Origin of the sequence: Streptomyces sp. NPDC002564, from assembly GCF_042889645.1 — a bacterium.
Taxonomy (GTDB): Bacteria; Actinomycetota; Actinomycetes; order Streptomycetales; family Streptomycetaceae; genus Streptomyces.
This window is the reverse complement of sequence record NZ_JBIARE010000003.1, coordinates 623,819-739,161: the sequence shown is the minus strand read 5'-3', so window position 1 is coordinate 739,161 and position 115,343 is coordinate 623,819. Positions and strand designations below refer to the sequence as shown.

Here is a 115,343-nt window from a genome sequence, read left to right as displayed (position 1 = left end):
CCCCCGGGTTGTCGCCCGGAGACCGTGTTGCCGCGCCCGCGGCTGGGATAGCGTCGTCGCGTCCCCACCTGCCCACGCTTCCGCGGAGTCCCGATGAGCATCGCCGCTGCCACCACTCGTCCCGGCCAGGTCCTCGCCGACCTGCTGCCCGCCTCCCGTGTGAAGGACGCGGCCCTCGTGCTCGGCGGCGCCGCGCTCACCGGGATCGCCGCCCAGATCGCGGTGCCCGTGCCCGGCTCCCCGGTCCCGGTGACCGGCCAGACCTTCGCCGCGCTGCTGGTCGGCACCTCGCTGGGCGCCCGCCGCGGTTTCCTCTCGCTCGCGCTGTACGCCCTGGTGGGCATGGCCGGCATGCCGTGGTTCGCGCAGGCGGGCTCCGGTGTCGCCGCGCCCTCGCTCGGCTACGTCCTCGGCATGCTGCTCGCCGCCACGGTGGTGGGCGCCCTGGCCCGCCGCGGCGGCGACCGCTCGGTGCTGCGCACCGCGGGCACGATGGTCCTCGGCTCCGCGATCATCTACGCGGTCGGCGTGCCGTACCTGGCCGCCGCGACCGGCATGTCGCTGACCCAGGCCGTCGCCGCCGGGCTCACGCCCTTCCTGATCGGCGACGCCCTGAAGGCCGCGCTGGCGATGGGCGCGCTGCCCACCGCCTGGAAGTTCCTCGACCGCTGATCCGGCGGCCGGGTCCCCGACGGACCCGGCCTACGGAGTGCCGTGGTGGTACGTGAAGAGGTTCGCCGGGTCGTACGTGGCCTTCAATACGGCGAGCCTCTTCAGCGTTTCCGGGTCGTAGAGGTCTTGCGGCCGGTCGTTGCCGCCGAAGGCGAAGTTGAGGGAGCGGCCGAGGGCCCGCGGTGCCACGAGCCCGAACGCCTCGGCGTGCAGCGCGCGCAGGGTCGCGACGTCGGTGCCGTCGAGCGGGGACAGGATCCGGATCAGCCAGCCCGCCTCCCGGTAGGGCACCGCGTTCGCGGCGGGCCGCGCGAGCGCGCCGCCCAGGTGGTTCATCTGTACGACGTGCATCGACGGCGCGGCGGGCCCGGTCAGCGCGAGGAGCTCCGCGCCGGCCGCGGGGTCGAGCTCGCCGAGGAGCACGTTGTCGCCGTAGTAGGCGTGCGGGAAGTCCGGGTCGCCGTGGATGGCGGGGCTCTCCGCGTACGGCATCTCGTGCAGGGTGTCCGACACGGTCGGCCCGATCTCCCGCAGCGGTGCCACGAGCCGCTCGCCGTCCGCGGCCGAGCCGGTGGACGCGATCCGGATCAGCAGCAGGTAGCGGCCCCTGAGGTGCGGCGGGAGCTGCGGCAGGTCGGGGTAGACGAGCGCGGCGAGCGAGGAGGTCACCTCGTCGGGCAGCGTCCGCGTCCACCGCTCGTAGCCGCGCAGCACGTCCGCCGGGTCGACCTCGCGGCCGTCGAAGGCCAGCGCGCCGCCGTACAGCCGGGCGACCGGCACGAGGCCGATCTCCAGGGACGTGACCACGCCGAGCTGCGCGCCGCCGCCGAGCAGCCCCCAGAACAGCTCCGGGTCGCTGTCCGCCGTGACGTGGCGCGGCACGCCGTCCGCGGTGACGACGTCGACCGCGCGTACGTGGTCGGCCGCGTACCCGAACGTGCGTCCCAGGATGCCGAGGCCGCCGCCGAGCGTGTACGAGACGGCGCCCACGCTCGGCGCCGTGCCGTTCAGCGGGGCCAGGCCGTGCGCCACCGAGGCCGCCACGACCTGCCCCCAGCGCGCGCCCGCGCCGACGGTGGCCGTGCGCGTCCCCGGGTCGATCCGGACCGTGTCCATCCGCCGGGTGCTGATCAGGACGCCGCCCTCCCAGTCGCCGGGTACGCCGTGTCCGGTGGCCTGGACGCCGAGGGGGAGCCCGGCCCCGGCGGCGTGCGACACGGCGGCGACGACGTCGTCGGTGCCGGTGGCGCCGAAGACCAGGGCGGGCCGGGTCGCGAAACCGGTCTGCATGCCGGCGAGTTCCTCGTCGTACCCGGCGTCGCCGGGCCGGAACACGAGTCGCTGGGCGGTGAAGTCCACGGGAGCCTCCGTTGAGCGGCGTGCGTCTGCTGCGTCGGTACGGGGGAGAGCCTTCCGCAAAAACCTGACATCCGCCGTCAAGTTTTCGAAGCCGCCGCGCGATCGGGTGGGCCGGGCACGACGAAGCCCCCGCGGTGCGGTCCGCGGGGGCTGCGTACGAGGGGCTGCGTACGAGGGGCTGCGTACGAGGGGGCCGGGAGGCGGCCGGGGCGTCAGGCCTCGATCCGCTCCTCGGCGGGGGTGGTGCCGTCGGTGGTCGCGGCGCGGGGCCGGACCTTCTCGCGGATCAGCGAGAACGCGACGACGAACGCGGCCGCCAGGAGCGAGAGCAGCACCTGCTTGCGTCCGGCCTCGTCGGTCAGCATGTAGACGAGCACGAACGAGATCATCGCGATGGTGACCCAGGTCAGGTACGGGAAGAGCCACATCTTCACGACGAGCTTCTCCGGCTGCTCGCGCAGGATGATCCCGCGCATCCGCAGCTGCGTGAAGGAGATCATCAGCCAGACGAACAGGGCCACCGCGCCCGAGGAGTTCAGCAGGAAGTCGAAGACGGTGTCCTTCCACTGGTAGTTGAACCAGACGGCGATGAACCCGAAGACGACGGAGCCGAGGATGGCGGCCTGCGGCACGCCCCGCGCGTTGGTGCGGGCGAAGGCCTTGGGTGCGTCGCCGCGCTGGCCGAGCGAGAAGGCCATGCGGGAGGCGGTGTACAGGCCCGAGTTGAGGCAGGAGAGGACGGCCGTCAGGACGATGACGTTCATGACCTGGCCGGCGTGCGGGATGCCGATCGAGTTCAGCGCGGCGACGTACGAACCGTCCTCGACGATCGACTTGTCGTTCCACGGCAGCAGCGTGATGACGACGAAGATCGAGCCCAGGTAGAAGACGCCGATGCGCCAGATGACGCTGTTGGTCGCCTTGGTGACGGCGCGCTGCGGGTCCTCGGACTCGCCCGCGGCCAGCGTGACGATCTCGCTGCCCATGAAGGAGAAGACGACCATCAGCACACCGGTGAGGATGGCGCCCGCGCCCTTGGGCATGAAGCCGCCCGCGTCGGTGAGGTGCGCGAATCCGGCGCCCGGGTTGTCGGAGCCGGGCAGCACGCCGAAGACGGCGAGCAGGCCGACGACGACGAATCCGCCGATCGCGACGACCTTGATGCCCGCGAACCAGAACTCGAACTCGCCGTAGGAGCCGACCGAGACGAGGTTCGTCGCGGTGAGCACCACCATCACGATGAGCGCCCAGCCCCACTGCGGGACCGCGGGTATCCAGCCGTTGAGGATCACCGCGCCCGCGGTGGCCTCCACCGCGAGGACGACGACCCAGAAGAACCAGTACAGCCAGCCGATGGAGAACCCGGCCCAGCGGCCGAGCGCCTGGTCGGCGTAGGTCGAGAAGGAGCCGGAGGTCGGCCGGGCGGCGGCCATCTCGCCGAGCATCCGCATCACGAGCACGACCATGGTGCCGACCAGGGCGTACGAGATGAGGATGGCGGGTCCCGCGGCGGCGATGCCGGAGCTGGAACCGACGAACAGACCCGCGCCGATCACGCCGCCGATGGCGATCATGGAGAGGTGGCGGTTCTTCAGACCCGCTTTCAGGCCGTCGCCGGTGTCACCACTGTGGCCGGACTGCGGATCCCCAGGGGTTCGGGGACTGCTGTCTGCCTTCGCAAGGGAGGGTTGCGAGGTCATGGACGAATCCTTAAGTTCTCGGGTCACGAGCCCCCGCATTCAAACTCAGGGGTGAACGGGACGGAAGTCCTGAATCCGGATCGTTGTATTCCGGCCAAAGGCCTGGACCAAGGTCCCGACCTGGACGATCGGGGCCCTGCCCCGGTCGCGGCTACCCGCCCCGTGACGTGCCACACTCGGACCCATGCGCGTGTACCTCGGCTCGGATCATGCCGGCTACGAACTGAAGAACCACTTGGTCGAATGGCTCAAGAGCCACGGCCACGAGCCCGTCGACTGCGGGCCCCACATCTATGACGCCCAGGACGACTACCCCCCGTTCTGCCTGCGTGCCGCGGAGCGCACCGCCGCGGACCCGGAGGCGCTCGGCATCGTCATCGGCGGCTCGGGCAACGGCGAGCAGATCGCCGCGAACAAGGTGAAGGGCGTACGGGCGGCTCTCGCCTGGAGTGAGCAGACGGCGGAGCTCGGCCGCGAGCACAACGACGCGAACGTCATCTCGATCGGTGGCCGGATGCACACGCAGGAAGAGGCGACGAAGTTCGTCGAGATCTTCCTGCGGACGCCGTACTCGGGGGAGGAGCGGCACACGCGTCGGATCGACATGCTGTCGGCCTACGAGGCGACGGGGGAGCTGCCGCCGATCCCGGCGCACCACCCCCAGGCGTAGGTCGCGCACCCCCACGGGGCTCCGCCCCGGACCCCGCTCCTCAAACGCCGGAGGGGCTGGAACTCCCCAGCCCCTCGGGCCCGCCCCCGGAGCGGTTGCGCACCCCCACGGGGCTCCGCCCCGGACCCCGCTCCTCAAACGCCGGAGGGGCTGGAATTCCCCGGCCCCCGGAGCCGGGCGCACTGCCACGGGGCTCCGCCCCGGACCCCGCTCCTCAAACGCCGGAGGGGCTGGAATTCCCCGGCCCCCGCTCCTCAAGCGCCGGAGGGGCTGACTCACCCGGCATCCAAGCGCCGCCGGAAGGGCTGACCTTTCTGCGTTCACACCCCCGGAGGGACCCGTGCCGGAGGGGCACACCATTCATCGTCTTGCCCAGGACCACCTGGCACGGTTCGCGGGGCGGGTCGTCGCCGTCCGCAGCCCGCAGGGCCGGTTCGCCGACAGTGCCGCCCGGCTCGACGGGCGGGTCCTGGACACCGCCGAGGCCCACGGCAAGCACCTCTTCCTCGGCTTCGGCGCCGACTGGATCCACATCCACCTCGGCCTCTTCGGCAAGTACGCCCTCGGCGACACCCCCGCCCCGCCCCCCACGGACACGGTCCGCCTCCGGCTGCTCGACGACGTGTCCTACTCCGACCTGCGCGGCCCCACCACCTGCGCCCTCATCACCGACGACGAGAAGCAGGCGATACACGACCGGCTCGGCCCCGACCCGCTGCGCCCCGCGGACGCCCCCGACAACGACCCGGAGCGGGCCTGGCGCCGGATCTCCCGCAGCCGCACGACCGTCGCCGCCCTCCTCATGGACCAGAAGGTCGTCGCGGGCGTCGGCAACGTCTACCGGGCGGAGGTCCTCTTCCGGCACGGCATCGACCCGTACACCCCGGGCAAGGACCTCGCCGAGGCGCACTGGAAGGCGATCTGGGCGGACCTCGTGGAGCTGATGCACGAGGGCGTGCGCCTGAACCGCATCGACACGGTCAGGCCGGAGCACACCCCTGAGGCGATGGGCCGCCCGCCCCGCGTCGACGACCACGGCGGCGAGGTCTACGTCTACCGCCGCGCGGCCCAGCCCTGCCACCTCTGCGGCACGGAGATCCGCACGGCGGACCTGGCATCCCGCAACCTCTTCTGGTGCCCCACCTGCCAACACCCCGCCCCCAAGCCATAACACCCCCAGGGGCCCCTCCCAGGGGCGCGGGGAACTGCGCGACCGGCCACGGCGGACCCGCACAAAAGAACCGCCCTCAGCCCCCCTAGGGGCGCGGGGAACTGCGCGACCAGCCACAGCGGACCCGCACAGGACAACCGCTAGAAGCCATGCGGCAGCCACGGCGCGGCCGACGACCCGAACGCCACCGACGCCTCCGCCAACGCCCCCCGGCGAGCCTCCCGCACGCGCCCCGCCCCCGCCAGGGACACCAGCGACACACCCCCGAGATAGGCCGCGCCCAACTCCCGCACGGACAGTGCGAGGTCCGCCACGTCGTCCGTCCGCTCGCAGGACGCCCCCTTCGCGTCCCCGGTGAGCCGCCACCGCCCCGCGTTCCACGCGCAGAAGTCGTCCTCGACCTCGAACACCACGTCCACCGGCGCCTGGTACGTCCGCGCCTGCAGCGCCGCGCCGACCTCCACCAGCCGCACGTACAGCGCGTCCCGCACGGACAGGTCGCAGCGCCGCACGTCGGAGACCAGCTGCAGCAGCGGATCGTCCACGGGACGGCTGTGCGCCACGACCGTCGACGTCAGGTCGATGCCGAAGAGGAACCGCCACAGCGCCGCGTACGCCGCCGGGTCCAGGCCCTGCACGTCCCGGACGTGCACCGTCCCCTTGGGCCCCTGCCAGTCCCAGTCCGGCTTGACCGCGAAGCGCGCGTACCCCACCGGCTCGCCCGCCCGCTCGGCGACCACGCACTGCAGCGGCGACGCCCCGCTCCGCTCGCCCGGCGGGTCGAGCAGCCCGAGCCGCTCCCAGCCGGGCTGCCGGGCCAGCATGCCCGGACGCCGGGTCACCTGCCGTGCGTACAGCTCCTCGCACGCCGCGTGGACGTCCGCCGGCTTCGCGTACCGCAGGCGTACGTCGTCCGTGCCGGGCGGCACGGACAGCCGCACCCGGGCCGTGTCGATCGCCGCCTTCATCTGCGAGGTGGCCGCGCCGTACCCGAACCGGCCGTAGATGGCGGGCTCGGAGGCGGTGAGCACGGCGACCGGCTCGCCCGCCGCACGCACGTCGTCCAGCTGCCTGCGCATCATCGACGTGAGGATCCCGCGCCGCCGGTGCGTGGCGGCGACGCTGACCATCGTCACGCCCGCCGCGTCCACGAGCGCCCCGCCGGGCACCGACATGCGGAAGGTGAAGGCCCCCGCCGTCGCGACACAGGCGCCCTCGTCCCAGAGGCCGAACGACCGGTCGTGCTCGGTGAGCGAGCGCCACAGCTCCTGCTCCTCGGCGGACTCGGCGACACCGCCGAACGCCACGTCCAGCGTGCCGTACCAGCTCTCCCAGTCGGCCTTGTCGAGCACCCGCAGATCGGGCAGATCAGTCGTCATACGCCATCACTACCAGGGCGATACGGACGGGTGCGACAGGATTTCCACGGTCCGCACACGCCGTCGCCACGTGTCCGGGGCATGCCTCTGACGGGGGACAAGTGGGACCTCCCGTGCGAAGTGCCCGGCCCGCTGGATAAGGTCCACGAGCGATGGCAGTACGAGGAACGCGCCGCGAGCGAGGCGAGCGGCGCGCGGAAGCAGACACGTTCACGGCCCGGCTGAAGAAGCGAGTGCACCGGGCACGCATCACGCTGCGCAAATCCGGGGTCGACTACTTCCGCGGCGACGGCTCCGACTGGGTCGCCCTCGCGGGCCTCCTCCTGACCATCCCCGTGATCACCTGCTGCACGATCGTCAACAACGTCTGGTTCTCCCCGGCCGCACTGGTCCTGCCCATCGTCGCGGGCGGCCTGCTGCTGCGCCCGGCCAGCCTGCTCGGCCTGTACGCGGCCTCCGCGGTGGCCCTGATCGTGGAGTCCGTCCAGCTCGGCCCGTACACCCAGGGCGCCTCCCGGGTCACGCCCGGCGTGGTCCTGGTGGTCGCGGCCTGCGGCTTCTTCGGGCTCCTGATCGCGCAGTTCCGCAGCCGGGTCGGCGTGCCCTGGCGCGGCGGCGGCACCATGCTCTTCGACCTGCGCGAACGCATCCGCGTGCAGAGCAAGCTGCCGAAGCTGCCGCGCGGCTGGCACCGCGAGATGGCGCTGCGCCCGGCCGGCGGCCAGTCCTTCTCCGGCGACTTCGTGGTCGCGGCCAGGACGAACGGCGGCCGCACCCTGGAGGCCGTCCTCACCGACGTGTCCGGCAAGGGCATGGACGCCGGGTCGCGGGCCCTGCTGCTGTCCGGGGCGTTCGGCGGCCTGCTCGGCTCGCTGCCCCCGCACGCCTTCCTGCCCGCGGCCAACGGCTATCTGCTCCGCCAGGACTGGGACGAGGGCTTCGCGACCTCCATCCACCTCGTCCTCGACCTGGAGACCGGCGACTACGAACTGTTCTCCGCGGGCCACCCGCCCGGCCTCCAGCTCAGCGCGGGCAGCGGCCGCTGGGAGGAGAAGGCGGGCCAGGGCCCGCTCCTGGGCGTCTACGACGGCGCGCAGTTCGACCCGGTCAAAGGCGTCCTGCGCCCCGGCGACGTCCTGATGCTCTTCACGGACGGCCTGGTGGAGACCTCCGACCGCGACATCGCCGAGGGCATGGACCGGCTGACGGGGGAGGCCGACCGGTATGTCGCCGGGGGCTTCCACGGCGCCGCCTGGCACCTGATCGAGGCGGTCGCCAAGGACGTCAACGACGACCGGGCGCTGCTGCTGATCTGCCGGGAGGCGTAGCCCCGCCGAGCACGGACCGCCGGACACGTAACGCCGGACCGCCGGACACGGAACAGGGCGGCCCCGTGCGGGACCGCCCTGGAGCATGCCGCTCCCGGCTACGGGACGCTGTTCGCCGAGGACCGCTCGGCCGTCTCTGTCTTCTCTGTCTTCTCCGTCTTCTCGGAACCGCCCCCCGCGTCGGGACCGGGACCGCCCGCCGTCGCGAGCGCACCGCCGCCCGGCAGGATCCGCGCCAGCCACCCGGACTGGCCCGCCGCCAGGGGTCCGAGGACCGCGAGCAGCAGCACGTATCCGGCGATGAAGGGCGACAGCCGCTCGTCGAGGCCCGCGCCCGCCGCCATCGTGGCGAGGATCAGCGCGAACTCGCCGCGGGCGAGCAGCGTGGTGGAGATGTTCGCCGCGGGGCCCGCCCCGAAGCCGTAGACGCGCGCCGCGCCCAGTCCGGCCAGGACGTTCATCACCAGGGTCAGCGCGACCGCGGCGAGGACCGGCCACAGCACCACCGGCAGATCGCCGGGGTCGATGGAGAGCCCGAAGGCGAAGAAGAAGATCGCGCCGAACGCGTCCCGCAGCGGGTGCACGAGCGTGCGGATGCGGTCGCCGGACGCCGTGCTGCCCAGCATCAGACCGACCATGAACGCGCCGATCGCGTCGGCCACGCCGAACCACTCGGAGACCCCGGCCACGAAGACGGCGACGCCCAGGAAGGAGATGACCAGGAGCTCGTCGTCCCGGGTGTCCATCAGCCGTCCGACGACCTTGGTGCCGAAGCGGGCCGCGAGGGCGAGCAGGAACAGGAAGCCGAAGGCCTTGCCGCCGTCCATCACCGCGGCGGCGAGGCTGTCGGCGCCGGACAGGATCGGCTGGAGCGCGGCCAGATACAGCGCGAGGAAGATGTCCTCGACCACGATGATGCCGAGGATCGGCTTCGTCTCGGGGTTGCCGAGCCTGCCGGTGTCGACCAGGACTTTGGTCACGATCGCCGAGGACGAGATGCCGAGCACTCCGGCGAGGACCAGGGCCTCGGAGGTGCCCCAGCCGAGGGCGAATCCGAAGCCCAGGCCGGCGCCGACGTTCAGGGCGAGGTAGGTGCCTCCGGCGATGGCCATCTTGCGGCCACCGGTCTTGAGGTCGTCCATGTGGAACTCAAGACCCAGGTAGAAGAGCAGGAGCACCAGGCCGAGCGCCGAGAGCATTTCCAGGTCGTGCGGGTCCGAGAGCAGGACCACGCCGGGGGTGTGGGGGCCGAGGAGGATCCCGGCCAGGATGAAGAGGGGGATGGTGGGGAGTCCGATGCGCCCGCCGAGGCGGGCGAGGACGGCGGCGGCGAGGAAGGCGCCGCCCATGGCTATCAAGGTGTCTGCGTGTCCGATGGGCCCGTTCCTTCTGTGTGGTCGGTACGAGTCGTCTGGGCAAGAAAAGTGCTGAGTGCAAAGGAAGCGTCAAGAACGCGTCAATACTTAGGTTACCAAACGATCCGTTCGGGCCCCGAGGGCAGCGAAAAGCCCGCTCGGTGCGGGCGGCGGATGCTGCCCCGCACCGAGCGGGCCGGAAGAAGAGGACGGGTGGTCGGCGCTAGGCCGGGCCGCTCACACGCGGCCCGCGGCCGCCGCCGACACGAACGCGGCGAAGGCGTCCGGCGCGACGGTGAAGGCGGGGCCCCCGGGGTTCTTGGAATCGCGGACGGCGACGTGGGCGCGGAAGTCGGCGACCTCGACGCAATCACCGCCGGTGGTGCCGCTGTACGAGGACTTGCGCCAGGCCGCGGTGCCGAGCGGGGCGCACTCCACGCACTGGCCGCCCGTGTCGCTGCTGTAGCTCGACTTACGCCATGTCACGCCCGTCAGACGTTGGTTGCTCCCCATAACGTTCCTCCATCACGCGCGCGATCAGTGCCGCCGAGTCCTCCACGGACAGGGCGGATGCCTGCAGGCGAGCGTAACGAAGGGAGCTTTCCTTGACCTTCTCGGGATGAGCCGTCATGTGTCCTTGAACGAAGTCCTCGGTGTAGATGAGATCGGGGTCGTCATCGAAGCGCAAAGTGCTGAAGGTGCCGGGCAGGCCTGCGTGTTGCCCTGCACTGAACGGCAGGATCTGGATGTTCACCCACTGGCGGTCCTGGAATTCGCGCAGGCGCGTCAGTTGCTCGCGCATGACCTCGTGGCCACCGATCTCCTGATGTAAGGCCGCTTCGCTGAGCACCACCCATGACAGCGGTGGGTTGTCCCGCCTCAGAATGCGCTGACGCTCAAGGCGGGCCTCGACCCGTGCATCAAGGTTGTTCTCCGTCAGGACGCCGAGCACGGCTCGCGCGTAGCCCTCCGTCTGCAGCAGCCCGTCCACCAACTGCGCCTGGTACGTGGAGATGTACGACGCCCGCGCCTCCAGCTCCGCGTACGCCTGGAACCAGCTCGGCAACTGGCTGCGCAGCACCAGGCCGATCAGGCGCGAGAGGTGGCCCTCCGTGCCGAGCGCCGCGTCGACCCGCTCGGAGAAGTCGCGGGTCGGGACCTTCTTCGCCGTCTCGATCTGGCCCACCAGCGAGGCCGTGCAGAAGATGCAGCCGCCGAGCTGGGCCTGGTTGAGTCCGGCGGCTTCGCGCAGGCGGCGCAGCTCCGCGCCGTAGTAGTCGAGGGGCGAGGCGCTCGCGTCGAGCGTGCGGGGTTGCGTCATGGCTGCCTCCAGCGTCACGGAGGGTTGCCTCCGGCCATGGTCAAGCGTAGGGGCGGGAAGGTCCACGACGGGAGCGAATCGCGTAACTGCCCTAGTGGCGGCCGGGGTTGAGGACCCGGGTCGGCCGGAGGTCGGGCCACGGCCGTCACCCTCCGTGAGAGGCGGGGGTGTGGGGGCGGAGAAACTGAAGGCCGGGGGTGGGGTTCTCCCCACCCCGGGTTCGCCAGCCGCCCTCATGGTCCGCCGCACCCCCTGATCCGTACGTTCGAGGCATCACCAGGGACGCGGGCGGCGATGCGGTCGGCGAGGCACGGACGGAAGGCGGGCACAGCCATGGGGCTGCGACGGAAGAAGCGGGCCGAGGACGGCACGAAGGCGGCGGCGACGCCCCCGATGCCGGCCGGCGGGCCCGGTGACTGGGCCGTCGAACTGCGCGGGGTCCGCCGCCAGTACGGGCGCGGGTCCGGCGCCGTGCACGCCCTCGCCGGCATCGACCTCGCGCTGGCGCGCGGCAGCTTCACCGCCGTGATGGGGCCCTCGGGGTCCGGCAAGTCGACGTTCCTGCAGTGCGCGGCGGGCCTGGACCGGCCGACCGGCGGCACCATCCACCTCGGCGGCACCGAGATCACCGGGATGAGCGAGAACAAGCTCACCGCGCTGCGCCGCACCCGCCTCGGCTTCGTCTTCCAGGCCTTCAACCTGCTGCCGTCGCTGACCGTCGAGCAGAACGTCGTGCTGCCGATGCGCCTGGCGGGCCACCGCCCGGACCGGCGCAGGGCCGCCGAGATGCTGGCCCGCGTCGGCCTCGGCGACAAGGGGCGGCGCCGCCCCGGCCAGCTCTCCGGCGGCCAGCAGCAGCGCGTCGCCATCGCCCGCGCCCTGATCACCGAGCCCGACGTGATCTTCGCCGACGAGCCGACCGGTGCCCTGGACACCACCACGGCGGGCGAGATCCTCGGCCTGCTGCGCTCCGCCGTCGACGCCATGGGCGCCACCGTCGTGATGGTCACCCACGACCCGGCCGCCGCCGCCCACGCCGACCGCGTGCTCTTCCTCGCCGACGGCTCGATCGTCGACAGCCTGGGGCGGGCCCCCGCCGCCCGGATCGCGGCCCGCATGGCCGCCCTGACCGCGCCCGCCCCCGCGGGGGTGGCCGCGTAATGGCGCTGGTGCCCAACGGCCTCGCCCGCGCGGCCGTCCGCTTCAAACCCGCCGCCTTCGCGGGCACCTTCGTCGCCCTGATGATGGCCTCGCTGATCGTGTCCGCCTGCGGCATCCTCCTGGAGACCGGCCTGCGCGCCTCCGTGGCGCCCACCCGTTACGCGAACGCCCCGGTGGTGGCCGCCGCCGACCAGACGGCCCACTTCGTCACCGGCAGCGGCGACTCCCGCTCCGAGAACTCCACGCCGCTGCCGGACCGGGCCCGCGTCGACGCGTCCCTGGTCGCCGCGGCGCGCGCGGTGCCCGGCGTCCGTACCGCCGTCCCCGACGTCACCTTCCCCGTGCGGTCCGGCGACCGGGACGTCACCGCGCACGGCTGGGGCTCCACCGCCTTCACCGGCGAGCAGCTCACCGCGGGCCGCGCCCCGCACCCCGGCGAGGTCGTCCTCGCCGCCCCCGGCGCCGCCGTCGGCGAGCGCACCACGCTGACCACGGCGGACGGACCGCGCGAGGTCCGCGTCTCCGGCACCGTGCGCGGGAGCGGCGCGGGCCCGACCGCCTGGTTCGCCGACTCCGAGGCCGTACGGATCTCCGGGCACCCCGGCCGCGTCGACGCCGTCGCCGTGCTGCCGGAGGCCGGGGTCTCCACCGACACCCTCACCTCCCGGGTGGCGCACGCCGTCGGCGACAGGGCGAAGGTGTACGCGGGCGACGACCGCAGCGACGCCGAGGGCTCCTCGCTCGCCTACGCCAAGGAACTGCTCACCGGTCTCGGCGGCTCCTTCGGCGGCATCGCCGCGCTGACCGCCGTCTTCACCGCCGCGGGCACCGTCGCCCTCTCGGTGGGCCAGCGGGCCCGCGAGTACGCGCTGCTGCGGGCCATCGGCACCACCCCGCGCCAGATCCGCCGCACCATCGCCACCGAGACCCTCCTCGTCGCTCCGCTCGCCGGAGCCGTCGGCCTGCTGCCCGGCATCGCCCTGGCCACCTGGTGGTTCGGGCAGCTGAAGGTGAAGGGCGCGATCCCGCGGGGCGTCGAGCTGTCCGTCTCGTTCATCCCGCTCGTCGCCGCCGTCGGCGTCGCCGTCCTCTCCGCGCTCGGCGCCGGATACCTGGCCGCCCGCCGCCCCTCCCGCATCAAGCCGGGCCAGGCGCTCAGCGAGGCCTCCGTCGAGCGGTTCCCGCTCGGCTGGATCCGCACGCCGCTGGGCGTCGCGGCCGCGGCCGGCGGCGCGGTCTTCGCCGGGTTCGCCGCGAGCAACACCGGCGAGGACGCGGCGAACGCGGCGCTCGGCGTCGTCATGCTCTTCATGCTCGCCGTCGCCCTGCTCGGCCCGCTGGTGGCCCGGGGCTGCGCCGCCCTGTTCGGCCTGCCGCTGCGCGGCGCGGGCGCCCCCGCCGCGCTGGCCGCCGCCAACTCCCGCACGAACGCCCGCAGGCTGGCCTCCGCGATCACCCCGATCGTGCTCGCCATGGCCTTCTCGTCCGTCCTCGTCTTCCTGCACACCAGCGAGGACCGGGCCGCCGCCGACCAGCAGCGCGCGGGCATCACCGCCGACCACATCGTCGGCCGCCCCGGGGGCCTCACCCCGGGCGAGCTCGCCCGGGCGGCCGACGCGAAGGGCGTCACCTCCGCCGTCGGCGTCCTCAAGACGTCCCTGCTCGTCCCGGTCGGCTCGGGCGGCGACCGCTGGCTGCAGTCCGCCTCCGCCCAGGGCATCACCGGCACGGCGGCCGACCTCGCCGCGGTGCAGGACCTCAAGGTCGAGAGCGGCGCACTGAGCCTGGGCCGGGGCGAGATCGCCGTCGACCGCACGCTCGCCGACGCCGCCCGCGTCGGCACCGGCGACCGCGTCGACGTCCGGCTGCCCGACGGCACCGAGGCGTCGCCGAAAATCGTGGCCACGTACGCCAGGGGGCTCGGCCTCGCCGAGGTGACGCTGCCCGCCGCCGACCTGAAGGGGCACGTCACCTCGTCCTTCGCCACCGAGATCTGGACCGGCGGCGGCTCCGCCGACGCGCTCGCCGGACTCGGCACCCTCAGCGACCGCGAGGACTACGCCACCGCCCGCGACCGGGACCGCGAGCTCAACGCCTGGGCCAACACCACGATGGCGGCCGTCCTCGGCGGCTTCGCGGCCGTCGCCGCCGTCAACACCCTGGTGATGACGGTCCTGGACCGCCGCCGCGAACTCGGCACGCTCCGCCTCATCGGCTCCACCCGCCGCCAGGTGATGCGGATGGTCCGCTGGGAGGCGCTGCTGGTGGCCGGCGCGGGCATCGTCATCGGCTCGGCCATCGCCCTGGCCACACTCATCCCGATGATGAAGGGCCTGACGGGCGAGTCGCCCTACATTCCCCCGCTGGTCTACGGCTCGTTCGTGGGCGGCACCCTGCTCCTGGGCCTGCTGTCCACCACGCTCCCGGCACGGGCGGCCCTCAAGGGCACCCGCTGAGGACCGCCCGGCCGGTCCGGTGCGGGCCGGGGGACAATCCCCGCATGGACCCCAGCCCGCAGCTCCTGACCCTCGCCGAGGTGGAAACCGTGGCCCGCACCGCGCACGCCGACCAGCGGGACAAGGCGGGCCGCCCCTACGCGGAACACCTGAGCGCCGTGGCGGAGGGGGTGCGGGCGCGCGGCGGCGACGACGAGCAGATCGCCGCCGCCTGGCTGCACGACGCGGTGGAGGACGACGCCCTGACCGAGCGGTGGCTGCGGGAGGCGGCCCTGACCTCCCGTACGAAGGACATCGTCCTTGCCCTCACCAAGCGCGCGGGCGAGCCCCCGGAGGCGTACGCGCGGCGGATCCTCGCCACCCCGGGCGCCCGCCTGGTCAAGGAGGCCGACCTCGCGCACAACGCGGACCCGGACCGCCTCGCGGTCCTCGACCCCACGACAAGGGCGCGCCTGACGGAGAAGTACACCGTCATGCGCGCCCTGTTGCGGCGGTAGCGGGCAGCGGCCGCTACGAAGCCTTCGCCCTGGACCGCTCCCGGGCCAGCTGTGCCGCGTCCCGCTTGAAGGCCCACTCCATCTTGGGCTCCATCGCGAAACGGAACATCCGCTGGACCGGTGGCGTGCACAGCACGGTCACCACGCTCGCGGCGACGAGCGTCACGAAGATCTCGCCGGCCGGCTGGTGCAGCCAGTCGTGCTCGAACCAGCCCCAGAAACGCGAACCCTTGGCGAGGAAGCCGTGCAGCAGATAGCCGTACAGCGTGCCCGCGCCGAGGACCGTGAACCACATCTTGCGGCGCGGCACCCACGCGAAGAAGCACGCGGTGAGGACCACGGAGCAGCCGAAGAGCGCCAGCGTCATCACGACACCGGCCCACCACGGGGCGCCCAGCTCCTGGGCGCTGTCCCGGCGGTAGAACCAGGCCGACGTCATCCGCGGGGCCGCCCAGTACGCGAGGAGCAGCGCACCGGCGAAGACCGGGATCGACAGCAGCCGGACCTCGCGGCGGCGCACCAGCTGGAAGTACTCGGGCTTCATCACGAGGCCGAGCACGAAGAACGGCATGAACTGCAGGACGCGCTGCAGGTCGAGGTCGTCGCCGATGTCCGGTGAGATCACGGCGAGCATCGCGATGGCCAGGGCGAGCGGCACCGGCCAGCGCACGATCTTCCACAGCGGCACGGTGAGCCGCCACACGAAGAGCGCCACCAGGAACCAGGTGAGGTACCAGGGGTCGAGCAGGCTGATCGGCTGGCTCGGGTCGTCGTCCGCCCAGCGCTTGAACAGCGTGTACGCGATCTCGAAGAGGACGTACGGCACGGCGACGCCGGTCACCAGGCGCTTGAGCCGGTCGGGCCGCATGTCGAAACTGCGCGAGAAGTAGCCGGAGATCAGGATGAACGCCGGCATGTGGAAGGTGTAGACGGTCATGTACAGCGCCTCGGCGGCGCGGCTGTGATCCGTCAGCGGTTCCCACGAGTGGGCCATCGCCACGAGGACGATCGCCAGGTACTTGGCGTTGTCGAAGAACGCGTCGCGCTGCTTGGCGGGCTTGGGTCCGCCCTCAGCGGTGCTGCGGCCTGCCGTGGTGGGGGGAGCGGTGGCGACGGCCTGCGGGGTCGGGTGGTGGGCGCGGGGGGAGGGGACTCCGTCCGCCGGCACCTGGGCCGGGGGGAGCGGCGTCCGGTGGCGTCCGTGCGGGTGCACCGAGTTGGTCACAGGCCCTCCCACCATGAGCTCGGTGAGACGATCCGGGACCGCACTGCGCCTCTGGGGATGGTGGCAGCGTGGAACATCTGAGGCACCCTAGCGGCGTGCCGCCGTTTTCGTAAAACCCTCGTCACTCGTCTCAACTCAATCTCTGCCTATCGACGGAGGAGAATCCCGCTTAACGGGTCCCGTGTACCCAGAAAACGGCTGGGACGACAAAGGGATGTGGCCGTATCCGGACGACTTCTGTCCGTTACGTCACCACTCATCCGGTTTAAATGGTGCATAACACCCTCGGGCGACTCTGGTGAAATGTCCGATTGGCCGGGCGGTTCCGGTGGGATTCCGTCCCGTGATGTCCCCGTGATGTAGCCGCGGGGGGCCCGCCGTGTGCCGTCGACGACAATTCGAATTTCCTGCGAACGTCGTGTGTGGCGACGGCGACGATCATGCTGAATTTCCGTGCCCGGCGACCCTTCGAATTGCCGTACGACGGCGCGCCGCCCGTGCGCCCCGGGGGATGCGCCCGCGCGCCGGGGGTGGCGGCCGTCGGCCGACGATGTGTCACCGGCCGCATACAGGGGGCCTGTTGGTGGCACGATGGTCCCTGGCGGGGGAGTGCGGGGTCGCACCCCCCGGGCCGGGAGAGCGACCGACCTAGGGTGTGATCAGTGTGGCCATTTCGCTGTCAGTGGTACTGCTGTTGGCGATCATTCTCGTGGTGCTGATCCGCGGGAAGTCGCTCAAGGCGGGGCCCGCGGTCGTCGCGGTGCTCTTCGGCTTCTTCCTCGCCTCCACGGGCATGGCCCCCTCCATAAATCGCTTCTTGAACGAAGTGGCGGAGACCATCAACTCGATCAGCTTCTGAGGCGCGCGGAGCGCTCCGGGGTCCCGCACGGCCGGGCCCCGGAAGTCCCGTGCGACCCCCTCCGGGAACGACGAAACCCCAGACCGGGACGGCCTGGGGTTCCTGCGTGGAGCGGGTGACGGGAATCGAACCCGCGTAGCTAGTTTGGAAGACTAGTGCTCTACCATTGAGCTACACCCGCACAGATCGCGCCACGCAGCGGAAGCCGCGGCACGACAGGCATCGTAGCGGGTCGTGGGCCCTCGCCGCACGCCCCCCTCGTCGGACCCCGTCTTATCGGGAGCCGCACTGCCTGCGGGCATGTACCCTACGTGTCGCACCGACGGGGTGTGGCGCAGCTTGGTAGCGCGTCCGCTTTGGGAGCGGAAGGCCGTGGGTTCAAATCCCGCCACCCCGACCAGCTTGCCCCCTCCCCCTGCGTCCCCTCGCGTCCTCTCGCGACTTCCTCCGCGCACGCGACTCCCTCTCCGTGAGATCTCCGTGAGATCGCCGTCAAGATCGCATTGTGGGTCGGCTCCCGCTTGCCGTTACTATGCAAGCTGTGTGCCCGTGTGTCTCTGAGCCGGGCTCAATCCCAAGAAGTCAGCCCCAAGGAGACCGAACCGTGAAGAGCGCCGTGGAGACCCTGAACCCGACCCGGGTTCGGCTCACTGTTGAGGTGCCCTTCGAGGAGCTCAAGGACAGCCTCGACGCGGCCTACAAGAAGATCAACCAGCAGGTCACGGTGAAGGGCTTCCGCAAGGGCAAGATCCCGGCCCGCGTCATCGACCAGCGGTTCGGCCGCGGCGCCGTCCTCGAAGAGGCCGTCAACGACGCGCTCCCGAAGTTCTACACCGAGGCCGTCAACGAGGCCGAGCTCAACGTCCTGGGCCAGCCCGAGGTGGACATCACCGAGCTGAAGGACAACGAGACCCTCAACTTCACCGCCGAGGTCGACATCCGTCCCGCGATCGAGATCCCGGACTACTCCGGCATCGAGGTCGAGGTCGACGCGATCGAGGTCAGCGACGAGGACGTCGACAAGGCCGTCGAGGAGCTGCGCGAGCGCTTCGCCTCCACGTCCCCGGTCGAGCGTGCCGCCGAGGACGGCGACGTCGTGACGATCGACCTGGAGGCCAAGGTCGAGGGCGAGGTCCTGGAGGACGGCGTCGCGTCCGGCGTCTCCTACACGATCGGCTCCGGCGAGCTCCTCGAGGGCATCGACGAGGCCGTGAAGGGCCTGGAGGCCGGTGGCGAGGCCACCTTCTCCTCCGAGCTCAAGGGCGGCTCCGCCGCCGGCAAGGAGTCCGAGGTCACCGTCAAGGTCACCCAGGTCGCCGCCCGCGAACTGCCGTCCCTGGACGACGACTTCGCGCAGCTCGCCTCCGAGTTCGACACCCTCGACGAGCTGAAGGCCGACAGCCGCAAGCGCCTCGAGAACATGAAGCAGTACGACCAGGCCACGCAGGCCCAGGAGCGCGTCCTGGAGAAGCTGCTCGAGCTGGTCGAGGTCCCCGTCCCCGAGAAGCTCCTCGCGGACGAGATCCAGACCCGCACGCACAACCTGGAGCACCACCAGCTCGGCCAGATGGGCCTCGACCTGGACAAGTACCTGGAGATCCAGGGCAAGTCCCGCGAGGAGTTCGACGCCGAGACCAAGGAGCAGGCGGAGAAGGGCATCAAGACGCAGTTCGTCCTCGACGAGCTCGTCAACAAGGAGAAGCTGAACGTGAACCAGGAGGAGCTCACCGAGCACCTCATGCGTCGCGCGCAGTCCTCCGGCATGTCCCCCGACCAGTTCGCCCAGGCCGTCGTCGAGGGCGGCCAGGTCCCGATGCTCGTCGGCGAGGTCGCCCGCGGCAAGGCCCTCGCGGTCGTCGTCGAGGCCGCGACGGTCAAGGACACGAACGGCGAGGTCGTCGACCTCGAGGACGAGGACGAGACGGCTGCCGCCGAGGGCGAGCAGACCGAGTCCCCGGCCGAGGAGAAGACCGAGGCCTGAGCGCTGCCGCTCGCCTGACCCCGCACCGGGCCCCCGGAACCATTGGGTTCCGGGGGCCCGGCGTCATGAGGGGCACGGGCCCCACCAGGGGCGCGGGGAACTGCGCGCGCAACCAGAGCCCACCCGCACTCGCCGTGGGCCTGCGCCCCTCAGGGGCGCGGGGAACTGCGCGAGCAACCAGATTCGACCCGCACTCGCCGTGGGCCTGCCTCGGCAGACGCGTCTGCGGCCCGGTGGGGGCTGGCCGCGCAGTTCCCCGCGCCCCCAGACGGGCCCTGCGGGCCTCCCCGCACTCGCCGTGGGCCTGCCGCGGCAGACGCGTCTGCGGCCCGGTGGGGGCTGGCCGCGCAGTTCCTCGCGCCCCTGACGGGGCGCGGCCCGTACCGTCCAAGGCGCCCCCGCCAGAACATGCGCTCACAGCGAACAGTCACCTTTGCGGGATTCCCCGGACGGGGCTGAGCGTTAGGGTCCATGAATACGAGGGCAGGGGAGTCCCCGAAGCCGTCCCGGAGCGGCGAGCACGCGGGTGCCCCAGCCCCAGCTGAAGACGTGAGACGGCCCGGCGCCGTCGTAAGACGAGCAGGTGGATACGTGACGAATCTGATGCCCTCCGCCGCCGGCGACCCCTCCATCGGTGGTGGCCTCGGCGACCAGGTCTACAACCGGCTGCTCGGCGAGCGGATCATCTTCCTCGGCCAGCCGGTCGACGACGACATTGCCAACAAGATCACCGCACAGCTGCTGCTCCTTGCCTCCGATCCGGACAAGGACATCTACCTCTACATCAACAGCCCCGGCGGCTCGATCACGGCCGGCATGGCGATCTACGACACCATGCAGTACATCAAGAACGACGTGGTGACGATCGCGATGGGCATGGCGGCCTCCATGGGCCAGTTCCTGCTCAGCGCGGGCACGCCCGGCAAGCGCTTCGCCCTGCCGAACGCCGAGATCCTGATCCACCAGCCGTCCGCGGGCCTCGCGGGCTCCGCGTCGGACATCAAGATCCACGCCGAGCGGCTGCTGCTCACCAAGAAGAAGATGGCCGAGCTCACGGCGCACCACACGGGTCAGTCCGTCGAGCAGGTCACGCGCGACTCGGACCGCGACCGCTGGTTCGACCCGCAGGAGGCCAAGGAGTACGGCCTCATCGACGACATCATGTCCAGCGCCGCGCGCATGCCGGGCGGAGGCGGCACCGGAGCCTGAGCCCCGCTCAGCGCCCCGCAGCCACCACCTCAGCCCCTCCCCTCTCAGGAGAACACCAGAGATGAACAACTTCCCCGGCAGCGGCCTGTACGGCCGTGCGCAGGCCGAGAGCGGCCAGGCCGAGTTCACCGGCGCCACCGCCGAGTCCCGTTACGTGATCCCGCGCTTCGTCGAGCGCACCTCGCAGGGCGTGCGCGAGTACGACCCGTACGCGAAGCTCTTCGAGGAGCGCGTGATCTTCCTCGGCGTGCAGATCGACGACGCGTCCGCCAACGACGTCATGGCGCAGCTCCTGTGCCTGGAGTCGATGGACCCGGACCGTGACATCTCGATCTACATCAACAGCCCGGGCGGCTCGTTCACCGCGCTCACGGCCATCTACGACACGATGCAGTTCGTGAAGCCCGACGTGCAGACCGTCTGCATGGGCCAGGCCGCGTCCGCCGCCGCCGTGCTCCTCGCGGCCGGTACGCCGGGCAAGCGCATGGCCCTGCCGAACGCCCGCGTGCTGATCCACCAGCCCTACAGCGAGACCGGCCGCGGTCAGGTCTCCGACCTGGAGATCGCCGCCAACGAGATCCTCCGGATGCGTTCGCAGCTGGAGGAGATGCTGGCCAAGCACTCCACGACGCCGATCGAGAAGATCCGCGACGACATCGAGCGCGACAAGATCCTCACGGCCGAGGACGCGCTCTCGTACGGCCTGATCGACCAGATCATCTCCACCCGGAAGATGAACAATTCCGCGGTTGCCTGACACCGAGCTGTAGCATCTGCCGCTCCACGGCACGGTTCGCGCACGACCCGCGTCGAAGCGAACCGTGCCAAGGGGGGCCCGAACGGGGGGCCCGGCAGGGTACCGTCGGATATGAGGCACCAGGAGCCGCTGAACGTGGCGTCTCCCAGGCGAAGGGGAAGCACCTCGTGGCACGCATCGGTGACGGCGGCGATCTGCTCAAGTGCTCGTTCTGCGGAAAGAGTCAGAAGCAGGTCAAGAAGCTCATCGCAGGCCCCGGTGTGTACATCTGCGACGAGTGCATCGACCTCTGTAACGAGATCATCGAGGAAGAGCTCGCGGAGACGAGCGAGGTGCGCTGGGAGGAACTTCCCAAGCCTCGCGAGATCTACGAATTCCTTGAGGGCTACGTCGTGGGCCAGGAGCCCGCGAAGAAGGCCCTCTCGGTAGCGGTGTACAACCACTACAAGCGGGTCCAGGCCGGAGAGAACGGCGGCGCGCAGGGCCGTGACGACGCGATCGAACTCGCGAAGTCCAACATCCTGCTGCTCGGCCCGACCGGCTCAGGAAAGACGCTCCTCGCGCAGACGCTGGCGCGCATGCTGAACGTCCCGTTCGCCATCGCGGACGCGACGGCGCTGACGGAGGCCGGCTATGTCGGCGAGGACGTCGAGAACATCCTGCTCAAGCTGATCCAGGCGGCCGACTACGACGTCAAGAAGGCCGAGACCGGGATCATCTACATCGACGAGATCGACAAGGTCGCCCGCAAGAGCGAGAACCCGTCGATCACGCGCGACGTGTCGGGCGAAGGCGTCCAGCAGGCCCTGCTGAAGATCCTGGAGGGCACCACGGCCTCCGTTCCGCCGCAGGGCGGCCGCAAGCACCCGCACCAGGAGTTCATCCAGATCGACACGACGAACGTGCTCTTCATCGTGGGCGGCGCCTTCGCCGGCCTCGAGAAGATCATCGAGTCGCGGGCGGGCGCCAAGGGCATCGGCTTCGGCGCCACCATCCGCTCGAAGCGCGAGATGGAGGAGAAGGACCAGTTCGAGGACATCATGCCGGAGGACCTGGTGAAGTTCGGGATGATCCCCGAGTTCATCGGCCGCCTCCCCGTGATCACCTCGGTCCACAACCTCGACCGCGAGGCCCTGCTCCAGATCCTGGTCGAGCCGCGCAACGCACTGGTGAAGCAGTACCAGCGCCTGTTCGAACTCGACGGCGTGGAGCTGGACTTCGAGCGCGAGGCGCTGGAGGCCATCGCCGACCAGGCGATCCTGCGGCAGACCGGCGCCCGAGGCCTGCGCGCCATCATGGAAGAGGTCCTGCAGTCGGTGATGTACGAGGTGCCGTCCCGCAAGGACGTGGCCCGCGTCGTCATCACGGCGGACGTCGTCCGGTCGAACGTGAACCCCACGCTGGTCCCGCGCGACGCGCGCGGCGGCACCGGCGGGGAGCAGAAGTCGGCCTAGCCGGACACCGGCCCGGCCCGTACGCCGAAGGGGCGCCCAGCGATCACTCGCCGGGCGCCCCTTCGGCGTACGGGCCGGGCCCGCGGGGCTAGCGCTCCGCCTCGACGCGGACGTCGGCGCGCAGCTTGGCGGCCAGGCCCGCGACCGTGTCCAGGGAGACCTGCTCGCCGCTGGCCGTGGCCCCCGCGTCGGAGTGGCCGACGGTGACGACCGTGCTGTGGTCGCCCCAGATGCACACCGGGTTCGCGAAGCCGCGCGGGCCGGCCGTGTCCTTCCCGTCCCGGTCGGCGTCCCGGTCGGCGGGGCCCGGACGGAACTCGGCCCGCTGGCACTTCATGACGCCCTCGTCGAAGCCCGCCGGGGTGAACACCTGCGGGACGCCGAGGAGCCGCACACCGCCGGACCCGCGCGCGGACGTCCGGCGCAGCTCGGCGAACATGCCGTCGACGACCTTCTCCGGGTCCTCGACCGTGCCGTACACGCCGGAGAAGGTCAGTGCCTTCTGGCCGGCGCTGCTGCCCGCCGTGTAGCGGCCGCCGACCGCCTTCGCGCCGCGCACGCCCCGCTCGGCCAGGTCCCTGAGCCCCGCGTCGGACAGCCCGCCGTCGGCGCCGGAGGACCCCGCCTTCCGGTACGAGCCGCCGAGCACCGTCGGGGGCGCCGTCAGCTCGTACCGCCCGGCGCCCGCCTCGGACGACCCGGCGTCGGTCCCGGCGAGCAGGACGTACCCGCCGGCCGCGGCCGCCACCAGGACCGCCACGGCGCCGACGAGGAACCCGGTCCGCTTCCTGCCGTCGCCCCGGACGGCCTGCCGCGGCTGCCCGGGAGGTCCGGGCCGGTCGTGGCTCACTGCGTGGTTCCCCCTCGTCGGTGGTGCGGCGGGCGTCGGGCCCCGGCGTCGGTCAGCCCTTGACGCGGACTTCCTTGCGGACCTTGAGCGTGGTGGCGGACGCGTCGGCGAGCGAGATCTTGCCCGCGACGGCGTCGGCGACCTCGACGGGCACCACGACGGCGAGGGTGCTGTGGTCGCCCCAGATGCACACCGGCATGTGGATCTCCTTGGGGCCCGACGCCGCGCCGCTGCTCGGCCCGTCGTTCTTGATCACGGACTCCTGGCACTTGAGGACGGCCTCGCCGGTGCTGAAGTCCTTGGGGCTGCCGACCAGTTCGCCGGTCTGCGCGCCCTCCTTCCGGGAGTCCTCCTTGACCTTGGCGAACATGCCGTCGACGACCTTGCCCGGGTCGTCGATCTCGCCGTACACGCCCATGAACTGGATCGCCTTCTGCCCCAGCGGGTTGCTCTCGTCGCCCGACTTGTAGGAGGCGTCGACGTCCTCGGGGTTCTTCACGCCGGCCTTCTCCGCGGCCGCCATGTCGCTGGAGTTGAAGCCGCTGCTGGGGTCGTCGCCCTTCTCGTACTCGCTGAGGATCCGCTGCGGCGTGGTCAGCTTGTGCGGGCCGTCGTCCTTGATGCCGCCGTCCGCGACGCTGGAGCCGCCGTTCTTGCCGCTCTTTTCGTCGTCGCCCCCGGCGAGCAGGAAGTAGCCGCCGACGGCGGCCGCGGCGACCACGGCAACGGTGGCGACGATGATGCCGGTCTTCTTCTTGCCGCCGCCGGGCGGCGGGGGCGGCACCTGCCCGTAGGGGGCCTGCGGGGGGACCTGCCCGTAGGGGCCCGGCTGCTGGGGCTGGCCGTAGCCGCCCTGCTGCGGGTAGCCGTACCCGGGCTGGGGCTGCGGCGGGGGAGCCTGCTGGGGGTAGCCGTAACCGGGCTGCGGGGCCTGCGGCGGCTGCCCGTAGGGGCCGGGCTGCTGCGGCTGCTGGCCGTACGGGCCGGGCTGCTGGGGCGGCTGCTGGCCGTACGGTCCCGGCTGGTTGTAGCTCATGGGGGTCCCCCTTCGAAATGCTGATGTGTTCCCGACATCCTGACGCAGCGGGACCGGGCCGGACGACCGGGTCCCGCCGCGCGGGCGCCGTCTCAGGCCTTGACGCGGACCTCGCCGCGGAACCTGGCCGTGGTGGACGCCGCCTCGTCGAGGTCGGCGGGCGTCCCGGCCAGCGCGCCCGCGACATCCGTCGTGACGACGTAGCCGAGGGTGCTGTGGTCGCCCCAGATGCAGGTCGCCGCGGACATCTTGCTCGGCCCGGAGGACCCGGCCGTGGACCCGGCCGTGGAGCCGGACGTCCCCGCGCCGCCGCCCAGGTCGACCTTCATCTCCTGGCACTTCATGACCGCGCCGTCGAGCCCGGCGGGCTCGTACGCCTTCGGCTCGCCGACCAGTTCGACGCTCTCGCCGCTGCCGCCCGACGCCGCGTTCTTCTCCTTGGCGTTGGTGAACATGTGGTCGACGACGCCCTCGGGGTCCTCGATGTCGCCGTACACGCCGCCGAAGGTCAGGACCTTCTGCGCCATCGGGTTGTCCTTGCTGCCCGACTGGTACTGGCCCTGGACGTCCTTGGGGTTCTTCACCCCGGCCGCCTCCGCCTTGTCCAGGTCGACGCTGTTCAGACCGCTGGAGCGGGCCGGGTCCTTCTTGTAGTCGGTCAGGACGGTGTCCGGCGCGATCAGCTTGTGCGGGCCGTCGTCCTTGATGCCGCCACCGCCACCGCCGCCGTCCGCGACGCTCGACGAGCCGCCGTCCTTGCCGCTCTTGTCGTCGTCGCCCCCGGCCAGGAGGAAGTAGCCGCCGACGGCGGCCGCGGCGACCACGGCGACGGTGGCGACGATGATGCCGGTCTTCTTCTTGCCGCCGCCGGGCGGCGGGGGCGGCACCTGCCCGTAGGGGGCGTGCTGACCGTAGGGCGGCTGGGGCGGCTGCCCGTAGGGGCCCGGCTGCTGGGGCTGCCCGTAGGGGCCCTGGGGAGCCTGCTGGGGATAGCCGTAGCCGGGCTGCGGGGCCTGCTGGGGGTAGCCGTAGCCGGGCTGCGGGGCCTGCGGCGGCTGCCCGTAGGGGCCGGGCTGCTGCGGCGGCTGCTGGCCGTACGGACCGGGCTGCTGGGGCTGCTGCCCGCCGTACGGTCCCGGCTGGTGGTGGCTCATCGCTGGGGTTCCCTCCCGATGCTTTACATGGCCCGAACATCCTGTCGGATCACGGGAGGGGGTCGGGGCGCTCGGACCGGATCGATGCGGAGTTGTTGAAGGGCTGTTCCCGAGGCCGGACGTACGGCGGCCGATCCGGGCCGGACGTCCGGCTGATGTGCGGCTGATGTGCGGCGGGCATGCGGCGGACGTGCGGCGGGCACGGCGGGGCCCGGAGCCGCCGCGCGACCCCGGACCCGCCCCCGCGTCCGCGCCGCTACGCCTTGACGCGCGCCGCTTCCCGCAGTTGGGCCGCGAACCCGGCGACGTCGTCCGTGGCCAGGCCGCCACCGCCCTTGGCCATCGCCGCCAGGTCGACGCCGAAGACGATGCCGTACGTGCTGTGGTCGGCCCAGATGCAGATCGGCAGCCGCGTCTCCTGGCCGTCGTCCTTGATGCTGGCGCTCTGGCACTTCATGACGGCGTTGTCGAGGCCGTCGGGCTCCACGGTCTCCGGGCTGCCGACGAGTTCGATCTTGTCGTCGGTGTCGCCGCCCGACTCCTTGCGCGAGTTCTCCTCCGCCTTGGCGAAGCCGTCGTCGACGGACTTCTCCGGGTCCTCGATCTCGCCGTACATCCCCTGGAAGCTCATCTGCTTCGCCTTGAGGGCCGTGCCCGACCGGTACGAAGCCGCCACGTTCTGCGGGTTCTTGATGCCGATCTCCTCGGCGTTCTTCTTGTCGCCGGAGCCCAGCGGACCGTCGTCGGGGGAGCTCGAGTCGTCGCCCTTCGTGTACCCCGCGACCGAGGCGGGCGGCACCAGCTTGTGGGCCCCGTCGTCCTCGACGGACGTCGAACCGCCCCCGCCGAAGACGAAGTACGCGCCGACCCCGAGGGCCGCGACCACCGCGACCGCGCCGATGACGAGCCCGGTCCTCTTCTTGCCGCCGCCCTGCGGCCCCGGCGGGGGCGGCACCTGTCCATAGGGCCCCTGCTGCCCGTAGGGGCCCTGCGGGGGCTGCCCGTACGGCGCCTGCTGCGGCGGCTGCCCGTAGGGGCCCGGCTGCTGCGGCTGGCTGTAGCCGCCCTGCTGGGGCGGGGGGCCGGGCGGCTGCTGGGGGTAGCCGTAGCCGGGCTGGGGCTGCTGCGGGGGGACGCCCTGCGGGGGCTGCCCGTAGGGGCCCGGCTGCTGCGGCTGCCCGCCGTACGGGCCGGGCTGCTGACCGTCGTACGGTCCCGGCTGCTGGTGGCTCATGGCGTGGGTCCCCCTCCGAACGCTGATGTGTCCCGGACATCCTGAACGAAGTCCGGGGGCCGTGGAGCGCCCGACCGCAAGCGATGTCGAACATTCCGGTTTCGGGACCGCTCCGTCGCCCCTCTAAACTGGCCGGGTGACCGAGAACGCTCAGCAGCAGCCTCCAGCGACCACTCCCGAACTGCCGACCCAGTACGCGCCGGCCGAGGTAGAGGGGCCGCTGTACGAGCGCTGGGTGGAACGGGGCTACTTCTCCGCCGACGAGAAGAGCGAGAAGCCGCCGTACACCGTCGTCATCCCCCCGCCGAACGTCACCGGCGCGCTGCACCTGGGCCACGCCTTCGAGCACACGCTCATCGACGCGCTGACCCGCCGCAAGCGCATGCAGGGCCACGAGACGCTGTGGCAGCCCGGCATGGACCACGCCGGCATCGCCACGCAGAACGTCGTGGAGCGCGAGCTCGCCAAGGAGGGCAAGTCCCGCCACGACCTCGGGCGCGAGGAGTTCATCGAGCGCGTCTGGAAGTGGAAGGGCGAGTCCGGCGGCCAGATCTCCGGCCAGATGCGCCGCCTCGGCGACGGCGTCGACTGGGAGCGCGAGCGCTTCACCATGGACGAGGGCCTCTCCCAGGCCGTCCAGACCATCTTCAAGAAGCTCTACGACGACGAGCTGATCTACCGCGCCGAGCGCATCATCAACTGGTGCCCGCGCTGCCTGACGGCGATCTCCGACATCGAGGTCGAGTACCAGGACGACGACGGCGAGCTCGTCTCCATGAAGTACGGCGAGGGGGACGACACCATCGTCGTCGCCACCACCCGCGCCGAGACGATGCTCGGTGACACCGCCGTCGCGGTCCACCCCGGGGACGAGCGGTACAAGCACCTGGTCGGCAAGCAGATCAAGCTGCCGCTGACCGACCGCACGATCCCCGTCGTCGCCGACGAGCACGTCGACCCCGAGTTCGGCACCGGCGCCGTCAAGGTGACCCCGGCCCACGACCCCAACGACTTCGAGATCGGCCAGCGCCACGGCCTGCCGAACATCGCGGTCATGGACGAGCACGCGGTCATCACCGTGCCCGGCCCCTTCCAGGGCCTGGACCGCCTGGAGGCCCGCTCCGCCATCGTCGGCGCGCTGCGCGCCGAGGGCCGCATCGTCGCCGAGAAGCGCCCGTACACCCACTCGGTGGGCCACTGCTCGCGCTGCAAGACCACCATCGAGCCGCGCCTGTCGATGCAGTGGTGGGTCAAGGTCGGCCCGCTCGCCAAGGCCGCCGGTGACGCGGTCCGCGACGGCCGGGTCAAGATCCACCCGCAGGAGATGGAGAAGCGCTACTTCGACTGGGTCGACAACCTCCACGACTGGTGCATCTCGCGCCAGCTCTGGTGGGGCCACCGCATCCCCGTCTGGTACGGGCCGAACGGCGAGGTCGTCTGCGTCGGCCCCGACGACGAGGCGCCCACCGGCGAGGGCTGGACGCAGGACAACGACGTGCTGGACACGTGGTTCTCCTCCGGCCTGTGGCCGTTCTCCACGCTCGGCTGGCCCGAGGAGACCGAGTCGCTCGCGAAGTTCTACCCGAACTCGGTCCTGGTCACCGGCTACGACATCCTCTTCTTCTGGGTCGCCCGGATGATGATGTTCGGCCTGTACGCGATGGACGGCACCCCGCCGTTCCACACGATCGTGCTGCACGGCATGGTCCGCGACCAGTTCGGCAAGAAGATGTCGAAGTCCTTCGGCAACGCGGTCAACCCGCTGGACTGGATGGACAAGTACGGCTCGGACGCCCTGCGCTTCACCCTGGCCCGCGGCGCCAACCCCGGCACGGACGTGCCGATCGGCGAGGACTGGGTCCAGGGCTCGCGCAACTTCGCCAACAAGATCTGGAACGCCACGCGCTTCGCGATGATGAACGGCGCCACGATCGAGGGCGAGCTGCCCCCGGCCGAGCAGCTGTCCGCCACCGACCGCTGGGTGCTCTCCCGCCTCAACGCGACGGTCGCCGAAGTCGACGCGCTCTACGACGACTTCCAGTTCGCCAAGCTCTCCGACGCCCTCTTCCACTTCGCGTGGGACGAGGTCTTCGACTGGTACGTCGAGCTGTCCAAGACGACGTTCATGGCGGGCGGCGAGGGCGCGAAGGTCTCGGCCCGCGTCCTGGGCGAGGTCCTCGACGTCACCCTGCGCCTGCTCCACCCGATCGTCCCGTTCGTCACCGAGACGCTCTGGACGGCGCTGACCGGCGGCGAGTCGCTCGTCATCGCCGACTGGCCGTCCACGGTGGTCGTTCCCGGGGCCGACGCCCCGGGCGGCTTCCGCGACGCGGGCGCCGAGCGCGAGATCGAGACGCTCCAGCAGGTCATCACCGAGGTCCGCCGCTTCCGCGCCGACCAGGGTCTGCAGCCGGGCCAGAAGGTCCCGGCCCGGCTGACCCTGGACGGCACGGCGCTCGCCCCGCACGAGGCCGCCATCCGCCAGCTGCTCCGCCTGCAGCCGGAGGGCGACGCCTTCACGGCGACGGCGACGCTGCCGGTCTCCGGCGCCACGGTCGCGCTCGACCTGTCCGGCACGATCGACGTGGCCGCCGAGCGCAAGCGCCTGGCCAAGGACCTGGCCGCCGCCGAGAAGGAGAAGGCGCAGGCCACCGCGAAGCTCGGCAACGAGGCGTTCCTCGCCAAGGCCCCCGACAACGTGGTCGACAAGATCCGCGGCCGCCTCACCAAGGCGGAGGCCGACATCGCCCGGCTGCAGGCCCAGCTGGAGGCCCTGCCCGCCGCCTGATGCCCGACCCGGCATGCGCAGCTCGAAGGCCCCGGCACCGATCCCTCGGTCCCGGGGCCTTCGCGTACCCGCTACGCCTCCGTGGCGACCGGCCCCGCACCCACGGCCTCCGCGTTGCGCCGCGTCTTGGCCCAGCCGTTCCTGCCGCGCAGCACGCGCAGCAGGCCGCGGGTGGAGACGACGAAGACGTGGTACGCGTACAGCCACAGCGCGAAGCCCCACAACAGGCCGGTGAGCCGACTGCGCCCGGGCGCGAAGTCCCTGCGGTAGACCGGGCCCCACAGGACGAACGGCAGCACCGAGAGCACGCACAGGACGAGCACCGAGGGCCAGGCGCCGAGCGCCGAGTCCAGCGGGGCGCGGCCGAGCGCGAGGGCGGCCACCAGCAGCACGGTCAGCGCCAGGCTCGCGACGTGCGCCAGCGGCTGCATGAAGGTGTACAGCGTCTCCAGGACCCCGCGCCCCGAGTAGTGCCGGGAGCCGACGATGCGCGGCGCGTACCGCACGCACTGCAGGTTGCCCTGCGCCCAGCGGGTGCGCTGGGTCAGGAAGCGGCGGGCGTGCGGCAGGCCCTCCTGGGAGACGTGGGTGTCGGCGATGTGGGCCACGCGGTAGCCGCCGAGGATCGTGTGCAGGCCCAGCTCGTAGTCCTCCAGGAGCGCGTCGCGCTGCCAGGGGCGGCGCTCGGCGGCGGCGATCCGGTCCAGGGCGGTGAGCCGGGTGAACTGTCCGTTGCCGCCCAGGCCGACCGAGCCGGTGCGCCCGCGCAGGAGCTGCATGCCCGCGTTGGAGACGGCGAACTCCATGTCCTGCATGCGCACCAGGAGCCGGGCGAGGGCGTTGCGCACCCGGCCGCGGCCGGGCAGCGGGCGCGGCTCGTCGACGTTCCGCATCCGCACGCCGACCTGTACGCCGCCGGTCTCGGGGTCGCCGAATCCGGCGGGCCCGCTGACCGCGTCCAGCGCGCCGGGGGCGAGCTGCCCGTCGGCGTCGACCACGCACACCACGACCCGGGAGCGGTCGGCGTCCGACGGCAGGAACTCGTCGAGCTCGCCGTAGGCCGCGTTGAGGGCCGCGCCCTTGCCGATCCGGGCGTCGGGCAGCCGGCGGGAGACCAGGTGGACGCGGACGTCGTCCTCGGCGAGGGCGGCGACGACGGCGGCCGTGCGGTCCTCGCTGGCGTCGTCGACGACCCAGACGTGGGCGGCGGGGAAGTCGGTGCGCAGCCGGTGCACGGTGGTGCCGACGACGGTCTCCTCGTCCCGGCAGGGCACGAAGAAGTGCCAGTCGAGGGCGCCGGAGTCGCCCGGCTCGTGGGCGGGGCGGCGCAGATAGGCGTGGCGGGCGCCCGCCCAGTACAGCAGGAAGCAGGCGAGGAGGACGAAGGGGAAGAGGAGGAGCAGCCGGTCGAAGGTCAGCATCGGGGGTCCTGGGCGTGGTGGGGGAGCGGGGTCAGGCCGCGGCGGAGAGGCGGTCGGCGTGGCCGGCGCCGGCCACCAGGTCCGTGAGGAGCGCGACGATGCGCTGCGCCGCGCGGGCGTCGCCGAACGGGCTGGGGGTGGCGGCGAGGCGGCGCAGCCCGTCCCGGCCCTCGGCGAGCCTGCGCCGTGCGGCCCGGCCGATCTCCGGTCCCGGCGCGACGAGTTCGGCGAATCCGGCGGCCATCGCCTCGGGGCGTTCGGTGGAGCGGCGCACGACGACGAGCGGCCTGCCGAGGACGGTGACCTCCTCCTGGACGCCGCCGGAGTCGGAGACGAGCAGCGCCGCGTGCCGGGCCAGTGCGAGGAACTCGCCGTGGCCGAGCGGGGGCAGGGCGGTGAGCGGGGTGAGCAGGTGGCCGAGCCCGGCGGCCTCGGCGCGGGCGCGGGTGCGCGGATGCAGCGGGACCAGGACGGGCAACCGCCCGGCCAGCGCGGCCAGTTCGGTGAGGACGGCCCGCAGCGCCGCCGGGTCGTCGGTGTTCTCGGGCCGGTGCACGGTGGCCAGGACGTACGCGTCCGGGGTGAGGCCGTGCGCGGCCAGCAGGGCGGCGCGCTCGGCGGGGCCGGGCAGGGCGTCGGCGACGGCCGCGACGACGGTGTTGCCGGTGACGGCGATCCGCCCGTCGGGGATCGACTCGGCGACGAGGTGGGCGCGGTTGTCCTCGGTGGCCGCGCACAGGACGTCGGCGAGCTGGTCGATCAGGACGCGGTTGTGCTCCTCGGGCATCGCGCGGTCGTGGCTGCGCAGGCCCGCCTCGATGTGGACGAGGGGGATGTCGCGGGCGTTGGCGGCGAGCGCGCCGGACAGCGCCGCGTTGGTGTCGCCCTGGACGACGACGGCGCGGGGCGGCCGGGCGGCGAACTCGGTGTCGAGCCGGGCGAGCGCGACGGAGATCTGCACGGCACGGGCCTGCCCGCCGACGCCGTCGAGCAGGATGGGTTCGGGCAGCCCGAGCTCGGCGAGGAACCGCCCGGAGAGCGAGTCGTCGTAGTGCTGCCCGGTGTGGATCAGCCGTGCGGCGTCCCCGAGCAGCCGCACCAGCGGCGCGAGCTTGACCAGCTCGGGCCGGGTCCCGAGCACGACGGCGACGCTCCCCGCGGGGAGCCGGTGGGCGGTGGGGCTGACGGACACGGGGCACTCCAGGACGAACGGGACATGACGTCGTACGTCCTGGAGCGTGCGGGCCCCGGGTTGCGCCGCCGGATCGCCGTCGGTTGCGCGACGGTTGCGACCTTCGGAATGCCCGGAAAAGGGACTTTGGTCCGGGACGTTGGTCCCGGGGGGCCTACCGATCCGCCCGGTACCGGTACCCCAGCCCCCGCACGGACTCCAGCGGATCCCCGTCCCCCGCCCCGGACGCCGCCAGGCGCCGCCGCAACCGGAGCACCGCGAACTTCACCCGCTCCCGCCCGGCCCCGTCGGGCGCGTCCCACACCAGATCGAGCAACTGCTCGGTCGTGACCACGCGCCCCCGGTTGCGGACGAGCACCTGGAGCAGCCGGTACTCGATGTCGCTGAGCCGGATCTCCCGCCCCTGCCAGACCGCCGACCGCCGCTCGGGCACCATCCGCAGCCCCGCCTCCACGTAGTCGCCGCGCCACTGGTCGGGCCTGCTGCGCCGCAGCAGCGCCTCGATGCGGGCGAGCAGCTCCTGCGTGTCGAAGGGCTTGGTGACGTAGTCGTCCGCGCCGGCGCGCAGCCCCCGTACCCGCTCGTTGGGCGAGGTGCGGCCGGAGAGGATGAGCACGGGCAGGTCGGTCATGTCGCGGGTGCGGTCGAGGACCTCCCAGCCGTCGAGGCCGGGCAGCACCAGGTCGAGGACCATCAGGGCGGGCCGCTCGGCGAAGAGCAGCCGCAGCGCCGCGTTGCCGTCCTCGGCGAGCACCGTCTCGTAGCCGGCCTGGTCCAGGACGGTGCGCAGGGCCAGGCCGAGGTCGGGGTCGTCCTCGACGACGAGCAGGCACGTCATGCGGGCGCGGGCCGCCCCGTCGGCAGCCGGACCACCACGGACGTGCCGCCGTCCTCCCCGCCGTGCAGGGCGATGTGCCCGTCGTGCAGCCGCACGGTGTCGCGGACGGCGGAGAGGCCGAGGCCGGTGCCGGGGTAGGCGCCGCGGCGGGCGTTGGGGGCGCGCACGAACTCGGTGAAGACCTCGTCGTGGAACTCCTTGGGGATGCCGATGCCGGTGTCGGCGACGGAGATCTCCCAGCCGGTGCCGTCCGGCTCGTCGTAGGGGTGGGCGGAGACGGTGACCGTGCCGCCGGGCGGGGTGAACTTCACGGCGTTGTCCAGGAGCGCGGCGAGGGCGTTCTCCAGCTGGTTGCGGTCGGCGTACGCGGGCGGCCCCGGCTCGTGGGCGTGCACCAGGAAGATCCCGGCGGCCTCGGCGCGGGGCAGCAGCTCGTGGGTGAGGCGGCCCAGGAGCCGGGCCATGTCGACGCGTGCGTACGTCGTCTCCGGGCGGCTCCCCGTGCTCGCGGCGGCGTGCAGCAGCCCGTCGACCATCTCCTGCATGCGCTGCGCGTTGCGCCGGATGGTGTCCAGGTAGGTGCCCTGGGTCGCGGAGAGCGGTCCGCCCGCGGGCGGCGCGAGCAGGTCGCAGAAGCTGAGGATCGTGGCGAGCGGGGTGCGCAGCTCGTGCGAGGCGCGCGCAGTGAACTCGGCGCGCTCGCGGGCCAGGTCGCCCAGGGTGCGCACGTGGCGGCGCAGGTCGTGCTCGCGGCGGCGCTGTTCGGTGATGTCCTCGGCGAGCCACAGGACGCCGAGGTGCTCGCCGTCCACGTCGATCGGGCGCCGGTTGGTCCTGATCACCCGGCCGTCGAGGAAACGGACCTCGGCGGTCCGGGGGAACTGGCGGCGGTTGAGCTGGCGCAGCGCCGTACTGCCGGAGGGCAGCTGCTCGGCGACGGCCTCCGCGAGCGTGCCGACCGGCGTGCCCGGGGAGGTGTCGACGTCCTGCAGCCGCGCCATCTCGACGAGCTGCTGGTTGACGGCGACCACCCGTTGGTCGGCGCCGACCAGCAGCGCGCCCTCGGGCACGGCGCCGAGCAGGGCCTCGGCGACCTGCGAGGTCAGCCGCAGGGTCTGGGGCACGGCGGGGCCTAGGTGGCCGGGCCGGTGGCGGACTCGGCCGCCTCGACGGGCTCGGCCGTCTCGGTGGCCTGCGCCGGGACCGGCATGCTGACCGGGGCGGGCGCGGGGACGGGTGCCGGGGGCGGAGGTCCGGCGGCGGGCGGGGCGAGGTCGAGGCCGAGCCGCTCCAGCTCGGCCGAGGCCAGCGCGTCGAGCGTCTCCGGATCGCCGTGCCGCCAGCCCCAGGCGAGACTGCCCGGCGTCGCGTCCGGGATCTCCGAGGCGGTGACGGCCACCTCGTGGAGCGGGCGCAGCAGGGAGCGCAGGGCGAGCAGGTCGCGGCCGTCGTCGGTGGCGGCGAGGTCACGGGCGGCGCCCGCCTGCCGGATCCAGCGCAGCCGGCGCGGCAGCCAGGCGCTCAGGACGAGGCCGACGGGGACGACGAAGAGGGCGACGGCACCCACGGCCACGGCCGTGCGGACGACGACGGGGTCCATGGCGTCGACGACGCCTGCCACGAGCCGCAGCACACGGTCGACGCGCCCGCCGACCAGGGGCAGCGGCGCGCTGTGTTCCTGCAGGGCGCGGGGGAGGGCGAGCAGGCAGGCCAGCCGGTACGTGATGACGGCGGCGGCGGCCCACAGCGCGGTCCACAGGAGGACCCCGGCGTCGCCGGCGAGCTGATGGGTCCGCCTGGCGGGATTCTGGGCATACCACATGGTCCGATTTGACCCCCGGCGGGCGTTCTGGTGGGGCAGCCGCGCCGAAGGGACACCCGTTGGGCCACCCGTTAGGCGCCCGAGGCGCGCACGACGGGACGACACGACCATGATCACCCGCAACGTCCCGGGGTGCGGCAAATCACCAAATCAAGGACGTAAGTCCGGTGAAACGGGCCGAAAGACCTTGGATGATGGACAGCATGCGCAACCGGCCCGCCGCCTTCCCGGCGATTCGCCAGGCGGCGGCCACGGCCGGCCGCCTCGGCAGGCGCTGGTCGCAGGAGCCGCGCGCGCTGGACGTCCTCGCGGCGCTGAGCGCCTTCGCGCTGATGAGCCTGGACGTCCCCGGCCTCGCCGAGGCGGACAACTCCCTCAACGGCCCGCTCGCCGTCCTGGCCCTCGCGGCCGGCGCGTCCTCGCTGCTGGTGCGCCGCAGGGCGCCGTGGCTGACGTACGCGATCGCGCTGCTCTTCCTCAGCTGGCTGCACGAGCTGACGCTGGCCCAGTTCGCGCTCTACTCGCTGGGGCGCTACCGGGGCCGGCTCGCGGGCACGCTCGGCGTCGTCGGGTACGTGACGTTCGCGTACGTCATGTTCAACCTGCCGGGCTGGCCGGTGCACCGGGGGGACACGCTCGGCGCGTTCCTCAGCCTGGTCGTGCCGATCGGCGTGCTCGCGGCGGGTGTCGGCGTCGCGGCGAACCGGCAGGACCTGGTCCGCGCGCTGGAGGCGCAGCGCGCGGAGACGGACACGCTGCACGCCGTCCAGCAGGAACGGACCCGCATCGCGCGGGACGTGCACGACTTCGTGGGCCGCGAGCTCACGCTGCTGAGCGTGCGCTCGCAGGTGCTGGCGCGGCGGGCCACGGGCGGCACCTTCGAGGGCGACTTCGAGGAGCTCTCGGAGACGGCGCGCAGTGCGCACCGGATGCTGAACGAGATCATCGTGCAGCGCGGCACGGACGGTGCGCCGACGCCGGGCCTGGACGCGCTGCCCGAACTCGCCGAGCGCAGCGGGCGGGCGGGCAGCCCCGTGGACCTCGTGGTCGACGACGCCGCCCACGGCCTCTCGCCGCTGCGCCAGGCGGCGGTCCACCGGGTGGTCCAGGAGTGCCTGACGAACGCGGCGAAGCATGCGCCGGGGGAGTCGGTCGAGGTCCGGGTCGCCCTGTGCGGCACGCGCCTGCGGATCACGGTGCGCAACCCGCTCCCCAGGACGGCGCCGCCCGCGGCCCCGGTCTCCGCGGGTACGGGGACGACGGGGATGGCGGAGCGGGTCCGGGCGGTGGGCGGCACGTTTGCGGCGGGGCCGCGGGGTGGGGTCTACGAGGTCCACGCGACGCTTCCCTCGGGCGACCGCGCCTGATCCCCGGGCCTGTCTCACCCGGCACCGTCCGGTGGGGGCAGGGGCTGCGCCCGGCGCCGTGGCGGGCCCTTCCCACCCGCCCACCCGTTTGCCCGGCACCGTCCGGCGGGGGTAGGGGCCCCGTGCCTGCCCGCTCCCGTGCCCCGCGCCCCGCGCCGTGCCGGGCCTTCCCCACCCGCCCACCCGTTTGCCCCGCACCGTCCGGCGGGGGTAGGGGCGTACGGCGGCCCGCTCCCGTGTCCCGTGCCCGGCGCCGTGGCGGGTCTTTCCCGCCCGCCCACCCGTTTGCCCCGCACCGATCGGTGGAGGTAGGAGCCCGTGCCTGCCCGCTCCTGTGTCCTGCGCCCGGCGCCGTGGCGGGTCTTTCCCACCCGCCCACCCGTTTGCCCGGCACCGTCCGGCGGGGGTAGGGCGCCGCGTACGGCCGCCCGCCCGCCCGTTTGCCCCGCCCCCCTCCTCGTTCGCGTGAAGGGTGAGGTTCGGTGGGGTTCTTGTCCGGCGTTGCGGTGCGGGGTGAACGGGTGGGTGGGTGGGTGGTATCCGCCGCGGAGCGGCGGGTCAGGGTCATCCCCCACGGCGGGGCAGACGCAGGGGCAGGGACAGCCGAAGCCCACCCCCCCCGGTCCCCCCGCCCGGGAGGGCTAAGCCGCTGACATCACCCGCTCCAAGCCGTCGAAGTCCTCCACGCACTTCCCGCAGCCCAGCGCGACGCTGTCCAGCGGGTCCTCCGCCACGAAGACGGGAATCCCCGTCGCCGAGGCGAGGCGCAGGTCGAGGCCGGGGAGCAGCGCGCCCCCGCCCGTCAGCACGATCCCGTGCTCCATGATGTCGCCGGACAGCTCCGGCGGGCACTCCTCCAGCGTCGTCTTGACCGCCGCGATGATCTGCTCGACGGGCTCGTCCAGCGCGGCCCGCACCTCGCGCGCCGTGAGGTCGACCGTCTTGGGCAGCCCGCCGACCTTCTCCCGCCCGCGCACGGTGAACGTCCGCATCTCCAGGGCGTCCTCGCCCGGCACCGGCCACGCCGACCCGATGGCGACCTTGATGTCCTCGGCGGTGCGCTCGCCGACGAGCAGCGAGTGCTCCTTGCGCACGAAGTCGGTGATCGCCGTGTCGAGCCGGTCGCCGCCCACCCGCAGCGACTGCGCCGTGACGATCCCGCCGAGCGAGATGACGGCGACCTCGGTGGTGCCGCCGCCGATGTCGACGACCATCGAGCCGCGCGGCTCGGCGACCGGCAGCCCCGCCCCGATCGCCGCGGCCATCGGCTCCTCGACCAGGTGCACCGCGCGCGCCCCGGCCCGCTGCGAGGCGTGCACGATGGCGCGCCGCTCGACGGGCGTGACGCCGCTCGGCACGCAGACGACCATGCGGGTCCGCGGCCTGCGCCCCGGCACGGCCTTGCGCACGAAGTGCCGGATCATCTCCTCGGCCGCCTCGTAGTCGCTGATCACGCCGTCCCGCAGCGGGCGGATCGCGGTGATGGACCCGGGCGTGCGCCCGATCGTCTCCTTGGCCTCCGCCCCCACGGCGAGTGCCCCGCCCTTGCCCTCGCGCACGGCGACCACGGACGGCTCGTTGAGCACGATCCCCTGGCCGCGGACGTAGAGGAGAGTGTTCGCTGTGCCGAGGTCGATACCTATGTCCATGATCGCCAAGTTTGCCGGGCGACCCGTCGAAGCGGAGGGACCAAGGTCCTGAATCGGACGGGCCGAAGGTCCTGACCAGGGGTCGGAAATCCCCTGGGGAACCCCGCCGGCAATCCTCTCGGGAATCCCCTGCGGGTCCAGGAATCCGCAACCCCGAAAAGCCACGGAAAGCCCCGGGAGGCCACCGCCCGCAGGCCCGCCGGGCCGGCCCCCCGCCGGGCGCCCCGAGAGGGTCCTCGCCGGGGGTCGAGCGAGGATCGAGGGCCCGGGGCAGGTCCTGGGGGCAGGTGTCGGTGGCGCTCCGTAGACTGACGTACGTGAGTGACCTCCCTCCGCACGACGACGACCACCAGACCGACCCGGACGGCGCCTTCGAGGACATCGTCGGAGCCGAGACCGACCGCGACCCCGACCTCGCGGTGATCGAGGCGGGCAGCCGCACCCTGCGCACCCAGGCGGGCCCGCCGCAGGGCGACATCCCCGCGCGTCCCACCGACCCCGAGGTGGACAGGGCGCTGCGCGAGGTGGAGACCGAGCTGGCGGGCCGCTGGGGCGAGACGAAGCTGGAGCCTTCCGTCAGCCGCATCGCCGCCCTGATGGACGTGCTGGGCGAGCCCCAGCGCGCGTACCCCTCGATCCACATCACGGGGACGAACGGCAAGACGTCCACGGCCCGCATGGTCGAGGCCCTGCTCTCCGCCTTCGAGCTGCGCACCGGGCGGTACACCTCGCCCCACGTCCAGTCGATCACCGAGCGGATCAGCCTGGACGGCGCCCCGGTCGAGGCCGAGCGCTTCATCGAGACCTACCAGGACATCAAGCCGTACGTGGAGATGGTCGACTCCCGGCAGGAGTACCGCCTCTCCTTCTTCGAGGTCCTCACCGGCATGGCGTACGCCGCCTTCGCGGACGCCCCGGTGGACGTCGCGGTCGTCGAGGTCGGCATGGGCGGCAGCTGGGACGCGACGAACGTGATCGACGGCTCGGTCGCCGTCATCACCCCCATCGACCTGGACCACACCGACCGCCTGGGCTCCACGCCGGGCGAGATCGCCAAGGAGAAGTCCGGCATCATCAAGCCGGACGCCACGGTGATCATGGCCCAGCAGCCGGTGGACGCCGCGCAGGTCCTGCTGAAGAAGGCCGTCGAGGTCGACGCGACGGTCGCCCGCGAGGGCCTGGAGTTCGGCGTCGTGGCCCGCCAGGTGGCGGTCGGCGGCCAGCTCCTGACCCTGCGCGGCCTCGGCGGGGAGTACGAGGAGGTCTTCCTCCCCCTGCACGGCGAGTACCAGGCGCACAACGCGGCGGTGGCGCTCGCCGCCGTCGAGGCGTTCTTCGGCATCGGCTCGCAGCACGCGCGCCCGCTGGACATCGACACGATCCGCAAGGCCTTCGCCTCGGTCGCCTCGCCGGGCCGCCTGGAGGTGGTGCGCCGCTCGCCCACCGTCGTCCTGGACGCCGCGCACAATCCGGCGGGCGCCCGCGCCACCGCCGCCGCGATCAGCGAGGTCTTCGACTTCAGCCGTCTGATCGGCGTGGTCGGCGCGAGCGACGACAAGGACATGCGGGGCTTCCTCGAGGCCTTCGAGCCGATCTTCGCCGAGATCGTCGTCACGCGGAACTCCAGCCATCGCGCGATGGACGCGGACGCCCTGGCCGGCCTGGCCGTGGAGGTCTTCGGCGACGACCGCGTGCAGGTCGAGCCGCGTCTGGACGACGCGCTGGAGGCGGCGATCACCCTCGCCGAGGAAGAGGGGGAGTACGCGGGCGGTGGCGTGCTCGTCACCGGTTCCGTCATCACGGTCGGCGAGGCCCGACTGCTCCTGGGGAGGGGCTGATTCCTGTGCGTATGCTCTGCGCTTCGACGCTGATCGGCGAGTTCTTCGTGATCGGCTTCGCGGGTCTGGTCGCCATGAAGGACGAGGACCTGTCCATGGGCACGGTCTGGACGGTCAGCGGCATCGCGATGCTGCTGAGCCTGCTGCTCTGCGGCATGATCACCCGGCCGGGCGGCGTGCAGCTCGGCTGGGCCCTGCAGATCGCGCTGATCGCCAGCGGCTTCGTGGTGCCGACGATGTTCTTCCTCGGTGCGGTCTTCGCCGCCCTGTGGTGGGCGTCGGTGCACTTCGGGCGCAAGATCGACGAGGCGAAGGCGCGGTTCGCCGCGCAGGCCGAGGCCGAGGCGGCCTGACCCGGCTCCCGCGGGGCGGCCCCGCCCGCCCTGCGGCACGCCCGCCCCTCGTACGGCGGTATCGTGCGGGCCATCCCACGTGATCGCAAAGATCGTGACACCACTGCTTGGAGCCGCACATGAGCCAGCGCACCCTCGTCCTGCTGAAGCCCGACGCCGTCCGTCGTGGCCTGATCGGTGAGATCATCGGCCGCATCGAGCGCAAGGCGGGCTGGACGATCTCCGCGCTGGAGCTGCGCCCGCTGGACCAGGAGACCCTGGAGCAGCACTACGGCGAGCACAAGGGCAAGCCGTTCTACGAGCCGCTGGTCGCCTTCATGTCCTCCGGTCCGGTCGTCGCGCTCGTCGTCGAGGGCGAGCGGGTCATCGAGGGCGTGCGCGCGCTGGCGGGTCCCACCGACCCGATCGCCGCGGCGCCCGGCTCGATCCGTGGCGACTTCGGCACCATCGTCCGGGAGAACCTGATCCACGCCTCGGACTCCGAGGAGTCCGCCGAGCGCGAGCTCAAGATCTTCTTCCCGGGCATCGCCTGACCGCCACGGTGGCCGGTACCGGCCGGGACCGGTCCGGTCCGGGCCGGCGCGGAAGGACCGCGTCAGGATTTTTTTCTGACACGAGGTCAGCGGAGTGCCCGGACCGACCTGGGACGGCCGATGTTTTTCGGCCGTCCTTTGGCATATGCACCCCCATTGGGGGAACCCGTGCCTCCGATGGCACGTCTCCAGGAGCGGAGCGGCACATCATCTGCTGACAATGGCGAAGACCCTAGCGCCGTGTTCGCGCAGCCGAGACTACGATGGAAGCCTCCACTGCCACACAGCACCCACCTCGCCTACCTAAAAAGCCATCACAAGCTCGACTAGGGAAGGCCAGACGCATCCTCATGGGGAACAACATGTCGTTCATCGGCCGTGACATGGCTGTCGACCTCGGGACCGCCAACACGCTGGTGTACGTCAGGGGTCGGGGGATCGTACTCAACGAGCCGTCCGTCGTCGCGATCAACACCAACACCGGTGGCATTCTCGCGGTCGGCGCCGAAGCGAAGAAGATGATCGGGCGCACGCCCGGCAACATCGTCGCCGTGCGCCCCCTGAAGGACGGCGTGATCGCCGACTTCGAGATCACCGAGCGGATGCTCCGCTACTTCATCCTGAAGATCCACAAGCGGCGCTACCTCGCCCGCCCGCGCGTCGTCGTCTGCGTGCCCTCCGGCATCACGGGCGTCGAGCGCCGCGCCGTCATCGAGGCCTCCTCGCAGGCCGGCGCGCGCCAGGTGCACATCATCGAGGAGCCCATGGCCGCGGCCATCGGCTCCGGCCTGCCGGTCCACGAGGCCACGGGCAACATGGTGGTGGACATCGGCGGCGGCACCACCGAGGTCGCCGTGATCTCGCTGGGCGGAATCGTCACGGCACAGTCGATCCGCGTCGCGGGCGACGAGCTGGACAACGCGATCATCCAGCACATCAAGAAGGAGTACTCCCTCCTCCTCGGCGAGCGCACCGCCGAACAGATCAAGATCACCATCGGTTCGGCGTACGACATGGACGCCGACGAGCACACCGAGATCCGCGGCCGGGACCTGGTCTCCGGGCTGCCCAAGACCGTCGTCATCTCCGCCGCCGAGGTCCGCAAGGCCATCGAGGAGCCGGTCAACGCGATCGTGGACGCGGTCAAGACCACCCTCGACAAGTGCCCGCCGGAGCTCTCCGGCGACGTCATGGACCGCGGCATCGTGCTGACCGGCGGCGGCGCCCTGCTGCGCGGCCTCGACGAGCGGCTGCGCCGGGAGACCGGCATGCCGATCCACATCGCCGAGGACCCGCTGGACAGCGTGGCGCTCGGCTCCGGAAAGTGCGTCGAGGAATTCGAGGCGTTGCAGCAGGTGCTCGACGCCCAACCGCGCAGATGATCTGACGCGAAAAGATCCGCCGTACGAGTGCCTGCCGCCTCGTGCGGCGGATCGTTGATATAGAGGCAAGGCACGACAATTCCCCAGAAACTCGTGGAACCCGCAGAAGCCCGCAGAATCCGCGGAATCCACGGCATCCGATTGAGGAAGGCACGCCGCCGCACGTGAGGGACACACGAGAGAGCCGGCTGCTCCTGGTGCTGCTGGTCGCCATCGCGTTCGCATTGATCACGGTGGACATCCGCGGCGGCGAGGACTCACCGGTCGACGGTGCCCGCCAGGCCGCCGCCACCGTCTTCGGTCCGGTCGAGGAGGGCATGTCCTCCGCCGTCGACCCGATCGGCAACGCGATCGGCGCGGTCCGCGACTCCGGTGAGCGCCACGACCGCATCGCCGAACTGGAGCGCCAGAACGCCGCGTTGAAGGCGAAGCTCGGCAGCGACGACCGCAACCGCAGCCGGGTCCGCCAGCTCGACAGCATGCTGAAGAAGGCGGGCGCCGGACAGTACGGCATCAAGGGCGCCGAAGTCATCGGCATAGGAGCGGCCCAGGGCTTCTCCTGGACCGTCACCATCGACGCCGGGGCGAACGACGGACTCAAGCGCGACATGACCGTCCTGAACGGCGACGGCCTGGTCGGCCGCGTCACCACGGTCGGCCCCGACACCGCGACCGTCCTGCTCGCCAACGACCCCGACTTCACCGTCGGCACCCGCATGGAGAAGACCGACGAGCTCGGCTTCGCCACCGGCCAGGGCGACCGGCCGCTCTCCGTCCAGCTGCTCAACGGCAAGGCCAAGGTCAAGAAGGGCGACCGTCTCGTCACCTTCGGCTCGCAGGCCGACAAGCCGTTCGTGCCCGGCGTCCCGGTCGGCGAGGTCGTCCGCGTCGACCCCTCCGGCGGCGACCTCACGCGCAACGTCTACGTGAAGCCGTACGTCGGATTCACCAAGCTCGACATCGTCGGCGTCGTCGTCGAGGCGCCCCGCGCGGACCCGCGCGACACGGTCCTGCCGCCCAAGCCCGCCAAGCCCAGGCCGACCCCGACGGTGACCGTCACGGCCACCCCGTCAGGACAGCCCCCGGCCGACGGCGCCGACAACGGCAACGAGCAGTAGGAGACCGGACCCATGCGCTTCAACCGAATCCTGCTCTCCGTCACCCTCGTCGTGGTCGCCCTGGTCGTCCAGGTCAGCGTCCTGGCCCGGCTCCAGCTGCCGGGCGCGGTGCCCGACCTGGTGCTGCTCACCGTCCTCGGCCTCGCCCTGGTCTACGGCCACGTCGGCGGCGCCCTCGTCGGCTTCGGCGCCGGGCTCCTCGCCGACCTGGCCCCGCCCGCCGACCACGCCGCCGGGCGGTACGCGCTGGTGCTCTGCGTCGTCGGCTACCTCGCGGGCCTCGCCAAGCCCGACAACGGCCGGCTGCGCTCCGCCACCGGACCGCTCGTCGTGGTCGTCTCCGCCGCGATCGGCTCGACCCTGCTCTACGCGGGTGTCGGCTCCCTCGTCGGCGACACCGCCGCCCGCCATGTGGGCCTGGTCGGCCTGCTGTTCACCGCCGCGCTCTACGACCTGCTGCTCGCGCCCTTCACGGTGCCGCTGATCATCGCGCTCGCCCGGCGCGCCGAGAACGACCCGCTGGGGGAGAACTCGCCGGTCAACAAGGCCGCCGACGTCTCCGCGGGATGGCTCTCGTCCGGCACCGGCCTGCGCATCGGCAACCAGCGCGGCGGCCTGCGGGCGAAGGCCGCCAAGGCCCGCGTCGCCCGCGCCGGACGCATCAAGGGGGTCAAGCGCCTGTGACCGCCGCCCGCCAGGACCGGCCAGCGCCCGCGCCCGCGCACAGGTCGATCGGGTACACGTACGCACCGTACGCACACTGAAGGGGGGAACACCACAGTGACCAACATCCCCGAGACCGGACGGACCCCACGCGTCCAGATCCGCCTCGTCGTCATCCAGATCCTCGTCGTCTCCCTCCTGCTCACCCTCGGCGGCCGCCTCTGGTACCTCCAGGTCCGCAACGGCGACGAGTACGCCGAGGAGGCGTCGGGCAACCACGTCCAGCAGGTCGTGCAGCCCGCCGTGCGCGGCTCGATCCTGGACGCCCGCGGGGTGCCGATCGCCGACAACCAGACCCGCCTGGTCGTCTCCGCGTCGCGCACCGACCTGATGAAGATGAAGGACGACGGCAAGGCGGTCCTCGCCAAGCTCGCCGACGTCCTGGACATGAAGCCCGAGGACGTCGCGGGCAAGGTCCGCCTCTGCGACGCCAAGACGCCGCAGCCCTGCTGGAACGGCTCGCCGTACCAGCCCATCCCGATCACCGACGAGGCCACGCCCAAGCAGGCCCTGCAGATCCGCGAGCGCTCCGAGGACTTCCCCGGCATCACCGCCGAGCCCACCGCCGTGCGCCGCTACGCCGCCCCCGGCAAGTCCAACACCGCGCAGGTCCTCGGCTACCTCTCGCCCGTCACCGACGACGAGATCAACAAGGCCAAGGACACCGACTCGCCGTTCCTGCGCTCCGACCAGGTCGGCCGCTCGGGGCTGGAGCGCACGTACGACAAGCAGTTGCGCGGCAAGGCCGGCGTGACCCGCTACGAGGTGGACAACCTCGGCCGCGTCATCGGCAAGGCCAAGTCCGACGAGGCCCAGCCCGGCGCGAACGTCGTCACCAGCATCGACGCGCGCGTGCAGGCCGTCTCGGAGTACTGGCTGAACGACGCGATGAAGAAGGCCCGCGGCGAGTTCGACAAGAACACCGGCGAGAACTACAAGGCCGACGCCGGCGCCGTCGTCGTCATGGAGAACAAGACCGGACGCATCGTCTCCATGGCCTCCAATCCGGCCTACGACCCCAACGCCTGGGTCGGCGGCATCTCCGGCAAGGACTACGCCCAGCTCACCGGCAAGAAGTCCAACTACCCGCTGCTCAACCGCGCCATCCAGGGCCAGGCCGCCCCCGGCTCGATCTTCAAGGTCATCCCGACGACCGCCGCGGTCAACGCGGGCTACCGGTTCAACGGGCGCTACCCCTGCCCCAGCTCGTACTCCATCGGCGGCCAGACCTTCAAGAACTTCGAGTCCAAGGGCCACGGCTCCATCACCCTCGGCCAGGCCCTCGAGGTCTCCTGCGACACCGTCTTCTACAAGCTCTCCCACGACCAGTGGGCCAAGGACGGCGGCAACAAGCCGAAGAACGACGCCAAGGACTGGTTCTACAAGACCGCCCACCAGTTCGGCCTCGGCAAGGAGACCGGCATCGACCTGCCCAACGAGGTCACCGGCCGCGTCCCCGACCGCCAGTGGAAGAAGGACTACTGGAAGGCCAACAAGGACGCCTGGTGCAAGCAGGGCAAGAAGAGCGGCGAGTACGCCGAGCGCATCGCGTACGAGAACTGCCTCGAAGGCATGAAGATGCGCGCCGGTGACTCCGTCAACTACTCCATCGGCCAGGGCGACACCCTCGTCACGCCGATCCAGATGGCCACCATCTACTCCGCCATCGCCAACGGCGGCACCCTGTACGACCCCACCGTCGGCAAGGCGATCGTCAGCGCCGACGGCAAGCAGGTCCAGGAGCTCAAGCCGAAGTCGCACGGCAAGCTCCCGATGAACGCCGCGCTCCAGAAGGACATAGACGGTGCGCTCGCGGACGTCGCGACCCGCGGTACGGCCGCGTGGCGGTTCGGCGGCTGGCCGCAGGACAAGATCCCGATGCACGCCAAGACGGGTACCGCCGAGGTCTACGGCAAGCAGACCACCTCGTGGTTCGCGACGTACACCAAGGACTACTCGATCGTCATGACGATCTCCCAGGGCGGTACGGGCTCCGGTGCCTCCGGGCCCGCCGTGCGCAAGATCTACGACGCGATCTACGGCCTCGACGACAGCGGCAAGCAGGACCTCAAGAAGGCCCTCCTGCCGCAGCCCGAGAAGAAGCTGCCGAAGATCGAGACCGACGGCTCCATCGACGCCCCGACCATCAAGCCGTACAAGCCCACGGCGCCCAAGCCGCCGGCCGAGCAGCAGGAGCTGGCCGGCGCCCCGGCCGGCGGGAGGCGGGACTGACGCCGATGACCATCAACAACGGCTTCTCCGTCTCCGGGTACGGCCCCGAGCGCTCCAGCATGTCCCGGCTGCTCGCCCGCGACTCGCTGGTGCGCAGGCTCGACTGGCCGATGCTCCTCGCCGCCCTCGCGCTCTCCGGCATCGGCTCCGCGCTCGTCTACTCGGCGACCCGCAACCGCACCGAGCTCGTCGGCGACGACCCGTACGCCTTCCTGATCAAGCACATCATCAACATCGGCATCGGCCTCGGCCTGATGGCGGGCACGATCTGGCTCGGCCACCGCACGCTGCGCACCGCCGTGCCGATCCTCTACGGCGTCTCCGTCTTCCTGGTGCTCCTGGTCCTCACCCCGCTCGGCGCGACCATCAACGGCGCCCACGCCTGGATCGTCATCGCGGGCCAGTCGCTGCAGCCGTCCGAGTTCTGCAAGATCACGATCATCCTGGGCATGGCGGTGCTGCTCGCCGCCCGCGTCGACGCGGGCGACCGGGAGCACCCCGACCACCGCACCGTCGTGCAGGCCCTGGGGCTCGCCGCCGTACCGATCATGATCGTCATGCTGATGCCCGACCTCGGCTCGGTCATGGTCGTCGCGATGATCGTGCTCGGCGTGCTGCTCGCCTCCGGTGCCTCCAACCGCTGGGTGTTCGGCCTGCTCGGCACGGGCGTCGCGGGCGGTGTCGCCATATGGCAGCTCGGCGTCCTGGACGACTACCAGATCGCCCGCTTCGCCGCCTTCGCCAACCCCGCCCTCGACCCGGCGGGCGTCGGCTACAACACCAACCAGGCGCGCATCGCCATCGGCTCCGGCGGCCTGACCGGCACCGGCCTGTTCAAGGGCTCCCAGACCACCGGCCAGTTCGTCCCCGAGCAGCAGACCGACTTCGTCTTCACCGTCGCGGGCGAGGAGCTCGGCTTCGTCGGCGCGGGCGCCATCCTGGTGCTGCTCGGCGTCGTCCTGTGGCGCGCCTGCCGCATCGCCCGCGAGACGACCGAGCTGTACGGCACGATCGTCGCCGCCGGGATCATCGCCTGGTTCGCCTTCCAGTCCTTCGAGAACATCGGCATGACCCTCGGCATCATGCCGGTCGCGGGCCTCCCACTGCCCTTCGTCAGCTACGGAGGATCGTCGATGTTCGCGGTCTGGGTGGCCGTCGGCCTGCTCCAGTCGATCAAGGTGCAGCGCCCGATGTCGGCGTAGGGGGACTGCCCAGCTCCGCCTTTCGCGTCTAGATTCGGTTCATGGCGGACACGAAGCGCGAGATCGAGCGGAAGTACGACGTCACCACGGACGCGACCCTGCCCGACCTGTCCGGCGTCGCCGGGGTCGCGCAGGTCGTCGACCGGGGCGTCGCCGAACTGGACGCCGTCTACTGGGACACCCCCGACCAACGCCTGGCCGCCGCGGCGATCACCCTGCGGCGCCGCACCGGCGGCGCCGACGCGGGCTGGCACCTGAAGCTGCCGGTGTCGCTCGCCGACGGCGTGCGCGAGGAGATCCACGCCCCGCTCTCCGACGCGGTGCCCCGCTCCCTGTCCGGCCTCGTGCGCTCCCGGGTGCGCGGGGCCGAACTGGTCCCGGTGATCCGGCTGCTGTCCGCCAGGAACCTGTGCCACCTCGTGGACGCGGACGGCGCGCTGCTCGCCGAGGCGAGCGTCGACCAGGTGCGGGCCGAGCGGCTCTCGGGCGGCACGGGCACCGCAGCGTGGGCCGAGGCCGAGGTGGAGCTGGCCGACGGCGGCGACCCCGCCTTCCTCGACAAGGTGGAGAAGAAGCTCAAGAAGGCGGGCGTGCGCCGCTCCGACGCGCCCTCCAAGCTCGCCAGGGCACTGGCCGAGACCGCGCCCCGGGAGCCCGCGGTCGAGCCGGCCGCCGCCGAGACCGCCGCGGGCAGCGGCCGCAAGCCCGGCAAGAGCGGCGCCGTCGCCGAGGCCGTGCACACCGCCGTCGGCGAGGGCACCGGCACCGCGGGCGACCACGTCCTGGCCTACCTGCGCGCCCAGCGCGACGCCCTCGTCTCCCTGGACCCCGCCGTCCGCCGCGACCTGCCCGACTCCGTCCACCAGATGCGGGTCGCCACCCGGCGGATGCGCAGCGCCTTCGCGTCGTACCGCACGATCCTCGACCGCACGGTCACCGACCCCGTCGGCGACGAGCTCAAGTGGCTCGCGGGCGAACTGGGCGTCGACCGCGACCAGGAGGTCCTCGCCGAGCGGCTCACCACCCGCATCGCCGGCCTGCCCAGGACCCTCCTGCTCGGCCCGGTGCGCGGCCGGCTGCGCATCTGGTCCGTCGCCCGCCGCGCCGGATCGCGCCGCAGGACCGTCGCCGTCCTCGACAGCAGGCGCTACTTCGCCCTCCTGGACACCCTCGACGCCCTGCTCGCCGCGCCCCCGCTGCGCCCCGCCGCCGCGAAGCCGCCGGGAAAGGCGCTGCCCCAGGCCGTGCTGAAGGACTACCGGCGGCTGGCGACCCGCGTCGAGCACGCCCTGTCGCTGCCCCCGGGCCCCGCGCGCGACGTCGCCCTGCACCAGGCCCGCAAGGCCGCCAAGCGCGCCCGGTACGCGGGCGAGTCCGCGGTCCCCGCGCTCGGCGGGCCCGCCAAGCGGTTCGCCAAAAGGATGAAGTCGGTGCAGGGCGTCCTCGGCGACCACCAGGACAGCGTGGTGGCCCGCGAGGCCCTGCGCGCCCTGGCGGTCCAGGCGTACCTGGCCGGCGAATCCGCCTTCACCTGGGGCCTTCTGTACGGGCAGGAGGAGGCGGCCGGAGCGGACCGCGAGCGCGAGCTGCCGCAGGTGTGGGAGGAGGCGTCCCGGCCGAAACTGCGCGCGGCACTGGGCGGCTGATCGCCGGGGTACGCTTGATGGTCACCCCTGCCAGCTCATGAAGGTCCGCGATGTCTGCCGAATCGGTCTTCCCACAGCTCGAAGCTCTGCTCCCGCATGTGCAGAAGCCCATCCAGTACGTCGGCGGTGAGCTGAACTCCACCGTCAAGCCGTGGGAATCCTGCGACGTCCGCTGGGCGCTCATGTACCCGGACGCGTACGAGGTCGGGCTGCCCAACCAGGGCGTCATGATCCTCTACGAGGTCCTGAACGAGCGCGAGGGCGTGCTCGCCGAGCGCACCTACAGCGTGTGGCCGGACCTGGAGGCCCTGATGCGGGAGCACCGGGTGCCGCAGTTCACCGTCGACTCGCACCGCCCGGTGGGCGCCTTCGACGTCTTCGGCCTCAGCTTCTCCACCGAGCTGGGATACACGAACATGCTGACGGCCCTGGACCTCGCGGGCATCCCGCTGGAGGCCAAGGACCGCACCGTCGACCACCCGATCGTGCTCGCGGGCGGCCACGCGGCCTTCAACCCCGAGCCGATCGCCGAGTTCATCGACGCGGCGATCATCGGCGACGGCGAGCAGGCCGTGCTCGACATGACGGAGATCATCCGCGCCTGGAAGGCGGAGGGCCGCCCCGGCGGCCGCGAGGAGGTCCTCTTCCGCCTCGCCAGGACCGGCTCGGTCTACATCCCCCGGTTCTACGACGTCGAGTACCTGCCCGACGGCCGCATCGGCCGCGTCGTGCCCAACCGCAGCGGCGTGCCGTGGCGCGTGTCCAAGCACACCGTCATGGACCTCGACGAGTGGCCCTACCCCAAGCAGCCCCTGGTCCCGCTCGCCGAGACCGTCCACGAGCGGATGTCCGTGGAGATCTTCCGCGGCTGCACCCGCGGCTGCCGTTTCTGCCAGGCCGGCATGATCACGCGCCCCGTGCGGGAGCGAAGCATCACCGGCATCGGCGAGATGGTCGACAAGGGCCTCAAGGCGACCGGCTTCGAGGAGGTCGGCCTGCTCTCGCTGTCCTCCGCGGACCACAGCGAGATCGCCGACGTCGCCAAGGGCCTCGCCGACCGGTACGAGGAGGACAAGATCGGCCTGTCCCTCCCCTCCACCCGCGTCGACGCGTTCAACGTGGACCTGGCCAACGAGCTGACCAGGAACGGCCGCAGGTCGGGCCTGACCTTCGCCCCCGAGGGCGGCTCCGAGCGCATGCGCAAGGTCATCAACAAGATGGTGTCCGAGGAAGACCTCATCCGCACCGTCTCCACGGCGTACGGCAACGGCTGGCGCCAGGTGAAGCTGTACTTCATGTGCGGCCTGCCCACCGAGACCGACGAGGACGTGCTGCAGATCGCCGACATGGCGATGAACGTCATCCAGAAGGGCCGCGAGGTCTCCGGTTCGAACGACATCCGCTGCACGGTCTCCATCGGCGGTTTCGTGCCCAAGCCGCACACTCCCTTCCAGTGGGCCCCGCAGCTCTCCTCCGAGGAGACCGACGCCCGCCTGGAGAAGCTCCGCGACAAGATCCGCGGAGACAAGAAGTACGGCCGCTCGATCGGCTTCCGCTACCACGACGGCAAGCCCGGCATCGTCGAGGGCCTGCTCTCCCGCGGCGACCGCCGCATCGGCGCCGTCATCCGCGCCGTCTACGAGGAGGGCGGCCGCTTCGACGGCTGGCGCGAGCACTTCAGCTACGAGCGCTGGATGCGCTGCGCCGAGAAGACGCTGCCCGAGGTGGGCGTCGACGTCGACTGGTACACCACGCGCGAGCGCACCTACGAGGAGGTCCTGCCCTGGGACCACCTGGACTCGGGCCTCGACAAGGACTGGCTCTGGGAGGACTGGCAGGACTCGCTCGACGAGACCGAGGTCGAGGACTGCCGCTGGACCCCCTGCTTCGACTGCGGCGTCTGCCCCCAGATGGACACGCACATCCAGGTCGGCCCGACCGGCAAGAAGCTCCTGCCGCTCACGGTCGTCAAGTAGCGGCGGGCGAGAGGGAACCCCCGCGAGCCGAAGCGCCGAGCACCCGCACATGCCACGACTCGTCCTGCCCACCGGCCTGGTGCACCGCTCCTTCGTCGCCGCGATGGACGAGCTCCGGGCCGAGGGCCAGGGCGGCCCCGGCGACGACTCGGCGCTCGGCGGCACCCTGCGGCACTACGGCAGCCGGTGGCGCGACCGCGCGGTCTTCGAGACGTACGTCGCCGAGGTCCGCGCCGCCGCCCATCCCGCCCAGCCGCACTCCGTCCCCGTCACCACCCTCTGGTACGTCGAAGGGACCGACTACCTCGGCCGCCTCACCCTCCGGCACACCATCGGCACCCGCTTCCTGCGCGAGTACGGCGGCCACATCGGCTACGACGTCCGGCCCTCGGCCCGTCGCCGCGGCCACGCCACCGAGATGCTCCGCGCCGGCCTGCCGCACGCCGCCGCACTCGGCCTGGAGTCCGTCCTGGTGACCTGCGACACCGACAACACCGGCTCGCGCAAGGTCATCGAGGCGGCGGGCGGCCGGTTCGAGGACGAGCGGGGCGGCAAGCTCCGGTACTGGATCGCGACCGGCCGCATCCGAACCGACGCCGCACGCGTCTAGACCAGCATGGACCTGGAGAAACGGCCCCAGCAGCAGCCCGCACCGCCGTCCGGACGACCCGGCGGGCCCGTACCGCCCACGCAGCCCGTACCGCCCACGCAGCCCGTGCCGCCCGCGCAGCCGCAGGCCGAGGGCTGTCTCGCCGTCGCGATCCGCATCCCGGTCCGCATCGTCGTGCTCGTCCTCGTCGTGCCGGTCCGCCTGCTCTGGGACGCGCTCGCCGTGTCCGGCCGCTTCGTCCACCGCACCCTGCTGCGGCCGGTCGGGCGCGCCCTGGCCGCCGCGCTGACCTGGCTGTTCAAGGCGGTCTTCGTCTGGCCGTGGGTGGCCCTGTGGCGGTACGTGCTGGCGCCGGTCGGCGCCGCGCTGGTCTGGCTGGGCCGCACGCTCGTCGTGGTCCCGGCGGTGTGGCTGTACCGGACCGTCCTGACCCCCGTCGGCCACGGCATCGCCCGGACGGTCCGGGGCATCGGCGCCGGCATCGCCTGGCTCGGCCGGGTCCTGTTCGTGATCCCCGCCGAATGGCTCCACCGCGTCGTCCTCGCCCCGGTCGGCCACGGGATCGCCCGGCTCGCGCGGGCGATCGGCGCCGGAGTCGCCCTCACCGGCCGCGGCATCGGCGCCGCGCTGGTCTGGCTGGGCCGCACGCTCGTCGTGGTCCCGGCGGTGTGGCTGTACCGGACCGTCCTGACCCCCCTCGGCCACGGCATCGCCTGGACGGCCCGGGGGATCGGCGCCGGCATCGCCTGGCTCGCCCGGGGCGTGTGGACCGTCGTCACCACCCTGCTCCGCTGGATCTTCGTGGTCCCCGCCGTCGCCCTGTGGCGGTGGGTGCTCGCCCCGGTGGGCCGGGCGCTCGCCGTCGTCGCACGCGAGGTCGGCGACGCGTTCGGCCACGCCTGGCGGATCGCCGGACACCTCTCGCGGGCCGTCGGCCGCTTCCTCGGCACGCTCCTTCGGTGGATCTTCGTCGAGCCGGTGCGCTGGGCCTACCGGACCGTGCTCACCCCGGTCGGGCACGTGCTCCGCGACGCCCTGTGGCGGCCCGCCGCGGAGGCGGCCAGGAGCGTGGGCCGCACGGCACGCCTGGCCGTCGCGTCGGCGCGGGACGGGGTGCGCCGGGCCCGGGCCGATCTGCGGCGGATGCTGCTGGGCGGGCCGGGGGAAGCGGTGCCGGTCGCCGGGGGCCCGGCCGCACCGGCCGCGGTGCCGGTGGCCCGGCGGGAACCGGACACGCCGGAGCCGCGTAACCTAGAGAAGAACCCCGGGAGTGCAGTTTCCCCGCCTGGGCGGGGATGATCTCGACCGGGTGACGCCGCGAGACGTCCCCGAACTGCTCCCCGCCGACACGCGGGGCGTTCCCGGACCGCACACAAGGAGAAGTTCCACTGGGCAAGCGACAGCCCGTAGGCCCGCCGCCCGCACCCGCGGTGCAGCGCATCCGACTGCGCTACACCAAGCGCGGCCGCCTCCGGTTCACCAGCCACCGTGACTTCCAGCGCGCCTTCGAGCGGGCGCTGCGCCGCGCCGAGGTGCCCATGGCGTACTCGGCAGGGTTCACCCCGCACCCGAAGGTGTCCTACGCCAATGCCGCACCCACCGGCACGGGCAGCGAGGCCGAGTACCTGGAGATCGCGCTCACCGCGCCGCGCGACCCCGAGAAGCTCCGTGAGCTCCTCGACGAGTCGATGCCGACCGGCCTGGACATCGTCGACGCCGTCGAGTCCCGCACCTCGGGACTCGCCGACCGGCTGACCGCCTCCGTCTGGGAACTGCGCCTGGACGGCGTGGCCACCGAGGAGGCGCGGCGCGCCGCCGAGCTGTTCACGGCCGCCGAGAAGGTCGAGGTCCAGCGCCGCACCAAGAACGGCATGCGGACCTTCGACGCCCGCGAGGCCGTCGTGAGCCTCGCCCCCGTCGCCGACGGAGAACCGACAGCTCACGACACTGATAGGCCGACCGACAAGCCCTGTGCGATACTGCGGCTGGTTGTTCGGCACGTGACACCTGCCGTACGACCTGACGACGTCCTGTCCGGTCTCCGAGCTGTGGCCGACCTGGCGCCGCCGGTCCCCGCAGCGGTGACCAGGCTGGCGCAGGGGCTTTTCGATGAAGAGACCGGCACGGTGACCGACCCGCTCGCGCCCGACCGCGAGGCAGACACGGCCGCATCACCCGCGGCCGCCGTACCTGCCGCCGCGAAGGCGCCTGCGCCGGAAGGCCTCCGCTAAGGACGTACGTCACCGCGCCGCCCTCGTACTCGGGAGCCACCTGGGTCGGGCAGCGCACTGACCGAGACTTTCGCCAGGCCGTCCGCACATGGGCGTACGGAACCGGCGAGACAAGACATAGAGCTCCCGTGCGGCGCCCACGCCCCCGGATGGCGGCCCCGCGCACCAAGCGCGAGCCGCGGACATCACCGGACGGCGCGGCGCCCGGGAGCGTGACGGGAGAACCGCCCGCATGCTTGAGCCGAACGAACCCACCGAGGGCTCGGACAACAACACCCCCAGCGACACCCTGCCGCCGCGCCGCAGGCGCCGTGCGGCGTCGCGCCCGGCGGGCCCCCCGACGGGCGCCGCCGCGACCGCGGCTCCGGCCATACCGGCCACCCCCGCCGCCGAGGAAGAGCCCGAGGGCATCGAGGCTGCCGAGGCCGAGGAGGCCGAGGAGACGGTCGAGGCCGCCGCGCCGGTCGCCGAGCCGGAGCCCGAGGCCGCCCCGGCCCCGCGCCGCCGCCGCGCCACCCGACGCGCCTCCGCCCCCGCCGGCGCGCCGCAGGCCGCCGAGGTGACCGAGCCCGCCGCCGAGGCCCCCGCGCCCGCCGAGCAGGCCCCGCAGGCCGCCGTGGAGGAGGCCGAGGAGGCCGCCCCCGCGCCGCGCCGCCGCCGTGCCACCCGGCGCGCCTCCGCCCCCGCCGGTGCGCCCCAGGCCACCGCCGAGGAGGCGCCCGCCACCGCCGAGGCCTCCGCGAAGACCGAGGCCGAGCCGGCCGCCGACGAGGCCGCGCCGCGCCGCACCCGCCGCCGTGCCGTCCGCGGCGCCTCCGCGCCCGCCGGTGAGCCCAGGGCCGCCGAGCAGGAGGTCGCCGCGAAGCTCGCCGACCAGCCGAAGGCCGCCGAGCAGCCGAAGGCCGCCGAGCAGGCCCCCGCCGAGAAGGCGCAGGCCGAGCAGGCCCCCGTCGAGGCGTCCGACGACGACGCCCCCCGTGGCCGCGGCCGCCGTCGCGCCACCCGCAAGACCGCCGCCACCGGGTTCTCCGCGCCGTCCGCGCAGAAGGCCCGCAAGGCGCAGCAGGCCGACGACTCCGGTGAGAACGGCGGCCGCAAGCCCCGTCCCGCCGTCGCCGTCTTCCAGGCCCCGGTGTTCGCCGAGCCGATGTTCCAGACCCCCGAGCGCGCCGCCGCGGCTGCCGCCGCCGAGGCCGCCGAGGAGTCCGCCGCGCCCGCGCCCGCCGCGGCCGAGGAGGAGCAGACGCCGCGCCGTCGCCGCCGCCGTCGCGCCGCGGACGAGCAGCCCGCCGCCGAGGAGCGCGAGCCGGTCGCGGCCGAGGCCGCCGAGCCCGCCGACGACCCGGCCGCGCAGTCCGAGGACACCGCCGACGCCGCCGACGCCGCCGATCAGGACGGCTCCGACGACGACACGGAGGAGTCCGGCGAGCGCCAGGGCCGCCGTCGCCGTCGCGGTGGCCGCCGCCGTCGCCGCGGTGACGCCGCCGACCAGGACAACGACCAGAACGACGCGTCGGGCGAGTCCGAGGACGCCTCCGACGCCGCGGACGTAGCGGACGGGGATGCCTCCGACGCGGCGGACTCCGCCGAGCAGGACGGGGACGACGCCGACGAGTCGGCCGCGGAGTCGGGCGGCTCGGGCTCCAGCAGCAGCCGTCGCCGCCGTCGCCGTCGCCGCCGCGCCGGTGACTCCGGCGAGGGCGAGGCGACCGACGGCGACCCGGAGCGGACCGTCGTCAAGGTCCGTGAGCCGAGGGAACGGCGTGGGAAGGATGCGGAGCGCGAGCCCGGCACCGGCGCCGACGAGGTCCAGTCCATCAAGGGCTCGACCCGCCTGGAGGCCAAGAAGCAGCGCCGCCGCGAGGGCCGCGAGCAGGGCCGTCGCCGGGTGCCGATCATCACCGAGGCCGAGTTCCTGGCCCGCCGCGAGGCCGTCGAGCGCGTGATGGTCGTCCGCCAGAACGGCGAGCGCACCCAGATCGGCGTCCTCGAGGACAACGTGCTCGTGGAGCACTACGTCAACAAGGAGCAGGCCACCTCGTACGTCGGCAACGTCTACCTGGGCAAGGTCCAGAACGTGCTGCCGTCCATGGAGGCCGCCTTCATCGACATCGGCAAGGGCCGCAACGCCGTGCTGTACGCCGGTGAGGTCAACTTCGAGGCGCTCGGCATGGCCAACGGGCCCCGGCGCATCGAGTCCGCCCTGAAGTCCGGCCAGTCGGTCCTCGTGCAGGTCACCAAGGACCCGATCGGCCACAAGGGCGCCCGCCTGACCAGCCAGGTCTCGCTGCCCGGCCGCTACCTGGTCTACGTGCCCGAGGGCTCGATGACCGGCATCAGCCGCAAGCTGCCCGACACCGAGCGCGCGCGTCTGAAGACCATCCTCAAGAAGATCGTCCCCGAGGACGCGGGCGTCATCGTGCGCACCGCCGCCGAGGGCGCGAGCGAGGACGAGCTGCGCCGCGACGTCGAGCGGCTGCAGCAGCAGTGGGAGGACATCCAGAAGAAGGCGAAGGCGGCCTCGACGAGCTCGCCGAGCCTGCTGTACGGCGAGCCGGACATGACCGTCCGCGTCGTGCGCGACATCTTCAACGAGGACTTCTCCAAGGTCATCGTCAGCGGCGACGACGCGTGGGACACCATCCACGGCTACGTCTCGCACGTCGCCCCGGACCTGGCGGACCGCCTGTCCAAGTGGACGTCCGAGGTCGACGTCTTCGCGACGTACCGGATCGACGAGCAGCTCGCCAAGGCGCTGGACCGCAAGGTCTGGCTGCCCAGCGGCGGCTCGCTGGTGATCGACAAGACCGAGGCGATGATCGTCGTCGACGTCAACACCGGCAAGTTCACCGGGCAGGGCGGCAACCTCGAAGAGACCGTGACGAGGAACAACCTCGAAGCGGCCGAGGAGATCGTGCGCCAGCTGCGCCTGCGGGACCTCGGCGGCATCGTCGTCATCGACTTCATCGACATGGTCCTGGAGTCCAACCGGGACCTGGTCCTGCGGCGCCTGCTCGAATGCCTCGGGCGGGACCGCACGAAGCACCAGGTCGCCGAGGTCACCTCGCTGGGCCTGGTCCAGATGACCCGCAAGCGCGTCGGCCAGGGCCTCCTGGAGTCCTTCTCCGAGACCTGCGTCCACTGCAACGGCCGCGGTGTGATCGTGCACATGGAGCAGCCCACCTCCGCCGGTGGCGGCGGCAAGCGCAAGAAGCGCGGCCGGGGCGGCTCGGACCACCAGGACCACGGTCACGAGCACACGCACGAGACGGAGACGGCGGACGGCTCCGCGGAGCCCGACACCGAGACCGCGGCCGAGGTCGCCGCCGAGGTGGCCGCCCCGGTGGCGCTGCCCGAGCCCGACTTCGTCCCGGACGAGGAGCTGTACAGCAGCGCGGCCGAGGCCGAGGCGGCCGCCCACCGCGGCGGACGCTCGCGGCGCCGTGCGACCCGGCGGGCGTCGGCCCCGGCCGGTGCCCCGCGCGCCGAGGTCGCTCCGGAGGCCCCGCAGGAGGAGGCTCCGCAGCCGGAGTCGCCGAAGGCGGACGCCCCCAAGGCGAAGAAGTCCGGCCGCAAGGCCAAGTCCGCCGAGAAGGCGGCCAAGGCGAAGTCCGAGGCCCGCGAGGCGGAGGTGCCGGTCGTCGAGTCCGACGTCGCGCGCACCGCGGCCCCCGCGGCCGAGGACCCGGTCGTGGGCAGCCCCGAGGCCGTCGAGGCGGCGCAGACCGCGCCCGCGGAGGACGCCGCCGCCCCGGCGGAGGACGCCGCGCCCAAGGGGCGTACGCGCCGCCGTGCGGTCCGCAAGGCGACGTCGCCCGCGGGGTCGCCGAAGGCCGCCCAGGGCGCCGAGCCCGAGGCCGCCGAGGTGGTCGTGGCCGAGGCGCCCAAGGCGGAGCCCGTCGCCGAGCCGGTCGCCGAGGCGCCCGTCGCCGACGCCGCGCCCCCGCGTGCGCGCCGTCGTGCGGTGCGCAAGGCGACCGCGCCGACCGCGTCCGAGGAGACGGCCGTCATGGTCGTCCCGGCGGCCGAGAAGCCCGTCGAGACGGCCGAGGCGGTGACCGAGGCCCCGGCCGAGGAGGCCGCTCCGGCCAAGAAGACGGCGCGCAAGACCGCCAAGAAGGCGACGGCCAAGAAGGCCGCCACCAAGAAGACCGCGGCCAAGAAGACGGCCGCCAAGAAGACGACGGCCAAGAAGGCGTCGAAGACGACGGCGAAGAAGACCGCGGCGGCGGAGCAGACGCCGTCCGGTGTCTCCGCCGGCGCGTCCAGCGAAGGCTGACCCTTCGCACACCCGTGCCCCCTGTCCGGCGTTTCCGCCGGACAGGGGGCACGGTCGTGTCCGGCATTCGGCGGTCGCGCGGCCCGAAAGCGTGAAGTCGGCGGGGCCCCCTTGGAGCGCCGGAGGGACACCTGTAAAACTCGTGCGGTCTGATGAGTGAACAGATCTGATGAGTGAACGCGGACGTGTGCGCCCGTTTGGGGAGACGGTGTGCGTGCGTCAGGGGAGGGATGAGACATGGCGCACGGGCGCCTGAGGGGCACGGGACGACACCGTGTGGTGAAACCGGTCAAGGGCGGCCGCCAGGCGGTGGCGTTCGCCACGGTCCTGTCCGCGGCGGGCCTGCAGGCCGCGGGGGCCGTGGGCACGGCCCACGCGGAGGTGGCCCCGACCTGGACCGAGGGGCCGATCTTCAACGACCCGAAGGGGTCCGTCGACGAGCAGTACGCGGTCCGGGCCCGGCTGATCGAGCTGACGAACTCCGCGGTGCGCGGCTCGACGATCAAGGTCGCGGTCTACCACGTGTGGGAGGCCTCGGTGGTCGACGCGCTCGTCGCCGCCAAGGCCCGCGGCGTGCACGTGCAGATCCTGCTCGACGAGACCAGCAGGAGCGACCGCCCGACGAACACCTCGTACAGCATGCTCAAGGCGGCGCTCGGCACGAACACGGCGAGGTCGTCCTTCGTGACGCTCTGCCCCACCGGCAAGTCCTGTCTGGGCAACCCGCGGTACGGCAAGTCGATCATGCACAACAAGTTCTGGCTGTTCTCCCAGGTCCAGGGCGCCAGGGACGTCGTCGTGCAGACCACGTCGAACTCGACGCCGTCGGCGCACACGAAGTTCTACAACGACGCGCTGCTGCTCCCGGACAACCCCGCGATGTACGACGCGTACGCGGAGTACTTCACCGACATGCTCGGCAAGCGCTGGGCGGACTGGGACTACCGCACGGTCAGCAGCGGCCGCTACAAGGCGTACTTCTTCCCGCGCAACGGCACGGTCAACGAGACCGACACCATGTACTCGGTCCTGAACAACGTGAAGTGCACGTACAAGGACACCGCGGGCGTCACGCAGCACACCAAGGTCCGCGCCGCGATATTCAAGATCACCCGGCAGCAGATCGCCGACAAGCTGGTCTCGCTGAAGAAGGCGGGCTGCTCGGTGAGCATCCTGTACGCGGAGACCGACAGCGCCAAGAGCCAGGGCGGCACCCCGGGCACCTGGGAGCAGCTCCACAAGTCGGGCGGCCCGAGCGTGCGCTGCTACAACGACGACCGGGACCCGCTGAACCCCGGCACCCGGCTGACGACGCCCTTCATCATCCACTCGAAGTACCTGCTCGTGGACGGCATGTACGACGGCAAGCGGAACAAGGTCTCCTTCACCGGCTCGCAGAACTACACGGCGCCCGCGCTGCGCGAGAACGACGAGGCGATCGTCAAGATCGACGACGACTCGGTGCACGACACCTACCGCTCGCACTTCGACCGCACGCGCGCGGTGGCCTGGCCGGGCAGCGCCGACAAGACGGACCTGTGCAAGGGCGTCAAGCCGCTGCCGCCGGACGGCGAGAAGCCGACCACGTGAGCGGGGGAGCGGGGCCGGTTTGACCCGCCAGGACCGGCCCCGTAACCTTGACCGTCGGCGTGTTCCTATGCACGTCCGCCCCTCGTAAACCTTCTTCCTCCCGTGGCCTGCGCCATGAGAGAGGCCGCTCGCTTCTTGCGGTGGCTGGACTGCGAGGGTCCCGTTCCGAGCGAGAGAGAGATCCGCGTGTACGCCATCGTGCGCAGCGGTGGTCGCCAGCACAAGGTTGCTGTCGACGACATCGTTGAGGTTGACAAGATTTCCACTGCCAAGGTTGGCGACACGGTCGAGCTCTCGACCCTGCTCGTTGTCGACGGCGACGCCGTGACCAGCGACCCGTGGGTGCTTGCCGGCATCAAGGTCCAGGCCGAGGTCGTGGACCACCACAAGGGCGCGAAGATCGACATCCTTCGCTACAAGAACAAGACCGGCTACCGCCGTCGTCAGGGTCACCGTCAGCAGTACACGGCGATCAAGATCACCGGTATCCCCACGGCTGCGAAGTAAGGGACTGAGACAAGATGGCACACAAGAAGGGCGCATCGTCCACTCGGAACGGGCGCGATTCCAATGCTCAGCGGCTCGGCGTGAAGCGCTTCGGCGGTCAGGTCGTCAACGCCGGTGAGATCCTGGTCCGCCAGCGCGGTACCCACTTCCACCCGGGCTCGGGCGTCGGCCGCGGCAAGGACGACACCCTGTTCGCGCTGGACGCGGGTGCGGTGGAGTTCGGCACCCACCGTGGCCGCAAGGTCGTGAACATCGTTCCGGTCGCCGTCTGAGTCCGTCGTTCTGACCGACTAGGCGCTCGTCGAGCGAGTTCTGCGAGTTCTGCGAGGGCGGACCTCGCTTCCCGGTCACCGGGAAGCGGGTCCGCCTTTCGCGTGTTAGACGTAAGACATTTCCGTATGCCCCCTCTGCCCTGACGGCGTGGGGGGACCCCCAGGAGGCACCGAACCATGACCACCTTCGTGGACCGCGTGGAGCTGCACGCCGCCGCGGGTAACGGGGGCCACGGCTGTGCCTCCGTCCACCGTGAGAAGTTCAAGCCGCTCGGCGGCCCGGACGGCGGCAACGGCGGCCGTGGCGGCGACGTGATCCTGGTCGTCGACCAGGACGTCACGACGCTCCTCGACTACCACCACAGCCCGCACCGCAAGGCCACCAACGGCCAGCCCGGCGCCGGCGACAACCGCTCCGGCAAGGACGGCCAGGACCTGGTCCTGCCCGTCCCGGACGGCACGGTCGTCCTCGACAAGGAGGGGAACGTCCTCGCCGACCTGGTCGGCCAGGGCACCACCTTCGTCGCGGGCCAGGGCGGCCGCGGCGGCCTCGGCAACGCGGCGCTCGCCTCCGCCCGGCGCAAGGCCCCCGGCTTCGCGCTGCTCGGCGTGCCGGGCGAGGAGCGGGACGTCGTCCTGGAGCTCAAGACCGTCGCCGACGTGGCCCTGGTGGGCTACCCGAGCGCGGGCAAGTCCTCGCTGATCTCCGTGCTGAGCGCGGCGAAGCCGAAGATCGCGGACTACCCCTTCACCACCCTCGTCCCCAACCTGGGCGTGGTGACGGCGGGATCGACCGTCTACACGGTCGCCGACGTGCCCGGCCTGATCCCCGGCGCCAGCCAGGGCCGCGGCCTCGGCCTGGAGTTCCTGCGCCACGTCGAGCGGTGCAGCGTCCTGGTGCACGTCCTGGACACGGCGACCCTGGAGTCCGACCGCGACCCCGTCTCCGACCTCGACGTCATCGAGGCCGAGCTGCGGGAGTACGGCGCGGGCCTGGAGAACCGCCCCCGCCTGGTCGTCCTGAACAAGATCGACGTACCGGACGGTCAGGACCTGGCCGACCTGGTCCGGCCCGACCTGGAGGAGCGCGGCTACCGCGTCTTCGAGGTGTCGGCCGTCGCGCACAAGGGCCTCAAGGAGCTCTCCTTCGCCCTGGCCGAGCTGGTCGGGCAGGCGCGTGCCGCCAAGCCGAAGGAGGAGGCGACCCGCATCGTCATCCGCCCCAAGGCCGTCGACGACTCCGGCTTCACGGTCAAGCGCGAGGAGGACGGCATCTACCGCGTGCGCGGCGAGAAGCCGGAGCGCTGGGTGCGCCAGACCGACTTCAACAACGACGAGGCCGTCGGCTACCTCGCGGACCGGCTCAACCGCCTCGGCGTCGAGGACGAGCTGATGAAGGCGGGCGCCCGCAGCGGCGACGGCGTCGCCATCGGCCCCGAGGAGAACGCGGTCGTCTTCGACTGGGAGCCCACGATGATGGCGGGCGCGGAGATGCTCGGGCGGCGTGGCGAGGACCACCGCCTGGAGGCACCGCGGCCGGCCGCGCAGCGCCGCAGGGACCGCGAGGCGGAGCGGGACGAGGCACAGCAGGCCTACGACGACTTCGAGCCGTTCTAGGCGGGGGCGCCCCGGACCGGTCCCGGTGGGCGCCTCCTGGTCCGGTGGGCGCCTCCTGGTCCGGTGCCCGGCAGCGGGGGCCGTGCCCACCCTCTCCGAGCAGGGGATGACGGGACGGCGGGCCAACGGGATAACGGGATAACGAGAAGGGCCCCGGAGCGGATGCTCCGGGGCCCTTCTCCTGCGTGCGCCGTGTTACGCGGTGACCGCGTCCTCCGCGCCGTTCTGCTCGTTCGGGTCCTGCTCCATCTCCTCGGCCGCTTCCTCGGCGATGCGCTGGCCGGGGATCTCCGCGTCGACGCGCTGGTCCATGCGGGCGCGGCGGGCGTCGGCCTGGGCGGACAGGGCGAGCGCGGCGGCGTTGAAGCGGGCCAGGGACGGCGGGTCGGAGGGGCCCAGGAGGTGCTCCTTGAGCTCCGCACGGGCCTCGCCGTGGGTGTCGAGCTCCGGGGCGCGTACGGCCTTCAGGAGGCCCGCCAGGCCGTCCGCCTCGGGCGTGAGGATCGTCGCCGCCGACGCCGTCGGGAAGCTCGCGCGGAACTCCGCCTCGGACATGCCCGCGGTGTTGGCGACCGCGTACGGCTTCTCGCTGCTCAGCCAGTCGGAGACGACCGAGGAGACGTCGCTGATGAGCAGGTCCGCCTGGTTGAAGCAGGCGAAGATCGCCGGGCGCGCGGCGGTGACGATCTGGTGCTCCCACTCGGGGAAGGACGCCCAGAACGCCGTCTCCCAGGCGGCCGTCGCCGCGGCCACCGCCGCCGCCTGGCCGCCCTCGGGGGCGCCCTGGAGCATCATCCGCTCCTGCTCGTCCGCGCTCTTGCGGAACGTGCGGGCGGTCAGCCGGTCGAGCTCCGCCGTGCGGGCGGTCAGCTCGGCCGCGGCCTCCGCGCCGGGGCGCGCGCCGGAGCGCTTGGTGTTGGCCGCGAGGATCATCGCCTTGATCCGCTCGTTGGCGGCGCCCGCGCGCGGGTCCTGCGAGCCGGTCATCGGGTGCGGCTTGTAGAGCAGGCGCACGGTCGGGTCGGCGAGCAGCTCACGGACGATGTTCTCGCCGGCCAGGACCACCGAGGTGTTGCCGGGGTTGCCGTCCCAGCCCTCCCAGGTGGGGGCGTACAGGACGGTGGTGTACGCGCCGGTGGGGGCGCCGGAGTACGGGCGGATCGGGGACAGCTGCGGACGGCCGACCTCGACCACGTCCTTGTCCTCCACGCCGATGTCCGCGAGCTGGTAGCGGTCGCGGGCCGCGGGTCCGGCCACCCACACCTCGTCGTACGCCTTGGCGTAGGGGTTGCAGGAGGAGAGCTTGTCGCTCTCGCCGTGGTTGATGAAGGCGTGCTTGATCGTGGGGATGCGCAGCACCTGCGAGGTCTTCGCGGCGTTCGCCGGGTGCAGCATCATCTTCAGCGTCGACGTCTCCAGGGAGAACATCGTGGCGACCTTCGGGAAGCAGATGATCGGGACGTCGGTCGCGTCGATCTTCTGCACCATGAACCGCTCACGCAGCACGATCAGCGGCTTGCCGTCCAGGTCGGCGAGGGTGGAGAGCCACATGTTCGCCTGGTAGGCGGACGTGGTGCCGCCGGAGAAGTACATGGCGACGGTCGGCTTGTAGTCGGCGAGCCACGCGTCCAGCCACTCCATGACCTTCTCGTCGTTCTTCGCCCGCTTCTTCGGCAGCAGCCAGGTGGCGAGGTAGAGCGCGCCGGCGCCGATCAGCGTGAGGGAGACGGCGAGCCCGATGCCGCCCCAGTACGCGTCGGTGGTCGCCGCGGTGACCAGCAGGCCGACGGTCGTCGGCACCGAGAAGGTGAGCAGGCGGTGGGCCTGGCGGCGGGAGAGGATCCGCGGCGGGGCGGCCGTCAGGTGCAGCTTCGAGGAGTCGATGTTGCGCGTGACGATCGGCAGCGAGCGGGTGCGGCGCACCAGCACGGCGACGGCCTGGCAGCAGAAGTGCAGGACGTAGAAGGCGAGCAGCGCGATCGTCAGCGGCGACTGCTCGGCCAGCGGCTCGATGCCGTCGATGCGCAGCAGGCCGACCAGGATCAGCATGTCGCGCAGCAGCTGGCGGACCGTGACGTCGAAGCGGATCTTGCCAAGGAGGGAGAGAAGTCCCGGCTGCTTGTACTGCAGATAGATGTCGAGCGCGAGGTTCGCCGCGGCCGCGGCGATGAACACCGGGACGTAGGGAATCAGCGCGCTCACCAGCTGGGCCGTGAAGAGCGCGAACATCGCGAACAGCGCTGTCAGCTGCACGATGCGTCGGGGGGCGAGTCCGGCAGAGGGCACGGGCTTGGGCTCCTGGCGGGGAAGAAGGAGGGATCGGGGGGAAGTCGACCACTGACCGTATGACGCGCAGTGGCTCCCTAGCAATCTTCCGTGACATCAATCACCGGATAAAGGGGCAAAGGGACTGAACCGAGAGGGTCTTTTCTGCCTCTGACCGCGATGCGCGTGTCCCGCGCCCGGCCCGGTCCGCCCCTCGGAACGCGCAGGCGCCGGGCCCCGCCGCTCACGTAGATTGCAGGTCCGGGAACCGCGGTTCCGGGGCATCGGGAGCATTTGGGGAAGAGCGTGGCAGCGGCAAGGCAGTCAGTGGCAGAGGCCCGGCGGGTCGTCGTCAAGGTCGGGTCGTCATCCCTGACCACCGCATCGGGGGGCCTGGACGCCGACCGCGTTGACGCCCTCGTCGACGTGCTCGCCAAGAGCCGCGACGGCGGCCGGCGCGAGATCGTGCTCGTGTCCTCCGGCGCCATCGCCGCCGGACTCGCCCCGCTGGGCCTGGTGCGCCGCCCCAAGGACCTCGCCCGCCAGCAGGCCGCGGCCAGCGTCGGCCAGGGCCTGCTCGTGGCCCGCTACACCGCGTCCTTCGCGCGCTACGGCGTACGGGTGGGCCAGGTGCTCCTCACCTCCGACGACATGGCCCGCAGGGCCCACCACCGCAACGCCTCGCGCACCCTGGACCAGCTGCTCGCCATGGGCGCGCTGCCCGTCGTGAACGAGAACGACACCGTGGCCACCGACGAGATCCGCTTCGGCGACAACGACCGGCTCGCCGCCCTGGTCGCCCACCTCGTCCACGCCGACCTGCTCGTCCTGCTCTCCGACGTCGACGGCCTCTACGACGGCGACCCCGCGAAGCCGGGCTCCGCGCGCCTGGACGAGGTCAGGGGCCCCGCCGACATGGCGCACGTCGAGATCGGCAGCGCGGGGAAGGCGGGCGTGGGCACCGGCGGCATGGTCACCAAGGTCGAGGCGGCACGGATCGCCGCGGCCGCGGGCATCCCCGTCGTCCTGACCTCCGCGAGCCAGGCCGGGGACGCCCTCGCGGGCCGCGCCACCGGCACGTACTTCCACCGCACCGGCCGCCGCTCCGCCGACCGCCTCCTGTGGCTGCAGCACGCCTCGGAGCCGCGCGGCGCGCTCGCCCTGGACGAGGGCGCGGTGCGCGCGGTGGTCGAGGGACGCAAGTCGCTGCTGCCCGCGGGCATCGCGGGCGTCGAGGGCGACTTCGCCGCGGGCGACCCGGTCGAGCTGCGGGACGCGGCGGGCCGGGCGGTCGCCCGCGGCCTGGTGAACTTCGACGCCAAGGAGATCCCGCAGCTCATCGGCCGCTCCACGCGCGACCTCGCGCGGGAACTCGGACCTGCGTACGAGCGGGAGGTCGTGCACCGCGACGACCTCGTGCTGCTGCACGGATAGCCGTCACAAAAGCCGCAGGTCGCGTCGGACCACCCGTCCCACGCGTCTCGTCCGCCCCGGCCGAAAACCGTCGCGAACGGCGCCCGCGGAGCGGCCCGTGGGAGGTGAAACTCCCCAAAACCGCCCCGCGGACCCGTCAGTCCTGCTCAACTTTGTTGAAGACAGTTCTGCACGACCGTTGCGTACCGCACCACCATTGCGTAAAGGAGGCCGTCGTGAGACGAGTGCGTCCAGGGGCGGCGTCCCGCGGCTCGGCCGGGCGGGCGCTGACGAGCGTCGCCGCAGGTGCGACGTACGAGGGCGAAGCGCACCGGGCGCGCGAGGGCGACACGGGAGAGAGCCGGGAGGGCGAGACGGTGGAGGCGCCCCGTCTGTGGCACGTCACGCTGAGCGTCTCGGGCGCCGAGGCCCCGCTGGACGAGGTCAGACGCGGCCTCGAACAGCTCGCCCACGACCACCCCTTCCTGCTCACCAGCCGGTACGCGCCGGACCACGCGGAGATCCGCTACTGGGAAGAGGCCCGCGACCTGCACGACGCGGCCGCGGTCGCGCTGCGCCTGTGGGGCGAGCACCGCCAGAGCGCGCAACTGCCCGCCTGGGAGATCGTGGGCCTCGAAGTGATCGGCCGCGACACGTATCACCAACGGATCGCGGAAGGTTACGGTCCGCTACCAGCCACCCCGGTGGGCGTCCACCCGTTTTGAGCCGAAGTCCCCGGCGGACGTTCCGCGCCCGGCCGGGTCCCGCACGCACCCCGGACCCGGCCCCGCGGGGCCCCCGGGCCCGGTCTCGGGTACTGGAACACCGGCTGGACGCTCCCCGCGCGGGGATTACCCTGCGGGCATGACGTCGCTCTCTCCCGTCTCGCCCTACGACAACCTCTCGCCGGTCGCCCAGGCCGCCTACCGCGCCCGCGGCGCCGCCGCCACGCTCGGCCCGCTGCCGCGCGCCGCCAAGGACGACGCGCTGCTCGCCATCGCCGACGCGCTCGAGGTGCGGACCGCCGAGATCGTCGAGGCCAACGGCAAGGACATCGCGCGCGCCCGCGAGGCCGGGACCGACGAGGGCATCGTGGACCGGCTGACCCTCACCCCCGAGCGGGTCCGCGCCATCGCCGCCGACGTGCGCGACGTGGCCGCCCTGCCCGACCCCGTCGGCGAGGTCGTCCGCGGCTCGACCCTGCCCAACGGCATCGACCTGCGCCAGGTCCGCGTCCCGCTCGGCGTGGTCGGCATCATCTACGAGGCCCGCCCCAACGTCACGGTGGACGCCGCCGCCCTCTGCCTGAAGTCCGGCAACGCCGTGCTGCTGCGCGGCTCGTCCTCGGCGTACGCCTCGAACACCGCCCTCGTACGGGTGCTGCGCGACGCGGTGCACGGCGCCGGCCTGCCCGCCGACGCCGTCCAGCTCGTCCCCGGCGAGAACCGCGACTCCGTCCGCGAGCTGATGCGCGCCCGCGGCCTCGTCGACGTGCTCATCCCGCGCGGCGGCGCCTCGCTGATCAGGACCGTCGTCGAGGAGTCCACCGTCCCGGTCATCGAGACCGGCACCGGCAACTGCCACGTGTACGTGGACGCCGACGCCGACCTCGACATGGCCGTCGACATCCTCGTCAACTCCAAGGCTCAGCGCCCCAGCGTCTGCAACGCCGCCGAGACGCTGCTCGTGCACCGCGACATCGCCGACGCGTTCCTGCCGCGCGCCCTGGACGCCCTCGCGGAGGCCGGGGTGACCGTGCACGCCGACGAGCGCGTGCTCGCCTACGCGGACGACTCCAAGGCCACCGTGGTGCCCGCGACGACCGAGGACTGGGAGACCGAGTACCTCTCGTACGACATCGCCGCCGCCGTCGTCGACACCCTGGAGCAGGCCGTCGAGCACATCCGGCTGTGGACCTCCGGGCACACCGAGGCCATCGTCACCACCTCGCAGCGGGCCGCCCGCCGCTTCACCCAGCTCGTCGACTCCACGACGGTCGCGGTGAACGCCTCGACCCGCTTCACCGACGGCGGTCAGTTCGGCTTCGGCGCCGAGATCGGCATCTCCACCCAGAAGCTGCACGCCCGCGGCCCGATGGGTCTGCCCGAGCTCACCTCGACCAAGTACATCGTGACGGGCGACGGCCACATTCGCTGACGCGCCCCGGGTGCGGGCATATGACGGAAGCAACCGCAGGTCGGCGGGGGTTCCCGCCGGTGGGCGCCCCCGCGGGGCGCGCGGCCGCCGCGGGTCACATGCGCCGAATTCCCTTACCGTCTGCCCAAATTGCCCCGTCCAGGGCTACGCTGGAGAGGTGCCGGAGGACGTGGGGGGCACGCCGTCTTTCCCTGACGGCTGGGAGCCCGACGACGACCGCGACCACGGGGGTGCGGACGAAGAGTTCGCCTCCGTGGTCTTCGACGAGGACTTCGTGCGAGCCGCGGAGATCCATGAACCGACCGCCGTGGAGCGGCTGTTGGCCGCCGCCCAGGCGCGCGCCGAGGCCTCCGAGGCCGAGGCCCGCCGGGCCCGCACCCGCGGCGTGGGCCGCGACCCCGCGGACGACGAGTTCTACGAGGACGGCTTCGGCCCCGACGACGGCGAGTTCGGCCGCGACGACGACCTCGACGACGCCTACGAACACGACACCTCCGGCCGGAGGTACGGCCGCCCGGGCCGCCACCCCGCCCAGGCCCGCTGGCACCGGCCCATCGCGTGGATGCTCGCCCTCCTGATGGGCATCGGCATGGTCGCCCTCGCCTTCACCGCCGTCTACCGGGGGGCCTCCTCGGGCCGCCAGGACCACGTGCCCGCCCCCGCCTCCACCGAGGTCGGCCAGAGCGCCGACAAGGAGGCCTCGCCCAGCCCCTCCGTCCCGGCCGGGTTCAGCCAGTCCGCCGTGCCCGCGGAGCCCCGCACTCCCTGAGCGCCACCCCGCCCCGCCAGGTACCCCGCCGTCCCGCACGCCCGTGGGGCGTTCTCAGAACTTGTCGTGTACCAGGGCGTTTACCTGACCGCCCGGAGACCTACTCTGAAGGTATGGGCGGGCCAGGAGACCCACCGGCGGGGACACCCGAGGGCGCTCCGAGCGGTGGTGAGGACGAGTACCGATCCGTTGTCTTCGACGAGTCGTTCGTTCGTGCTGCCCGCCTCCAGGAGTTATCCGCGCGCGAGCGCATGGACGACCACACCCGCGCGGTGCGCCGCCGCCCCCACCGGGCCCTGTCCCGACAGCTCGTGATCCTCGCCGTGCTGATCGCGGTCGCCTTCGGCACAGCGATCTACATGGGCTTCCGCACCCCGTACCGGCCGCCGGTGGCCGACCGCCCCGATCCGCTGCGCATGACGGTCATACCGCTCGCGCCCACCGGCCGCGTCGCCGGTTCGAAGAGCGTCGCCGACCTCTACGCGCACAGCCGGGCCGACGAGTTCCGGGTCGGCGCCGAAGGCATCAACATCCCCGCGGCACGCCGTACTTCGCACTTCTCGGAGAGCCAGGTGATGGCCGCGCTCATCACCGCCAAGGACTACCTCGTCGAGTCCTCGCTCGACCCCGACGTGCTCACCGGCGGCTCCGCGCGCTCGGTGCGGATCCTGGTCGACCCGGAGCAACTGGGCCAGTTCGACCAGAGTTTCCTGCACCCGTCGGCCGACGGGCGGCACGCGGCCACCGGCTGGCTGGTGCGCTTCGACCCGGCCCGGACCGCGCTCGCCGACCAGCACGTACGGGCCGACGGCACACTGCGGGTGGTCGAGGCCGACAAGAACACCCTCGAAGTGACCTCGGACCACACCTTCGTGTACGCGCTGCGCCCCACCGGCAAGGACCGCGCCGAGGCCTCCCTGTTCACCGTCCGCCGCGAGCTGCACTTCCGCTTCGACCGCGACGACCTGCGCATGCACCGCGCCGAGGTGCTCGTCTCCGCCACCCAGGCCGGCCCGCTCGCCTGCGCGGCCGACACGGCGAACCACCTGCGCCCGCTGCTCGCCGGACAGAAGGCGAGGGCGGGCGGCCCGGCGGGCACCGACCCGTACGCGACGGGCGAGGCGACGGCGCTCTGCGGATCCCTGGCGACCTCGGCCCGGCCCCCGGCCGTGCCGCGCTGACCCCGCCGGGGCCACCGCGCGATCCGGGGGCCGCGACCCTCGTACGCGCTAGGGCCGGTCGGTCGGCGGGGTGCCGTCGGCCGGGGGAGTGCCGCCGGACGCCGGGCCCCCGCCCTGCCCCGTGAACTTCCCGCGGAGCTTGCCGCCCAGGTCGCCCGCGCCGCCCGCGATGTCGCTGACCAGCTTCATCAGCGGGTCCTTGCTGTTGCGGACGTCGTCGGCGTACGCCGAGGCCGACTGCCGGAAGGAGTCCGAGACCGAGGTGTCCTTGTCCTCGTCCCTGCGCGGGTAGTGCCCGTCCATGATCCGCTGGAAGTCGCGGGACTCGGCCCACTTCTTCAGCTCGGCGGCCCGCACCGTCGCGAAGGGGTGCGTGCGCGGCAGGACGTTGAGGATCTTCAGGACGGAGTCGCGCAGGTCGCCCCCGGCCTCGTACTCCTCGGCCTGCGCCAGGAACGCGTCGACGTTCATCTCGTGTAGGTGGTTGCCGCCCGCCAGCTTCATCAGGCCCCGCATCGAGGCCTTCAGGTCCTGGCCGACGAGCAGCCCGGCCCGGTCCGCCGACAGCTCGGACTTGCGGAACCACTCGCGCAGCGCCGTCACGATCGCCATGATCGCGACATTGCCGAGCGGGATCCACGCGACCTTCAGCGCCAGATTCGTGAGGAACAGCAGGATCGTGCGGTAGACGGAGTGGCCGGACAGGGCGTGGCCCACCTCATGGCCGACGACCGTCCGCATCTCCTCCTCGTCGAGCAGCTCGACCAGGCCGGTCGTCACGACGATGATCGGCTCGTCCAGGCCGATGCACATCGCGTTCGGCACCGGGTCCTGGTTGACGTACATCGGCGGGACCTTCTCCAGGTCCAGGATGTAACAGGCGTCCCGCAGCATGGTGTTGAGGTGCGCGAACTGTGCGTCGGACACGCGCACGGAGTCCGAGAGGAACAGCAGCCGCAGGCTCCGCTCGGGCAGCAGCCCGCTGAGCGCCTTGAAGACCGTGTCGAAGCCGCTCAGCTTGCGCAGGGCCACCAGGGCCGAGCGGTCCGCCGGGTGCTCGTAGGCCCGCGAGGAGATGCCGGGAAAGCGCCTGCGCTGCCGGCTCGGCACGCGCTCGTACCCCTCGCCGTCCCCGCCGCGGTGGTGGTCGTCGGTCATGCCGCATCCCCCATGTGTCTCGTCCTCCCGTGCCCCCGAGGTGGGGCCCAGCCTAGGCGGAGATACCGTGACAGGGCAGCACACAGAAGGAGTCTTCCGTCATGGAGCACAGTCCTGGGGCCGCCTGGCTCACGGAGGCGGCGCAGGCCGCGGAGCAGCAGGGACCGGGCAATCTGCTGCGGATCGTGCTGATCGTCATGGTCGTCGGATGCGTACTGGTCGGCTGGTTCCTCCTGCGGGGTTACCGCCGGACCAGCGACAGCGGCTCCGTGCGCGGCGCCGACAGCGCGCCGGACCGGAGCCCGGCGCGCACGCCCGGTGAGGCGGCGGACCCGGCCGACGGGCAGAGCGCGGACGGTACGTCCGACAAGGGCCCCGGCCACCGCAACGGCTGAGTCGGCGTAAGGCGGAACGAGCCCCCCGCTTACGATGGGACGGAAGTCTTTATGTCCATCCCACCTCCGGATAGGTCCTGCCTGAGATGAGCCTCCACAGCAACGCCGCCCAGCTGGTCACTCTCGCCTCCGAGGGCGGCGAGCACGGCGGCAACCACGAAAGCCTCAGCCCTCTCCTCACCGGCGGCGGCGCCTTCGTCGTCCTCCTGCTGCTCCTGTGGATCACCACCCGCTTCAACCGGGACCGCTGAGCCGTACCGTCCCGGACGGGACGGCCGAAGTACCGGAACGGGACCGCTGAAACAGGGTCCGTCCGCCGGGCCGGTAGGGTCTGCACGCATGGGAGAGCAGGACATGCCTACCGGTCCGGAGACCGGTCCGGTGAGCAACGGCAAGCGCCGCCTCGGCGTCATGGGCGGAACGTTTGATCCGATCCACCACGGACACCTCGTGGCGGCCAGTGAGGTCGCCGCGCAGTTCCACCTCGACGAGGTGGTGTTCGTGCCGACCGGCCAGCCGTGGCAGAAGAGCGACAAGCAGGTGTCACCCGCCGAGGACCGCTATCTGATGACGGTCATCGCGACCGCGGAGAACCCGCAGTTCTCGGTGAGCCGCATCGACATCGACCGCGGCGGAGCCACCTACACCACGGACACGCTGCGCGATCTGCGGGCCCTCAACCCCGACACGGACCTCTTCTTCATCACGGGCGCCGACGCCCTCGGCCAGATCCTCACCTGGCGCGACACGGAAGAGCTCTTCTCGCTGGCGCACTTCATCGGGGTGACCCGGCCGGGCCACACGCTGGCCGACCCCGGACTGCCCAAGGGCGGTGTCTCCCTGGTGGAGGTGCCGGCCCTGGCCATCTCGTCCACGGACTGCCGGGCGCGGGTCGCCAAGGGAGACCCGGTCTGGTACCTGGTGCCCGACGGCGTGGTGCGTTATATCGACAAGCGAGAGCTGTACCGCGGCGAATGAGCCGAGAGGGGCACCGGTGAACGACCGACAGTACGACCCGTATGCGGGCAGCGATCCGTATGCGGGCGAGTACGCGGCTGACCAGTACCAGGTCGTCGGGTACGACGAGTACGGGCGACCGGTGTACCAGCAGGTGCAGCCGCAGGTGCCCCCGCAGCAGGCTCAGCAGCACCAGACCCAGCAGCACCAGGCGCAGCAGCAGGGCTACGGGTACGACCCGTACGCGGGCGGTCAGCAGCAGGGGTACGAGAGCGGGGCGAACGGGGCGACCGGGGCGTACGACGCGTACGGGAACACCGGGACCTCGTACGGGACGGGCGGCGCCGCGGCGTACGGCACGGCCGCCACGCAGGACACCGGCTGGATCCCCCAGCAGCAGCCGCACCAGGACCAGCAGCAGCACTACCAGGATCACCAGCAGGCGCAGCCCCCGCAGCCCCCGCAGCAGTCCGTACCGGCGCCCGCGGCCGCGCCGGAGGCGGAGCGCGCACCGGAGTCCGCGCGGCGTGCGCCGGAGCGTGCGGCGCGCGGGGAGCAGCCGGGCGAGTACAAGACCGAGCAGTTCTCGTTCATCGAGGAGCCGGACGAGGAATCCGAAGACGTCATCGACTGGCTGAAGTTCACCGAGAGCCGCACCGAGCGGCGCGAGGAGGCCAAGCGGCGCGGGCGCTCCCGGGTCGTCGCGCTCGTCGTGGTGCTCGCCCTGGTGCTCGCGGGCGGCGTCGGCTACCTGTGGTTCGCGGGCAAACTGCCGGGCCAGTCGGGCGGCGAGGACACGGCCGCCACGGCCACGGGACCGCAGAAGCGCGACGTGATCGTCGTGCACATGCACAACACCAAGGGCAAGGGCACCTCCACCGCGCTGCTGGTCGACAACGCCACGACCAAGCAGGGCGCCACCGTCCTGCTGCCCAACACGCTGGCCGTCTCGGACGACGACGGCACGCCGACGACGCTCGGCACGTCCGTCGACGACGACGGCTCCACCGGCACCCGCGAATCGATCGACACGGTGCTCGGCACCGAGGTCGAGGGCACCTGGCGCCTGGACACCCCGTATCTGAACAACCTCGTCGAGCTCGTCGGCAACATCGACATCGACACGAACGCCGACGTGCCCGACCCCAAGGCGAAGAAGGGCGAGGCGCCCCTCGTCAAGAAGGGCGGGCAGCAGACGCTCAGCGGTCCGATGGCGGTCGCGTACGCCACCTACCGCGCGCCCGGCGAGAGCGCGACCGCCCAGCTCGAACGCTTCGGCGCGGTCATGCAGGGCATCCTGCGCAAGCTCTCCTCGGACCCGCAGGCGGCCACGACCACCGTGCAGTCGCTCGCCCAGATCCTCGACCCCTCGCTGGAGGAGAAGGACCTCGGCGCCTTCCTCGCCAAGCTCGCCGACCGGGCCAAGGGCGGCGACTACCAGACCACGCTGCTGCCGGTCCGGCAGGACGGCACGCTGTCCGAGCAGGCCGGCGACACGGTGGTCAAGGACGTCCTCGGCGGTGCGGTGAAGAGCCCGGACAAGGACGCGGCCGTGCGGGTCGGCGTCAAGAACGCCTCCGGGAAGAAGGCCGCGGCCCAGGAGGCCCGGGTCTCCCTGGTCAACGGCGGCTACACCTTCATCGACGGCGGGGCGGGCACCGCGGCCCAGGCCACCTCCCAGGTCACCTACGCCGACGCGGGCAAGAAGACGCAGGCCACCGAGGTCGCCAAGACCCTGGGCCTGCCGGCGAGCGCGGTCCGCAAGGGCACGACGCCGCAGAACGCGGACGTGTCCGTCGTCCTCGGCCAGGACTACCGGACCGGGTGAGACGAGGCGCACCGCCCCGGCACGAAGGCCCCCGGGCCGCCCGTGCCGGGGCGGTGACGCAATCGTCTGGGGCGGTGTCGGCGGTCCGTGAGACCCTGGGGGTGTATCCACCAGCCGAAGGAAAGCTCACTAGTGACCGCCACGGACCGCTCCACCGAGCTCATCACCGTCGCCGCCCAGGCGGCTGCCGACAAGCTCGCGCACGACATCATCGCGTACGACGTCAGCGACGTGCTGTCGATCACCGACGCCTTCCTGCTCGCCTCCGCGCCCAACGACCGCCAGGTCAAGTCGATCGTCGACGAGATCGAGGAGCAGCTGAACAAGCAGCTCGGCGCCAAGCCGGTCCGCCGTGAGGGCGACCGCGACGCGCGCTGGATCCTCCTCGACTACGTGGACATCGTCGTGCACGTCCAGCACAGCGAGGAGCGCGTCTTCTACGCGCTCGAGCGCCTGTGGAAGGACTGCCCCGAGATCGACCTGCCCGAGGACGCCAAGGCGACCCGCGGCAAGGGCGCCGAGCACGCCGAGCAGCGGGCCGCGGAGGAGGCCGACCTGGACGGTGAGCTGCGGTGACGACCCGCGGTTGCCGGATCATCCTGTGGCGGCACGGCCAGACCGCGTGGAATCTGGAGCGCCGCTTCCAGGGCTCCACGGACATCGAGCTGACCGAGACGGGCGTCGCCCAGGCCCGGCGCGCCGCCCGGCTGCTCGCCTCCCTGAAGCCGGACGCCATCGTCGCCTCCGACCTCAGGCGGGCGGCGGCCACGGCCGGTGAGCTCGCCGCGATCACCGGGCTCCCCGTCGCGTACGAGGAGGGCCTCCAGGAGACGTACGCGGGTGCCTGGCAGGGTCTGACGCACGACGAGATCATCGCCCGCTTCGGCGAGCAGTACGCCGCGTGGAAGCGCGGCGAGGCGGTGCGCCGCGGCGGCGGCGAGCTGGAGACCGAGGTCGCCGACCGGGCCGCCCCGGTGGTCCTGCGCCACGCCGAGAAGCTGCCGGAGAACGGCACGCTGGTGGTCGTCAGCCACGGCGGCACGATCCGTACGACGATCGGCCGCCTCCTCGGTCTGGAGCCGCACCACTGGGAGGGCCTCGGCGGGCTCACCAACTGCTGCTGGTCCGTCCTCGGCCAGGGCGCGCGCGGCTGGCGCCTGCTCGAGCACAACGCCGGCACCCTGCCGGAGCCGGTGCTCGGCGACGACGACTGAGCGACGCCCGGACCTGCTCCGACGTGCGGCGGAAGCCGTTCGGCGGGGCGGCGGAACCCGCTCGGGCGGGCGGCCGGACCCGGATTTCACATTCGGCCTGGTCGCAGGCTAAAGTTCTTCTTGTTCGCCCGCCGAGCGGGAAGAACACACGGGGCTATAGCTCAGTTGGTAGAGCGCCTGCATGGCATGCAGGAGGTCAGGAGTTCAATTCTCCTTAGCTCCACAGTCCCGGAAATCCCGTCCCCATCAGGGGGCGGGATTTTCTTGTGTCACGGCGGGACCGCCGCCGCCTGCGTCGGAGCGCTTTTCCCCGGCCGGATTGAGTCGGAGGGGGCACCGGGAGCGTATGCATCCGGGAGCGCGCCGTGGGGGTGCGCCGGTGCGATGTCCGCGGTGGCCGCGCTCGGTGCCGTGTCCGGACTGGTACGAATGCGTCGCTGACCGGTTCGCTCGGGGCGTGGCAGAATCGGACGGCCGGAAGGGGACGCAGCCCGACGGGAGGGAGAGCGAGATGCCTGCGCGCATCCTCGGAGAGGTCGACCGCCTCTCCGGAGCGGCGGCGGTAGGAGACCGACGCGGGCTCCGCACGCTCCTCGACTGCCCTTCCTGCGGCTCGGCCCACGTCGCCCAAGTGCTGGGGGACAACGGCGGCATCTCGTACGTGTGTACCGCCTGCGGCCACAGCTGGAGCTGATCGATGGGTGCACACAGGCGGAAATGCGACTGGTGCGGCAGCGGTACGCCGATCGTCCGCGACATGGAACCCGTCAACCAGGACTACCAGTACTGGTGCGAGGAGTGCGCGCGGGCGCTGATCATAAAAGGCGATCCCATCGAGACGTACCGCGAACTCGAAGGGGAGCCGATCTACGGCCGGTTGCTCGACGAGCACTGCACGCTCAAGCGGTTCTACTCGTTCGCGACCGCGTGACCGCGACCAGCAAAAACGTGAAAGCAGCCGCTACGTAGAGCGCGGACAGCGTCATTTGGCCATAATTCTGGCCGAGTTCGCGCCTGCCGATGCCGTGCGGCACCCACCACAGGGCGTACGAGCAGAAGACGAGACCGACGCCCCCGGCGACCGCCCACCGGGCCCGGCCGCCCCGGTGCGCCGCCTCCGTCCCCAGGAGCAGCACCATCGGCACGCACCACACCCAGTGGTGCGACCACGACACCGGGCTCACCAGGAGTGCCGTCGCCGCGCAGGCGAGCACCGCCCGGGCCCGCTCCCCGCGCAGCGCGGCGGTCACCGCGACCGCGAGGCCGAGCGCCCCGGCCGCCGCCGCGGCCGACGCCCACCGCGCACCCGGCTCCCCGGTGTGCAGGAACCGGGCCAGCACGCCGCGCAGCGACTGGTTCGCGGTGTCCTCGGCGAACCCGACCCGGCCCGCCTCGAAGACCATGCGCGTCCAGAAGCGCCGCGAGTCGTACGGCAGTACGGCGGCCGCGAGGAGCGTCGCCGCGGCGAACGAGCCGCCCGCCACGCACGCGTGCCGCACCGAGGGCCGCCACGGTCCGCGCCGCACGGCCTCGGCGGCGCCGGTGAGCAGCAGGAGCACCGCGAAGAGCGCGGGCGTCAGCTTGATCGCCGCGGCGACGCCGATGCCCACGCCGGCCCAGCGGTGACCGGGGCGCCGGGAGAGGTCCCACAGGACCAGGACGGCGAGCAGCAGGTTGATCTGTCCGTAGCGCAGCGTCGTCCACACCGGCTCGCACCAGACGGCGAGGGCCGCGACCCACAGGGCGCTCTCCACGCGTGCGTGGCGCTCGCCCCGCACCAGCCGCAGCGACAGGTGCGCGAAGGCGACGAGGAGCAGCAGGTTCCCGAGCGTCGCCAGGGTGCGCATGTCCGCCGTGCCCAGCAGGGTCAGCGGGGTGAACAGGAGCGCGGCGAAGGGCGGGTAGGTGGTGGGCAGCCGCGCCTCGGTGGTGCGCAGCGCGTAGAGGTCACCGCCCGCGCGCACGGTCTCGCCCTCGGCGCGGTAGACCATCAGGTCGATCATCGAGACGTCCGCCGCCCGCTGCGCGAGCCAGAAGGCCGTGAAGGAGAGCAGGCAGGCACCGGCGGCCAGTGGCACACGGCGTCGGGCGGCGGCGAGCGCGATCACGGTCACGAAGGCTGACAGTACCGCCCGTATCCACCCAGACCGGAAACGATTTGGTGGAGCACGGGTAGGACCGTGTAATGTTGGCGGAGCCGCCGGGGGAACCGGGCGGACAGGCAAGGGGCTATAGCTCAGTTGGTAGAGCGCCTGCATGGCATGCAGGAGGTCAGGAGTTCAATTCTCCTTAGCTCCACAGAAAATGAGCGGGCCACCCGAAAAGGGTGGCCCGCTTTTTCGTGTGCTGTTCTCCGGTTCGTGTGCTGCTCTCCGGTTCCTCGTGTGGTGTCCTCCGGCGGTCAGGAGCGTCCGCTGCCGAGTGCCCTGCGGCCGCGTCCCGGCGGCAGGGCGGCCTGCGGCGCCGGGCGGCCCCGGGATGCCGTCGCCGGGTCCTCCTCGATGCGCAGGGCGAGCGCGGGGCAGCGGCGGACGGCGCGGGTGGCGCGCGCTTCCGCGTAGCGCGGCACGGAGGCTTCCGCCACCGAGGGGAAGCCGTCCGGGCCCAGCTGGATGAGCTCGGGCACGATGTCCGCGCACAGTCCGTGGCCCTGGCAGAGCGTCCAGTCGACGGCCAGCTTGCGGCCGCTGGGCGCGGCGGCCTGCGGGGCGTCCTCCTGGAGGGGCAGGACTCCTTCCACGGGACGACCGCATCCGCCGCCCAGGACATGGGCCGCGAGATCGTCGGTGAACGCCGAGATCGTCGACTCCAGGAAGGCGGCCGAGCCGTCCGGGTGCTTGCAGGCGCCGCGCCGCTTCACGGCCCGGGTCACCTCGCGCAGCGCTTCGAGTGCGGTCGGGCCGCCGCCCTGGAGCACGTCCGCGAGACCGCGGGCCGCCGCGGGCAGCCCCAGGTAGCAGGGCCCGCACTGTCCGGAACTCTCGGCGGCCAGCCACTGCGCGACGCGCAGCGACTCCCCGAGCGGACAGGTGCCCTCGCCGATCGGCAGGATCGCGCCCGCGCCGAGCGCGCCCCCGCAGGCGTCCAGGGCGGCGCGGGAGACGACCGCGTCCTGGGCGGTGACGCTGTCGAGCCACCTGCCGTGGTAGCCGCCCGTCAGGACGCCCTGGGGGAGCGCGGGCGCCCCGGCGAGCTGGAGGACGTACCGCAGCGGCACGCCGGTGGGCACCTCGATCACCATCGGCCGGGCGACCGCTCCGGAGAGGGTCAGCAGGACCGTGCCGGGCTCGTCGTGCAGGCCGGTGCGGCAGTAGCGGTCGGCGCCGGCCCGCGCGGCGACGGCGAGCTGGGCGAACGTCTCGGCGTTGGAGAGCAGGGTCGGCGCACCGCCCACTCCGGAGTCGGACGTGCGCACCTTGCGGCCCGGCGGCAGCGGGGGCCCGCCGTCCGCCGAGCGGACGAGGGCGGAGGACTCTCCGGTGACCATCCGCACCGGGTTGCGCTGCACGCGCGCGCGCAGGGCGGGGCCGCGCCGGTTGCCGAGGCCGCGCTCGGCCAGTGCCGTGCGCATCGAGGCCTCGGTGGAGTCCCGGGTCACGCCGACGACCAGGGTGCGGGCTCCGATGGCCTCGGCGGCGAGCAGGGCGCCGTCCAGGATGAGGTGCGGTGCGCGGTTGATCAGGACGGTGTCCTTGCGGCAGGCGGGCTCGTCCTCGCTGCCGTTGACGACGACCACGGGGCGTACGCCGCGACGTATCGCCGCGTCGGCGACGGCCCGCAGCTTGCGTGCGAACGGGAAGCCCGCGCCGCCCCGGCCGCGCAGCCCGATGTGCTCGGCGAGGCGGGCCAGCGGCTCGCCCGCCATGGGTTCCAGCGGGCCGTGCACCTTCAGGTGCATGGCCAGGTCGAGGCGTTCGACGAGGTCGAAGCCGGAGGTGAGCAGGGGCAGGCCGACGACGCGGACTTCGGGGACGTCGGGCAGCGACGCGTTCACGGGTGGCCTCCGGTGGCGGCGTTCCAGGGCTCGCCCGAGCTGGGGGCCTGAAAGGGCCGGTGCAGCGGTTCGGTGGCGGGGCCGCTGTCGTACGCGGGATCGAGGACGGGGTCGTACGCGGGGTCGAGGGGCGCGTCGTACGAGGGGTCGTAGACGGGCCGGGGAGCCGTGTCGTACGTCGGCTGGGGTGCGACGTAGGGGGACTCGGCGGGCGGTGGCGGCGAGGGCGCGGGCCAGCGGCCCATCGGTTCGGCGCGGGGCCGCGGGACGGTGGGGTGCGACTGCGGGGCGGGGGCCGTCGCGCGATAGGCGGCCGAGATGCCGACGACGGGGTCAGGGGCGGTCGCGGGGGCTGCCGTGCCGGGCAGCGGGGCGGCGGCGGTGTCCCGCGCGGGAGGGGTCTCCCGGGGCGGGGCGGCCCGTTCCGGTTCGAGCAGGGCCAGGACGCGGGCGGCGACCGTCCGCTTGACCGGCAGGGGCGCCGCGCGCAGGGCGACGGCCCCGGCGACCGCGACCAGGCACAGGCAGTACAGCGCGACCACCCACGGCTTCGGCTGGCGGCCCGCGTACAGGCCGTGGACCAGCGCCGCGCACCAGGCGGGATAGGCGAGCATGTGCACCGCCCGCCAGCGCGAGGCGATCCGCGCCGGGGAGGCGAAGGCGCTGCGCAGGGCGCCGGTGACGCCCGTGGCGACCATGAGGAAGCCCGCGAGCGAGCCGAGGCCGATGAGGCCCGCGCTGCCGGTGACGCCGAGTCCGAACGGCATCAGGGCGCCGAACAGCGACACGTGGTCGAGCGCGACCTTGACGGTGCCGTGCAGCAGCAGGAAGCCGACCGAGGCGACCGCGAGGGCGCGGTGCACGGCCTGGGCGACCAGGCGCTGGCGCGAGTGCAGGAACAGACGGTCGGTGGCGACCAGGCCCCACACTACGGCGGACGTCAGCGAGACCAGGGACAGGACCCCGGCGGTGAAGTCGATGGCGGCCCGCAGGGCGTCGCCGCCGGCGAAGACGAGCAGGGGTATCAGGAGCAGGGCTCCGACGCTCAGGACCCGCGAGAGCGGGAAGGAGCCGCGCCCGGCCGGCCGGGCGGACGGACGGGGAAAGGAGCCCGAGGGCGCACGGGAGGCCGGGCGCGGCGACGAGCGGGAAGCGGGACGGGACGACGAACGGGGAGATGATCGCGGGAGGGAACGGCTCTTGCGGTGCGGGTGCAGAGGGTTCATGGGGGCGACTCCGAAATGGTTCGGTCCCGCCGCATGCTAAGTCGCTCCATACCGGTGGGTACGGGGTTTGAGTTATTGCGTCGTTATCAAAGTGCGACACGATCTTGGTGTTGCCCCGATAGTGGGCGGTACGCGGGGTAACCCTTGGCCAAGGCTCGGTGATCGACCCGGCGGGGGCCCGCCGGTCCACGGGGCGGCGGGGGCCGGGCGTCACGAGGGGAAGCTCGTCGCGGGCCGCGGGAGTGCTGCGGTACCCTGATGCCATGCGTGCCGTACGCCTTCTGCTTAGCGGGCCGCGCTGATCAGTCCCGACCGCCGCTGACATCGCGGTCGGAATCGGCGCGGCGTCCCCTCCTGTGCGAGGGGCATTTTTATTTGGCCACCACGGTCAATTCCGCAGGCAGAGACGATCGATGGAGCTTTGAGGATCATGAGCGAGACGAATTCTGCTGCCGCCTCCGAGGTGGCCGCGCCGCACCGCTACACGGCTGCTCTGGCGGCCGAGATCGAGGCACGCTGGCAGGACTTCTGGGACGCCGACGGCACCTACGAGGCGCCGAACCCGAGCGGCGACATGGGTGCGCGGAACGACGCCGAGACCGCCCTGGTCGAGCGGCCCAAGAAGTTCATCATGGACATGTTCCCGTACCCCTCCGGAGCGGGCCTGCACGTCGGCCACCCCCTGGGATACATCGCCACGGACGTCTTCGCGCGCTTCCAGCGCATGACGGGCCACAACGTCCTGCACACCCTGGGCTTCGACGCCTTCGGCCTGCCCGCCGAGCAGTACGCCGTGCAGACGGGCACCCACCCGCGCGTGTCCACCGAGGCCAACATCGAGAACATGAAGTCCCAGCTGCGCGCGCTGGGCCTGGGCCACGACAAGCGGCGCTCGTTCGCGACGATCGACCCCGAGTACTACAAGTGGACCCAGTGGATCTTCGTCCAGATCTTCAACTCCTGGTACGACGCGGACGCCGCCAAGGCCCGCCCGATCGCCGACCTGGTCGCCCAGTTCGAGAGCGGTGAGCGTGCCGTACCGGCCTCCACGCGCGCGTGGAGCGAGCTGGACGCCACCGAGCGCGCGGAGGTGCTGAGCCAGTACCGCCTGGCCTACGCCTCCGACGCGCCGGTCAACTGGTGCCCCGGCCTGGGCACCGTCCTGGCCAACGAGGAAGTCACCGCCGACGGCCGCTCCGAGCGCGGCAACTTCCCCGTCTTCAAGGCCAAGCTGCGCCAGTGGAACATGCGCATCACCGCGTACGCCGACCGCCTGCTGGACGACCTGGACGCGCTGGACTGGCCCGAGGCCATCAAGCTGCAGCAGCGCAACTGGATCGGCCGCTCCGAAGGCGCCCGCGTGAGCTTCCCGGTGGGCATCGAGGGCGACGCGATCACCGTCTTCACCACCCGCCAGGACACCCTGTTCGGCGCGACCTACATGGTGCTGGCGCCCGAGCACGAGCTGGTCGACAAGGTCGTCCCCGCGGCCTGGCCCGAGGGCACCCACGAGGTCTGGACCGGCGGGCACGCCACGCCGGCCGAGGCCGTCGCCAAGTACCGCGCCTTCGCCGCCGCCAAGTCCGACGTGGAGCGCCAGGCCGACGCCAAGGAGAAGACCGGCGTCTTCACCGGCGTCTACGCCACCAACCCGGTCAGCGGCGAGCAGGTCCCGGTCTTCATCGCCGACTACGTCCTGATGGGCTACGGCACCGGCGCGATCATGGCCGTCCCGGCGCACGACAGCCGCGACTTCGCCTTCGCCCGCGCCTTCCACCTGCCCATGCACTGCGTCGTCGAGCCGTCCGACGACCGCGGCACCGACACCCGCACCTGGGACGACGCCTTCTCCTCCTACGAGGCGAAGCTGATCAACTCCTCGAACGAGGAGATCTCCCTGGACGGCCTGGACGTCACCGGCGCCAAGGCCCGCATCACCGGCTGGCTGGCCACCCGGGGCATCGGCGAGGGCACCGTCAACTTCCGCCTGCGCGACTGGCTGTTCAGCCGCCAGCGCTACTGGGGCGAGCCCTTCCCGATCGTCTACGACGAGGACGGCATCGCCCACTCGCTGCCCGAGTCGATGCTGCCCCTGGAGCTGCCGGAGGTCGACGACTACTCCCCGCGCACCTTCGACCCGGACGACGCGAACACCTCCCCGGAGACCCCGCTGTCCCGCAACGAGGACTGGGTCAACGTCACGCTGGACCTGGGCGACGGCCCCCGCCGCTACCGCCGCGAGACCAACACCATGCCCAACTGGGCGGGTTCGTGCTGGTACGAGCTGCGCTACCTGGACCCGCACAACGACCAGCAGCTGGTCGACCCCGCGGTCGAGCAGTACTGGATGGGCCCGCGCGAGGGACAGCCCACCGGCGGCGTCGACCTGTACGTGGGCGGCGCCGAGCACGCGGTGCTGCACCTGCTGTACGCCCGCTTCTGGTCGAAGGTCCTGTTCGACCTGGGCCACATCTCGTCCGCCGAGCCGTTCCACAAGCTGTACAACCAGGGCATGATCCAGGCCTACGTCTACCGGGACGGCCGCGGCTTCCCGGTGCCGGCGACCGAGGTCGAGGAGCGCGACGGGCAGTTCTTCTTCGCGGGCGAGCCGGTCAAGCGCGAGCTGGGCAAGATGGGCAAGTCCCTGAAGAACGCCGTCACGCCGGACGAGATCTGCGACGAGTACGGCGCGGACACCCTGCGCCTGTACGAGATGGCGATGGGCCCCCTGGACGTCTCGCGCCCCTGGGACACCCGCGCGGTCGTCGGCCAGTACCGCCTGCTGCAGCGGCTGTGGCGCCTGATCGTCGACGAGTCCACCGGTGAGGTCACCGTCGCGGACGTCCCCGAGGCCGACGTCGACGAGGCCACCCTGCGCGCCCTGCACAAGGCGATCGACGGCGTGCGCCAGGACCTGGACGGCATGCGGTTCAACACCGCCATCGCCAAGATCACCGAGCTGAACAACCACCTGACGAAGGTGGGCGGCGCGGTGCCCAAGTCCGTCGCGGAGCGCCTGGTGCTGCTGATCGCGCCGCTGGCCCCGCACGTCGCCGAGGAGCTGTGGCGCAAGCTGGGCCACACCGACACGGTCGTCCACCAGGACTTCCCCGTCGCCGACCCGGCCTACGTCGTGGACGAGTCCGTGACCTGCGTCGTGCAGATCAAGGGCAAGGTCAAGGCGCGCCTGGAGGTCTCGCCCTCGATCTCCGACGCCGATCTGGAGAAGGTGGCGCTGGCCGACGAGAAGGTCGTCGCCGCGCTGGGCGGCGCGGGCATCCGCAAGGTGATCGTGCGGGCGCCGAAGCTGGTGAACATCGTTCCCGCCTGATCGCGGTCGGAGTCCCGGCGCGTTCGCCGGGTGATCGCGGGCGGCTCGGGACGCGCTTCTCGGGGTAGTCCCCTACGGGCAGGTTGGGGGTTCCATTGGAACCCTCGGCCTGCCCGCTGCGTTTACCGTGGAAGAGCGGCGATCGCGCCGCAGCGGAGCCCGGGCCCGAGCCAGCCGATCGTCGGCCGAAGGAGAAGCGTCGTGGACGTCGTGATCGCAGTGGTCGCGCTGCTCTTCGTGCTGTTCCTGATCCTGGGGGTGTACGCCACGGTGAAGGTCGTCCGGGCCGCCAAGCGGGGAGTGGACCGCACCCTCTCGCAGGCCCGCCGCACGGTGGAGGACACCACGCTCCGCGCGAAGGCGTTCGCACAGGTCGGCACCCCGTCCGAACTGGCCCAGCTGCGCCTGTCGTTGCGCACCTCGATGCGGGCCACGCAGGACGCGCTGCACGCGGGCGTGGTCGAGGACGCCTCCCTCAAGGAGTCCTTGGCCCTCTTCGAGCGGCTCAGCGTCCACGGCCACGAGCTGGACGGCGAACTCGCGCGCCTGGAGCGCGACCCGGACAAAGCGGCGCTGGCCCGGCGACTTCCCGAGCTGCGGGACCGCACCCAGCAGATCACCAAGGCGGCGGACTCGCTGCGCTGGTCGGCCCGCGACCGCGCCCACCGCTTCGCCGGCGACGACCTGGACTCGCTGAGCACCCAGATCGACATGGAGGCGGGCGCCCTGCGGCACTGGACGACGGCGGAGCCGCCGCCCGCGCGGCAGACCCCGCCCGTCTGGCCCGAGGCCGCGCCCGAGCCCGGCAGGAGCACCGAACAGACCTGGTCGGAGCCGCCCGCGGCCGACCGGGACCGGACCAGGCCCGCGATCACTCCGCCCACGGAGCGGGTCGCCCCTCCCTGGGAGAAGAAGGCCAAGCCCGAGAGCACGACCTGATCCGCCGCGTGGGGCGGGGAGCTTCCGGGGCGTCGGGCGTGCAGGGGCCGGGCTGCCGTCCGGCGGTCCAGACAGGTAATCTCCAGCTCATGTCCCGCCATGTCGCGATCGTCACGGATTCAACGGCCTACCTGCCGCAGCGGACGATGGAGCGGCACGGCATCACCGCGGTGCCCCTGACCGTCGTCCTGGGTGACCAGGCGCTGGAGGAGGGCACCGAGATCTCGGCCCGCTCCCTCGCCCAGGCGCTGCAGAAGCGGAAGCCGGTGACCACGTCCCGGCCCAGCCCGCAGATGTTCGCCGACGCCTACCGCGAGGCGGCCGAGGCGGGCGCCGCGGCCATCGTCTCGCTGCACCTGTCCGCCGAGTTCTCCGGCACGTACGACGCCGCGGTCCTCGCCGCGAAGGAAGCGCCGGTGCCGGTGCGGGTCGTGGACACCGGCATGGTCGCGATGGCCCTCGGCTTCTGCGCCCTCTCGGCGGCACAGGCCGCGGAGGCGGGCGAATCGGCGGAGGAAGCGGTGGCCGCCGCGGAGAAGCGGGCCGCGGGAACATCCGCGTACTTCTACGTCGACACCCTGGACTACCTGCGCAGGGGCGGCCGGATCGGCGCCGCGCAGGCGCTGTTGGGCTCCGCGCTCGCCGTGAAGCCGCTGCTGAAGCTGGACGACGGCCGCATCGACATGCTGGAGAAGGTCCGCACGGCCTCGAAGGCCATCGCCCGCCTCGAGGAGATCGTGGTCGAGCGGGCCGGTGCGGGCCAGGTCGACATCGCGGTGCACCACCTGGCGGCACCGGAGCGGGCGGCGGCGCTCGCCGAGCGGCTCAGGGAGCGGGTGCCGGGCCTCGCGGAGCTGCATGTCAGTGAGGTCGGCGCGGTGATCGGGGCGCACACGGGCCCCGGACTCCTCGGGGCCGTGGTCTCGCCCCGGTGACGGAGCGCCACGTTCGGGTGGCCGAGTTATCCACAACTGTCGGGTAATCCACGGGAATTACCCAAGATCAACAACTTTCTCCCGCGGTGCCTACCGTCGTCGGCATGGCACTTCGATCACTTTCCCGGACCCCTTCCGTCACGAGCGGCCCCGGTCGCGGCCCCGCGTCCGACGGCCGCGCGACCCACCGTCACGCCCGCGAGCGGGCCCGCCGCAGGCGCGCCGCGAGGGAGGCGGTGCGGGCGCGGGCGGAGCGGTTGTTCGCCGAGGGGGTGGTGGCGCCGGGGGCGTTGGCGCCGCCTGCTTCTTCCCTTCCGTCCCCGCCCGGGGCGCCGCTCGGGGCGCCGCCCGGGGCCGATCCTGCGCCGACAGCTCTTTCGGGGGCGTTTCCCTACGCGCCGGCAGCTCCTTCCGCGCCGGCAGCTCCTTCCGGGGCGCTTCCCTCCGCTCCGCCTCCGCCTCCGCCTCCGCCTCCGCCTCCGCCTCCGCCTCCGCCTCCGCCTCCGCCTCCGCCTCCGCCTCCGCCTCCGCCTCCGGCTTCGGCTTCCGGCTCCGACCTTGCTTCGGCTTCGGCTCCTGCTGCGGCTCGCGCGTCTTCTCCGGTCCGGTCTTCGGCTCGGTCCTCGTCGGTGGCTTCGCCGTGGCTGGACGTGGCGGGGCCCGACGCGGCGCTGGTGTCTGTGCGGCGGAGGTCTGCGCCGGGCGGGTCGGTGCCGGGCCGGGTGCGGGGAGCAGGGGTGGTGGCGGCGGGGGCGCCTGCGGATGTGGGGGAGGCGGAGAGGGCGGACGTGGCGGATCCGGAGCCTTCGCGCCGGGAGCGGATGGGGCTGGCCGTGCGGGAGCGTCTGCCCGTGTGGCTGCAGGCTCGGTGCGGCTTGGAGCGGCGCGGGGTGATCGCCCTGGTCGGCGTCCTCATGGTCGCCGCGCTCTTCGCCGCGCAGCACTTCTGGACGGGGCGGACCCAGCCCGTGCACCCGCCCGACGTGGTGCGCGAGGCGGGCGCCGCCCCTGCACGCGATGCGGAGCCGGCACCCTCACCGGGGCTCCCCGCGCAGGCGGGCCGGGCCTCGGCGGACGGGCGCGGCGCGGAAGGTGCGGCGGCCGGAGCGGGCGGTGCCGGTGCGGTCGTCGTGGACGTCAGCGGAAAGGTGCGGAGGCCGGGTGTGCACCGGCTGCCCGCCGGGTCCCGGGTGGCCGACGCACTGCGGGCCGCCGGCGGGGTGCGCCCCGGCACGGAGACGGACGGCCTCAACCGCGCGCGGTTCCTTGTGGACGGCGAGCAGGTGGTGGTTGGAGGGCCCGCGGCGGGGGCCGCCCCGGCGACCGGAACCGTCGCCGGGGCGGGCGGAGGATCGGCGGGGACGGGCGGAGCCCGAGGAGCCGGGGCAGTGCCCGCCACGGGCCCGGTCGCGCTGAGCACGGCGACTCCGGAGCAGCTCGACGAACTCCCCGGCGTCGGACCCGTGTTGGCGCAGCACATCATCGACTACCGCACCGAGCACGGCGGTTTCCGTACCGTCGAGGAGCTCCGCGAGGTCAACGGCATCGGTGACCGGCGCTTCGCCGATCTCCAGGATCTCGTACGGCCATGACACGCGCGGCGGTTCACCTCGCGTCGGGTCACCGCCTCGGTGACTCGCACCCCCGCCAGGAGGGCCCGGTCGACCTCAGGCTGGTGCCACCCGCACTCGCGGCCTGGGGGTCGGCAGCACTGATGCTCGACGCCCCGCCGGGCTGGGCGATCGCCACGGTGGCGGTCTGTCTGGGGACGGCCGGAGCGCTGCTGATCACATGGACGGCCCGGGGGAGGGGCAGCCGGGCACGGGCACAGCCGCAGCACACCGCGGCCGCAGCCACCGCATACGGTCCCGGCGGAGGTGCCGACGGGGCGGGCTCGCGGAGATGGGGGCGGCTCTCCGTGGCCGCGGTCCTGCTCTGTGTCGCAGGGGCGACAGGCTCCGCGGCTCTGCACGGCGCGGACCTGCGCCGTGGCCCCGTCCCCGGGCTCGCGGCCCGGTACGCGGAGGTGCGGGCGGACGTGGAGGTCACGTCCGATCCCAGGCGGACCCGGCCCCGAGTGGCCGCCGCTCATGCGATGCCGCCCACCGTCGTCCTGGACGCCGAGACCGTGCGCGTCACGGAGGCGGACGGCACGTCGACGGTGACGCGCACCCCCGTGCTGGTGGTCGTGCGGACCGGGGCCACGCGCTCCGGCCCCGGCGCCGCATGGCTCGCGCTGCTGCCGTCGACCAGGCTGCAGGTGCAGGGGCGGCTGGCGCCGCCGCTGCAGGGAGGGGGCAAGGCCGCCGCGGTGCTGCGGGTGTCCGGGGAGCGGGCGCCCCGCGTGGCCGCCGCGCCGTCGGGAGCGCAGCGGCTGGCCGGGTCATTGCGCAGCGGGCTGCGGGACGCCACGGACGGGCTGCCGGACGACGCCCGCGCGCTGCTTCCCGGGCTGGTCATCGGGGACACCTCGCGGGTGCCCGCGGAGCTGGACCAGGCCTTCCGGGCGACCGACCTCACCCACCTGCTGGCCGTCAGCGGTGCGAACCTCACGATCATCCTGTTCCTGCTCATCGGACCGCCGGGCACCGCCCACCGGGCGGAGCGGCGCGGCCTGGCGCCGAGGCTGGGCCTGCCCCTGCGGACGACCGCGCTGCTCGGCGGGGCCCTGACCCTGGGGTTCGTCATCGTCTGCCGACCTGACCCCAGCGTGCTGCGGGCGGCGGCCTGCGGTCTCGTCGTGCTGCTCGCGATCGCGACCGGGCGGCGCCGCTCCCTCGTCCCCGCGCTGGCCACGGCGGTGCTGCTGCTCGTCCTGTACGACCCGTGGCTGTCCCGGAGTTACGGCTTCCTGCTCTCCGTCCTGGCCACCGGGGCCTTGCTGACGCTCGCGCCGCGGTGGGGCGCCGCACTGCGCGGGCGCGGGGTGCCGGCGCGGCTCGCCGAGGCGCTGGCGGCCGCGGCGGCGGCGCAGGCGGTGTGCGCGCCGGTCGTCGCCGTCCTCGCGGCCCGGGTGAGCCTGGTCGCGGTGCCGTGCAATCTGCTCGCCGAGTTCGCCGTGGCGCCCGCCACCGTGCTCGGTTTCGCGGCGCTGGCCGCCGCACCGGTCGCGATGCCCGTGGCCAAGGGATGTGCCTGGGCGGCGAGTTGGCCCTCCGAGTGGATCGCCGGGATCGCCCGCACGGGGGCGGCGTTGCCCGGCAGCGGGGTCGACTGGCCCGGCGGGTGGCGGGGCGGATGCGCGCTGGCGCTCGTCACCGTCGTCGTGGTCCTGGTGGGGCGCAGGCTCGTGCGGCACCCGTGGCTGGTGGCGGCCTGTGCGCTGCTGCTCTTCCTGGTGGTCGTCCAGCCCCCGCCCGTCACGCGGGTGATCGCGGGGTGGCCGCCCGAGGGCTGGCGGATGGTGATGTGCGACGTGGGCCAGGGCGACGCGATGGTGCTCGCCGCGGGCGACGGCGCGGGAGTGGTAGTCGACGCGGGACCCGACCCGGTGGCGGTCGACCGGTGCCTGCGCTCGCTGGGGGTCACCCGGGTTCCCCTCGTCCTGCTCACCCACTTCCACGCCGACCATGTGGCGGGGCTGCCCGGCGTGCTGCGGGGCCGCTCGGTGGGAGCCGTCCAGACGACGGGCTTCATGGAACCGCCGGAACAGGCCGCGTTCGTGCGGGAGCGGGCCGCGGCTGCGGGGGTTCCGGTGCTGCGGGCGGTTGCGGGGGAGCGGCGTCGTGCGGGTGCCCTGGAGTGGCGGGTGCTCTGGCCTCAGGAGGGGATGCCGGGACCGCGGCCCGAGGGGGCCAACGACGCGAGCGTCACCCTGCTGGTGAGGACGGCGGGGCTGAGCCTGTTGCTGCTGGGGGACCTCGAACCACCGGCCCAGCGTGCGCTGTTGCGTACACCGGCCGCCGCGTCCCTCACCTCGGTGGACGTGCTGAAGGTCGCCCATCATGGTTCGGCCCACCAGGATCCCGGGCTCCTGCGCAGGGCGGCGCCGCGGCTGGCGCTCATCTCCTGCGGCGCCGACAACACGTACGGGCACCCCGCCCCCGTCACGCTGACCGCGTTGCGGGCCGCGGGAGCGCAGGTGCTCCGCACCGACAGGGACGGCGCGATCGCGGTGGTCGCAGGGGGCCCGCGCGCGACGTCCCGGCTGCGGGTGGCCACCCGCCCGCCGTAGAGGAGAGAGGAGGGGAGGGGAGGGGAGGGGAGGGGGCCCAGCCCTGGCCGGGTGAGAGTTGGTGAATTCGGGCCAGTCGCGGCCGATCCCGGCGCATCGTCAGCATTCCCTCGATCTGGGTCCGTGTTGCGTCGAAAGCCGCAACGGTGATCGAATGCCCTTTCGTTGCAGTGTGCAGGTGTTGTTTCAGGGATCGCGGGGGTGTGTCGCACGTGTTCGGCCGTTGGCTGGGAAACCGTACGAATCGGGCCGGGCGGACGGGGCCGTTGTCGGCGCTGACGGTTCCGTCGAGTGCGGGGGTACTCAGCTGCCGGGTGCTCGACCCGGTCAATGAGCCGGTGCGGAACGCGGAGTTCGCGGTCAGCGACGCCATGGGACGCAAGGTCGTCAGCGGGGGCACGGACCCCTTCGGGTCGTTCGTGACGGCCGTGCCCGCGGGGGACTACCGGCTGGCGGTCTCGGCGGAGGGCTTCACCCCGTACCGGGCGAGCGCCACCGTCGGGGAGAACGCGCACGCCTCGCTCGGCGACGTGATGCTCCAGGTCGCCCATCCGCCGACGCTGCCCGAGCCCGGCGACTGGGAGATCGATCCGCTGCACTCGTCGGTGGCGTTCACCGCGCGGCACATCGGACTCGCCCGCATCCGCGGCCGGTTCAACACTTTCGCGGGGGCGATCCGGCTGGGTGAGCGCGTGGAGGACTCGGCGATGCACGTCGTGATCGACGCGGCCTCCATCGACACCGCCGTGCAGATGCGCGACGACCATCTGCGGTCGGGCGACTTCCTCGACGTGGGGCGGTTCCCGACGATGGAGTTCTACGGCGACCGGTTCGTGCACAAGGGCGGCAGCCGCTGGGCGATATCGGGTGGCCTGACGCTGCACGGCGTGACGCGGACGGTCACCCTCGACACCGAGTACCTCGGGGTCGGCACCGGGCTGGAGGGCGAGACCCGGGTGGCCTGCCGGGCCACCACCGAACTGCACCGCGACGACTTCACCATCACGTGGCAGACGATGCTCGCCCGTGGCATCGCGGCCGTCGGGCACAGCATCACCATCGACCTGGACATCCAGATCGTCCCCAAGAGCTGACCTGCCTCCTCGCGGGCAGGCGCCGTATCACGGCGCTTCCAGCCAGCCTTCGTGCTCGGCGGCCAGTGCGTCGAGGGCGGCCGGGTCAAGGCGGGCGTCGGGGTCCTCGACCACGACGAGCCACTGGGCGTCCTCCGCGTCGTCCTCGCCCGCGAGGGCGTCACGGACGAGCTGGGGCTCCTCGGCCACGCCGAACCGGTCGGGGAGTTCTTCGGCCACTTCCTCCGCGGCGTCGCGGTCGGGCAGCACCAGGACATGTCGTACGTCGGTCACGGGCCCATTCTCCGTCACGGCGCCGGTGCGGCGGCGGCCGGGCGGGGCGGGCTGTCAGTGCCGCGTGGGATGCTTGACCGCGATGGCCAGGAAGACAGCTCACGACGATCCGCTCGCTCCGCTCACGCTCGCCGTGGGGCAGGAGGACCTGCTCCTCGACCGCGCCGTGCAGGAGGTGGTCGCGGCCGCCCGCGCCGCCGACGCCGACACGGACGTGCGCGACCTCAGCCCCGACCAGCTGCAGCCCGGCACGCTCGCCGAGCTGACCAGCCCGTCGCTCTTCGCCGAGCGCAAGGTCGTCGTCGTGCGGAACGCGCAGGATCTGTCGGCGGACACGATCAAGGACGTCAAGGCGTATCTCGGGGCGCCCGTCGAGGAGATCACCCTCGTCCTGCTGCACGCGGGCGGCGCCAAGGGCAAGGGCCTGCTCGACGCGGCCCGGAAGGCGGGCGCGCGCGAGGTCGCCTGCCCGAAGATGACCAAGCCCGCGGACCGGCTGTCGTTCGTGCGCGGCGAGTTCCGCACCCTGGGCCGTTCGGCGACGCCCGAGGCGTGCCAGGCCCTGGTCGACTCGATCGGCAGCGACCTGCGGGAGCTCGCCTCCGCCGTCTCCCAGCTGGTGGCGGACGTCGAGGGCACGATCGACGAGGCGATCGTCGGGCGGTACTACACGGGCCGGGCGGAGGCCTCCAGCTTCACGGTGGCCGACCGGGCCGTCGAGGGCCGGGCCGCCGAGGCGCTGGAGGCGCTGCGCTGGTCGCTCGCGACCGGGGTCGCCCCCGTCATGATCACCAGCGCCCTCGCGCAGGGCGTCCGGGCGATCGGCAAGCTCTCCTCCGCGCGCGGCGGACGCCCCGCCGACCTCGCCCGCGAGCTGGGCATGCCGCCCTGGAAGATCGACCGGGTGCGCCAGCAGATGCGCGGCTGGACCCCGGACGGCGTGGCCGCCGCGCTCACCGCGGTCGCCGCGGCCGACGCGGGCGTCAAGGGCGGCGGCGACGACCCGGAGTACGCCCTGGAGAAGGCCGTCGTGGCCATCGCCCGCGCCGCGCGCTCCCGCCGCGGCTGACGAACGCCCCTGGATCCCCAGAAGCCGCGTCCCCCGGGCAGCAGGTATCACCGGCAGCCCGCCAGTCGGCTTCACCGGCGGTCGGCATCACCCGAGCGCGAGCGGAGTCTCGGCAACTCCGCCAACTCCACCAACTCCGTCGCGCCCAAGAACCCCGTCGCACGCAGGCGAAAACCCCGTCGCACGCAAGCGAAAGCCCCGTCCCGTCGACCTGGGGAAGGTCGGGGAACGGGGCTTCCGTTCGAGCTGCTTGGATCCGTACCCGCGTGGCGAACGCAGTCGTGTACGGATCCGGGTGCCGTACGGGAGCGGAAGAGAGGGTCCGCTGGATCCCGTGCCGGCGTCGAATCAAGTGAGTGCCGTCAGCCGTCGAGGACGACCGCCGAGGCGCTCAGCAGAAGGTTCAGCCCTTGAGGGACGAGGCCTTCGAAGCAAGCGCCGACTTCTTGTTGGCGGCCTGGTTCTTGTGGATGACACCCTTGGAGACGGCCTTGTCGAGCTGGCGCGTGGCCTCACGCGTGAGCTCGGCGGCCTTCTGGGCGTCACCGGCGGCAACGGCCTCGCGGGCCTTGCGGATCGCGGTCTTCAGCGAAGACTTGACCGCCTTGTTGCGCTGACGCGCCTTCTCGTTGGTCTTGATCCGCTTGATCTGGGACTTGATGTTCGCCACGAAAGAGCCTTTTCAGGTTCAGGTACTGCAGAGGTACTGCAGATGAGTGTTATGACACGCGCCTCGATGCTTGAGAGGGCTACGAGACACAGCTGTCCACGGTACCAGTCGCCCTCTCACCGGCCCAAACCGAGCCCCCGCCCCCGTCGGCCGAGCCCCCGCTCCTCGTCGCACCGGCCCGGACCGGGCCCCGCACCCCTCTCACCGGCCCACACCGACCGCAGTGCCCCGCCCATGGGACGATGGAACCTACGTATAGATCCGACCCGAGGCGACAGGCGCCTCAAGAGACAGGACCCTGCGTGCCCGCGACCCCTAAGAATGTGCCCGAGCCGAGCCGTACGGACCCGGCGCTGATCCGCAATTTCTGCATCATCGCGCACATCGACCACGGCAAGTCCACGCTCGCCGACCGCATGCTCCAGCTCACCGGTGTGGTGGAGCAGCGGCAGATGCGTGCTCAGTACCTCGACCGCATGGACATCGAGCGCGAGCGCGGCATCACGATCAAGTCCCAGGCGGTGCGTCTGCCCTGGGCCCCTACGGAGGGCCCGGACCAAGGCAGTACGCACATCCTCAACATGATCGACACCCCGGGCCACGTGGACTTCACGTACGAAGTCTCGCGTTCGCTCGCGGCCTGTGAGGGCACGATCCTCCTGGTCGACGCGGCCCAGGGCATCGAGGCGCAGACTCTCGCCAACCTCTACCTGGCGATGGAGAACGACCTCAAGATCATCCCCGTACTGAACAAGATCGACCTGCCGGCCGCGCAGCCCGAGAAGTTCTCCGAGGAGCTCGCCAACCTCATCGGCTGCGAGCCCGAGGACGTCCTGAAGGTCTCCGCCAAGACGGGCATGGGCGTCGAGGCGCTGCTCGACAAGGCCGTCGCCGAGATCCCGCCGCCGGTCGGCGTCGCGGACGCCCCCGCCCGCGCGATGATCTTCGACTCGGTCTACGACTCGTACCGCGGCGTCGTCACGTACGTCCGTGTCGTGGACGGCCAGCTCAACAAGCGCGAGCGGATCCGGATGATGTCCACCGGCGCCACGCACGAGCTCCTGGAGATCGGCGTCTCCTCGCCGGAGATGACCCCGGCCGACGGCATCGGCGTCGGCGAGGTGGGCTACATCATCACCGGCGTGAAGGACGTCCGGCAGTCCAAGGTCGGTGACACGATCACCTCCCTGCACAAGGGGGCGACCGAGGCGCTCGGCGGCTACAAGGACCCCAAGCCGATGGTGTTCTCGGGCCTGTATCCCCTGGACGGCTCGGAGTACCCGGACCTGCGCGAGGCCCTGGACAAGCTGCAGCTCAACGACGCCGCGCTGGTCTACGAGCCCGAGACGTCGGCCGCGCTCGGCTTCGGCTTCCGCGTCGGCTTCCTCGGCCTGCTCCACCTCGACGTGATCCGCGAGCGACTGGAGCGCGAGTTCGGCCTCGACCTGATCGCCACCGCGCCGAACGTGGTCTACCGCGTGATCATGGAGGACGGCGCCGAGCACACGGTCACCAACCCGAGCGAGTTCCCCGAGGGCAAGATCGACCAGGTCTTCGAGCCCGTCGTGCGCGCGACCATCCTCGCGCCCAGCGAGTTCATCGGCTCGATCATGGAGCTGTGCCAGAACCGGCGCGGCGTGATGCTCGGCATGGACTACCTCTCCGAGGACCGCGTCGAGATCCGCTACACGCTGCCGCTCGCCGAGATCGTCTTCGACTTCTTCGACCAGCTGAAGTCCAAGACCCGCGGCTACGCCTCGCTGGACTACGAGCCCACGGGCGAGCAGTCCGCGCAGCTCGTCAAGGTCGACATCCTGCTGCACGGCGACAAGGTCGACGCCTTCTCCGCCGTCACGCACAAGGACCAGGCGTACGCGTACGGCGTCCGGCTCGTCGCCAAGCTGCGCGAGCTCATCCCGCGCCAGGCCTTCGAGGTGCCGGTGCAGGCGGCGATCGGCTCCCGGGTGATCGCCCGCGAGACCATCCGCGCCATCCGCAAGGACGTCCTCGCCAAGTGCTACGGCGGTGACATCTCCCGTAAGCGGAAGCTGCTGGAGAAGCAGAAGGAAGGCAAGAAGCGGATGAAGATGGTCGGCTCCGTGGAGGTCCCGCAGGAGGCCTTCATCGCGGTGCTGTCCAGCGACGACAGCGGCCCCGGCAAGGCGGCCAAGAAGTAGGTCCGGGCGCTGCCCCGCGGCGCTGCGCAAGGCGCCCGTCCACACTCTGGACGGGCGCCTTGCGCGTACGGCGGACAGGGCCTGACCCGCCCCGTCCGCCCGGCGCCCCGTCCGGCACGGAACGTGCCCTATGTCACTCGCGTCACGGCGTGCCGAAAGGGGCCCGCGGCGCTCCCGGGCGACGGGCCCGTTCCGTATGGGTGTCTGTAGGAAGTGACAGGCAGCAGCCCCTTACGCGCCGGGCGCCGGAGCTTTACTCTGATCACCACTCGTAGGTTACTCGCAAGTTAAACAAGTAGCCGACAGGGATGTAAGAAGCAGCCGCCAGCCAGTTCGCCGCACTGACGTGGGCCCGGAGGATGTCGTGAGCGACACACAGACCTTGATCGAGAACCGTCCGCCCTCCGTGGCGCACCTCCTCCTGGAGCGCGTGGCGGCCACGCCGGACGCCGAGGCCTATCGCTACCCCGTCCCGGCGGCCTCCGGCGAGGGCCCCGACGAGTGGAAGTCGCTGAGCTGGGCGCAGGCCGCCGACCGCGTGCACGCCATCGCGGCCGGTCTGATCGACCTCGGTCTGGCGGCCGAGGACCGGGTCGCCCTCGCCTCGTCCACCCGGGTCGAGTGGATCCTGTGCGACCTGGCCATCATGTGCGCGGGCGCGGCCACCACGACCGTCTACCCGCAGACCAACGCCGAGGAGTCGGCGTACATCCTGGCCGACTCCGGCAGCCGCGTGCTGATCGCCGAGGACGCGGCCCAGCTCGCCAAGGCCCGCGAGAAGCGCGCCGAGCTGCCCGAGCTCGCGCACGTCGTGGTGCTCGACCCGGCGGGCGCCGGGCCCGCCGAGGGCGACCCCGAAGGCTGGCTGCTCACCCTCGCCGACCTGGAGACCCGCGGCGCCGCGCACCTGGAGAAGAACCCGGGGCTCATCAAGGAGCGGATCGCGGCGATCACCGCCGACCAGCTCGCCACGATCATCTACACCTCCGGCACCACCGGCCGCCCCAAGGGCGTGCGCCTGCCGCAGGACAACTGGTCGTACATGGCCAAGGCCATCGCGGCGACCGGCCTGCTCGGCCCGGACGACGTGCAGTACCTGTGGCTGCCGCTCGCGCACGTGTTCGGCAAGGTGCTGACCTCCGGGCAGATCGAGCTCGGGCACGTCACCGCCGTCGACGGCCGCGTCGACAAGATCATCGAGAACCTGCCGGTGGTCCAGCCGACGTACATGGCCGCCGTGCCCCGCATCTTCGAGAAGGTCTACAACGGCGTCGCCGCCAAGGCGCGGGCCGGCGGCGGGGCCAAGTACAAGATCTTCCAGTGGGCCGCCGGGGTCTCCCGCGAGTACGCGAAGGTCAGCCAGGACAACTTCCGCAGGACCGGCAGCGCGTCGGTGCCCTTCGCGCTCGGCGCCAAGCACAAGGTCGCCGACACGCTCGTCTACTCCAAGCTGCGCGAGGCCTTCGGCGGGCGGCTGCGCGCCGCCGTCTCCGGCTCCGCCGCGCTCGCCCCCGAGATCGGCTACTTCTTCGCGGGCGCCGGCATCCACATCCTGGAGGGGTACGGCCTGACCGAGTCCTCCGCGGCCTCCTTCGTGAACCCGGGCGAGGCCTACCGCACGGGCACCGTCGGCAAGCCGCTGCCCGGCACCGAGGTACGGATCGCCGACGACGGCGAGATCCTGCTGCGCGGCCCCGGCATCATGGAGGGCTACCACGGGCTGCCCGAGAAGACGGCCGAGGTCCTGGAGTCCGACGGCTGGTTCCACACCGGCGACATCGGCGAGCTGTCCGTCGACGGCTATCTGCGGATCACCGACCGCAAGAAGGACCTGATCAAGACGTCCGGCGGCAAGTACATCGCGCCCGCCGAGGTCGAGGGCCAGTTCAAGGCCGTCTGCCCCTATGTCTCCAACATCCTCGTGCACGGCGCCGACCGGAACTTCTGCACCGCCCTGATCGCGCTCGACGAGCCCGCCATCCTGGACTGGGCCAAGGAGAACGGCCAGGAGGGCAGGTCCTACGCGGAGGTCTGCGCGAACCCCGCGACCGTCGAGCTCGTCGAGGGCTATGTGCGCGAGCTCAACGAGGGCCTCCAGCGCTGGCAGACCATCAAGAAGTTCCGGCTCCTGCCGCGCGACCTGGACGTCGAGCACGGCGAGCTGACGCCCAGCCTCAAGCTGAAGCGCCCGGTGGTCGAGCGGGAGTACAAGCACCTGATCGAGGAGATGTACGCGGGCTCGCGCGAGGCCTGAGCGGCGCGGCGGCGGAGCCGCCCGCGGGCGGGGCGTCGCGGCAGTCCCTAGACGCCCCGCCCGCGGCGCATCTCCTGCACCAGTTCCTCCATGTGCGTCACGTGGCGGCGCAGTTCGAGCACGTCCTTCAGGCTGCTCGCGGCCATGTGGGTCTCGATCGCGGACAGGCGCGCCGCCAGCTCGTCGAACTGGCGCTGCTCGCGGGCCAGTATGCGTTCCAGCTGCCGGTTCTTGCGGTGCAGCTCCAGGAAGACGGTGACCTTGGCGCGCAGCACCCACGGGTCGAACGGCTTGGTCAGGTAGTCGGCGGCGCCCGTCGCGTAGCCGCGGAAGGCGTAGCCCGCGTCGTTGTCGGTGCCGGTCAGGAAGATGATCGGCACGTCCTTGGTCTGGTCGAGCCGTTTGATGTTGGACGCGGTCTCGAAGCCGTCCATGCCGGGCATGCGGACGTCCAGCAGGATCACGGCGAATCGTTGCCGCAGGATCGCCTTCATCGCCTCCTCGCCGGAACGGGCGCGCACCAGCGGCTCGTTCAGCGATCCGAGGACGGCCTCGAGTGCCATCAGGTTGTCCTCCATGTCGTCGACGAGGAGGATGCTCGCGCGGTTGTCGGTCGTGGCCTCAGCGCTCATGGTGACGGTGCCTCACTCGGTTGCCGGCGGAACATCCTTCTCCCCAGGTGTGCTCGGCTGCTCCGTGGCGACGGATTCTGGGTCGGGGGACGTGGCCTCCCCGCCGTCGTCCGCGCCCTCGGGGTCCAGGAGGGCACAGACGACACCGAGCAGCTGATCCACGTCCACGGGTTTGGGTACGTAGTCGGTGGCGCCCTCCGAGATGGCCTTCTCCCGGTCGCCCGGCATGGCCTTCGCGGTGAGCGCGACGATCGGCAGGCCCTGCCAGCGGGGGCTGCGGCGGATGGCCGCCATCGTCTCGTAACCGTCCATCTCCGGCATCATGATGTCCATCAGCACGAGGTCGACGTCCGGATTGCGCTCCAGCGTCTCGATGCCCTCGCGGCCGTTCTCCGCGTACAGGACGGGCATGCCCACCCTGCTCAGGACGTGCGTGAGGGCGAAGACGTTGCGGATGTCGTCGTCCACGATGAGCACCCGGCGGCCCGGGAGTATCCGCCCGGCACGCCCCTCCTTCCACTCCTCCAGCTTGGTGGGGGTGGGCCAGCTGTCGTCGGGCTCCAGGGTGGTGTGCGGGCGCAGCGCGGCCTGCTCCAGGGGCTCCGGCAGGTGCTGGGTGTGGGCGGCGGCGTACGCGATGGCGGCCGCGCCGTGGCCCGGGTGCACCACGGGGACGTACAGCGCGAACGTCGAACCCTGGCCGGGGCGGCTGGAGGCGGTGATCCGGCCGCCGAGCAGGCCCGCGATCTCGCGGCTGATGGAGAGCCCGAGGCCGGTGCCGCCGTACTTGCGGTTGGTGGTGCCGTCGGCCTGCTGGAACGCCTCGAAGATCACCGGGAGCTGCTCGGCGGGGATGCCGATGCCGGTGTCGCTGACGGCGAAGCAGAGCAGGTCGTCGTTGTCGTGCAGGAGCCGGTCCACCGCGGTGTCCTTCACCCGGCTGACCCGCAGCTCGATGCTGCCCGCCGAGGTGAACTTGACCGCGTTCGACAGGAGGTTGCGCAGGATCTGCTGCAGGCGCTGCTCGTCGGAGAACATCTCGCGCGGCACGTCCTCGCCGACCGACACGTCGAAGGCGAGACCGCGGTCCAGGGTGAGCGGGCGGAAGGTCGCGTGGACGTAGTCGAGGACCTTGATGAGCGGGAGCTTCTTGGGGCGCACGTCCATCCGGCCCGCCTCGATCTTCGACAGGTCCAGGATGTCGTTGATGAGCTGCAGCAGGTCGGAGCCGGAGCGGTGGATCGTCGTCGCGAACTGCACCTCCTGGTCGGAGAGGTGGTCGTCGGGGTTGTCGGAGAGCAGCCGGGCCAGGATCAGCAGGGAGTTGAGCGGGGTGCGCAGCTCGTGCGACATGTTCGCCAGGAACTCCGACTTGTACTGCGAGCTCGTGGCGAGCAGGGCGGCCTTCTCCTCCAGCTCCGCGTTCGAGCGGCGCAGCTCCGCCTGCTGGCGCTGCAGTTCGTCCGAGCGCTCCTGGAGCTGGGTGGCGAGCCGCTGCGACTCGCCGAGCAGCGACTCCGTGCGGGAGTTGGCGATGATGGTGTTGATGGCGACGCCGATGGTGTTCACGAACTGGTCGAAGAAGGCCAGGTGGACGTCGGAGAAGCGGGAGAACGTCGCCAGCTCGATCACGCCGAGCAGCTTGTCCTCGAAGAGGATCGGGATGATGACGACCGACGCGGGCGCGGCGTCCCCGAGACCCGAATGGATCTTGATGTAGTCCGGCGGGACCTCCTCGACCAGGATGCGCTTCTTCTCCAGCGCCGCCTGGCGCACCAGGCCCTGCGCGGGCATCCCGCCGGTGTCGACGACCGAGCCCTGCGCCGAGCCGTACCCCGCGATGAACGCCAGGCCCTTGGCCGGGACCTGGGCCGGCGAGTCCGCGGTGTCCGGGTCGGCCAGGAAGAACGCGCCGTACTGGGCGTTCACCAGCGGGGTCAGCTCGCGCAGGATCAGGTCGGCGACCTCCATCAGGTCGCGGTGGCCCTGCATCAGACCCGCCAGCCGGGCGAGGTTGGACTCCAGCCAGTCCTTGGCGCGGGTGGTCTCGCGCAGGTTGGAGACCATCAGGTTGATGTTGTCCTTGAGCTCGGAGACCTCGCCGCGCGTCTCGACGGTGATGGCGCGGGTCATGTCGCCCTGCGCCACCGCGGAGGCCACCTCGGCGATGGCGCGGACCTGCGTGGTCAGGTTCAGCGCGAGCTCGTTCACGTTCGTCGTCAGGCGCTTCCACGTGCCGTAGACGCCCTCGACGCGGGCCTGGCCGCCCAGTTGGCCCTCGGAGCCCACCTCGCGGGCCACCCGGGTGACCTCGGAGGAGAACGAGGACAGCGTGTCCACCATGGTGTTGATGGTGGTCTTCAGCTCCAGGATCTCGCCGCGCGCGTCCACGTCGATCTTCTTGGACAGGTCGCCCTGGGCCACCGCCGTCGCGACCTGCGCGATGTTGCGGACCTGGCCGGTGAGGTTGTCCGCCATGTAGTTGACGTTGTCGGTGAGGTCCTTCCACACGCCCGACACGCCGAGCACCTGGGCCCGCCCGCCCAGCCGGCCGTCCGTGCCGACCTCGCGGGCCACCCGGGTCACCTCGTCGGCGAAGGCACGCAACTGCTCCACCATCGTGTTGACGGTGTCCTTCAGCTCCAGGATCTCGCCTCGCGCCGTGACCGTGATCATCTTGGACAGGTCGCCGTTGGCGACGGCGGTGGTGACCTGGGCGATGTTGCGGACCTGGGAGGTGAGGTTCGACGCCATGAAGTTGACGTTGTCGGTGAGGTCCTTCCACACGCCCGACACGCCCCGCACCTGGGCCTGACCGCCGAGGTTGCCCTCGGTGCCGACCTCGCGGGCCACCCGGGTCACCTCGTCGGCGAACGCGGACAGCTGGTCGACCATCGTGTTGATCGTCGACTTCAGCTCCAGGATCTCGCCCTTCGCCTCCACGGTGATCTTCTTGCCGAGGTCGCCCTGGGCCACCGCCGTCGACACCAGCGCGATGTTGCGGACCTGGGAGGTGAGGTTGTCCGCCATGAAGTTGACGTTGTCGGTGAGGTCCTTCCACACCCCCGACACGCCCCGCACCTGGGCGCGCCCGCCCAGGTTGCCCTCGGTGCCGACCTCGCGGGCCACCCGGGTCACCTCGTCGGCGAACGCGGACAGCTGGTCGACCATCGTGTTCACCGTCGACTTCAGTTCCAGGATCTCGCCCCGGGCGTCGACGGTGATCTTCTGGCTCAGGTCGCCGTTGGCGACGGCAGTGGTGACCTGGGCGATGTTGCGGACCTGGGAGGTGAGGTTCGACGCCATGAAGTTGACGTTGTCGGTGAGGTCCTTCCACACCCCCGACACGCCCCGGGCCTGCGCCCGGCCGCCCAACTGGCCCTCCGTGCCCACCTCACGGGCGACCCGCGTCACCTCCGCGGCGAACGCCGAGAGCTGCTCGACCATGGTGTTGACGGTCAGCTTCAGCTCGAGGAGCTCGCCCGTCGCCTCCACCGTGACCGTCCGCGTCAGGTCGCCCTGCGCCACCGCCGTGGTCACCAGGGCGATGTCACGCACCTGGGCGGTGAGCCGCGCCGCCATCGTGTTGACGGCCTCGGTCACGTCCCGCCAACTGCCCGAGAGACCGCGCACCTTGGCGCGCCCGCCGAGCCGCCCCTCCGTGCCGACCTCGCGGGCCACGCGCGTGACCTCGCCCGTGAAGAGCGACAGCTGGTCGACCATCGTGTTGACCGCCCGGCCGAGCCGCCGCAGATCCCCGCGCAGCTCACGGGTGCCGTCGTGCAGGTCGACGCGCTGCGTCAGATCGCCGCCCGCCACCGCGTTCAGCACCCGGGTCGCGTTCGCCGCCGGGGCGACCACCGCGTCCAGCAGGGTGTTGGCCTCCGCCACCCGCGCCGCCCACCTGCCCTGCCCCGGACTCGCCGAGAACCGCTCGTCGAGCCGCCCGTGCCGGATGATCTCCCGGCGTACGCGGATCAGTTCCCCGTCGAAGTGCAGCGAACGGTCGAGCATCTCGTTGAACACCGAGTACAACTCGGCGGTGATGCCCTCACCGACCGGGGGGACCTTGGTGAAGTCGCCGTCCCGCGCGGCACGCATGGCGGCGAGCAGCGGGCGCAGTTGGGAGTTGGCCGAATCCGGGTCGGTGACATCGGGCCCGACGTTCTGCGCCGGCACCGGAATCCGGTCGTGGCCGAGCGCAGGCATAGCACTGTTCTCACTCATAACGGCCCACTTCAGTAACTCGGTGCTTATGGGCGTGGTCAGTCTGTCACTCTGTCGGTGTCGCCTGAGGCGTATTCGCCCGAACTGCTCAGGAGCCGCACCGTGGGGTCCATTCCGATGCAACGGGAGACCGATTTTCGTGCCTCCGCCACGGCCCCGGACCGCGCCGGGCCACCGGCGGTGGTGCGTACGTCGCTGCCCGGAAATCCACTGGCGCCCGCCGCCGCACGCAGGTTCGTGCGGGCGGCGCTCGCCGACTGGACCGAGCTGGGCGTGCCCGCGGCCGCCGGCTTCACCGAGCGGCTCGCCGACGACTCGGTGCTCCTCGTCAGCGAGTTGGTGACCAACGCCGTCGTCCACGCGGGCACCGCCGTCGAGCTCGTCTGCCGGCTCGACGCGTCGCCCGGCGACACCACGGACTTCCTCGTCATCGAGGTCTCCGACCACCACCCCTCCCGCGCCGTCCGCGGCGAGCAGCTCCCGCAGGCCGCCGGCACCCCCGAGTACGGCCGCGGCCTGCACCTCGTCGCGACCCTCTCCGAGTCCTGGGGCATCACCTACCGCACCGGCACCAAGACGGTCTGGGCCCGGCTGCCCGTCGACGGCGTCCATGCCGTCGACGAGATCGAGACGTACGCGAGCGAACAGGCGACGCAGCGCGGACTGCGCGCCGCCGAGATCCTCGCGCCGCTGCCCAAGCGGGCCTCGCACGACACGGAATGGGTCAACCGCGGCGCGCTCACCTTCCTCGCCGAGGCCTCCGACCTGCTCGCCGGACAGTTCGACGAGGACCTGGTCGCCGCCCTCGCCGGGCAGCTGCTCGTGCCGCGCCTCGCGGACTGGTGCGCGGTGTGGCTCGACGACGCCTCGGAGGGGTCCGCGCGCGGCCCCGCGGATGCGCCGGGGGCGCGCCTCGCCCGGGTGTGGCACAGCAGCGAGCACCGCATAGAGGAACTCCGCCGGGTCCTGGAGAAGGAGCCGCCCCGGCTGCCCGACGCGGCGGGCACCGGCGCCTTCCCCGTCCCCTGGCCCGGCGAGGCGCTGGCCGGCGGCGGGTCCGGCGCGGCCCTCGCGTACCGCCTCACCGCGGGCGGACGCGCCCTCGGCACGCTCCTCATCGGCCGCGCCGGGCTCATCCGGTTCGCCGACGAGATCACCGGGCTCGTCGAGGACTTCAGCCGTCGCGTGGCCCTCGCGATCAGCACGGCCCGCCGCTACCAGCGCCAGGCCAACATCAGCCAGGTCCTCCAGCGCGGGCTGTTGCCCAGCAAGGTCGCGGAGATCCCCGGCGTGGAGAGCGGCATCGTCTACGAGCCGCGGGACAAGGGCGGCCCCGGCGGCGACTTCTACGACGTCTTCCAGGCGGGCGACAACCGCTGGTGCTTCGCGCTCGGCGACGTCCAGGGCAAGGGGCCCGAGGCCGCCGTCGTCATCGGCCTCGCCCGCCCCTGGCTGCGGCTGCTCGCCCGCGAGGGCTACCAGGTCGCGGAGGTCCTCGACCGCCTCAACCAGCTCCTGCTCGACGACGCCACCGAGGCGGCGGACGCGGCGGCGGCGGTCGTCGCCGTCGCCGGCGGCCAGGGCGTGCCGCCCGACGGGCCCACCTCGCGCTTCCTCTCCCTCCTGTACGGGGAGCTCGTCCCCTACGACGGGGGCGTGCACTGCACCATCGCCTCCGCCGGGCACCCGCTGCCGCTCCTCATGTCCGCCGACGGCGCGGTGCGGGAGGCGGCGAGCCCGCAGATGCTGCTCGGGGTCGTCGACGACGAGACGTACACGAGCGAGAGCCTGGACCTGCGGAGCGGCGAGACGCTCCTGTGCGTCACGGACGGCGTCACCGAGCGGCGCTCGGGCCACCTCCAGTTCGACGACGCGAACGGCCTCGCGGACGCGCTGGCCGGCTGCGCCGGGCTCGACGCGGCTCTGGTGGCGGAGCGGATCCGGCGGCTCGTGCACGAGTTCTCCGACCGGCCGCCGGACGACGATCTGGCGCTTCTGGTGCTGCGAGCGCGGTGACGATACCTCTGCGGGTGAGGTGGGGTGGGGTGGGGGCTGGGGGCGGCTGTGTGTGGGCGGGTTGCAGGCTGATCGTTGCGGCTGGGGGCTGGGGGCTGGGGGCTGGGGGCCTGTGCTTGTGCCTGTGGGTGTGGGGGCGGTGAGGGTGTGCTGTGCGGGACAATCGAAGGTATGCCTTCCGCACTGCCCGATGGTGAGCCCATGCCCGAGGACGGGGCGCTGCCCGCGTCCGCCCTGGTCGGCGCGGCCTCCCGGCCCCTCGGCTTCTATCTGCACGTCCCGTACTGCGCCACGCGCTGCGGCTACTGCGACTTCAACACCTACACCGCGACCGAGCTGCGCGGCTCCGGCGGTGTGCTCGCCTCCCGCGACAACTACGCGGACACCCTGACCGACGAGGTGCGGCTCGCCCGCAAGGTCCTCGGGGACGATCCGCGGCCGGTGCGGACCGTGTTCGTCGGCGGCGGTACGCCGACGCTGCTCGCCGCGGGCGACCTCGTGCGCATGCTCGCCGCCGTGCGGGACGAGTTCGGGCTCGCGGACGACGCGGAGATCACCACCGAGGCGAATCCCGAGTCGGTCGACGCGGCGTACCTCGCCGAGCTGCGGGAGGGCGGCTTCAACCGGATCTCCTTCGGCATGCAGAGCGCCCGGCAGCACGTCCTGAAGGTGCTCGACCGCACGCACACGCCCGGGCGGCCCGAGGCGTGCGTGGCCGAGGCGCGGGCGGCGGGCTTCGAGCACGTGAACCTCGACCTGATCTACGGCACGCCGGGGGAGAGCGACGACGACTGGCGGGCCTCGCTGGACGCGGCGATCGGCGCCGGGCCCGACCACGTGAGCGCGTACGCGCTGATCGTCGAGGAGGGTACGCAGCTGGCGCGGCGGATCCGGCGGGGGGAGGTGCCGATGACCGACGACGACGTGCACGCGGACCGGTACCTGATCGCGGACGAGGTGCTGGGGGGTGCGGGGTTCGACTGGTACGAGGTGTCCAACTGGGCCACGTCCGAGGCGGGGCGGTGCCTGCACAACGAGCTGTACTGGCGGGGGGCCGACTGGTGGGGTGCCGGGCCCGGTGCGCACAGTCACGTGGGCGGGGTGCGGTGGTGGAACGTCAAGCATCCCGGGGCGTACGCCGGGGCGCTCGCGGGTGGGGGGTCGCCCGGGGCCGGGCGGGAAGTGCTGAGCGCGGAGGACCGGCGGGTGGAGCGGATCCTTCTCGAGCTGCGGTTGCGGGAGGGGTGTCCGGTGTCGTTGCTGCGCGAGGCGGGGGTTGCGGCGGCGCGGAGGGCGGTGTCTGAGGGGTTGCTGGAGGGCGGGGCGTTCGGGGAGGGGCGGGCGGTGTTGACGTTGCGGGGGCGGTTGCTGGCGGATGCGGTGGTCCGGGACCTGGTGGATTAGGGCCGGCCGTCCGCGCCCCGGCTGGGTTCGTGGGGCGGGGCCGCGGGGGTATGTGCGTACTCGCTATCCCTGCGCCCCGCTGCACGAACAAAGGCGCCATTGTTTCCTCGGTGCTCCGTGCGCACATACCCCCACGTCCCCTCCGGCCGGTTGGGCGGGTGCGGCCCGGCGTGGCCTGATCCACAAGTCCCCTCGACGGGTGGGTGGGGGAGTTCCCCACCCACCCGCCCCCACCCGACATCAGAGCGGGCCTCACCCGCCCCCCCGTCCGGCGTGAGGCGGAACTCACCCGCCCCTACTCCCGCCGAACGGCGCAGGGTAAACGGGTGGGTGGGTGGGGAGTATCCGTCGCGGAGCGGCGGGGTGGTGGGTGAGGTCAGGGGAGGGTGACGAAGTCGATGAGTTCTTCCACGCGGCCCAGGAGCGCCGGCTCCAGGTCCTTGTAGCTGCGCACCGAGCCCAGGATCCGCTGCCACGCCGCCCCCGTGTTCTCCGGCCAGCCCAGCGCCCCGCACACGCCCTTCTTCCAGTCCTGGCCCCGCGGGACCCGGGGCCACGCGGTGATGCCGACCGAGGACGGCTTCACCGCCTCCCACACGTCGATGTAGGGGTGGCCGACGACCAGGGCGTGGGCGCTGGTGACCTCCGCCGCGATGCGGGACTCCTTGGAGCCGGGGACCAGGTGGTCGACCAGGACGCCCAGGCGCGCGTCGGGGCCGGGGGCGAACTCCGCGACGATCGCCGGGAGGTCGTCGATGCCCTCCAGGTACTCGACGACGACGCCCTCGATGCGCAGGTCGTCGCCCCAGACCCGCTCGACGAGTTCGGCGTCGTGGCGGCCCTCCACGTAGATGCGTCCGGCCCGCGCGACCCGCGCCCGCGCGCCCGGCACGGCCACCGATCCCGAGGCGGTGCGGGACGGGCGTACCGGCGCCTGCGAGGGACGTACGAGGGTGACCGTGCGGCCCTCGAGGAGGAAGCCGCGCGGCTCCATCGGGAACACCCGGTGCTTGCCGAAGCGGTCCTCCAGTGTCACCGTCGGGCCCTGCGCCGACTTCTCGCAGCGGATCACCGCCCCGCAGAAACCGGTGCTCAGCTCCTCCACCACGAGGCCGGCGTCCGCCGCCACCTCGGGCACGGGCTTCGGCTTCTTCCAAGGGGGCGTGAGATCGGCGGAGTACTGGCGCATTCTGCCGACGATAGGAAGAACGGCGCCGCCCGCGCTCACGACACGCCGAAGCGCTCCGCCAGTGTGGCGCGCTGCGCACGGACAAAAGCCGCGTCCACCACCGCACCGTGCCCCGGCACGTACACCGCGTCCTCGCCGCCGAGCTCCAGGAGCCGGTCGAGGGCCGACGGCCAGTGCCGCGGCGCCGCGTCCGGACCGGCCTGCGGCTCGCCCGACTCCTCGACCAGGTCGCCGCAGAAGACGATCGCCCGGCCGCCCTCGCCGCCCCGCACCAGGACCGCCAGGTCGTGCCCGGTGTGCCCGGGGCCGACGTCGGCGAGCAGCACCTGCACCCCGCCGCCCAGGTCGAGCGCCCACTCCCCGCGCACCAGGTGGTGCGGGCGGACCAGCAGATCGGCCGCCTCCGCCGCCGCGTCGGCGGGCACGCCATGGCGTACCGCGTCCGAGCACAGTTCCTCGCGGCCCGCGGTGAGGACCGTGTCGATGCCCGCTGCCCCGTACACCCGCACGCCCGCGAAGGCCGCCGCCCCCAGGACGTGGTCGAAGTGCGGATGCGTGAGCGCGAGATGCGTGACCCGGCGGGTGCCGCCGAGGATGTGCCGGGCCTGCGTCCGCAGCGCCGCGCCCTCGGCGAGCGTCGCCCCGGCCTCGATCATGAGGGCCCCTTCATCCCCGACGACCAGTCCCGCCGTACAGTCCCAGACGGGCAGCCGGCACCGGCCCACGTGCGGCGCGAGCCGCTCCCATCCGCCGGCTTCCCACGTCAGTGCCGCGTTCATACGGTGACGCTATCCGCAGGGACGGTGTCCGGCAGCCCGCGCACGGCCGCCGCCACGACGGGGCGGGGTCCGCCCTTGCCGGGGCCGTACCCGACGGCCGTACACTGACCCAGTGAAAGGCTGGCACTCGCCCGCGGTGAGTGCCAGGCCGGGGGCTCGGGGGATGCCGGGGCCCGTCGTGGACGACGGAGACAGCTGGAGGTGTGCGCGATGCTCAATGAACGCAGGCTCGAGGTGCTGCGCGCCATCGTCCACGACTACGTGGGCACGGAGGAGCCCGTAGGCTCCAAGGCGCTCACCGAGCGGCACCGTCTGGGGGTCTCTCCCGCCACGGTCCGCAACGACATGGCGGCGCTGGAGGAGGAGGGCTTCATCGCCCAGCCCCACACCAGCGCCGGGCGCATCCCGACGGACAAGGGCTACCGCCTCTTCGTCGACAAGCTGGCCGGCGTCAAGCCGATGACCGGTCCCGAGCGCCGGGCCATCCAGAACTTCCTCGACGGCGCCGTCGACCTCGACGACGTGGTGGGGCGCACGGTGCGGCTGCTCGCGCAGCTGACGCGGCAGGTCGCCGTGGTGCAGTACCCCTCGCTGACCCGGTCGACGGTCCGGCACGTGGAGCTGCTCTCGCTGGCTCCCGCGCGGCTGATGCTCGTGCTGATCACGGACACCGGCCGGGTCGAGCAGCGCATGATCGACTGCCCGGCGCCGTTCGGCGAGAGCGCGCTCGCGGACCTGCGGGCGCGGCTCAACAGCCGGGTCGCGGGCCGCCGCTTCGCGGACGTGCCGCAGCTCGTGCAGGACCTGCCGGAGGCCTTCGAGCCCGAGGACCGGGGTACGGTCACGACCGTCCTCTCCACTCTGCTCGAAACGCTCGTCGAGGAGACGGAAGAGCGGCTGATGATCGGCGGAACCGCCAATCTCACCCGCTTCGGACATGACTTTCCCCTCACCATCCGGCCCGTTCTCGAAGCCCTCGAGGAGCAGGTCGTGCTCCTCAAGTTGCTTGGTGAGGTGCAGGATTCGGGCATGGCCGTACGGATCGGTCACGAGAACGCCCATGAGGGACTCAGCTCCACGTCCGTGGTCTCGGTCGGCTACGGTTCGGGAAGCGAGGCAGTCGCCAAGCTCGGCGTGGTCGGACCGACCCGCATGGACTATCCGGGAACGATGGGAGCAGTACGCGCAGTGGCACGTTACGTCGGACAGATCCTGGCGGAGTCGTAAGTGGCCACGGACTACTACGCCGTACTCGGCGTGCGCCGCGACGCTTCCCAGGACGAGATCAAGAAGGCCTTCCGGAGGCTGGCCCGTGAGCTTCACCCGGACGTGAATCCGGATCCGAAGACTCAGGAGCGCTTCAAGGAGATCAACGCCGCCTACGAGGTGTTGTCGGACCCGCAGAAGAAGCAGGTCTACGACCTCGGCGGCGACCCCCTGTCCCAGGCGGGCGGCGGCGGAGGCGCGGGCGGCTTCGGCGCCGGTGGCTTCGGCAACTTCTCCGACATCATGGACGCGTTCTTCGGGACGGCGTCGCAGCGCGGACCGCGCTCGCGCACGCGTCGCGGCCAGGACGCCATGATCCGGCTGGAGATCGACCTTGACGAGGCCGCCTTCGGGACCACCAAGGACATCCAGGTCGACACGGCCGTGGTCTGTACGACCTGCAGCGGCGAGGGCGCCGCGCCGGGGACGTCCGCCCAGACGTGTGACATGTGCCGCGGTCGCGGCGAGGTGTCGCAGGTCACGCGGTCCTTCCTCGGCCAGGTCATGACCTCGCGGCCGTGTCCGCAGTGCCAGGGCTTCGGCACGGTCGTGCCCACCCCGTGCCCCGAGTGCGCCGGTGACGGCCGCATCCGGTCGCGGCGGACGCTCACCGTGAAGATCCCGGCCGGTGTCGACAACGGCACCCGGATCCAGCTCGCGGGCGAGGGCGAGGTCGGCCCCGGCGGCGGCCCCGCCGGTGACCTGTACGTCGAGATCCACGAGCTGCCGCACGCCGTCTTCCAGCGGCGCGGCGACGACCTGCACTGCACCGTCACCATTCCGATGACGGCGGCGGCCCTCGGCACGAAGGTGCCGCTGGAGACGCTGGACGGCCTGGAGGAGATCGACATCCGGCCCGGCACGCAGTCGGGCCAGTCGGTCCCGCTGCACGGGCGCGGCATCACGCACCTGCGCGGCGGCGGACGCGGCGACCTCATCGTGCACGTCGAGGTGCTCACGCCGACCAAGCTCGACGCGGAGCAGGAGCGGCTGCTGCGGGAGCTGGCGCAGCTGCGCGGGGAGGAGCGGCCCACGGGGCAGTTCCAGCCCGGGCAGCAGGGGCTGTTCTCGCGGCTCAAGGACGCGTTCAACGGGCGGTAGCGCCTCGGACGGTGACGTCGGCCCCCGGTGACGGTTCGTTCCGTTGCCGGGGGCTTCGTCGTCCCTGCGGGGCCCGGGACGGGCCTTCAAGGGGCGCGGGGAACTGCGCGAGCAACCCGGGGCGGCCCGCAGACGCAGGCGGGGGCAGGGGGCGGGCGGGGCGGCGCACGCCGGTGCGGGGTGCGCGATTCGGCGGCGGAAGAGGACCGTGGCACGATGCCGTCATGTCCTCCGCACTGACCGATCTCTGCCGCCACCCGATCGTGCAGGCCCCCATGGCGGGCGGCGCCTCCGGCCCCCAGCTGGCCGCCGCCGTCGCCGAGGCCGGCGGGCTCGGGTTCCTCGCCGCCGGGTACAAGACCGCCGACGGGATGTACCAGGAGATCAAACAGCTGCGGGGGCTGACGTCGCAGCCCTTCGGCGTCAATCTCTTCATGCCGCAGCCCGACACCGCCGACGCCGCGGCCGTCGAGGTCTACCGCAGCCAGCTCGCCGGTGAGGCCGCCTGGTACGAGACGCAGCTCGGCGACCCGGACAGCGGCCGCGACGACGGCTACGACGCCAAGCTCGCGATCCTCCTCGACGACCCGGTGCCGCTGGTCTCCTTCACCTTCGGCTGCCCCACCCGCGACGTCCTGGACGCCTTCGCGCGGGTCGGCACGCTGACCGTCGTCACCGTCACCACCGCCGAGGAGGCCCAGGCCGCCCAGTGGGCGGGCGCCGACGCGGTGTGCGTCCAGGGCATCGAGGCGGGCGGCCACCAGGGCACCCACAAGGACAATCCCGAGGCCGACGGCGCCGGGATCGGACTGCTCGCCCTGATCACCCAGGTCCGCGAGACCGTGCAGATCCCGCTCGTCGCGGCCGGCGGTCTGATGCGCGGCGCGCAGATCGCCGCGGTGCTCGCGGCCGGCGCGGACGCGGCGCAGCTCGGCACGGCCTTCCTCGTCACCCCCGAGTCCGGGGCGAACACCCTGCACAAGCAGGCCATGACCAACCCGCTGTTCGTACGCACCGAGCTGACCCGGGCGTTCTCCGGGCGCCCCGCGCGCGGCCTGGTCAACCGCTTCATGCGCGAGCACGGCCCGTACGCCCCCGCCGCCTACCCGCAGGTCCACCACCTCACCAGCGGCCTGCGCAAGGCCGCGGCGAAGGCCGGGGACGCCCAGGCCATGGCGCTCTGGGCCGGGCAGGGCCACCGCCTCGCCCGGGAGCTGCCCGCCGGACAGCTCGTGGAGGTCCTCGCGGCCGAACTCGCCGAGGCGCGGGCCGCCACCGCGGGCGGCGCCCCCGAGCAGCCGGGCGGCGCGGCGTGACCGCCCCCGTCTTCGTCGTCGAGGACGTCACCGCGGGCGACGGCGGACGCTATGTCCTGGACGGTCCCGAGGGACGGCACGCCGTCTCCGTGAAGCGGCTGCGCGCCGGTGAGGCCGTCGTCCTGACCGACGGCGCCGGGCGCTGGGCGGACTGCGTGGTCCTCGGCACCGAGGGCAAGGACCGGCTCGTGGTGAAGATGGACTCCTGTGCCGAGGAGCCGGCCGAGTCGCCGCGCATCACCGTCGTCCAGGCGCTGCCCAAGGGCGACCGCGGCGAGCTCGCCGTGGAGACCATGACGGAGACCGGCGTCGACGCCGTCGTGCCGTGGACCGCCGCCCGCTGCATCACGCAGTGGAAGGGCGACCGCGGCCTCAAGGCGCTCGCCAAGTGGCGGGCCACCGCGCGCGAGGCCGGCAAGCAGTCGCGCCGGATCCGCTTCCCCGAGGTCGCCGACGCCGCGTCCACCAAGCAGGTCGCGGCTCTCCTGGCGGACGCCGACTTCGCCGCCGTCCTGCACGAGGAGGGCAGCGAGCCGCTGGCCACCGCCGAACTCCCCGCGGACGGACACATCGTGCTGGTCGTCGGGCCCGAAGGGGGCGTGTCCCCGGACGAGTTGGCGGCGTTCGCGCAGGCCGGCGCCAAGCCGTACCGGCTCGGCAGCACCGTGCTGCGCACGTCGACCGCCGGCACCGCGGCGACCGCGCTGCTCCTGGGGCGCACCGGCCGCTGGTCCTGAGCCGCGCCGCCCCGCCGGTCCCCGAACGCCCGCGCGTGAGGGGACATATGGCCGCAAGAAGCCTGTCGCACCGGCACCCCGCGGTGACACCCTGCCGCTCATGGGGGCATGGCGGCGGGCGGCCGGACGGACACGACGGGCACCGGTCCGGTACGCCGTCACGCTGGCCTGCGCGGCCGCGCTCGGCGCCACGGCGTGCGACCCCGTGGACGGGCCGGGCGGGCGGATGAACACCGCGGCGGTCGCGCTGACCACCGACGGGACGGCCACCCGGGAGCTGGAGCGCGGCCACGCCGACGTGGCGTGGCTCAGCTGCACCGCGCGCTTCGCGGACCGCACCACGGCGCGCGGCGCGTCCGGGTCGGCCGCCACCGTGGTGCGGGTCGACTGCCAGGGCGAGACCGACGACGGCAAGGACATCACCGTCAAGGGCACCGTCCGTTCGGTCGTCGACGGGGACTGCGTACGCGGCCGCCTCACCGCCAGGGTCGACGGCAAGGTGCGGTTCCAGGCCGATGTCCTCGGCGACTGCGGGGCGGGTGACGGCCACGACGACGGCGGCGGAAACGGCGGCGGGGGCCACGACGGGAGCGGCAAGCCCTCCGCCCCGCCCGGCACGCAGCGCCCCCCGCCCTCCCACGAGCCGCAGGACCCCCGGCCCACCGTCACGGTGACCGTCACCGCCGACCCGCCGCCCCGGCCGACCTGCACCTGCCACCCCGGCAAATGAGCCGCGGGCCCGCACGGGCGGCCCCCGGCCAAGTGATCCAAACCGCTGCCGGGCCGCCGGGAGCCTGCCTAGGGTGGACGGCGTGACAGAGGCAGCGCACTCCGCGTATCTCCGGTTCCCGCACATCCACGGCGAGTTGACCACCTTCACGGCCGAGGACGACGTCTGGATCGCGCCCCTGGACGGGGGCCGCGCCTGGCGGGTCAGCGCCGACAACATGCCCGTGAACCACCCCCGGATCTCCCCGGACGGCACCACCGTCGCCTGGACCTCCACCCGCGACGGCGCCCCCGAGGTGCACACCGCGCCCGTCGACGGGGGCCGCGCCGCGCGGCTGACGTACTGGGGGAGCGGCAGGACCACCGTGCGCGGCTGGACCCCCGACGGGCGGGTCCTCGCGCTCAGCGCGGTGGGCCAGGCCTCGCTGCGCCGCACCTGGGCGCGGGCCGTGCCGCTCGACGGCGGCCCCGCCGCGACCCTGCCCTACGGCCCGGTCGGCGACGCCGCGCACGGCCCCGACGGCCAAGTGCTGCTGCTCTCCGCCCCGATGGGCCGCGAGGCCGCCTGGTGGAAGCGGTACCGGGGCGGCACCGCGGGCAAGCTGTGGATCCGCACGTCCGCGGCGGACCCCGCCGACGGCGAAGGCGCCGAGGACCGCTTCGTGCGCGTCCACGAGGACCTCGACGGCAACATCGAGTACCCCCTGTGGGTGGGCGAGCGCATCGCCTTCCTCAGCGACCACGACGGCGTGGGAGCCCTCTACTCCTCGCTGCCCGACGGCTCCGACCTGCGCCGTCACACCCCCGTCGACGGCTTCTACGCACGGCACGCGGCCACCGACGGCACCCGCGTCGTCTACGCGTCGGCGGGCCGGCTCTGGCTCCTCGACGACCTGTCGGGCGCCGAGCCGCGCCCCCTGGACGTCCGCCTCGGCGGGCAGCGCACCGACCTGCAGCCGCACCCCGTCTCCGCCGCCCGCTGGTTCGGCGCGGCGGCACCCGACCACACCGGACGCGGCAGCGCCGTCTCGGTGCGCGGCTCGGTGCACTGGGTCACGCACCGCGAGGGCCCCGCCCGCGCGCTCGCCGCCGAGCCCGGCGTGCGCGCCCGGCTGCCCCGCACCTTCCGCGTCCAGGGCGAGGAACACGTCGTGTGGGTCACCGACGCGGAGGGCGACGAGGCCCTCGAATTCGCCCCGGCCACCGGCACGGCACCCGGCGCCACCCCGCGCAGGCTCGCCGCGGGCCAGCTCGGCCGGGTCCAGTCCCTCGCCGTCGCCCCCGACGGCTCCCGTGCCGCCGTCGCCTCGCACGACGGCCGCGTCCTGCTCGTCGAGCGGGAGAGCGGCGAGGTCCGCGAGGTCGACCGCAGCGACGACGGGGAGGCCACCGGGCTGGTCTTCTCGCCCGACTCCGCCTGGCTGGCCTGGTCGCACGCGGGACCGCGCCCGCTGCGCCAGCTCAAGATCGCGGGCACCGCCGACCTGACGGTGTCCGAGGCGACCCCGCTGCGCTTCCGCGACTACGCGCCCGCCTTCACCCTCGACGGCAAGCACCTCGCGTTCCTGTCCGCACGCGCCTTCGACCCGGTCTACGACGCGCACGTCTTCGACCTCGCCTTCGTCGGCGGCTCCCGGCCCTACCTGCTCACGCTCGCCGCGGCCACCCCCTCGCCCTTCGGACCGCAGCGCCACGGCAGGCCCTTCGAGGCGCAGGACGGCGCCGAGACGCCCGACAGCGAGGGCGCCCCCGTCACCCGCATCGACTTCGACGGACTCGCCGACCGGATCGTGCCGTTCCCCGTCGAGGCCGCCCGCTACACCACGCTGCGGGCCGCCAAGGACGGGCTGCTGTGGCTGCGCCACCCGGTGCGCGGCGTCCTCGGCTCCTCCCGCGCCACCCCGCACGACCCCGACCCGCGGACCGAGCTGGAGCGCTACGACTTCGACCGGCACCGCGTCGAGGAACTCGCCGCCGACGCCGACCACTTCGCGGTCACCGGCGACGGCAGGCGGATCCTGCTGTGGACCGACGGCAAGCTGAAGGTGGTGCCCAGCGACCGGCGCGCCTCCGGCGACGAGGACAGCGACACGAACATCACCGTCGACCTCTCCCGGGTCCGCCACACCATCGACCCGGCCGCCGAGTGGCGCCAGATGTACGCCGAGGCGGGCCGCCTCATGCGGGACAACTTCTGGCGGCCCGACATGGGCGGCGTCGACTGGGACGCCGTCCTGGAGCGCTACCGGCCCGTCCTGGACCGCGTCGCCACCCACGACGACCTCGTCGACCTGCTGTGGGAGGTGCACGGCGAGCTCGGCACCTCCCACGCGTACGTCGTCCCCGGTGCGGGCGGCGCGCACCGGCAGGGGCTGCTCGGCGCGGACCTCTCGCGCGGTGAGGACGGCCTGTGGCGCATCGACCGGATCCTGCCCTCGGAGACCTCCGACCCCGCCGCGC

General features: G+C 72.5%; 90 protein-coding genes and 4 tRNA genes (1 of these 94 cut by a window edge). 65 read left to right on the top strand and 29 right to left on the bottom strand.

Annotation, left to right across the window (positions count from 1 at the left end; translation table 11 throughout):
* Nucleotides 1-93: 93 nt before the first annotated feature.
* Nucleotides 94-672: a biotin transporter BioY gene (locus ACFYXE_RS14795; RefSeq protein WP_361174684.1), complete on the top strand. Its 579-nt coding sequence runs from the start codon at nt 94-96 to the stop codon at nt 670-672.
* 30 nt (nt 673-702) lie between these two features.
* Here ACFYXE_RS14795 and ACFYXE_RS14790 read toward each other — a convergent pair whose 3' ends face one another.
* Nucleotides 703-1,962 carry an FAD-binding oxidoreductase gene (locus tag ACFYXE_RS14790; protein ID WP_389312577.1) on the bottom strand — a complete coding sequence of 420 codons (1,260 nt, stop codon included), beginning with the start codon at nt 1,960-1,962 and terminating at the stop codon, nt 703-705.
* A gap of 281 nt (nt 1,963-2,243) precedes the next feature.
* Entirely contained in the window at nt 2,244-3,731 is a 1,488-nt protein-coding gene (locus ACFYXE_RS14785) for an amino acid permease (RefSeq protein ID WP_389312398.1), read from the bottom strand.
* A gap of 184 nt (nt 3,732-3,915) precedes the next feature.
* Here ACFYXE_RS14785 and ACFYXE_RS14780 point away from each other — a divergent pair, with 184 nt between their 5' ends.
* Nucleotides 3,916-4,401 (top strand): ribose-5-phosphate isomerase, encoded by a 486-nt coding sequence (locus ACFYXE_RS14780; protein WP_361174678.1) that lies wholly within the window; start codon nt 3,916-3,918, stop codon nt 4,399-4,401.
* Nucleotides 4,402-4,741: 340 nt separating this feature from the next.
* A complete protein-coding gene (locus tag ACFYXE_RS14775) occupies nt 4,742-5,572 on the top strand; it encodes an Fpg/Nei family DNA glycosylase (RefSeq protein WP_389312396.1) in 831 nt (276 codons plus the stop codon).
* Between the two features lie 140 nt (nt 5,573-5,712).
* Here the strand turns inward: ACFYXE_RS14775 and ACFYXE_RS14770 are convergent, their stop codons facing one another.
* Nucleotides 5,713-6,951, bottom strand: coding sequence for a GNAT family N-acetyltransferase (locus tag ACFYXE_RS14770; RefSeq protein ID WP_389312394.1), 1,239 nt, complete (start codon nt 6,949-6,951; stop codon nt 5,713-5,715).
* 152 nt (nt 6,952-7,103) lie between these two features.
* Here ACFYXE_RS14770 and ACFYXE_RS14765 point away from each other — a divergent pair, with 152 nt between their 5' ends.
* Entirely contained in the window at nt 7,104-8,279 is a 1,176-nt protein-coding gene (locus tag ACFYXE_RS14765) for a PP2C family protein-serine/threonine phosphatase (protein WP_389312392.1), read from the top strand.
* Between the two features lie 98 nt (nt 8,280-8,377).
* Here the strand turns inward: ACFYXE_RS14765 and ACFYXE_RS14760 are convergent, their stop codons facing one another.
* The 3 genes from ACFYXE_RS14760 to ACFYXE_RS14750 form a co-directional block, all read right to left on the bottom strand.
* Complete coding sequence (locus tag ACFYXE_RS14760) at nt 8,378-9,628, bottom strand: cation:proton antiporter (protein WP_389312390.1); 1,251 nt, start codon at nt 9,626-9,628, stop codon at nt 8,378-8,380.
* Nucleotides 9,629-9,871: 243 nt separating this feature from the next.
* On the bottom strand, nt 9,872-10,147 hold the full coding sequence (locus ACFYXE_RS14755) for a DUF397 domain-containing protein (RefSeq protein WP_389312388.1): 276 nt from the start codon (nt 10,145-10,147) through the stop codon (nt 9,872-9,874).
* Nucleotides 10,107-10,955, bottom strand: a complete 849-nt coding sequence (locus ACFYXE_RS14750; protein ID WP_389312575.1) for a Scr1 family TA system antitoxin-like transcriptional regulator — start codon at nt 10,953-10,955, stop codon at nt 10,107-10,109. Before ACFYXE_RS14750 ends, ACFYXE_RS14755 begins: the two co-directional genes overlap by 41 nt.
* 333 nt (nt 10,956-11,288) lie before the next feature.
* On the opposite strand from ACFYXE_RS14750, the gene ACFYXE_RS14745 reads away from it, so the two are divergent.
* Genes ACFYXE_RS14745 through ACFYXE_RS14735 form a run of 3 tightly spaced genes read left to right on the top strand, consistent with a single transcriptional unit; the run spans nt 11,289 to nt 15,069 of the window.
* Nucleotides 11,289-12,116, top strand: coding sequence for an ABC transporter ATP-binding protein (locus ACFYXE_RS14745; protein WP_389312386.1), 828 nt, complete (start codon nt 11,289-11,291; stop codon nt 12,114-12,116).
* Nucleotides 12,116-14,572 (top strand): ABC transporter permease, encoded by a 2,457-nt coding sequence (locus tag ACFYXE_RS14740; protein ID WP_389312384.1) that lies wholly within the window; start codon nt 12,116-12,118, stop codon nt 14,570-14,572. The genes ACFYXE_RS14745 and ACFYXE_RS14740 overlap by 1 nt, the downstream gene beginning before the upstream one ends.
* 44 nt (nt 14,573-14,616) lie before the next feature.
* A complete protein-coding gene (locus tag ACFYXE_RS14735; protein ID WP_389312382.1) occupies nt 14,617-15,069 on the top strand; it encodes an HD domain-containing protein in 453 nt (150 codons plus the stop codon).
* Between the two features lie 13 nt (nt 15,070-15,082).
* Here the strand turns inward: ACFYXE_RS14735 and ACFYXE_RS14730 are convergent, their stop codons facing one another.
* On the bottom strand, nt 15,083-16,294 hold the full coding sequence (locus ACFYXE_RS14730) for an acyltransferase family protein (protein ID WP_389312380.1): 1,212 nt from the start codon (nt 16,292-16,294) through the stop codon (nt 15,083-15,085).
* Between the two features lie 664 nt (nt 16,295-16,958).
* On the opposite strand from ACFYXE_RS14730, the gene ACFYXE_RS14725 reads away from it, so the two are divergent.
* Entirely contained in the window at nt 16,959-17,153 is a 195-nt protein-coding gene (locus ACFYXE_RS14725) for a hypothetical protein (protein WP_361174645.1), read from the top strand.
* A gap of 107 nt (nt 17,154-17,260) precedes the next feature.
* Here ACFYXE_RS14725 and ACFYXE_RS14720 read toward each other — a convergent pair.
* Nucleotides 17,261-17,334: transfer RNA gene (locus ACFYXE_RS14720), tRNA-Gly, on the bottom strand.
* A 142-nt stretch (nt 17,335-17,476) separates the two neighbouring features.
* Here ACFYXE_RS14720 and ACFYXE_RS14715 point away from each other — a divergent pair.
* The 5 genes from ACFYXE_RS14715 (at nt 17,477) to clpX (ending at nt 22,554) form a co-directional block, all read left to right on the top strand.
* Nucleotides 17,477-17,553, top strand: a tRNA-Pro gene (locus tag ACFYXE_RS14715).
* A gap of 204 nt (nt 17,554-17,757) precedes the next feature.
* The gene (tig, locus tag ACFYXE_RS14710; RefSeq protein ID WP_389312378.1) at nt 17,758-19,134 is read left to right on the top strand and encodes a trigger factor; all 1,377 of its coding nucleotides are present in this window, start codon (nt 17,758-17,760) and stop codon (nt 19,132-19,134) included.
* 591 nt (nt 19,135-19,725) lie between these two features.
* Entirely contained in the window at nt 19,726-20,343 is a 618-nt protein-coding gene (locus ACFYXE_RS14705) for an ATP-dependent Clp protease proteolytic subunit (RefSeq protein ID WP_361181538.1), read from the top strand.
* A 61-nt stretch (nt 20,344-20,404) separates the two neighbouring features.
* On the top strand, nt 20,405-21,100 hold the full coding sequence (locus ACFYXE_RS14700; RefSeq protein WP_389312376.1) for an ATP-dependent Clp protease proteolytic subunit: 696 nt from the start codon (nt 20,405-20,407) through the stop codon (nt 21,098-21,100).
* 167 nt (nt 21,101-21,267) lie between these two features.
* Nucleotides 21,268-22,554 (top strand): ATP-dependent Clp protease ATP-binding subunit ClpX, encoded by a 1,287-nt coding sequence (gene clpX, locus ACFYXE_RS14695; RefSeq protein WP_361181542.1) that lies wholly within the window; start codon nt 21,268-21,270, stop codon nt 22,552-22,554.
* 88 nt (nt 22,555-22,642) lie between these two features.
* Here clpX and ACFYXE_RS14690 read toward each other — a convergent pair whose 3' ends face one another.
* The 4 genes from ACFYXE_RS14690 to ACFYXE_RS14675 form a co-directional block, all read right to left on the bottom strand.
* The gene (locus tag ACFYXE_RS14690; RefSeq protein WP_389312373.1) at nt 22,643-23,404 is read right to left on the bottom strand and encodes a hypothetical protein; all 762 of its coding nucleotides are present in this window, start codon (nt 23,402-23,404) and stop codon (nt 22,643-22,645) included.
* Nucleotides 23,405-23,456: 52 nt separating this feature from the next.
* On the bottom strand, nt 23,457-24,440 hold the full coding sequence (locus tag ACFYXE_RS14685) for a hypothetical protein (protein ID WP_389312371.1): 984 nt from the start codon (nt 24,438-24,440) through the stop codon (nt 23,457-23,459).
* Between the two features lie 92 nt (nt 24,441-24,532).
* Nucleotides 24,533-25,594, bottom strand: a complete 1,062-nt coding sequence (locus ACFYXE_RS14680; protein WP_389312369.1) for a hypothetical protein — start codon at nt 25,592-25,594, stop codon at nt 24,533-24,535.
* A gap of 256 nt (nt 25,595-25,850) precedes the next feature.
* Complete coding sequence (locus ACFYXE_RS14675) at nt 25,851-26,828, bottom strand: hypothetical protein (protein WP_389312367.1); 978 nt, start codon at nt 26,826-26,828, stop codon at nt 25,851-25,853.
* A gap of 136 nt (nt 26,829-26,964) precedes the next feature.
* Here ACFYXE_RS14675 and ACFYXE_RS14670 point away from each other — a divergent pair, with 136 nt between their 5' ends.
* Nucleotides 26,965-29,616, top strand: a complete 2,652-nt coding sequence (locus tag ACFYXE_RS14670) for a valine--tRNA ligase (RefSeq protein ID WP_389312365.1) — start codon at nt 26,965-26,967, stop codon at nt 29,614-29,616.
* A 71-nt stretch (nt 29,617-29,687) separates the two neighbouring features.
* Here ACFYXE_RS14670 and ACFYXE_RS14665 read toward each other — a convergent pair whose 3' ends face one another.
* The 5 genes from ACFYXE_RS14665 to ACFYXE_RS14645 form a co-directional block, all read right to left on the bottom strand.
* Entirely contained in the window at nt 29,688-31,037 is a 1,350-nt protein-coding gene (locus tag ACFYXE_RS14665) for a glycosyltransferase (RefSeq protein WP_389312363.1), read from the bottom strand.
* 31 nt (nt 31,038-31,068) lie between these two features.
* Entirely contained in the window at nt 31,069-32,229 is a 1,161-nt protein-coding gene (gene wecB, locus ACFYXE_RS14660) for a non-hydrolyzing UDP-N-acetylglucosamine 2-epimerase (protein WP_389312361.1), read from the bottom strand.
* Nucleotides 32,230-32,383: 154 nt separating this feature from the next.
* On the bottom strand, nt 32,384-33,067 hold the full coding sequence (locus ACFYXE_RS14655; protein WP_389312359.1) for a response regulator transcription factor: 684 nt from the start codon (nt 33,065-33,067) through the stop codon (nt 32,384-32,386).
* Nucleotides 33,064-34,191: a sensor histidine kinase gene (locus ACFYXE_RS14650; RefSeq protein WP_389312357.1), complete on the bottom strand. Its 1,128-nt coding sequence runs from the start codon at nt 34,189-34,191 to the stop codon at nt 33,064-33,066. Before ACFYXE_RS14650 ends, ACFYXE_RS14655 begins: the two co-directional genes overlap by 4 nt.
* Nucleotides 34,192-34,199: 8 nt before the next feature.
* Entirely contained in the window at nt 34,200-34,889 is a 690-nt protein-coding gene (locus tag ACFYXE_RS14645; protein WP_389312355.1) for a hypothetical protein, read from the bottom strand.
* 203 nt (nt 34,890-35,092) lie between these two features.
* Here ACFYXE_RS14645 and ACFYXE_RS14640 point away from each other — a divergent pair, with 203 nt between their 5' ends.
* Nucleotides 35,093-36,256 carry a sensor histidine kinase gene (locus ACFYXE_RS14640; RefSeq protein ID WP_389312353.1) on the top strand — a complete coding sequence of 388 codons (1,164 nt, stop codon included), beginning with the start codon at nt 35,093-35,095 and terminating at the stop codon, nt 36,254-36,256.
* Between the two features lie 641 nt (nt 36,257-36,897).
* Here ACFYXE_RS14640 and ACFYXE_RS14635 read toward each other — a convergent pair.
* The gene (locus ACFYXE_RS14635) at nt 36,898-37,905 is read right to left on the bottom strand and encodes a rod shape-determining protein (protein ID WP_361175640.1); all 1,008 of its coding nucleotides are present in this window, start codon (nt 37,903-37,905) and stop codon (nt 36,898-36,900) included.
* 317 nt (nt 37,906-38,222) lie between these two features.
* Here ACFYXE_RS14635 and ACFYXE_RS14630 point away from each other — a divergent pair, with 317 nt between their 5' ends.
* The 18 genes from ACFYXE_RS14630 to obgE all read left to right on the top strand — a co-directional run bounded on the left by ACFYXE_RS14630 (nt 38,223) and on the right by obgE (nt 62,014).
* Nucleotides 38,223-39,743, top strand: coding sequence for a folylpolyglutamate synthase/dihydrofolate synthase family protein (locus tag ACFYXE_RS14630; RefSeq protein ID WP_361175642.1), 1,521 nt, complete (start codon nt 38,223-38,225; stop codon nt 39,741-39,743).
* 5 nt (nt 39,744-39,748) lie between these two features.
* Entirely contained in the window at nt 39,749-40,096 is a 348-nt protein-coding gene (locus ACFYXE_RS14625) for a DUF4233 domain-containing protein (RefSeq protein WP_361175645.1), read from the top strand.
* Between the two features lie 119 nt (nt 40,097-40,215).
* Entirely contained in the window at nt 40,216-40,629 is a 414-nt protein-coding gene (gene ndk, locus ACFYXE_RS14620) for a nucleoside-diphosphate kinase (protein WP_361175648.1), read from the top strand.
* 362 nt (nt 40,630-40,991) lie between these two features.
* The gene (locus ACFYXE_RS14615; RefSeq protein WP_030362602.1) at nt 40,992-42,011 is read left to right on the top strand and encodes a rod shape-determining protein; all 1,020 of its coding nucleotides are present in this window, start codon (nt 40,992-40,994) and stop codon (nt 42,009-42,011) included.
* 164 nt (nt 42,012-42,175) lie between these two features.
* Nucleotides 42,176-43,129 carry a rod shape-determining protein MreC gene (gene mreC / locus ACFYXE_RS14610; protein ID WP_361175651.1) on the top strand — a complete coding sequence of 318 codons (954 nt, stop codon included), beginning with the start codon at nt 42,176-42,178 and terminating at the stop codon, nt 43,127-43,129.
* A 12-nt stretch (nt 43,130-43,141) separates the two neighbouring features.
* Nucleotides 43,142-43,813 (top strand): rod shape-determining protein MreD, encoded by a 672-nt coding sequence (mreD, locus tag ACFYXE_RS14605; RefSeq protein ID WP_361175654.1) that lies wholly within the window; start codon nt 43,142-43,144, stop codon nt 43,811-43,813.
* A 96-nt stretch (nt 43,814-43,909) separates the two neighbouring features.
* Nucleotides 43,910-46,084: a penicillin-binding protein 2 gene (gene mrdA, locus ACFYXE_RS14600; RefSeq protein WP_389312348.1), complete on the top strand. Its 2,175-nt coding sequence runs from the start codon at nt 43,910-43,912 to the stop codon at nt 46,082-46,084.
* 5 nt (nt 46,085-46,089) lie between these two features.
* Nucleotides 46,090-47,286, top strand: a complete 1,197-nt coding sequence (rodA, locus tag ACFYXE_RS14595; protein WP_361175660.1) for a rod shape-determining protein RodA — start codon at nt 46,090-46,092, stop codon at nt 47,284-47,286.
* A 41-nt stretch (nt 47,287-47,327) separates the two neighbouring features.
* Nucleotides 47,328-48,932, top strand: coding sequence for a CHAD domain-containing protein (locus ACFYXE_RS14590; protein ID WP_389312345.1), 1,605 nt, complete (start codon nt 47,328-47,330; stop codon nt 48,930-48,932).
* A gap of 50 nt (nt 48,933-48,982) precedes the next feature.
* Nucleotides 48,983-50,908, top strand: coding sequence for a TIGR03960 family B12-binding radical SAM protein (locus ACFYXE_RS14585; protein ID WP_389312343.1), 1,926 nt, complete (start codon nt 48,983-48,985; stop codon nt 50,906-50,908).
* Between the two features lie 49 nt (nt 50,909-50,957).
* The gene (locus ACFYXE_RS14580) at nt 50,958-51,518 is read left to right on the top strand and encodes a GNAT family N-acetyltransferase (protein WP_389312341.1); all 561 of its coding nucleotides are present in this window, start codon (nt 50,958-50,960) and stop codon (nt 51,516-51,518) included.
* A 6-nt stretch (nt 51,519-51,524) separates the two neighbouring features.
* Nucleotides 51,525-52,817, top strand: coding sequence for a hypothetical protein (locus tag ACFYXE_RS14575; RefSeq protein WP_389312339.1), 1,293 nt, complete (start codon nt 51,525-51,527; stop codon nt 52,815-52,817).
* Between the two features lie 131 nt (nt 52,818-52,948).
* Nucleotides 52,949-53,749 (top strand): TIGR03936 family radical SAM-associated protein, encoded by an 801-nt coding sequence (locus ACFYXE_RS14570; RefSeq protein ID WP_361175674.1) that lies wholly within the window; start codon nt 52,949-52,951, stop codon nt 53,747-53,749.
* Nucleotides 53,750-53,981: 232 nt separating this feature from the next.
* Nucleotides 53,982-58,028, top strand: coding sequence for an Rne/Rng family ribonuclease (locus ACFYXE_RS14565; RefSeq protein WP_389312337.1), 4,047 nt, complete (start codon nt 53,982-53,984; stop codon nt 58,026-58,028).
* A 276-nt stretch (nt 58,029-58,304) separates the two neighbouring features.
* Complete coding sequence (locus ACFYXE_RS14560; RefSeq protein WP_389312335.1) at nt 58,305-59,618, top strand: phospholipase D-like domain-containing protein; 1,314 nt, start codon at nt 58,305-58,307, stop codon at nt 59,616-59,618.
* Nucleotides 59,619-59,804: 186 nt separating this feature from the next.
* A complete protein-coding gene (rplU, locus tag ACFYXE_RS14555) occupies nt 59,805-60,125 on the top strand; it encodes a 50S ribosomal protein L21 (protein ID WP_055566950.1) in 321 nt (106 codons plus the stop codon).
* Between the two features lie 14 nt (nt 60,126-60,139).
* Nucleotides 60,140-60,397, top strand: a complete 258-nt coding sequence (rpmA, locus tag ACFYXE_RS14550; RefSeq protein ID WP_055555987.1) for a 50S ribosomal protein L27 — start codon at nt 60,140-60,142, stop codon at nt 60,395-60,397.
* A gap of 177 nt (nt 60,398-60,574) precedes the next feature.
* Complete coding sequence (gene obgE / locus ACFYXE_RS14545; protein WP_389312332.1) at nt 60,575-62,014, top strand: GTPase ObgE; 1,440 nt, start codon at nt 60,575-60,577, stop codon at nt 62,012-62,014.
* Nucleotides 62,015-62,209: 195 nt separating this feature from the next.
* On the opposite strand, the gene ACFYXE_RS14540 is transcribed toward obgE, so the two are convergent.
* Entirely contained in the window at nt 62,210-64,300 is a 2,091-nt protein-coding gene (locus tag ACFYXE_RS14540) for a hypothetical protein (RefSeq protein WP_389312330.1), read from the bottom strand.
* A 285-nt stretch (nt 64,301-64,585) separates the two neighbouring features.
* Between ACFYXE_RS14540 and proB the strand changes: the two genes are divergently transcribed.
* The 5 genes from proB (at nt 64,586) to ACFYXE_RS14515 (ending at nt 69,799) form a co-directional block, all read left to right on the top strand.
* On the top strand, nt 64,586-65,713 hold the full coding sequence (gene proB, locus ACFYXE_RS14535; protein ID WP_361177681.1) for a glutamate 5-kinase: 1,128 nt from the start codon (nt 64,586-64,588) through the stop codon (nt 65,711-65,713).
* Between the two features lie 224 nt (nt 65,714-65,937).
* Nucleotides 65,938-66,417: a hypothetical protein gene (locus ACFYXE_RS14530; protein WP_361177702.1), complete on the top strand. Its 480-nt coding sequence runs from the start codon at nt 65,938-65,940 to the stop codon at nt 66,415-66,417.
* Between the two features lie 139 nt (nt 66,418-66,556).
* Complete coding sequence (locus tag ACFYXE_RS14525; RefSeq protein ID WP_361177683.1) at nt 66,557-67,849, top strand: glutamate-5-semialdehyde dehydrogenase; 1,293 nt, start codon at nt 66,557-66,559, stop codon at nt 67,847-67,849.
* A 157-nt stretch (nt 67,850-68,006) separates the two neighbouring features.
* A complete protein-coding gene (locus ACFYXE_RS14520; protein WP_389312327.1) occupies nt 68,007-68,618 on the top strand; it encodes a hypothetical protein in 612 nt (203 codons plus the stop codon).
* A 113-nt stretch (nt 68,619-68,731) separates the two neighbouring features.
* The gene (locus tag ACFYXE_RS14515; RefSeq protein WP_389312325.1) at nt 68,732-69,799 is read left to right on the top strand and encodes a hypothetical protein; all 1,068 of its coding nucleotides are present in this window, start codon (nt 68,732-68,734) and stop codon (nt 69,797-69,799) included.
* 48 nt (nt 69,800-69,847) lie between these two features.
* On the opposite strand, the gene ACFYXE_RS14510 is transcribed toward ACFYXE_RS14515, so the two are convergent.
* On the bottom strand, nt 69,848-70,957 hold the full coding sequence (locus tag ACFYXE_RS14510) for a M48 family metallopeptidase (protein WP_389312323.1): 1,110 nt from the start codon (nt 70,955-70,957) through the stop codon (nt 69,848-69,850).
* Between the two features lie 101 nt (nt 70,958-71,058).
* Between ACFYXE_RS14510 and ACFYXE_RS14505 the strand changes: the two genes are divergently transcribed.
* The 9 genes from ACFYXE_RS14505 (at nt 71,059) to ACFYXE_RS14465 (ending at nt 76,282) form a co-directional block, all read left to right on the top strand.
* A complete protein-coding gene (locus ACFYXE_RS14505) occupies nt 71,059-71,352 on the top strand; it encodes a hypothetical protein (RefSeq protein WP_361177704.1) in 294 nt (97 codons plus the stop codon).
* An 86-nt stretch (nt 71,353-71,438) separates the two neighbouring features.
* On the top strand, nt 71,439-71,603 hold the full coding sequence (locus tag ACFYXE_RS14500; protein WP_150184080.1) for a hypothetical protein: 165 nt from the start codon (nt 71,439-71,441) through the stop codon (nt 71,601-71,603).
* A gap of 88 nt (nt 71,604-71,691) precedes the next feature.
* Nucleotides 71,692-72,330, top strand: a complete 639-nt coding sequence (gene nadD, locus ACFYXE_RS14495) for a nicotinate-nucleotide adenylyltransferase (protein WP_055568631.1) — start codon at nt 71,692-71,694, stop codon at nt 72,328-72,330.
* A gap of 16 nt (nt 72,331-72,346) precedes the next feature.
* Nucleotides 72,347-74,137, top strand: a complete 1,791-nt coding sequence (locus tag ACFYXE_RS14490) for an LCP family protein (protein WP_389312321.1) — start codon at nt 72,347-72,349, stop codon at nt 74,135-74,137.
* Nucleotides 74,138-74,269: 132 nt separating this feature from the next.
* The gene (gene rsfS / locus ACFYXE_RS14485; RefSeq protein ID WP_361177693.1) at nt 74,270-74,713 is read left to right on the top strand and encodes a ribosome silencing factor; all 444 of its coding nucleotides are present in this window, start codon (nt 74,270-74,272) and stop codon (nt 74,711-74,713) included.
* The gene (locus ACFYXE_RS14480; protein WP_361177695.1) at nt 74,710-75,351 is read left to right on the top strand and encodes a histidine phosphatase family protein; all 642 of its coding nucleotides are present in this window, start codon (nt 74,710-74,712) and stop codon (nt 75,349-75,351) included. The genes rsfS and ACFYXE_RS14480 overlap by 4 nt, the downstream gene beginning before the upstream one ends.
* 150 nt (nt 75,352-75,501) lie before the next feature.
* Nucleotides 75,502-75,574, top strand: a tRNA-Ala gene (locus tag ACFYXE_RS14475).
* A gap of 288 nt (nt 75,575-75,862) precedes the next feature.
* A complete protein-coding gene (locus tag ACFYXE_RS14470) occupies nt 75,863-76,045 on the top strand; it encodes a hypothetical protein (protein ID WP_361177697.1) in 183 nt (60 codons plus the stop codon).
* A 3-nt stretch (nt 76,046-76,048) separates the two neighbouring features.
* Nucleotides 76,049-76,282, top strand: coding sequence for a hypothetical protein (locus ACFYXE_RS14465; protein ID WP_006137425.1), 234 nt, complete (start codon nt 76,049-76,051; stop codon nt 76,280-76,282).
* On the opposite strand, the gene ACFYXE_RS14460 is transcribed toward ACFYXE_RS14465, so the two are convergent.
* Nucleotides 76,251-77,465, bottom strand: a complete 1,215-nt coding sequence (locus ACFYXE_RS14460; RefSeq protein WP_389312317.1) for a glycosyltransferase 87 family protein — start codon at nt 77,463-77,465, stop codon at nt 76,251-76,253. The genes ACFYXE_RS14465 and ACFYXE_RS14460 overlap by 32 nt on opposite strands.
* A 111-nt stretch (nt 77,466-77,576) precedes the next feature.
* Here ACFYXE_RS14460 and ACFYXE_RS14455 point away from each other — a divergent pair.
* Nucleotides 77,577-77,649 (top strand) — tRNA-Ala (locus ACFYXE_RS14455).
* Between the two features lie 103 nt (nt 77,650-77,752).
* On the opposite strand, the gene ACFYXE_RS14450 is transcribed toward ACFYXE_RS14455, so the two are convergent.
* Both ACFYXE_RS14450 and ACFYXE_RS14445 read right to left on the bottom strand, forming a co-directional pair.
* The gene (locus ACFYXE_RS14450; protein WP_389312315.1) at nt 77,753-79,345 is read right to left on the bottom strand and encodes an NADH-ubiquinone oxidoreductase-F iron-sulfur binding region domain-containing protein; all 1,593 of its coding nucleotides are present in this window, start codon (nt 79,343-79,345) and stop codon (nt 77,753-77,755) included.
* A complete protein-coding gene (locus ACFYXE_RS14445) occupies nt 79,342-80,571 on the bottom strand; it encodes a cytochrome b/b6 domain-containing protein (protein WP_389312313.1) in 1,230 nt (409 codons plus the stop codon). The genes ACFYXE_RS14450 and ACFYXE_RS14445 overlap by 4 nt, the downstream gene beginning before the upstream one ends.
* 430 nt (nt 80,572-81,001) lie before the next feature.
* On the opposite strand from ACFYXE_RS14445, the gene leuS reads away from it, so the two are divergent.
* The 6 genes from leuS to ACFYXE_RS14415 all read left to right on the top strand — a co-directional run bounded on the left by leuS (nt 81,002) and on the right by ACFYXE_RS14415 (nt 91,044).
* A complete protein-coding gene (gene leuS, locus ACFYXE_RS14440; protein WP_389312311.1) occupies nt 81,002-83,902 on the top strand; it encodes a leucine--tRNA ligase in 2,901 nt (966 codons plus the stop codon).
* 201 nt (nt 83,903-84,103) lie between these two features.
* A complete protein-coding gene (locus tag ACFYXE_RS14435) occupies nt 84,104-84,841 on the top strand; it encodes a hypothetical protein (protein WP_389312309.1) in 738 nt (245 codons plus the stop codon).
* Nucleotides 84,842-84,930: 89 nt separating this feature from the next.
* A complete protein-coding gene (locus ACFYXE_RS14430; protein WP_389312307.1) occupies nt 84,931-85,776 on the top strand; it encodes a DegV family protein in 846 nt (281 codons plus the stop codon).
* Between the two features lie 788 nt (nt 85,777-86,564).
* Complete coding sequence (locus tag ACFYXE_RS14425) at nt 86,565-87,368, top strand: helix-hairpin-helix domain-containing protein (protein ID WP_389312305.1); 804 nt, start codon at nt 86,565-86,567, stop codon at nt 87,366-87,368.
* A complete protein-coding gene (locus ACFYXE_RS14420; RefSeq protein ID WP_389312303.1) occupies nt 87,365-89,950 on the top strand; it encodes a ComEC/Rec2 family competence protein in 2,586 nt (861 codons plus the stop codon). The genes ACFYXE_RS14425 and ACFYXE_RS14420 overlap by 4 nt, the downstream gene beginning before the upstream one ends.
* Before the next feature lie 212 nt (nt 89,951-90,162).
* Nucleotides 90,163-91,044 (top strand): YceI family protein, encoded by an 882-nt coding sequence (locus ACFYXE_RS14415; RefSeq protein WP_389312572.1) that lies wholly within the window; start codon nt 90,163-90,165, stop codon nt 91,042-91,044.
* Between the two features lie 27 nt (nt 91,045-91,071).
* Here the strand turns inward: ACFYXE_RS14415 and ACFYXE_RS14410 are convergent, their stop codons facing one another.
* Nucleotides 91,072-91,317, bottom strand: a complete 246-nt coding sequence (locus ACFYXE_RS14410) for a hypothetical protein (protein ID WP_389312301.1) — start codon at nt 91,315-91,317, stop codon at nt 91,072-91,074.
* Between the two features lie 82 nt (nt 91,318-91,399).
* On the opposite strand from ACFYXE_RS14410, the gene holA reads away from it, so the two are divergent.
* On the top strand, nt 91,400-92,386 hold the full coding sequence (gene holA / locus ACFYXE_RS14405; RefSeq protein WP_389312299.1) for a DNA polymerase III subunit delta: 987 nt from the start codon (nt 91,400-91,402) through the stop codon (nt 92,384-92,386).
* A 403-nt stretch (nt 92,387-92,789) separates the two neighbouring features.
* On the opposite strand, the gene rpsT is transcribed toward holA, so the two are convergent.
* On the bottom strand, nt 92,790-93,056 hold the full coding sequence (gene rpsT, locus ACFYXE_RS14400) for a 30S ribosomal protein S20 (RefSeq protein ID WP_361173699.1): 267 nt from the start codon (nt 93,054-93,056) through the stop codon (nt 92,790-92,792).
* Nucleotides 93,057-93,358: 302 nt separating this feature from the next.
* Between rpsT and lepA the strand changes: the two genes are divergently transcribed.
* Nucleotides 93,359-95,233 carry a translation elongation factor 4 gene (lepA, locus tag ACFYXE_RS14395; RefSeq protein ID WP_361173702.1) on the top strand — a complete coding sequence of 625 codons (1,875 nt, stop codon included), beginning with the start codon at nt 93,359-93,361 and terminating at the stop codon, nt 95,231-95,233.
* A 364-nt stretch (nt 95,234-95,597) separates the two neighbouring features.
* A complete protein-coding gene (locus ACFYXE_RS14390) occupies nt 95,598-97,487 on the top strand; it encodes a long-chain fatty acid--CoA ligase (protein ID WP_361173705.1) in 1,890 nt (629 codons plus the stop codon).
* Nucleotides 97,488-97,534: 47 nt separating this feature from the next.
* Here the strand turns inward: ACFYXE_RS14390 and ACFYXE_RS14385 are convergent, their stop codons facing one another.
* Together ACFYXE_RS14385 and ACFYXE_RS14380 are read right to left on the bottom strand one after the other, a co-directional pair.
* Nucleotides 97,535-98,119, bottom strand: a complete 585-nt coding sequence (locus ACFYXE_RS14385) for a two-component system response regulator (RefSeq protein WP_306334279.1) — start codon at nt 98,117-98,119, stop codon at nt 97,535-97,537.
* 12 nt (nt 98,120-98,131) lie between these two features.
* Nucleotides 98,132-102,220 (bottom strand): HAMP domain-containing protein, encoded by a 4,089-nt coding sequence (locus ACFYXE_RS14380; protein WP_389312570.1) that lies wholly within the window; start codon nt 102,218-102,220, stop codon nt 98,132-98,134.
* A gap of 228 nt (nt 102,221-102,448) precedes the next feature.
* Here ACFYXE_RS14380 and ACFYXE_RS14375 point away from each other — a divergent pair, with 228 nt between their 5' ends.
* Together ACFYXE_RS14375 and hemW are read left to right on the top strand one after the other, a co-directional pair.
* The gene (locus ACFYXE_RS14375) at nt 102,449-104,362 is read left to right on the top strand and encodes a SpoIIE family protein phosphatase (RefSeq protein WP_389312296.1); all 1,914 of its coding nucleotides are present in this window, start codon (nt 102,449-102,451) and stop codon (nt 104,360-104,362) included.
* Between the two features lie 171 nt (nt 104,363-104,533).
* Nucleotides 104,534-105,766, top strand: a complete 1,233-nt coding sequence (gene hemW / locus ACFYXE_RS14370) for a radical SAM family heme chaperone HemW (RefSeq protein ID WP_361173708.1) — start codon at nt 104,534-104,536, stop codon at nt 105,764-105,766.
* A 376-nt stretch (nt 105,767-106,142) separates the two neighbouring features.
* Here the strand turns inward: hemW and ACFYXE_RS14365 are convergent, their stop codons facing one another.
* Together ACFYXE_RS14365 and ACFYXE_RS14360 are read right to left on the bottom strand one after the other, a co-directional pair.
* Nucleotides 106,143-106,955: a DUF3097 domain-containing protein gene (locus ACFYXE_RS14365; protein ID WP_361173711.1), complete on the bottom strand. Its 813-nt coding sequence runs from the start codon at nt 106,953-106,955 to the stop codon at nt 106,143-106,145.
* A 35-nt stretch (nt 106,956-106,990) separates the two neighbouring features.
* On the bottom strand, nt 106,991-107,734 hold the full coding sequence (locus ACFYXE_RS14360; protein ID WP_389312293.1) for an MBL fold metallo-hydrolase: 744 nt from the start codon (nt 107,732-107,734) through the stop codon (nt 106,991-106,993).
* A 210-nt stretch (nt 107,735-107,944) separates the two neighbouring features.
* Here ACFYXE_RS14360 and hrcA point away from each other — a divergent pair, with 210 nt between their 5' ends.
* The 6 genes from hrcA to ACFYXE_RS14330 all read left to right on the top strand — a co-directional run.
* Complete coding sequence (gene hrcA / locus ACFYXE_RS14355) at nt 107,945-108,961, top strand: heat-inducible transcriptional repressor HrcA (protein ID WP_361173717.1); 1,017 nt, start codon at nt 107,945-107,947, stop codon at nt 108,959-108,961.
* Nucleotides 108,962-110,101, top strand: a complete 1,140-nt coding sequence (dnaJ, locus tag ACFYXE_RS14350; RefSeq protein ID WP_361173720.1) for a molecular chaperone DnaJ — start codon at nt 108,962-108,964, stop codon at nt 110,099-110,101.
* Nucleotides 110,102-110,325: 224 nt separating this feature from the next.
* On the top strand, nt 110,326-111,417 hold the full coding sequence (locus tag ACFYXE_RS14345; protein ID WP_389312290.1) for a nitronate monooxygenase: 1,092 nt from the start codon (nt 110,326-110,328) through the stop codon (nt 111,415-111,417).
* Entirely contained in the window at nt 111,414-112,154 is a 741-nt protein-coding gene (locus ACFYXE_RS14340; RefSeq protein ID WP_389312288.1) for a 16S rRNA (uracil(1498)-N(3))-methyltransferase, read from the top strand. The genes ACFYXE_RS14345 and ACFYXE_RS14340 overlap by 4 nt, the downstream gene beginning before the upstream one ends.
* A 100-nt stretch (nt 112,155-112,254) precedes the next feature.
* Nucleotides 112,255-112,884 carry a hypothetical protein gene (locus tag ACFYXE_RS14335; RefSeq protein ID WP_389312286.1) on the top strand — a complete coding sequence of 210 codons (630 nt, stop codon included), beginning with the start codon at nt 112,255-112,257 and terminating at the stop codon, nt 112,882-112,884.
* A gap of 82 nt (nt 112,885-112,966) precedes the next feature.
* On the top strand, nt 112,967-115,343 hold the 5' portion of the coding sequence (locus ACFYXE_RS14330; RefSeq protein WP_389312283.1) for a S41 family peptidase. Its footprint extends 857 nt past the window's final position; 2,377 of the gene's 3,234 nt are visible here — the first part of the coding sequence; it begins with the start codon at nt 112,967-112,969; its stop codon lies off the right edge, out of view.

Bases quoted from the DNA above. Each gene is read 5' to 3' on its own strand.
- ACFYXE_RS14665 (WP_389312363.1), bottom strand. From the start codon at position 31,037: ATGCTGACCTTCGACCGGCTGCTCCTCCTCTTCCCCTTCGTCCTCCTC.
- hemW (WP_361173708.1), top strand. From the start codon at position 104,534: ATGCCTTCCGCACTGCCCGATGGTGAGCCCATGCCCGAGGACGGGGCG.
- ACFYXE_RS14420 (WP_389312303.1), top strand. From the start codon at position 87,365: ATGACACGCGCGGCGGTTCACCTCGCGTCGGGTCACCGCCTCGGTGAC.
- ACFYXE_RS14740 (WP_389312384.1), top strand. From the start codon at position 12,116: ATGGCGCTGGTGCCCAACGGCCTCGCCCGCGCGGCCGTCCGCTTCAAA.
- ACFYXE_RS14685 (WP_389312371.1), bottom strand. From the start codon at position 24,440: ATGAGCTACAACCAGCCGGGACCGTACGGCCAGCAGCCGCCCCAGCAG.
- ACFYXE_RS14785 (WP_389312398.1), bottom strand. From the start codon at position 3,731: ATGACCTCGCAACCCTCCCTTGCGAAGGCAGACAGCAGTCCCCGAACC.
- rodA (WP_361175660.1), top strand. From the start codon at position 46,090: ATGACCATCAACAACGGCTTCTCCGTCTCCGGGTACGGCCCCGAGCGC.
- ACFYXE_RS14635 (WP_361175640.1), bottom strand. From the start codon at position 37,905: ATGGACATAGGTATCGACCTCGGCACAGCGAACACTCTCCTCTACGTC.
- ACFYXE_RS14780 (WP_361174678.1), top strand. From the start codon at position 3,916: ATGCGCGTGTACCTCGGCTCGGATCATGCCGGCTACGAACTGAAGAAC.
- ACFYXE_RS14735 (WP_389312382.1), top strand. From the start codon at position 14,617: ATGGACCCCAGCCCGCAGCTCCTGACCCTCGCCGAGGTGGAAACCGTG.
- mreD (WP_361175654.1), top strand. From the start codon at position 43,142: ATGCGCTTCAACCGAATCCTGCTCTCCGTCACCCTCGTCGTGGTCGCC.
- ACFYXE_RS14565 (WP_389312337.1), top strand. From the start codon at position 53,982: ATGCTTGAGCCGAACGAACCCACCGAGGGCTCGGACAACAACACCCCC.
- leuS (WP_389312311.1), top strand. From the start codon at position 81,002: ATGAGCGAGACGAATTCTGCTGCCGCCTCCGAGGTGGCCGCGCCGCAC.
- ACFYXE_RS14335 (WP_389312286.1), top strand. From the start codon at position 112,255: ATGGGGGCATGGCGGCGGGCGGCCGGACGGACACGACGGGCACCGGTC.
- ACFYXE_RS14765 (WP_389312392.1), top strand. From the start codon at position 7,104: ATGGCAGTACGAGGAACGCGCCGCGAGCGAGGCGAGCGGCGCGCGGAA.
- ACFYXE_RS14640 (WP_389312353.1), top strand. From the start codon at position 35,093: ATGCGCAACCGGCCCGCCGCCTTCCCGGCGATTCGCCAGGCGGCGGCC.
- rpmA (WP_055555987.1), top strand. From the start codon at position 60,140: ATGGCACACAAGAAGGGCGCATCGTCCACTCGGAACGGGCGCGATTCC.
- obgE (WP_389312332.1), top strand. From the start codon at position 60,575: ATGACCACCTTCGTGGACCGCGTGGAGCTGCACGCCGCCGCGGGTAAC.
- ACFYXE_RS14590 (WP_389312345.1), top strand. From the start codon at position 47,328: ATGGCGGACACGAAGCGCGAGATCGAGCGGAAGTACGACGTCACCACG.
- ACFYXE_RS14380 (WP_389312570.1), bottom strand. From the start codon at position 102,220: ATGCGTGCCGCGCGGGACGGCGACTTCACCAAGGTCCCCCCGGTCGGT.
- ACFYXE_RS14615 (WP_030362602.1), top strand. From the start codon at position 40,992: ATGTCGTTCATCGGCCGTGACATGGCTGTCGACCTCGGGACCGCCAAC.
- ACFYXE_RS14760 (WP_389312390.1), bottom strand. From the start codon at position 9,628: ATGGGCGGCGCCTTCCTCGCCGCCGCCGTCCTCGCCCGCCTCGGCGGG.
- ndk (WP_361175648.1), top strand. From the start codon at position 40,216: ATGAGCCAGCGCACCCTCGTCCTGCTGAAGCCCGACGCCGTCCGTCGT.
- ACFYXE_RS14385 (WP_306334279.1), bottom strand. From the start codon at position 98,119: ATGAGCGCTGAGGCCACGACCGACAACCGCGCGAGCATCCTCCTCGTC.
- ACFYXE_RS14470 (WP_361177697.1), top strand. From the start codon at position 75,863: ATGCCTGCGCGCATCCTCGGAGAGGTCGACCGCCTCTCCGGAGCGGCG.
- ACFYXE_RS14505 (WP_361177704.1), top strand. From the start codon at position 71,059: ATGGAGCACAGTCCTGGGGCCGCCTGGCTCACGGAGGCGGCGCAGGCC.
- ACFYXE_RS14700 (WP_389312376.1), top strand. From the start codon at position 20,405: ATGAACAACTTCCCCGGCAGCGGCCTGTACGGCCGTGCGCAGGCCGAG.
- ACFYXE_RS14655 (WP_389312359.1), bottom strand. From the start codon at position 33,067: ATGACGTGCCTGCTCGTCGTCGAGGACGACCCCGACCTCGGCCTGGCC.
- ACFYXE_RS14515 (WP_389312325.1), top strand. From the start codon at position 68,732: ATGGGCGGGCCAGGAGACCCACCGGCGGGGACACCCGAGGGCGCTCCG.
- ACFYXE_RS14675 (WP_389312367.1), bottom strand. From the start codon at position 26,828: ATGAGCCACCAGCAGCCGGGACCGTACGACGGTCAGCAGCCCGGCCCG.
- nadD (WP_055568631.1), top strand. From the start codon at position 71,692: ATGGGAGAGCAGGACATGCCTACCGGTCCGGAGACCGGTCCGGTGAGC.
- ACFYXE_RS14750 (WP_389312575.1), bottom strand. From the start codon at position 10,955: ATGACGCAACCCCGCACGCTCGACGCGAGCGCCTCGCCCCTCGACTAC.
- ACFYXE_RS14525 (WP_361177683.1), top strand. From the start codon at position 66,557: ATGACGTCGCTCTCTCCCGTCTCGCCCTACGACAACCTCTCGCCGGTC.
- ACFYXE_RS14500 (WP_150184080.1), top strand. From the start codon at position 71,439: ATGAGCCTCCACAGCAACGCCGCCCAGCTGGTCACTCTCGCCTCCGAG.
- ACFYXE_RS14645 (WP_389312355.1), bottom strand. From the start codon at position 34,889: ATGTGGTATGCCCAGAATCCCGCCAGGCGGACCCATCAGCTCGCCGGC.
- ACFYXE_RS14795 (WP_361174684.1), top strand. From the start codon at position 94: ATGAGCATCGCCGCTGCCACCACTCGTCCCGGCCAGGTCCTCGCCGAC.
- holA (WP_389312299.1), top strand. From the start codon at position 91,400: ATGGCCAGGAAGACAGCTCACGACGATCCGCTCGCTCCGCTCACGCTC.
- ACFYXE_RS14445 (WP_389312313.1), bottom strand. From the start codon at position 80,571: ATGAACCCTCTGCACCCGCACCGCAAGAGCCGTTCCCTCCCGCGATCA.
- ACFYXE_RS14580 (WP_389312341.1), top strand. From the start codon at position 50,958: ATGCCACGACTCGTCCTGCCCACCGGCCTGGTGCACCGCTCCTTCGTC.
- ACFYXE_RS14360 (WP_389312293.1), bottom strand. From the start codon at position 107,734: ATGAACGCGGCACTGACGTGGGAAGCCGGCGGATGGGAGCGGCTCGCG.
- ACFYXE_RS14680 (WP_389312369.1), bottom strand. From the start codon at position 25,594: ATGAGCCACCACCAGCCGGGACCGTACGGCGGGCAGCAGCCCCAGCAG.
- ACFYXE_RS14790 (WP_389312577.1), bottom strand. From the start codon at position 1,962: ATGCAGACCGGTTTCGCGACCCGGCCCGCCCTGGTCTTCGGCGCCACC.
- ACFYXE_RS14345 (WP_389312290.1), top strand. From the start codon at position 110,326: ATGTCCTCCGCACTGACCGATCTCTGCCGCCACCCGATCGTGCAGGCC.
- ACFYXE_RS14575 (WP_389312339.1), top strand. From the start codon at position 51,525: ATGGACCTGGAGAAACGGCCCCAGCAGCAGCCCGCACCGCCGTCCGGA.
- ACFYXE_RS14755 (WP_389312388.1), bottom strand. From the start codon at position 10,147: ATGGGGAGCAACCAACGTCTGACGGGCGTGACATGGCGTAAGTCGAGC.
- ACFYXE_RS14465 (WP_006137425.1), top strand. From the start codon at position 76,049: ATGGGTGCACACAGGCGGAAATGCGACTGGTGCGGCAGCGGTACGCCG.
- ACFYXE_RS14510 (WP_389312323.1), bottom strand. From the start codon at position 70,957: ATGACCGACGACCACCACCGCGGCGGGGACGGCGAGGGGTACGAGCGC.
- ACFYXE_RS14745 (WP_389312386.1), top strand. From the start codon at position 11,289: ATGGGGCTGCGACGGAAGAAGCGGGCCGAGGACGGCACGAAGGCGGCG.
- ACFYXE_RS14585 (WP_389312343.1), top strand. From the start codon at position 48,983: ATGTCTGCCGAATCGGTCTTCCCACAGCTCGAAGCTCTGCTCCCGCAT.
- ACFYXE_RS14365 (WP_361173711.1), bottom strand. From the start codon at position 106,955: ATGCGCCAGTACTCCGCCGATCTCACGCCCCCTTGGAAGAAGCCGAAG.
- ACFYXE_RS14770 (WP_389312394.1), bottom strand. From the start codon at position 6,951: ATGACGACTGATCTGCCCGATCTGCGGGTGCTCGACAAGGCCGACTGG.
- ACFYXE_RS14430 (WP_389312307.1), top strand. From the start codon at position 84,931: ATGTCCCGCCATGTCGCGATCGTCACGGATTCAACGGCCTACCTGCCG.
- hrcA (WP_361173717.1), top strand. From the start codon at position 107,945: ATGCTCAATGAACGCAGGCTCGAGGTGCTGCGCGCCATCGTCCACGAC.